Annotated in this window: 116 protein-coding genes and 4 pseudogenes (2 of these 120 only partly in view); 82 read left to right on the forward strand and 38 right to left on the reverse strand. The window is 67.2% G+C overall.

All coding sequences use genetic code 11. From position 1 onward, the window contains the following. On the reverse strand, positions 1-381 hold the 5' portion of the coding sequence (locus AU193_RS17970; RefSeq protein WP_064423857.1) for an SDR family NAD(P)-dependent oxidoreductase. Its footprint begins 531 nt before the window's first position; only the first 381 of its 912 coding nucleotides appear in the window; it begins with the start codon at positions 379-381; its stop codon lies off the left edge, out of view. 56 nt (positions 382-437) lie between these two features. Here AU193_RS17970 and AU193_RS17975 point away from each other — a divergent pair, with 56 nt between their 5' ends. The 6 genes from AU193_RS17975 to AU193_RS18000 all read left to right on the forward strand — a co-directional run bounded on the left by AU193_RS17975 (position 438) and on the right by AU193_RS18000 (position 5326). Then, a complete protein-coding gene (locus AU193_RS17975) occupies positions 438-923 on the forward strand; it encodes a PH domain-containing protein (RefSeq protein ID WP_064423725.1) in 486 nt (161 codons plus the stop codon). A gap of 56 nt (positions 924-979) precedes the next feature. Then, positions 980-2395 (forward strand): PH domain-containing protein, encoded by a 1416-nt coding sequence (locus AU193_RS17980; RefSeq protein WP_064423726.1) that lies wholly within the window; start codon positions 980-982, stop codon positions 2393-2395. A gap of 25 nt (positions 2396-2420) precedes the next feature. Continuing rightward, positions 2421-3236, forward strand: coding sequence for an HAD-IIA family hydrolase (locus tag AU193_RS17985; protein WP_064423727.1), 816 nt, complete (start codon positions 2421-2423; stop codon positions 3234-3236). 9 nt (positions 3237-3245) lie between these two features. Next, entirely contained in the window at positions 3246-3512 is a 267-nt protein-coding gene (locus AU193_RS17990) for a hypothetical protein (protein ID WP_064423728.1), read from the forward strand. A 36-nt stretch (positions 3513-3548) separates the two neighbouring features. Beyond that, positions 3549-4046, forward strand: coding sequence for a hypothetical protein (locus AU193_RS17995; protein ID WP_064423729.1), 498 nt, complete (start codon positions 3549-3551; stop codon positions 4044-4046). Positions 4047-4219: 173 nt separating this feature from the next. Further along, on the forward strand, positions 4220-5326 hold the full coding sequence (locus AU193_RS18000) for a BTAD domain-containing putative transcriptional regulator (protein WP_064423730.1): 1107 nt from the start codon (positions 4220-4222) through the stop codon (positions 5324-5326). Between the two features lie 1040 nt (positions 5327-6366). Here AU193_RS18000 and AU193_RS23250 read toward each other — a convergent pair. Continuing rightward, positions 6367-6495: pseudogene (locus AU193_RS23250) on the reverse strand (IS110 family transposase); the annotation flags it as partial. A gap of 700 nt (positions 6496-7195) precedes the next feature. On the opposite strand from AU193_RS23250, the gene AU193_RS18005 reads away from it, so the two are divergent. After that, positions 7196-8344, forward strand: coding sequence for a hypothetical protein (locus AU193_RS18005; RefSeq protein WP_064423731.1), 1149 nt, complete (start codon positions 7196-7198; stop codon positions 8342-8344). A 64-nt stretch (positions 8345-8408) separates the two neighbouring features. On the opposite strand, the gene AU193_RS18010 is transcribed toward AU193_RS18005, so the two are convergent. Then, entirely contained in the window at positions 8409-10100 is a 1692-nt protein-coding gene (locus tag AU193_RS18010; RefSeq protein WP_064423732.1) for a DEAD/DEAH box helicase, read from the reverse strand. Between the two features lie 522 nt (positions 10101-10622). Between AU193_RS18010 and AU193_RS23255 the strand changes: the two genes are divergently transcribed. Continuing rightward, the gene (locus AU193_RS23255; protein WP_156425277.1) at positions 10623-10772 is read left to right on the forward strand and encodes a hypothetical protein; all 150 of its coding nucleotides are present in this window, start codon (positions 10623-10625) and stop codon (positions 10770-10772) included. A gap of 140 nt (positions 10773-10912) precedes the next feature. On the opposite strand, the gene AU193_RS18015 is transcribed toward AU193_RS23255, so the two are convergent. From AU193_RS18015 to AU193_RS18030, 4 genes and pseudogenes are all read right to left on the reverse strand, one after another. Beyond that, the gene (locus AU193_RS18015; protein ID WP_064423858.1) at positions 10913-12385 is read right to left on the reverse strand and encodes a M28 family peptidase; all 1473 of its coding nucleotides are present in this window, start codon (positions 12383-12385) and stop codon (positions 10913-10915) included. Between the two features lie 1345 nt (positions 12386-13730). Beyond that, positions 13731-14588, reverse strand: a complete 858-nt coding sequence (istB, locus tag AU193_RS18020; protein WP_064423733.1) for an IS21-like element helper ATPase IstB — start codon at positions 14586-14588, stop codon at positions 13731-13733. Then, positions 14585-15945 (reverse strand): annotated as a pseudogene (locus tag AU193_RS18025) (transposase). The gene istB and the pseudogene AU193_RS18025 overlap by 4 nt, the downstream one beginning before the upstream one ends. Positions 15946-16610: 665 nt before the next feature. After that, a complete protein-coding gene (locus AU193_RS18030; protein WP_082683040.1) occupies positions 16611-20789 on the reverse strand; it encodes a serine/threonine-protein kinase in 4179 nt (1392 codons plus the stop codon). 111 nt (positions 20790-20900) lie between these two features. On the opposite strand from AU193_RS18030, the gene AU193_RS18040 reads away from it, so the two are divergent. Together AU193_RS18040 and groL are read left to right on the forward strand one after the other, a co-directional pair. Further along, positions 20901-21083: a hypothetical protein gene (locus AU193_RS18040; protein WP_064423735.1), complete on the forward strand. Its 183-nt coding sequence runs from the start codon at positions 20901-20903 to the stop codon at positions 21081-21083. 224 nt (positions 21084-21307) lie between these two features. Beyond that, on the forward strand, positions 21308-22933 hold the full coding sequence (gene groL / locus AU193_RS18045; RefSeq protein WP_064423860.1) for a chaperonin GroEL: 1626 nt from the start codon (positions 21308-21310) through the stop codon (positions 22931-22933). A gap of 127 nt (positions 22934-23060) precedes the next feature. Here the strand turns inward: groL and AU193_RS18050 are convergent, their stop codons facing one another. Both AU193_RS18050 and AU193_RS18055 read right to left on the reverse strand, forming a co-directional pair. Further along, positions 23061-23435, reverse strand: coding sequence for a hypothetical protein (locus AU193_RS18050; protein WP_064423736.1), 375 nt, complete (start codon positions 23433-23435; stop codon positions 23061-23063). Positions 23436-23486: 51 nt separating this feature from the next. Continuing rightward, positions 23487-25211 carry an amidohydrolase family protein gene (locus tag AU193_RS18055; protein ID WP_064423737.1) on the reverse strand — a complete coding sequence of 575 codons (1725 nt, stop codon included), beginning with the start codon at positions 25209-25211 and terminating at the stop codon, positions 23487-23489. A gap of 22 nt (positions 25212-25233) precedes the next feature. Here AU193_RS18055 and AU193_RS18060 point away from each other — a divergent pair, with 22 nt between their 5' ends. The 5 genes from AU193_RS18060 (at position 25234) to AU193_RS18080 (ending at position 29742) form a co-directional block, all read left to right on the forward strand. Then, positions 25234-25623 carry a VOC family protein gene (locus tag AU193_RS18060; RefSeq protein WP_064423738.1) on the forward strand — a complete coding sequence of 130 codons (390 nt, stop codon included), beginning with the start codon at positions 25234-25236 and terminating at the stop codon, positions 25621-25623. A 17-nt stretch (positions 25624-25640) separates the two neighbouring features. After that, positions 25641-26156 (forward strand): mycothiol transferase, encoded by a 516-nt coding sequence (locus tag AU193_RS18065; protein ID WP_064423739.1) that lies wholly within the window; start codon positions 25641-25643, stop codon positions 26154-26156. 106 nt (positions 26157-26262) lie between these two features. After that, positions 26263-27780, forward strand: a complete 1518-nt coding sequence (locus AU193_RS18070) for an aldehyde dehydrogenase family protein (RefSeq protein ID WP_064423740.1) — start codon at positions 26263-26265, stop codon at positions 27778-27780. A 95-nt stretch (positions 27781-27875) separates the two neighbouring features. Continuing rightward, positions 27876-28721, forward strand: a complete 846-nt coding sequence (locus AU193_RS18075; RefSeq protein WP_064423741.1) for a hypothetical protein — start codon at positions 27876-27878, stop codon at positions 28719-28721. 28 nt (positions 28722-28749) lie between these two features. Next, positions 28750-29742 carry a DUF2889 domain-containing protein gene (locus tag AU193_RS18080; protein WP_064423742.1) on the forward strand — a complete coding sequence of 331 codons (993 nt, stop codon included), beginning with the start codon at positions 28750-28752 and terminating at the stop codon, positions 29740-29742. Here AU193_RS18080 and AU193_RS18085 read toward each other — a convergent pair. Further along, positions 29722-30627, reverse strand: coding sequence for a crotonase/enoyl-CoA hydratase family protein (locus AU193_RS18085; protein ID WP_064423743.1), 906 nt, complete (start codon positions 30625-30627; stop codon positions 29722-29724). The two genes, AU193_RS18080 and AU193_RS18085, sit on opposite strands and share 21 nt — an antisense overlap. Before the next feature lie 127 nt (positions 30628-30754). Between AU193_RS18085 and AU193_RS18090 the strand changes: the two genes are divergently transcribed. Next, positions 30755-31687, forward strand: a complete 933-nt coding sequence (locus tag AU193_RS18090) for an EfeM/EfeO family lipoprotein (protein ID WP_064423744.1) — start codon at positions 30755-30757, stop codon at positions 31685-31687. Next, positions 31684-32931: a Dyp-type peroxidase gene (locus AU193_RS18095; protein ID WP_064423745.1), complete on the forward strand. Its 1248-nt coding sequence runs from the start codon at positions 31684-31686 to the stop codon at positions 32929-32931. The genes AU193_RS18090 and AU193_RS18095 overlap by 4 nt, the downstream gene beginning before the upstream one ends. Here the strand turns inward: AU193_RS18095 and AU193_RS18100 are convergent. Next, positions 32924-34936, reverse strand: a complete 2013-nt coding sequence (locus AU193_RS18100; RefSeq protein WP_064423861.1) for a prolyl oligopeptidase family protein — start codon at positions 34934-34936, stop codon at positions 32924-32926. The genes AU193_RS18095 and AU193_RS18100 overlap by 8 nt on opposite strands. Before the next feature lie 114 nt (positions 34937-35050). On the opposite strand from AU193_RS18100, the gene adh reads away from it, so the two are divergent. From adh to AU193_RS18130, 6 genes are all read left to right on the forward strand, one after another. After that, the gene (gene adh / locus AU193_RS18105) at positions 35051-36574 is read left to right on the forward strand and encodes an aldehyde dehydrogenase (protein WP_064423746.1); all 1524 of its coding nucleotides are present in this window, start codon (positions 35051-35053) and stop codon (positions 36572-36574) included. Positions 36575-36695: 121 nt separating this feature from the next. Continuing rightward, the gene (locus AU193_RS18110; protein ID WP_253867925.1) at positions 36696-37250 is read left to right on the forward strand and encodes a DUF779 domain-containing protein; all 555 of its coding nucleotides are present in this window, start codon (positions 36696-36698) and stop codon (positions 37248-37250) included. 36 nt (positions 37251-37286) lie between these two features. Beyond that, positions 37287-37565, forward strand: a complete 279-nt coding sequence (locus AU193_RS18115; RefSeq protein WP_064423747.1) for a putative holin — start codon at positions 37287-37289, stop codon at positions 37563-37565. Further along, entirely contained in the window at positions 37558-38037 is a 480-nt protein-coding gene (locus AU193_RS18120) for a hypothetical protein (RefSeq protein WP_064423748.1), read from the forward strand. Before AU193_RS18115 ends, AU193_RS18120 begins: the two co-directional genes overlap by 8 nt. A gap of 9 nt (positions 38038-38046) precedes the next feature. Next, a complete protein-coding gene (gene lpdA, locus AU193_RS18125; protein WP_064423749.1) occupies positions 38047-39441 on the forward strand; it encodes a dihydrolipoyl dehydrogenase in 1395 nt (464 codons plus the stop codon). Positions 39442-39461: 20 nt separating this feature from the next. Continuing rightward, on the forward strand, positions 39462-39752 hold the full coding sequence (locus AU193_RS18130; protein WP_064423750.1) for a hypothetical protein: 291 nt from the start codon (positions 39462-39464) through the stop codon (positions 39750-39752). Here AU193_RS18130 and AU193_RS18135 read toward each other — a convergent pair. Both AU193_RS18135 and ramB read right to left on the reverse strand, forming a co-directional pair. Next, positions 39749-40300, reverse strand: a complete 552-nt coding sequence (locus AU193_RS18135) for a carboxymuconolactone decarboxylase family protein (protein ID WP_064423751.1) — start codon at positions 40298-40300, stop codon at positions 39749-39751. The two genes, AU193_RS18130 and AU193_RS18135, sit on opposite strands and share 4 nt — an antisense overlap. An 18-nt stretch (positions 40301-40318) precedes the next feature. Next, the gene (gene ramB / locus AU193_RS18140) at positions 40319-41746 is read right to left on the reverse strand and encodes an acetate metabolism transcriptional regulator RamB (RefSeq protein ID WP_064423752.1); all 1428 of its coding nucleotides are present in this window, start codon (positions 41744-41746) and stop codon (positions 40319-40321) included. 130 nt (positions 41747-41876) lie between these two features. On the opposite strand from ramB, the gene AU193_RS18145 reads away from it, so the two are divergent. The 3 genes from AU193_RS18145 to AU193_RS18155 all read left to right on the forward strand — a co-directional run bounded on the left by AU193_RS18145 (position 41877) and on the right by AU193_RS18155 (position 45178). Beyond that, the gene (locus tag AU193_RS18145) at positions 41877-42668 is read left to right on the forward strand and encodes an acyl-[acyl-carrier-protein] thioesterase (protein ID WP_064423863.1); all 792 of its coding nucleotides are present in this window, start codon (positions 41877-41879) and stop codon (positions 42666-42668) included. Between the two features lie 252 nt (positions 42669-42920). Next, entirely contained in the window at positions 42921-44207 is a 1287-nt protein-coding gene (gene aceA, locus AU193_RS18150; RefSeq protein WP_064423753.1) for an isocitrate lyase, read from the forward strand. A 104-nt stretch (positions 44208-44311) separates the two neighbouring features. Next, positions 44312-45178 carry a 3-hydroxybutyryl-CoA dehydrogenase gene (locus AU193_RS18155; RefSeq protein ID WP_064423754.1) on the forward strand — a complete coding sequence of 289 codons (867 nt, stop codon included), beginning with the start codon at positions 44312-44314 and terminating at the stop codon, positions 45176-45178. 17 nt (positions 45179-45195) lie between these two features. Here AU193_RS18155 and AU193_RS18160 read toward each other — a convergent pair. The 3 genes and pseudogenes from AU193_RS18160 to AU193_RS18170 form a co-directional block, all read right to left on the reverse strand. Beyond that, positions 45196-46034, reverse strand: a pseudogene (locus AU193_RS18160) (endonuclease domain-containing protein). 95 nt (positions 46035-46129) lie between these two features. Then, entirely contained in the window at positions 46130-46984 is an 855-nt protein-coding gene (locus AU193_RS18165; protein ID WP_064423755.1) for a polyphosphate kinase 2 family protein, read from the reverse strand. After that, on the reverse strand, positions 46981-47688 hold the full coding sequence (locus AU193_RS18170) for a TetR/AcrR family transcriptional regulator (protein WP_064423756.1): 708 nt from the start codon (positions 47686-47688) through the stop codon (positions 46981-46983). Before AU193_RS18170 ends, AU193_RS18165 begins: the two co-directional genes overlap by 4 nt. A gap of 104 nt (positions 47689-47792) precedes the next feature. Here AU193_RS18170 and AU193_RS18175 point away from each other — a divergent pair, with 104 nt between their 5' ends. The 8 genes and pseudogenes from AU193_RS18175 to AU193_RS18210 all read left to right on the forward strand — a co-directional run bounded on the left by AU193_RS18175 (position 47793) and on the right by AU193_RS18210 (position 55296). Further along, positions 47793-49133, forward strand: a complete 1341-nt coding sequence (locus AU193_RS18175) for a DUF445 domain-containing protein (RefSeq protein WP_064423757.1) — start codon at positions 47793-47795, stop codon at positions 49131-49133. An 87-nt stretch (positions 49134-49220) separates the two neighbouring features. Continuing rightward, positions 49221-49649, forward strand: a complete 429-nt coding sequence (locus AU193_RS18180; protein ID WP_064423758.1) for a helix-turn-helix domain-containing protein — start codon at positions 49221-49223, stop codon at positions 49647-49649. A gap of 585 nt (positions 49650-50234) precedes the next feature. Continuing rightward, positions 50235-50321 (forward strand): annotated as a pseudogene (locus AU193_RS23670) (heparin-binding hemagglutinin); the annotation flags it as partial. A gap of 84 nt (positions 50322-50405) precedes the next feature. Then, complete coding sequence (locus AU193_RS18190) at positions 50406-50690, forward strand: DUF2516 family protein (RefSeq protein ID WP_064423760.1); 285 nt, start codon at positions 50406-50408, stop codon at positions 50688-50690. Then, on the forward strand, positions 50690-51124 hold the full coding sequence (locus AU193_RS18195) for a DUF2599 domain-containing protein (RefSeq protein ID WP_371259236.1): 435 nt from the start codon (positions 50690-50692) through the stop codon (positions 51122-51124). The genes AU193_RS18190 and AU193_RS18195 overlap by 1 nt, the downstream gene beginning before the upstream one ends. Then, positions 51124-51804, forward strand: coding sequence for a deoxyribose-phosphate aldolase (gene deoC / locus AU193_RS18200; protein WP_064423761.1), 681 nt, complete (start codon positions 51124-51126; stop codon positions 51802-51804). Before AU193_RS18195 ends, deoC begins: the two co-directional genes overlap by 1 nt. A 349-nt stretch (positions 51805-52153) precedes the next feature. Continuing rightward, the gene (locus AU193_RS18205) at positions 52154-53791 is read left to right on the forward strand and encodes a S53 family peptidase (RefSeq protein WP_253867929.1); all 1638 of its coding nucleotides are present in this window, start codon (positions 52154-52156) and stop codon (positions 53789-53791) included. Between the two features lie 41 nt (positions 53792-53832). Next, positions 53833-55296 carry a zinc ribbon domain-containing protein gene (locus AU193_RS18210; protein ID WP_156425278.1) on the forward strand — a complete coding sequence of 488 codons (1464 nt, stop codon included), beginning with the start codon at positions 53833-53835 and terminating at the stop codon, positions 55294-55296. Between the two features lie 3 nt (positions 55297-55299). Here AU193_RS18210 and AU193_RS18215 read toward each other — a convergent pair whose 3' ends face one another. Genes AU193_RS18215 through AU193_RS18230 form a run of 4 tightly spaced genes read right to left on the reverse strand, consistent with a single transcriptional unit; the run spans position 55300 to position 58433 of the window. Next, entirely contained in the window at positions 55300-56229 is a 930-nt protein-coding gene (locus tag AU193_RS18215; RefSeq protein ID WP_064423763.1) for a DUF2993 domain-containing protein, read from the reverse strand. Next, entirely contained in the window at positions 56226-57053 is an 828-nt protein-coding gene (locus tag AU193_RS18220) for a carbon-nitrogen hydrolase family protein (protein WP_064423764.1), read from the reverse strand. Before AU193_RS18220 ends, AU193_RS18215 begins: the two co-directional genes overlap by 4 nt. A 39-nt stretch (positions 57054-57092) precedes the next feature. After that, entirely contained in the window at positions 57093-57875 is a 783-nt protein-coding gene (locus AU193_RS18225) for a hypothetical protein (protein ID WP_064423765.1), read from the reverse strand. 51 nt (positions 57876-57926) lie between these two features. Next, a complete protein-coding gene (locus tag AU193_RS18230) occupies positions 57927-58433 on the reverse strand; it encodes a DUF2505 domain-containing protein (protein ID WP_064423766.1) in 507 nt (168 codons plus the stop codon). Positions 58434-58459: 26 nt separating this feature from the next. Between AU193_RS18230 and AU193_RS18235 the strand changes: the two genes are divergently transcribed. Together AU193_RS18235 and AU193_RS18240 are read left to right on the forward strand one after the other, a co-directional pair. Next, positions 58460-59527, forward strand: a complete 1068-nt coding sequence (locus AU193_RS18235; protein ID WP_064423767.1) for a UDP-N-acetylmuramate dehydrogenase — start codon at positions 58460-58462, stop codon at positions 59525-59527. A gap of 15 nt (positions 59528-59542) precedes the next feature. Beyond that, positions 59543-60832, forward strand: a complete 1290-nt coding sequence (locus AU193_RS18240) for an Ig-like domain-containing protein (protein WP_064423768.1) — start codon at positions 59543-59545, stop codon at positions 60830-60832. A gap of 79 nt (positions 60833-60911) precedes the next feature. Here AU193_RS18240 and AU193_RS18245 read toward each other — a convergent pair whose 3' ends face one another. Then, positions 60912-61667, reverse strand: a complete 756-nt coding sequence (locus AU193_RS18245; protein ID WP_064423769.1) for an SDR family oxidoreductase — start codon at positions 61665-61667, stop codon at positions 60912-60914. 187 nt (positions 61668-61854) lie between these two features. On the opposite strand from AU193_RS18245, the gene AU193_RS18250 reads away from it, so the two are divergent. The 6 genes from AU193_RS18250 (at position 61855) to regX (ending at position 68008) form a co-directional block, all read left to right on the forward strand. Beyond that, entirely contained in the window at positions 61855-63201 is a 1347-nt protein-coding gene (locus AU193_RS18250; protein ID WP_064423770.1) for an ROK family protein, read from the forward strand. Between the two features lie 36 nt (positions 63202-63237). Continuing rightward, positions 63238-64611, forward strand: coding sequence for a D-inositol-3-phosphate glycosyltransferase (gene mshA / locus AU193_RS18255; protein ID WP_064423771.1), 1374 nt, complete (start codon positions 63238-63240; stop codon positions 64609-64611). Next, positions 64608-65126 carry a YbjN domain-containing protein gene (locus AU193_RS18260; RefSeq protein ID WP_064423772.1) on the forward strand — a complete coding sequence of 173 codons (519 nt, stop codon included), beginning with the start codon at positions 64608-64610 and terminating at the stop codon, positions 65124-65126. The genes mshA and AU193_RS18260 overlap by 4 nt, the downstream gene beginning before the upstream one ends. A gap of 116 nt (positions 65127-65242) precedes the next feature. After that, positions 65243-66004, forward strand: a complete 762-nt coding sequence (locus AU193_RS18265; RefSeq protein ID WP_064423773.1) for a phosphoglyceromutase — start codon at positions 65243-65245, stop codon at positions 66002-66004. A 136-nt stretch (positions 66005-66140) separates the two neighbouring features. Continuing rightward, on the forward strand, positions 66141-67325 hold the full coding sequence (locus tag AU193_RS18270; RefSeq protein ID WP_064423774.1) for a cell wall metabolism sensor histidine kinase WalK: 1185 nt from the start codon (positions 66141-66143) through the stop codon (positions 67323-67325). Further along, the gene (gene regX / locus AU193_RS18275) at positions 67322-68008 is read left to right on the forward strand and encodes a two-component sensory transduction protein RegX (RefSeq protein ID WP_064423775.1); all 687 of its coding nucleotides are present in this window, start codon (positions 67322-67324) and stop codon (positions 68006-68008) included. The genes AU193_RS18270 and regX overlap by 4 nt, the downstream gene beginning before the upstream one ends. A gap of 10 nt (positions 68009-68018) precedes the next feature. Here the strand turns inward: regX and AU193_RS18280 are convergent, their stop codons facing one another. Further along, positions 68019-68312, reverse strand: coding sequence for a YciI family protein (locus AU193_RS18280; RefSeq protein ID WP_064423776.1), 294 nt, complete (start codon positions 68310-68312; stop codon positions 68019-68021). Beyond that, positions 68309-69106 (reverse strand): hypothetical protein, encoded by a 798-nt coding sequence (locus tag AU193_RS18285; protein WP_064423777.1) that lies wholly within the window; start codon positions 69104-69106, stop codon positions 68309-68311. The genes AU193_RS18280 and AU193_RS18285 overlap by 4 nt, the downstream gene beginning before the upstream one ends. 12 nt (positions 69107-69118) lie before the next feature. On the opposite strand from AU193_RS18285, the gene AU193_RS18290 reads away from it, so the two are divergent. From AU193_RS18290 to AU193_RS18325, 9 genes are all read left to right on the forward strand, one after another. Beyond that, positions 69119-70117 carry a Ppx/GppA phosphatase family protein gene (locus AU193_RS18290; protein ID WP_064423778.1) on the forward strand — a complete coding sequence of 333 codons (999 nt, stop codon included), beginning with the start codon at positions 69119-69121 and terminating at the stop codon, positions 70115-70117. Positions 70118-70143: 26 nt separating this feature from the next. After that, complete coding sequence (locus tag AU193_RS18295; RefSeq protein ID WP_064423779.1) at positions 70144-71304, forward strand: hypothetical protein; 1161 nt, start codon at positions 70144-70146, stop codon at positions 71302-71304. 15 nt (positions 71305-71319) lie between these two features. Next, on the forward strand, positions 71320-72165 hold the full coding sequence (locus AU193_RS18300) for a sugar phosphate isomerase/epimerase (protein ID WP_064423780.1): 846 nt from the start codon (positions 71320-71322) through the stop codon (positions 72163-72165). Between the two features lie 47 nt (positions 72166-72212). Further along, positions 72213-73022: a thioesterase family protein gene (locus tag AU193_RS18305; protein ID WP_064423781.1), complete on the forward strand. Its 810-nt coding sequence runs from the start codon at positions 72213-72215 to the stop codon at positions 73020-73022. Positions 73023-73084: 62 nt separating this feature from the next. Further along, complete coding sequence (proC, locus tag AU193_RS18310; protein ID WP_064423782.1) at positions 73085-73966, forward strand: pyrroline-5-carboxylate reductase; 882 nt, start codon at positions 73085-73087, stop codon at positions 73964-73966. A gap of 127 nt (positions 73967-74093) precedes the next feature. Then, on the forward strand, positions 74094-74354 hold the full coding sequence (locus AU193_RS18315) for a helix-turn-helix domain-containing protein (RefSeq protein WP_064423783.1): 261 nt from the start codon (positions 74094-74096) through the stop codon (positions 74352-74354). Positions 74355-74507: 153 nt separating this feature from the next. Further along, a complete protein-coding gene (locus tag AU193_RS22935) occupies positions 74508-74609 on the forward strand; it encodes a 30S ribosomal protein bS22 (RefSeq protein WP_003402602.1) in 102 nt (33 codons plus the stop codon). Between the two features lie 31 nt (positions 74610-74640). After that, the gene (locus AU193_RS18320; RefSeq protein WP_064423784.1) at positions 74641-75741 is read left to right on the forward strand and encodes an SDR family oxidoreductase; all 1101 of its coding nucleotides are present in this window, start codon (positions 74641-74643) and stop codon (positions 75739-75741) included. 37 nt (positions 75742-75778) lie between these two features. After that, entirely contained in the window at positions 75779-76846 is a 1068-nt protein-coding gene (locus AU193_RS18325; protein WP_064423785.1) for a lysophospholipid acyltransferase family protein, read from the forward strand. Positions 76847-76867: 21 nt separating this feature from the next. Here the strand turns inward: AU193_RS18325 and AU193_RS18330 are convergent, their stop codons facing one another. Both AU193_RS18330 and AU193_RS18335 read right to left on the reverse strand, forming a co-directional pair. Next, positions 76868-77407, reverse strand: coding sequence for a MaoC family dehydratase N-terminal domain-containing protein (locus tag AU193_RS18330; RefSeq protein WP_064423786.1), 540 nt, complete (start codon positions 77405-77407; stop codon positions 76868-76870). Positions 77408-77512: 105 nt separating this feature from the next. Then, a complete protein-coding gene (locus AU193_RS18335; RefSeq protein WP_064423787.1) occupies positions 77513-78403 on the reverse strand; it encodes an HAD family phosphatase in 891 nt (296 codons plus the stop codon). Positions 78404-78442: 39 nt separating this feature from the next. Here AU193_RS18335 and AU193_RS18340 point away from each other — a divergent pair, with 39 nt between their 5' ends. The 14 genes from AU193_RS18340 (at position 78443) to AU193_RS18405 (ending at position 89313) form a co-directional block, all read left to right on the forward strand. After that, complete coding sequence (locus AU193_RS18340; RefSeq protein WP_082683042.1) at positions 78443-78733, forward strand: glutaredoxin family protein; 291 nt, start codon at positions 78443-78445, stop codon at positions 78731-78733. Positions 78734-78875: 142 nt separating this feature from the next. Continuing rightward, positions 78876-80219: a glutamyl-tRNA reductase gene (locus AU193_RS18345; RefSeq protein WP_064423789.1), complete on the forward strand. Its 1344-nt coding sequence runs from the start codon at positions 78876-78878 to the stop codon at positions 80217-80219. A 3-nt stretch (positions 80220-80222) separates the two neighbouring features. Beyond that, on the forward strand, positions 80223-81155 hold the full coding sequence (gene hemC, locus AU193_RS18350; RefSeq protein ID WP_064423790.1) for a hydroxymethylbilane synthase: 933 nt from the start codon (positions 80223-80225) through the stop codon (positions 81153-81155). Between the two features lie 54 nt (positions 81156-81209). Next, positions 81210-82889 (forward strand): bifunctional uroporphyrinogen-III C-methyltransferase/uroporphyrinogen-III synthase, encoded by a 1680-nt coding sequence (locus tag AU193_RS18355; protein ID WP_064423791.1) that lies wholly within the window; start codon positions 81210-81212, stop codon positions 82887-82889. 16 nt (positions 82890-82905) lie between these two features. Then, positions 82906-83886, forward strand: coding sequence for a porphobilinogen synthase (hemB, locus tag AU193_RS18360; RefSeq protein ID WP_064423792.1), 981 nt, complete (start codon positions 82906-82908; stop codon positions 83884-83886). Then, the gene (locus tag AU193_RS18365; protein ID WP_064423793.1) at positions 83883-84335 is read left to right on the forward strand and encodes a hypothetical protein; all 453 of its coding nucleotides are present in this window, start codon (positions 83883-83885) and stop codon (positions 84333-84335) included. The genes hemB and AU193_RS18365 overlap by 4 nt, the downstream gene beginning before the upstream one ends. Before the next feature lie 20 nt (positions 84336-84355). Next, positions 84356-84727 (forward strand): hypothetical protein, encoded by a 372-nt coding sequence (locus tag AU193_RS18370; protein ID WP_064423794.1) that lies wholly within the window; start codon positions 84356-84358, stop codon positions 84725-84727. Further along, on the forward strand, positions 84724-85206 hold the full coding sequence (locus AU193_RS18375; protein ID WP_064423795.1) for a DUF3093 family protein: 483 nt from the start codon (positions 84724-84726) through the stop codon (positions 85204-85206). The genes AU193_RS18370 and AU193_RS18375 overlap by 4 nt, the downstream gene beginning before the upstream one ends. Next, a complete protein-coding gene (locus tag AU193_RS18380; RefSeq protein ID WP_064423796.1) occupies positions 85203-85460 on the forward strand; it encodes a hypothetical protein in 258 nt (85 codons plus the stop codon). Before AU193_RS18375 ends, AU193_RS18380 begins: the two co-directional genes overlap by 4 nt. A gap of 116 nt (positions 85461-85576) precedes the next feature. Further along, positions 85577-86434: an oxygenase MpaB family protein gene (locus AU193_RS18385; RefSeq protein ID WP_064423797.1), complete on the forward strand. Its 858-nt coding sequence runs from the start codon at positions 85577-85579 to the stop codon at positions 86432-86434. Continuing rightward, entirely contained in the window at positions 86421-87017 is a 597-nt protein-coding gene (locus AU193_RS18390) for a TetR/AcrR family transcriptional regulator (protein WP_064423798.1), read from the forward strand. The genes AU193_RS18385 and AU193_RS18390 overlap by 14 nt, the downstream gene beginning before the upstream one ends. A 44-nt stretch (positions 87018-87061) precedes the next feature. After that, the gene (locus AU193_RS18395) at positions 87062-87385 is read left to right on the forward strand and encodes a hypothetical protein (RefSeq protein WP_064423799.1); all 324 of its coding nucleotides are present in this window, start codon (positions 87062-87064) and stop codon (positions 87383-87385) included. A gap of 37 nt (positions 87386-87422) precedes the next feature. Then, positions 87423-87905, forward strand: a complete 483-nt coding sequence (locus AU193_RS18400; RefSeq protein ID WP_064423800.1) for a pyridoxamine 5'-phosphate oxidase family protein — start codon at positions 87423-87425, stop codon at positions 87903-87905. A gap of 49 nt (positions 87906-87954) precedes the next feature. After that, positions 87955-89313 (forward strand): cytochrome P450, encoded by a 1359-nt coding sequence (locus tag AU193_RS18405; RefSeq protein WP_064423866.1) that lies wholly within the window; start codon positions 87955-87957, stop codon positions 89311-89313. Here AU193_RS18405 and AU193_RS18410 read toward each other — a convergent pair. Beyond that, a complete protein-coding gene (locus AU193_RS18410) occupies positions 89310-89690 on the reverse strand; it encodes a nitroreductase family deazaflavin-dependent oxidoreductase (RefSeq protein WP_064423801.1) in 381 nt (126 codons plus the stop codon). The two genes, AU193_RS18405 and AU193_RS18410, sit on opposite strands and share 4 nt — an antisense overlap. 95 nt (positions 89691-89785) lie before the next feature. On the opposite strand from AU193_RS18410, the gene hemL reads away from it, so the two are divergent. From hemL to ccsB, 6 genes are all read left to right on the forward strand, one after another. After that, positions 89786-91102: a glutamate-1-semialdehyde 2,1-aminomutase gene (gene hemL, locus AU193_RS18415; protein WP_064423802.1), complete on the forward strand. Its 1317-nt coding sequence runs from the start codon at positions 89786-89788 to the stop codon at positions 91100-91102. Continuing rightward, positions 91099-91734 (forward strand): histidine phosphatase family protein, encoded by a 636-nt coding sequence (locus tag AU193_RS18420; protein WP_064423803.1) that lies wholly within the window; start codon positions 91099-91101, stop codon positions 91732-91734. Before hemL ends, AU193_RS18420 begins: the two co-directional genes overlap by 4 nt. Positions 91735-91811: 77 nt before the next feature. After that, complete coding sequence (locus tag AU193_RS18425; RefSeq protein ID WP_064423867.1) at positions 91812-92429, forward strand: TlpA disulfide reductase family protein; 618 nt, start codon at positions 91812-91814, stop codon at positions 92427-92429. Beyond that, entirely contained in the window at positions 92426-93277 is an 852-nt protein-coding gene (locus AU193_RS18430; RefSeq protein WP_064423804.1) for a cytochrome c biogenesis CcdA family protein, read from the forward strand. Before AU193_RS18425 ends, AU193_RS18430 begins: the two co-directional genes overlap by 4 nt. Beyond that, on the forward strand, positions 93274-94848 hold the full coding sequence (locus AU193_RS18435) for a cytochrome c biogenesis protein ResB (protein ID WP_064423805.1): 1575 nt from the start codon (positions 93274-93276) through the stop codon (positions 94846-94848). Before AU193_RS18430 ends, AU193_RS18435 begins: the two co-directional genes overlap by 4 nt. Then, positions 94845-95828: a c-type cytochrome biogenesis protein CcsB gene (gene ccsB, locus AU193_RS18440; RefSeq protein ID WP_064423806.1), complete on the forward strand. Its 984-nt coding sequence runs from the start codon at positions 94845-94847 to the stop codon at positions 95826-95828. Before AU193_RS18435 ends, ccsB begins: the two co-directional genes overlap by 4 nt. A 46-nt stretch (positions 95829-95874) precedes the next feature. Here ccsB and AU193_RS23395 read toward each other — a convergent pair whose 3' ends face one another. Continuing rightward, positions 95875-96036 carry a hypothetical protein gene (locus AU193_RS23395; RefSeq protein ID WP_172798350.1) on the reverse strand — a complete coding sequence of 54 codons (162 nt, stop codon included), beginning with the start codon at positions 96034-96036 and terminating at the stop codon, positions 95875-95877. Between the two features lie 52 nt (positions 96037-96088). Here AU193_RS23395 and AU193_RS18445 point away from each other — a divergent pair, with 52 nt between their 5' ends. Further along, complete coding sequence (locus tag AU193_RS18445; protein ID WP_064423807.1) at positions 96089-96415, forward strand: DUF4229 domain-containing protein; 327 nt, start codon at positions 96089-96091, stop codon at positions 96413-96415. 85 nt (positions 96416-96500) lie between these two features. Continuing rightward, positions 96501-96845 carry an ester cyclase gene (locus AU193_RS18450; protein ID WP_064423808.1) on the forward strand — a complete coding sequence of 115 codons (345 nt, stop codon included), beginning with the start codon at positions 96501-96503 and terminating at the stop codon, positions 96843-96845. Here the strand turns inward: AU193_RS18450 and AU193_RS18455 are convergent. The 7 genes from AU193_RS18455 to AU193_RS18485 form a co-directional block, all read right to left on the reverse strand. Continuing rightward, a complete protein-coding gene (locus AU193_RS18455) occupies positions 96842-97552 on the reverse strand; it encodes a hypothetical protein (RefSeq protein ID WP_064423809.1) in 711 nt (236 codons plus the stop codon). The two genes, AU193_RS18450 and AU193_RS18455, sit on opposite strands and share 4 nt — an antisense overlap. Further along, positions 97552-98460, reverse strand: coding sequence for a vWA domain-containing protein (locus tag AU193_RS18460; RefSeq protein WP_064423810.1), 909 nt, complete (start codon positions 98458-98460; stop codon positions 97552-97554). Before AU193_RS18460 ends, AU193_RS18455 begins: the two co-directional genes overlap by 1 nt. Beyond that, positions 98457-99461, reverse strand: coding sequence for a hypothetical protein (locus AU193_RS18465; RefSeq protein ID WP_064423811.1), 1005 nt, complete (start codon positions 99459-99461; stop codon positions 98457-98459). Before AU193_RS18465 ends, AU193_RS18460 begins: the two co-directional genes overlap by 4 nt. After that, positions 99452-99925, reverse strand: coding sequence for a hypothetical protein (locus AU193_RS18470; protein ID WP_064423812.1), 474 nt, complete (start codon positions 99923-99925; stop codon positions 99452-99454). The genes AU193_RS18465 and AU193_RS18470 overlap by 10 nt, the downstream gene beginning before the upstream one ends. After that, complete coding sequence (locus tag AU193_RS18475; protein WP_064423813.1) at positions 99915-100787, reverse strand: DUF58 domain-containing protein; 873 nt, start codon at positions 100785-100787, stop codon at positions 99915-99917. Before AU193_RS18475 ends, AU193_RS18470 begins: the two co-directional genes overlap by 11 nt. 7 nt (positions 100788-100794) lie before the next feature. Beyond that, the gene (locus tag AU193_RS18480) at positions 100795-101796 is read right to left on the reverse strand and encodes a MoxR family ATPase (protein ID WP_064423814.1); all 1002 of its coding nucleotides are present in this window, start codon (positions 101794-101796) and stop codon (positions 100795-100797) included. A 96-nt stretch (positions 101797-101892) separates the two neighbouring features. Continuing rightward, complete coding sequence (locus AU193_RS18485) at positions 101893-103056, reverse strand: sulfotransferase (protein WP_082683052.1); 1164 nt, start codon at positions 103054-103056, stop codon at positions 101893-101895. Between the two features lie 115 nt (positions 103057-103171). Here AU193_RS18485 and AU193_RS18490 point away from each other — a divergent pair, with 115 nt between their 5' ends. Both AU193_RS18490 and AU193_RS18495 read left to right on the forward strand, forming a co-directional pair. Then, positions 103172-103747 (forward strand): TetR/AcrR family transcriptional regulator, encoded by a 576-nt coding sequence (locus AU193_RS18490; protein WP_064423816.1) that lies wholly within the window; start codon positions 103172-103174, stop codon positions 103745-103747. Beyond that, on the forward strand, positions 103744-104937 hold the full coding sequence (locus AU193_RS18495; protein ID WP_156425280.1) for a DUF1214 domain-containing protein: 1194 nt from the start codon (positions 103744-103746) through the stop codon (positions 104935-104937). The genes AU193_RS18490 and AU193_RS18495 overlap by 4 nt, the downstream gene beginning before the upstream one ends. Before the next feature lie 40 nt (positions 104938-104977). Here AU193_RS18495 and AU193_RS18500 read toward each other — a convergent pair whose 3' ends face one another. Further along, a complete protein-coding gene (locus AU193_RS18500; RefSeq protein ID WP_064423817.1) occupies positions 104978-105850 on the reverse strand; it encodes a 1,4-dihydroxy-2-naphthoate polyprenyltransferase in 873 nt (290 codons plus the stop codon). A gap of 44 nt (positions 105851-105894) precedes the next feature. On the opposite strand from AU193_RS18500, the gene AU193_RS18505 reads away from it, so the two are divergent. Genes AU193_RS18505 through AU193_RS18525 form a run of 5 tightly spaced genes read left to right on the forward strand, consistent with a single transcriptional unit; the run spans position 105895 to position 109891 of the window. After that, positions 105895-106119, forward strand: coding sequence for a hypothetical protein (locus AU193_RS18505; protein ID WP_064423818.1), 225 nt, complete (start codon positions 105895-105897; stop codon positions 106117-106119). 1 nt (position 106120) lies between these two features. Continuing rightward, positions 106121-106906 (forward strand): S-methyl-5'-thioadenosine phosphorylase, encoded by a 786-nt coding sequence (locus AU193_RS18510; RefSeq protein ID WP_064423819.1) that lies wholly within the window; start codon positions 106121-106123, stop codon positions 106904-106906. Then, on the forward strand, positions 106903-107934 hold the full coding sequence (locus AU193_RS18515; RefSeq protein WP_064423820.1) for an NAD(P)-dependent oxidoreductase: 1032 nt from the start codon (positions 106903-106905) through the stop codon (positions 107932-107934). Before AU193_RS18510 ends, AU193_RS18515 begins: the two co-directional genes overlap by 4 nt. Continuing rightward, complete coding sequence (locus tag AU193_RS18520; protein WP_064423821.1) at positions 107934-108740, forward strand: alpha/beta hydrolase; 807 nt, start codon at positions 107934-107936, stop codon at positions 108738-108740. Before AU193_RS18515 ends, AU193_RS18520 begins: the two co-directional genes overlap by 1 nt. Positions 108741-108763: 23 nt before the next feature. Beyond that, positions 108764-109891 carry a nitronate monooxygenase family protein gene (locus tag AU193_RS18525; RefSeq protein ID WP_064423822.1) on the forward strand — a complete coding sequence of 376 codons (1128 nt, stop codon included), beginning with the start codon at positions 108764-108766 and terminating at the stop codon, positions 109889-109891. A 10-nt stretch (positions 109892-109901) separates the two neighbouring features. Here the strand turns inward: AU193_RS18525 and AU193_RS18530 are convergent, their stop codons facing one another. From AU193_RS18530 to AU193_RS18540, 3 genes are all read right to left on the reverse strand, one after another. After that, positions 109902-110351, reverse strand: a complete 450-nt coding sequence (locus AU193_RS18530; RefSeq protein WP_064423823.1) for a nitroreductase family deazaflavin-dependent oxidoreductase — start codon at positions 110349-110351, stop codon at positions 109902-109904. Positions 110352-110486: 135 nt separating this feature from the next. Beyond that, positions 110487-111509 carry a cell wall metabolism sensor histidine kinase WalK gene (locus AU193_RS18535; RefSeq protein WP_064423824.1) on the reverse strand — a complete coding sequence of 341 codons (1023 nt, stop codon included), beginning with the start codon at positions 111507-111509 and terminating at the stop codon, positions 110487-110489. After that, the gene (locus AU193_RS18540; protein ID WP_064423825.1) at positions 111509-112219 is read right to left on the reverse strand and encodes a response regulator transcription factor; all 711 of its coding nucleotides are present in this window, start codon (positions 112217-112219) and stop codon (positions 111509-111511) included. Before AU193_RS18540 ends, AU193_RS18535 begins: the two co-directional genes overlap by 1 nt. A 104-nt stretch (positions 112220-112323) precedes the next feature. Between AU193_RS18540 and AU193_RS18545 the strand changes: the two genes are divergently transcribed. Further along, entirely contained in the window at positions 112324-112980 is a 657-nt protein-coding gene (locus tag AU193_RS18545) for a glycosyltransferase family 2 protein (RefSeq protein ID WP_064423826.1), read from the forward strand. Next, positions 112977-113401, forward strand: the 5' portion of a protein-coding gene (locus AU193_RS18550) for a DUF2064 domain-containing protein (protein ID WP_064423827.1). It continues 238 nt past the right edge of the window; the window shows 425 of its 663 coding nt (coding positions 1-425); it begins with the start codon at positions 112977-112979; the stop codon falls past the right edge of the window. The genes AU193_RS18545 and AU193_RS18550 overlap by 4 nt, the downstream gene beginning before the upstream one ends.

The following is a 113401-nucleotide window of genomic DNA, read 5'->3' on the forward strand; positions in this document are numbered from 1 at the left end:
GCCGAGATGGTTGGTGCCGAACTGCATCTCGAAACCGTCTTTGGTGGTCTCACGGGTGGGCACGTACATCACGCCGGCGTTGTTGATCAGCAAGTCGATTCGCGGGTGCGCCGCGCGCAACTCGTCGGCGGCCCTGCGAACGCTGTCCAGCGAGGACAGGTCGAGTTCCTGCACGCTGACCACGGCGTCGGGACTTGACTTCTTGATGCGGTCGAGCGCCTCATTGCCCTTGTCGACGTTGCGCACCGCGAGCACCACCGCAGCGCCCCTGCCCGCCAGAGCGGCCGCGGTGTCATAACCGAGCCCGCTGTTCGCGCCTGTCACGATCGCGGTCCGCCCGGTCTGGTCGGGAATGTCGGCCACGGTCCATTTGCTGCCCATGACGATCAACATACTCAGCGGCCGATGAACTCGCGGTTACCTAGGCTGGACGCCTGATGACCGATCTACCCGACCCCGCGAACAAGCCGAGCCGCAAGGCGCCACTGGTATGGGCGATCGGCGCGGCGATCCCGTGGTCGTTTCTGGCGCTCGGGCAGCTGGTGTGGTTCGTCGTGGACCCGCGACCCTGGTGGGTGCATGCGCTCGCGGCACTCGGCACGCTGCTCGGCATCCTCCTGTTCGTCGTTGTCGTCCCGTGGTGGCGGTACCGGGTGCACCGGTGGGACATCGACCCGCAGGCGGTGTACACCCGCACTGGTTGGTTGACCCAGGAGCGCCGCATCGCGCCGATCTCGCGCGTTCAGACCGTCGACACCGAACGCGGCCCGCTGGACCGGCTGTTCGGGCTCGCGAATGTGACGGTGACGACGGCGTCGTCGGCGGGCGCGGTCCGCATCGTCGCACTGGACACCGACGTGGCCGACGCGGTCGTCGCCCGCCTCACCGACATTGCCGCGCTGGGAAGCGAGGACGCGACGTGACAGTCACCGGTTGGGGGCAGCCCCCTGCCGAGGAGTGGCAGCGCCTCAGCCCCCGCATGCTGTTGGTGCATCCTGTGCACGAGGTGATCCGCCAGATCCCGGTGATCGCAGGCACGCTGGTGCTCGGCACGGCGACCGGCAACCCGCTGTTGGCTGTCGTGGTACTGGGCATCACGGTCGCCGTCGGCCTGGCGCGCTGGTTCACCACCACCTACCGCGTCGGCCCGAGCGATGTGCAGCTGCGCACCGGTGTGCTGCAGCGCAAGCTGCTCTCGGTGCCGCGCAACAGGATTCGGTCGGTGTCCACCGACGCGCGCCTGCTGCACCGGTTGCTTGGGCTGACGGTTCTTCGAGTCAGCACCGGTCAGGAGGCCAGGGGCGACGCCGCGTTCGCGCTCGACGCCGTGCCCACCGAGCAGGTCGGCCGGCTGCGCGCGTTGCTGGCCGAATCCCTTGCGGTCGAGGAGGACAAGCCGTCGGCGCCTGGTCGCGTCCTCGCGCGGTGGACACCGTCATGGTTGCGCTACAGCCCGCTGAGCTTCACCGGGCTGGCGATGATCGCCGCCGCGGTCGGCCTGGTGTCTCAGGCGGGGATCGACAGCGGCGTGCGCGAATCGGACCTTGCCCAGTCGTGGCTCGACACGGCCGAGAACTTCGGCACCGCGGCCAGCATCGCGGTCGGCGCGGCAGTGCTGCTGCTGGCCTCCGTCGTGCTCTCGGTGCTGCAGTCGTTGTTGACCTACGGCAACCTCGAACTGAGACGCGACGTCGAGGTGCTGCACCTGAAGTACGGTCTGATCCGAGTCCGCGAGCACACCTTCGACATGCGCCGCCTGCGCGGGGGCACGCTCCGGGAACCGTTGCTGGTCAGGCTGTTCGGCGGTGCCCGCCTCGACGCGGTGATGACCGGTGTCGGGGGAGAGGGTGAGTCGTCGTTGTTGTTGCCGCCCTGCCCGAAGCGCACGGCTGACGAGGTGTTGACCAGTCTGATCGAACGCCCCGACGCGGTGACCGGGCCGCTTCGCGCACACGGCCCCGTCGCCGCGCGCAGGCGCTGGACCCGGGCGATGGTGCTGCCGGCCGCGGCCGGGGTGGCGCTGCTGGTGGCGCCGACGCCGATGTGGGTCTGGGCGCCCTGGGCCCTGCTCACCGGGTGTTGCGCGCTGCTGGCGTTCGACCGCGCGCGGTCGTTGGGACACCGCGTGGGGGACGGCTGGTTGGTCGCGCGCACGGGCAGCCTGCAGCGCCGCCGCGACTGCATCGACGCGTCGGGCATCATCGGCTGGACCGTGCGGCAGACGTGGATGCAGCGGCGCGCCGGGGTGGCGACACTGGTCGCCGCGACCGCCGCAGGGGTCAAGCACTATCAGGTGATCGACGTGCCCGCGAACCTGGCGTGGTCGATCGCGGCGCAGGCGTCGCCGTGGGTTGCCGACACTGCCTGGGTGCTCACCGGGTCCGAGTTGCGCTGACCGGTGCGCGGTTTACTGTCGGGCCATGGCGATCGGTGGGGTGCTCTTCGACATCGATGGCGTGTTGGTGACCTCGTGGCAGCCGATCGCCGGCGCGGCGCAGACCGTCCGGACGCTGACCGACAACCAGATCGCCTGTGCATACCTGACCAACACGACGACCAGGACCCGTGTGCAGATCGCCGAACTGCTCTCGGAAGCGGGGATGCAGGTCCGGCCCGACGAGGTCATCACTGCCGCGGTGCTGACGGCGCAGTACGTGCGCGACCGCTACCCGGACGCGCGCTGCTTCCTGGTCAACAACGGGCAGATCGCCGAGGACATGCCCGGCATCGACATCGTCTATTCCCAGGAGTTCAGCGGCCCGCACGCACCGGAGGCCCCCGATGTCATCCTGCTTGGCGGCGCGGGTCCGGAATACAGTCACCTGACGTTGTCGTGGGTCTACGACTGGATGGCCCAGGGCGTACCGGTGGTCGCGATGCACCGCAGCACCGCATGGACGACGACCGACGGGCTGCGGGTGGACACCGGCATGTACCTGATCGGCATGGAGGAGACCTCCGGGCGCAGGGCCGCGGCGGTCGGCAAGCCCGCGCCCGAGGGCTTCCTCGCCGCGGCGAGCCGGCTCGGGGTCGAACCCGACGAGATGTACATGGTCGGCGACGATCTCAACAACGACGTGCTGGCGGCGCAGGTGGTCGGTATGACCGGCGTGTTGGTGCGCACGGGAAAGTTCCGCCAGGATACGTTGGATCGTTGGGCCGCAGATGAATTCGCGATGCAGCCGAATCACGTGATCGACTCGGTGGCCGACCTGCCCGAGCTTCTCGGACTGTAGGAGACATCGATGTGGGAGCGGTTGCAGCAGATGCTGCTGCATCGGGGTGTCAACACCTATTTGGAGCTGGCGTTGTGGTTCGCGCTGGTCTACGTCGTGATCGGGGTCGGCTACGCGATGTTTCACATCGAGCTGATCGTGCAGCTCGAGGCGGCGCTGTCCGGTGACTTCACGATCTTCGCCAACCTCGCCGCCCTGGCCGCGGCGGTCTTGCTCTGGCCACTTCTGTTGATCAGCTCCTGGGTGTGCGGGGTGGCCGGGTGCGGCGTGTTCTGACGATGACTTTTCGTGCCCCCCGCGGTCTGTATCGACATGACTGAACAACGCGTGCAAGCGACCACGACCGTCAACGCACCGATCGAGACCGTGTTCGAGGTGCTCGCCGACCCGTCGACGCACCAGGCGATCGACGGCACCGGATGGGTGCGCGAACCGCTCGACGGTGAGGCCCTGACCGAGATCGGCCAGATCTTCCGGATGGGCATGTACCACGACAACCATCCCGAGAAGTACTACGAGATGGCCAACCGGGTCGAGATCCTCGACCGGCCGCACGCCATCGGGTGGCTGCCCGGTCAGGGTCCGGAGCAGCGCGGGTATCTGATGAACGGCACCGAGCTGGAGTGGGGCGGGTGGATCTGGCGATACGACCTTGAAGCGTCGGGGCCGCAGCAGACGGCGGTCACGTTGACCTACGACTGGTCGAACGTGGCGCCGCACATGCGTGACATCGAGTTCCCGCCGTTCGAGCCGCAGCACCTCGACAACTCGCTGAAGAACCTCGCCTCGATCGCCGAGTCGCGCGGATAACTCTGCAGGCCGCGCGCCGAGTCGGCGCCGGCCGAGTTAACACCCGCCGATTGACTTCGCCGAATCCACCGAAGCCACGCCTCCAGGCGGCACAATGAGCGGACACGTCGGCAGGGGGCTTACGACCGGTGGTAGAGAAGAGGGTTGTCTACGGACTGTTGGGGCCGTTGGAGATGTCGGTCGACGGCAGGGCAGTGTCGATCGGCACGCCGAAGCAGCGGGCGGTGCTGGCAGCGCTTCTGCTGAATCGTAATCGGGCGGTGGCCGCTGATTCGTTGATCGACGCCGTCTGGGGCGAGGATCCGCCAGCCGAAGCCCGCGCAAGCCTTCACGCGTATATGTCTAATCTGCGTCGACTTCTCGGCACCGCCGGTGTCGACGGTCGTGCCGTAATTGCGAAGAAGCCACCGGGATACCGACTGAACGTCGACGACACTGATGTGGATCTGGGGCGGTTCGTCCGGGAGAAGGCCGCAGGTGTTGAAGCTGCAGCCGCCGGCAGGTTCGAAGACGCGGTCCGCCATTTCACGGCGGCACTCGACGAGTGGCGGGGCGCCTGCCTAGCAGACCTGCGCGAGTTTGAGTTCGTCGAGCAATTCGCCACCGCATTGACGGAAGACAAGATCACCACCCACACCGCGCTGGCGGAGGCCGAGATGGCGTGCGGACGCGCCGAGGCAGTGATCAAGGAATTGGAAGGACTCGTCGCCGGCCACCCCTACCGCGAACCGCTGTGGGCGCAGTTGATGACGGCGTATTACCTCGCGGACCGCCAGTCAGACGCCCTCGACGCCTATCAACGTTTGAAGGGCATTCTGGGTGAGGAGCTTGGCATCGACCCGAACCCCACTGTGAGTGCTCTGCACGAACGGATCCTTCGGCAGGAGCCGCTCGACATCAAGAAGTCAGCCAGGAGAACAGCCGCCGAAACGTTGGTCAGCACCATCCACCGTCCGGCTGCGGGCGCCAGCCCGTTGGTTGCGAGATTGCGCGCCGCTTCAGGCGAGTGCTTCCCTGTGAAGGGCGCAGTGACCCGAATCGGGCGTCTTGCCGAGAATGACGTGGTTTTGGCCGATGCCAAGGTGAGCCGCTACCACGCGGTGATCATCGACACCGGGACCGGCTACATCATCAACGATGCTGGATCGGCCAACGGAGTTGAGTTGCAGCAGGAGCGGATTCGCGGAAGCGCCGCTCTCGTGGATGGTGATCACATCCGAATTGGCGGCAGCGAGTTCGTGTTCGAACTTCAGCCCGTCGAGGACGAAGAGGCCGGCTAGGCTTAAGTCTGATCCGCTGTGGCCGCTCGATGCGGTCCGGCGTAGTGGCCTTAGTGGTCGAGCCGCGGTTAGGTGGCTTGGGGGTGCGCTGAGCGCCGCGACATCTGCTTCGTAAGAACGTGTCTCGAGCGAGCTGGCATCTCTTTCGCACTTTATGAGTGCCAAAGTCAAAGTTCGCGTCTTCTCGAGTGCTCATCTATTCGGTGAATCGGTCGTGCCCTCACGGCGACGCGGCAGATAAGTGGTCGCTGGCCTCAAGAAAGTTCCAAGACTTGCTCGCAACTATCGGGTTGATCTTCTCAGCAACTCCTCAAGGAGTGAACAGCATGGTTTGTCACATGGAGCGTCGGAATAGCGGGCTATGACCGGCAGATAAGCCTGATGACTGCCTAACCGACTCGGGAAAGGAGGTGAGCAGCATGGTTCGTCGTATGGAGCGCCGGCTGACCCGCTGGCGGAGATTCAAGTAACGCAGCCTTGGATCCGAAGGGAGGTGAGTGGACCTGGTTCGTCGTCTGGAGCGTCGGCTGACGCGCTGGCGCGGCCGCCGAGGCTGAAATGTTTAACGCAGCTCGTGTGTGAAGGGAGGTGAGTGGACATGGTTCGTCGTATGGAGCGTCGGCTGACCCGCTGGCGCAGATTCCGAATGTGAAATGTAACGCAGCCCGTGCGTTGAAGGGAGGTGAGAGGACATGGTTCGTCGTATGGAGCGTCGGCTGACCCGCTGGCGCAGGCGGTGGATGTGATCACCTCTTCCACCAACAAACAAAGAGAAAGTGAACTCAGATGATTCGTCACATGCAGCACCGTCTGATTCGACAGGCGCAGAAGAACCCGGCGCGAAGGAAAATTCGCGGTTGTCATAACCACAAGGGACATGACACGGATTTGGCTCGGCATATATCGCGTCGGCTAACTCGGGGCAGGCGCTGGCCGTGATCACGGAACGAACGGGTGGAGCTAGTCTCCACCCGTTCTCTCGGGGGTCCTTCGCCAGCTCAGATCCAGTGTGCGTCTAGATATCCCAGGTGTGTAGCGGGTCAAGCGGCTGCGGTATTTGTGCGGCAGGGCTTTGTTTTTCGTCGAAGAGGTGTGTGGCGGAGGCAGCCATGGAGGATGCCGACGAGTCGGTCGCCGAGTGCGCGTAGTGCTTGGTGGTCGGTGTCGCCGTTGGTGTGATGAGCGTCGTAGATGGCGCTGGGGGCTTGGCTTCGGTGAGTGTGCAGAACGTCCCTCTCCGCACCCCGGGGCGCCGAGCACAACAATCAAGTCGTGGCAGGGAGCGGTGGATTTAGGCCGCCGGGTGCATCTCAAGATGTGCAGTCAGAACCTGGCGACTTGTCGATCTGAGTGTTCAGCAGGGCAACGACCTGACCTGGACCGCTGCAGTTGTGTGGTGCTTGCGCCGGACTGTAGGGGATCTCGCCCCATGGCGGGCGGCGACATGACCGCCGACTAGATCAGTTCCGTGCAGTGCACGGGAAGAGAAAACGTCGTGACAGATCTTGTCGACTGAACCGCGATCGGGGTTTGAGCCCTCCTCGCGAAGTAGGACCAGCGTGCGCGTTCAGTAGGCGAATGCCTCAAACCGTTCATGAACGGAGTGTCGAATCGCGTTCTAGGAAGTTTCTTGGAGCCCCGTCGTTGGGGCCTCCGACGCCAGCGACCCGAGCATCAAGAAACCTCCAAGAGACGGACTGCACCGTGCCTTCAACCGGCAAATCTGCCCCGCCCGGGGCGGTGCGCACAAACGAACGGAGATCGGTCGCCATGGTTGGAACGCAAGTAGACGTCCGGAGCAGCTGCGTCGACGCGCCACACTCTCAGAGTCCGAACACGGACTTCAGACGAGAGCATGGGCGCGAAGCCGTGCAGTTCTCGAACGGCGTGACGTGGCGGATCAGCAAGCGCGGGTTGGTTGTGTGCGTTCCGGGAGGTTCCTCACTTCTGGTCGAACATGAGCGCGCCGCCGAATTGCCCTTGCTTATCGCCGACGCGTCCGACGCCGATGAACTCATCGAGATGTTGGGAGGCACCGATGCCGACGCACAACTCGTTGACGTCCTTCTCTCCGAAGAAATCCTGTCGGAGGGGTTCAACCCTGTCGTCGTCGCCGAAAGCGGCGCGGCGAAGCGAGTGACCTTCAGTCGTTCTGGGATCGAGTTCACCGGTATCGACGCCGTGGCTCGTGCGGTTCATCGCCTCGTCTGGCCCGTCGTGCGGTCATGGCCGGGGCGAGTAGCCATCGGCGCGATCGTCCTTGCCGGCATCGTCTCGTTCGTTATCGGGCGGCCCGATGGCCCCCAAGTCAGCGACCACCCGTGGGTGGATGCGACAGTCGGTCTCATCTTGGGATTCGCGCTGGTCGGTCTGCATGAGCTAGGACATGCGGTCGTCCTGGTTCACTATGGGCGCTCACCGAGGGTCGCCGGCTGCGGATTCTATTGGGGTGCATTGTGCTTCTACGTCGATTGCTCAGACGGCACAACCCTGCCGCGGCGGGCGCGCATCATTAATGCGTTGGCAGGCCTAGCGGTCGACGTTGTGACGCTGTCGGTCTTGCTGGTTCTCTCGCACGGATTCGCTAGTTCGGTGCTGATCTCCAGTGTCTGCTGGCGAATCGCGATCATGCAGCTGATCGGAATACTCGAGAACGGCCTGCCGATTCTCGAAGTGGACGGCCATGTCGCACTCGCTGACTATCTCGATGAACCAGACCTCTCACCACGCGCCCGGGAAGCTCTGAGCCGAAAACTCCGGCGCATCAAGCACAATGACAATCCCTCGTGGCTGGCCGCATACGGCGCATTCAGCATCCTCGGCGGGATTGTGTTGCTGATTGGGAGCACATGGGTATGGTGGCTGGCCGCAGGAGATCTGACGATGTCGCTCTTCAGCGGCAACCTCGTCGAGATGCTGTTGGGTCTCTACATCGTCATCCCGGTCGCACTGGCTGCAGCGTTCTCAGGTATCGGCCTTCTTCAGGAGCTGATAAGCAAGTCCTCGAGTGGGAAGTAGGACCGCAAACCTCTGCCGAAACTGGCTCTGTCATCGATGAATCCTCGCAGCGCGGTTGTCGAAGCTAGGCGCGCAGTTCTCGCGCCGCCCGGATGCGGGCCTTAAGCTGCTCCGTCGTCGCCGCCGCAATCGGCGGCCCGCCACAAATTCGGCGCAGCTCGCTGTGGATCCAGCCGTGTGGCTTGCCGGTGCGGTGATGTACCACCGACACGAGCGCGTTCAGCTGGCTACGCAACTCACGCAACTCGCCATGCTTCGACGGCCGCGGCACTTCACCTGACGCGGTGCCCTTTTCGATTTGCTCTTCTTGTCGGCGCCGCAACAGGTCCCGCATCGCAGCAGCATCGAGGAGTCCGGGAATGCCAAGGTAGTCGGCCTCCTCGTCGCTGCCCGCCGGAGCGGTCGTGCCGAACGAGGAGCCGTCGAAGATCACCTGGTCCAACTCGGCGTCCGCGCCCAGCGATTCGTACCCGTTGTCGACGTCTGGCTCGGACTTCTTGCGGGCCGCATCTTGGAGCGCCTCGTCGTCGAGACCCTGCGGCTCGCGATGCGGCCTACCCAACACGTGGTCGCGTTGAGCCTCCATCTGACTCGCCAGATTCAAGAGTGTCGGTACCGACGGCAGGAAAATGCTGGCAATCTCACCGGGGCGTCGCGTGCGAACGTAGCGGCCAATCGCCTGAGCGAAGAACAGCGGGGTCGACGCGCTCGTCGCATAGACGCCGACCGCCAGTCGGGGCACGTCGACCCCTTCGGACACCATACGAACCGCGACGAGCCATCGATTCGTACCCGCTGAGAACTCCTCGATGCGGGCGGACGAGCCAGGGTCGTCAGAGAGCACGATGGTCGGCGCCTTTCCGGTAAGGCGGGCAAGCACGGCACCGTACGCTCGGGCGGCCTTCTGATCGGAGGCGATGATCATGGCGCCCGCATCGGGCACGCCGCTGTTGCGTAACTGCGTGAGTCGGGTGTCTGCGGCCTGGAGCACAGCGGGAATCCACTCGCCCTTCGGGTCCAATACCGTGCGCCAAGCCCTCGCTGTCTGTTCGGCGTTGAGCGGCTCGCCGAGCCGGGCCGCGTACTCCTCACCCGCGCTCGTGCGCCAGCGTGCCTCGCCGGAGTACGCGAGGAAGACCACCGGGCGCACGACTCCGTCGGCCAGCGCCTCGGAATAACCATAGGTGTGGTCGGCCCGAGAACGCATCAGCCCGTCGCCATCGGGCGCATAGGCGACAAAGGGAATGGGGGTGTCGTCGCTGCGGAATGGTGTGCCGGTGAGCGCTAAGCGACGGGTGGCGCCGTCGAACGCCTCGCGAATGGCGTCGCCCCAGCTCTTGGCGTCGCCGGCGTGATGGATCTCGTCGAACACCACGAGCGTGCGGTGGTACTCGGTGCGCACCCGGTGCCGGGTCGGATGGCTGGCAACCTGGGCATAGGTGACGACCACGCCGTGGTACTCCGACGATGTGTGGGCTGCAGAGTTGGAAAACTTCGGGTCGAGTGCGATGCCGATACGGGCGGCAGCTTGCGCCCACTGCGTTTTGAGATGTTCAGTCGGGACTACGATGGTGACCTGTCCAACAACCCCCTCGGCCAGCAGCTCGCGGGCAACACGCAGGGCAAACGTCGTCTTACCCGAACCCGGTGTGGCCACTGCGAGGAAATCACGCGGCTTGTCGGCAAGATACCGCACCAATGCCCGACGCTGCCAGCTCCGCAAAGCCTGGGTGTCGGGCGCTGTATTTACCCGCACCCAAGACTCCTCAACTGATCGGACAGCAGCCTAGCGCAAGCGATTACGGGTCTGCATCTCCGGGGGGAGTCGTGTCGTGCCACAACCCACGATGAGCTTGAGTCCTTGGTGGGGTCGCCGATGTTTCACCGTGCCAGCGCGCGGCGCGCGTCAGCAGATTCTCCTGAGATGCGACGGCTTGGAGGCCTTCAGCAAACACCTCTGGCCCAGAGGTTCCGCATCCAACGGCAGAAATTCGATGCGGCTCCGAGTTCACCGCTTACCGGCTGTTTGCTGCGCCCGCCGCAAGCCCGTGGGCCGTCGTAACTGAAGCCTTCGGCCCTGCATGCTCACGAGTCCTCAGGAGACGTGTGCGGCGCGTCGAGATTGCCCTGGATCGAACGTGATCAAACCGATCGCTGCGTTGATGGTGCACACGGCTTGGGCGGTGGAGTATGGGATGAGCATCGCCGAGGCGGCTTCTGGAAAGTGGGGTCGGGCGGACCGAACGGTCCCCAAACTCCCTGAGCTCTATCAAAGTTCGTGGTAGAAACGCAGGGACCCTGCTTCCAGAAGAAGGGCGCGGCCGCAGCGGTGTCGTCGGCGAGTGCCGCTCCCCCGATGGCTGCTCCCGCGGCGATGGCTGCTGCGGCAAGCAACTTCCTGATGCTGATCATGTGGCGGCCTTTCTGATGTGATCTGATGGATCGACGGTCGGCCTTATCTCTTGGAAGTTTCTTGGCACCACGGCGGGTCGGCGTTTGGTACGAGGTGCATTGGCAGAGGAGCCTTCTTCAAACGCCCGGCGGATGCGTGCCTGATCTTGGGCGGTCTCAGTCACCAATCAACTGACGGGTGCGGTCGCCGTAGGCGGGTACGCCGTAGCGACCCCCCAAGTCTTGTGCGTAGAGTCCGACGGCGTAGGCGACCGCCGGCGCTGTCACCTCGAGCGCCGACCGGCTCACGTTGTCCAGAGTGTCGTCGGGCGTGTGGTAGTTCGGGTCGAAGGGCAGCCCGGCGCGGCCGCCCCAGATGCTGGCCTGATGTGCTGACATGGGTAGTTCGGTGCCGGTGCACAGTGCACCGGCCGGTATCCCCGCGCGGACCAGGGAGTTGTAGTCGCCCCGACCGTCGAAGGGAAGGTTTTGAGACGTTTGTCCAACCCCCGCCAGATAGTCGACTAGGGCTCGCTTGATTCCTCCCGAGCCCTCGGGCGGAACTGCGCCAGCTTCAGCTGCGTGAAACGCATCGCCGTCCAGGACCAAGTAGCCGGTGTTCGGTGAAGCGACAGTGTCGAAGTTCAGATACAGGGCAATGTCTTTCAGCGATCTGATGTCGAGCGACTTCGTGTAGCTCGTTGATCCGAGCAGCCACTGCTCCTCGCCGCCCCAGAAAGCGAACCGCACGGCGTTTCGTATAGATGGTGAGCTTCCCATCTGCAGAGCGGTTTCCAGCACGGCCGCAACGCCCGAGCCGTTGTCATTGATACCCGGGCCGAGTCGGACGCTGTCGAGGTGCGCGCCCACCAGGACGATGTCGTGCGCCGAACCTGTCTTCGTCTGAGCGACGACGCTGCGTGACCGGACACGCTCGACCCGCGACTCGACCACGGCCCGGGTAACACCCGTTCGGCCTCGAAGCCAACTCCCGACAGTCCTGGTGACATGGAGAACGGGAAGTCGTACCCGGTCGGCTTCGACAAGAGCGCCGCTGAACGCCTTCTCATCGACGTTGTTGGCAATAACGATAGCCGCCGCGCCGCGGGCGGAAGCCACGGTGACTTTGGCCGAGAGGTCGCAGCCGCCACGGTCGACCATCACTACTGCGCCGGTGGTGGACAACCCGTCAAGATCGGCCGGCTCGCAACCCTGCGATCTACCCGACGGAACTACCACCAGCGGACCGGTTACGCCGGCAGGAGAGGTGGCGCCGCTATATTCGACGGCTTGCGCCGGCACGCCCACCCCGTCGACGCTTAGAGATTCTTTGATGACACGGAAGACTCCTAGGTCAAACTCCGCGAACTCGACGTCGAATCCGCTGTCCTGCAGGGCTTCCGCAACATAAACGACGCTGGCGTCATAACCGGGCGTCCCCGTTTGCCGGGTGCCGCCGTGTTCGTCGGCGATGTTCTGAAACTGTTCCAAGTGCGCAACGATCGCATCAGTGGATACCTTGCCTCGTAGCCCATCGGCGTAGTCGGCTGCGAAAGAGGCCGGATCGAATCCGCATGCCGCGGAATCGGCAGCCAATGCCACAAGGAGAGCTCCGCTCGCTATCACCCTGGGCGTCCAGCACCTCGCCATGGCCACACGGTAGCTCCGGGTCGCTTCGTGCACGGTGATTCGAGGGGTGTCGCACGCGGCGCCGGTCGGAAGAGCGTCTTCCGCCGAAGTGGAACGCACCGGACGATTCAGGTCTCCTAGAAAGTTCCAAGGCCGTGACCGGACAGTCGAATCCTCCGAAGGCATCGGAAAAACACCAGACAGTCCTGAGGGAAGGGAGGTGAACGATGATCCGTCATATGACACGCCGGCTGACCCGTATGCCGTTCAAGCGTAATTGAGCGAACTTGTGCGTGCCCGGACCGAGTTAACTCGGCCCGGGCACGCTTCATGGGCGAAAAATACTGTTGGTGTTGGTGATCTTGGTGGAAGCGTCGTCCGGACCCCGGTCTCGCGACGCCTCCGCGCATAGGCGACGAGCTCGAGGGGGATAGGCGGCCACTACACCTATCTCTCATGTCTCTCATGTGATTCTTGCGCGAAGGGGTCTAAACCCGCCGCCGAGCGCTCGTAAGGCCTGGTAATCACCAGTCGCTGAACGCAGGCCGACGACCGGACACATTGTCGAAGCATCACCGCAGTCGGTCGGCCCACTCGTTGCCAGGGTATTTAGGAAGTTCCAAGCTCTGCGACCGAAGGTCGACTCGTTCTCTAAGGCACCGAATGAAAGGAGGTGAGCAGCATGGTTCGTCGCTTGGATCGTCGGCTGACCCGCGCTGCGCGGTGCAGGTTCTGAACGCTGCGCGGAGGAGTTCCGCCTAGCTCACAAACTACTTCTCGCGGAAAGGGGGTGAGACGGATGGTTCGTCGCATGGAGCGCCGGATTACTCGGGCCGCCCGGTGCAGATTTTGATTCCCGCCCTGACACCGACATCTCGATAACTCGCCAACCACTCATTTACGGAAAGGAGTGCAAGACATGGTTCGTCGCTTGGATCGTCGGCTGACCCGCGCTATGCGGGGCCGATGATTAGGTGCAAAGCGTCGCATTCCTCACGCACATGTGATTGCACCATCTACATCCTCGGAAGGCGGTAAGTGCGGCGGATCGACGCATCGACCGCCGATCGACTCGGCTGGCAGATAAAGCCGACTGACGGGCGGTGGCCGACGAATGGACATGCCAGATTTTGGCGCGGCGCGTCCATCGTCGGCTAATCGTGCCGGTGACGGGGTAGGTAACCTCACCCTCGGCTCGGGAGTCGCGGCCGTACAGAGTGAATCGCAGACCAGTGTGCGCCAGGCCACTGGGTCAGTGCAGTTGTCGTAGCACCTAGTGCTGTATAGCAAGCTTTGGCTGACAATGATCGCGCTCATCGAAATTCCCCAGCTGTGCTCTGCGAAATTCCTCACCTGTGAGCAGCGGTCAGTGTAGTTGTTGACGGTTGCCTGTGGTGGTTCGGCGCAGGCTTTCGGCGGCGGCTTGGTGGTCGCGTAGCCGGTAGGATTCGCCGTCGAGGTTGATGACCACCGAGCGGTGCAGCAGGCGGTCGAGCATTGCGGCGGCGACGGTGGTGTCACCGAGAATGTCGCCCCAGGCGCCCACGCCGCGGTTGGTGGTTATCACGATGCTGGTCTTCAGATAGCGTTGGGAGACAACCTGAAACAGCGCCGATGCAGCCTCGGCCGGTAGCGGCAGGTATCCAAGTTCGTCGATTACCAGCAGAGTGGGTCCGGCGTAGAACCGCATAGTGGTGGCCCAGCGTCCCTCGATGGCCGCGCGGTGGCAGCGGGCGGCCAGATCAGCGGCGGTGGTGAAGTAGGTGCGGTAGCCGGCATGGGCGGCGGCTCGTGCCAGCCCGACGCTGAGGTGAGTCTTGCCAGTGCCCGGTGGGCCGATGAGCAGAATATTGGTGGCTGATTCGAGGTAGCGGCAGGTGCCCAACTCGTCGATGAGCTTGCGGTCGATTCCTGCGGCGGCATCGACGTCGAAGTCGGCCAGGGTGGCCGGGGTGGGCAGGCAGGCGAAGCGCAACCGTCCGGCCAACCGGCGGGCGGTGCTGGCTTGGACTTCCACGGCCAGCAGCCGCTCCAGGGCCACGGTCAGCGAGAGACCCTCGGAGTTGGCCTGGTCTAGAACCGCCGGTAGGGCTTCAGCGGCGGCGGCCAGTTTGAGTTCGGCCAGATGTGCACGCAGCTGCTGATACCGGGAGGCGGCCGCCGACGGAGACTCCTCAGCAGTGGTCGTGGTGGTGGTCTTCGGGGTGCGTGGGGTCGGGGTCATTGGATGGTCCTGTTCTGGGCGGCCCGCTCGTAGGCGGATAGGTCGATGACGGTGGAATCAACTGACGGAGTGCAGGATTGCTGTTCGCAACTGTCGGCTTGTTTGAGTCGGAGTAGTTGTGCAGCGGCGGCTTTGGCTGCCGGTCCGGGTGGGATGCGTTCCTTGCGGCGATGCGGTCGCCCGGTCGTGGCGGTGGCCATCGCGGCGGTGTCTAGGGCGATGACGTGACCGCTGTCGCGGACCATCACCCCGAGCCCGTCGGCGGCCAGGCGGTGCCGCGCGATCACGATCCCGCTCGAGGTGGCGATATCAACGAACTGGCCACCGACGGGATGTGACACCACCACTTGGGCAGCTGCGAGTTCTGGGGGTACCGAGTAGCGGTTGCCGCGGTAGGCCACTAACGCCTGCCGAGACGCCGTCCGGGTCTCGGCCACGATGACCGGATAGGGCAGCGCGGGCACCGGGCGCAATGGTTCGGCCTGGGCGACAACGGCGACCGAGGATCGGCCGTCGGCAGTGGCGCGGATGCGGGTATCGCCGCGCACGCGAGCGAAGCGGTCCAGGCTGGCCTGGGCCGCCTCGACGGTCATGTCGTCAGCCAAGGTGCGCCACCAGCGTTGGGCGGCGGTGTGGTTGACCTTTTCCACCACACCCTTGCGGTTGCCGCGCCGCGGCGGGCAGATCGCCACCGCCACCCGTAGTGCTTGGCCACCCCGGCGAACGAGGCGGTTACCCGCCCGCTGCCGGGATCACAGACCGTGGCCATCCGGTCGAACCGCCACACCCGCGTGCACCCGCCCAGCCCGCGGGTCACCCGGTCGATGCCGGCGACCAGATGCGGTTGATCCTCCGAGGCCGACAACGCTGCTCGCCACTTAGCTGAATGGGCCAGCGAGCCGACCAACAGATGCGCGGTCTTGCCCCAACCCCAGAGTTTGGGCGGATCGGGCAATTCCAGCCAATCCCATTGGGTTTCATCACCCGGGGCGTGCGGGATCACGGCGTTGGGCCGCTCGGTGGCTGTGCGACACGTCTCGCACACCGGGCGCAGATTCCGAGTGCGGATGTTGCGGGTCAGGCTCTGATACGACAGTCCGAATCCCAGCTCCTCGATTTCGTCGAACAGGGTGCGGGCCCACAGGTGCGGGTCTTCGGTCAGCCGGGCGCTGACATAGTCGATGAAGGGTTCAAACGGGTCCGGGCCAGGGCGGGCCCGGACCCCGGGCTCACCCTCGCCGTTGAGGTATTTGCGGACCGTTTTGCGGTCGAAGCCGGTGTGGCGGGCGATCGCCGCAATCGTCCAACCACGCTTGCGCAGCGCATGTACTTCCAAATCGTCCTCCCATGTGAGCATGAGAAAGCGGGCCTCCTTCGAGTGGAGCTGTTGGCGTCAGACACCAGCAGCATCGAGGGAGGCCCGCCCTTCTCGGCGGAGCCACACGGGTGGGGAATTTCGATGAGCGTCAGTGGGGAATTTCAGTGAGCGCGGTCAGCTCGGTGATGTCGCCACTTCCTAGGCCGGTGAGTTGTTGCTTGATTCAGGTGTGCACGGAGCCGCTCGCTTCCGCATTTTAGAAACTTCCAAGCCCTCGGTCGGATTGTCGAACCAGGACATCACCAGGAAGGAAGTTCATCAATGACAAACAACATGTGGAGGTCTTTCCCTAAGCGGACCTGGCGGCGCATTCACCGGTCCTCGTCTGGGGACGTCAACGGGCTCGCACTCTTCGGAAGTGCCACTCGCATCGAATCCCACATCGAAACAACGCGAATCGCCACAAGATTCGACACACTACGACCGAGCCCGGACGCTTTGTGGCTCGCTCGTCCGCTGCTGGGTTAGCAGCGTGCATTCAGGTTCAACTTCGAAGGGGAGGTGATCGACGTGGTGCGACACATGCAGCGACGTCTTACACGCCGGCCAAGCCGTCGTATCTGAAGGGGAACAGCAAGACTGCGGTTGAGTTAGGTCGGCGGGTACGAGCTGCAGATTGCCCTTCCCTGAGGTCGTGAGACAAACTATCCCAGCAGGTTTCGGGCGTATACGGCTTCCGTCAGTGTACATTCGGCGGGCATCGAGTCGAGGGCTTCAGTGAGCGCTGTGCGGGCCTCCTCGCCGCGCAACTCGAATAGATCCAAGGCGGCCCTCAGTTCGAAGAGTGGAGCGTCTTGATGGCGCGCGAGCTCGATCGCCACGCCCAAATCAGCCGCTCTGGTGTCGGAGTCGGTGTAGGTACATGCTCGCGCTCGGAGCAGTTCAGCGTCATAGAAATGCATGTCCGTTTCGTCGGCGATCTCCAGCGCGGCGTTGATCCGCTCTTGTGCCTCCTCGTAACGGCCGGCTTTGTTCAACAGCCTGCCAATGATCGAGTCGTAGTGTGTCTGGTATGCGAAAAGCCCCAACGAGCGCCAAAGATCAGTGAACTGAGCCATCGACTCGACTTGACGGGTCAGAGCGTCTGCGTCGGCACTGGCGGAGTGCAATAAGATCTCGGCGTCAACCATCGTCTGTTCGGTGAATCCGAACATCTGCCAGAAGTCGAACCCGTACCTCTCCGCCTTCTCGATCATGTCCGCAACTAGCGCGCCCGCACGGTCGAACTGGCCGGCTTCTATGCGCATCCATATTTCCATGTCCACCGCGTACACATGGTTATACGGGCCACCCGGGAAGCTCAACTCGTCGGCACGCTCTATCGCGCTTCGGATGCTGGATTCCGCAGCAGCTACCCTGCCCTGCAAAACGTGTTGAATCGCAAGGTGTTCATGGGCCATGGCAACGGCATCATGCGGAACGAACCACATGTCCTGCATCTTGTGGTCCTCATCCTCCACGAAGCCTACCGTTGCGTCTTTGAAATGCTCGCTGGCCTCTGCATGCTGACCTCGCAGAAAAGCGATCATTCCAGCGGCCAAATTGATACCCGAGCTCCACCAGTTGCGCTCGCCATGCGCCCTATTCTTGAGCGCCTCAACGATTTGATCTGCGCGCCGCAAATCAGCCTTGTTGATGTAATAGGTCGTAGCGGCGAAGAGAGTGCCGAATAGATCGAACTCGTGTAGATCTGGTCCTATCAGTTCTAGGCAACGCTCCACATCCTCGACAACTGGAGGGCTCTGGTATCCCTCGGCAGTTGAGGCAAGAAAGTAACGCTCCAGTCTAGGCCGCAACTCGAGAAGATCCCGCTCACGGCTGGGCGCACAATTCCCTAGTTGCGTCAGCGCATGAGTTAAATACATGCGAGCCTCTTCAAGCGCGCCCCGGCGTCGCGCGTCGGCGGAGGCTTGCTGGTACGCGGTGGCGGCGTCTGTGTAGCGCTCGGCCTGCTCGTAATGGGCCGCCACGAGGTGCCAGTCGGGCTCGCCGGCCGCACCCTCGATCAGAGCGTCAGCGACTTTGGCGTGAAGGGTACGCCGTACGCTCGGCGGTGCCAGTTCTGCGGCCACTTCACGCAACAACTCGTGGCGGAACCTCCAGGCGTCATGTCCTTCCGGCTCCAGCACTTTGGCATCCTCGAGTTCGTCGATGACGTCATCGACCTCGTCCTCGGTCAACGATGACACGGCCACCAAAAGCCCACGTTCGACATGACGTCCGATGATGGCGGCCGCTTCAACAACCGGTACCGCGTTGGCCGTGGCGAGGAGCCGCGCGAACAACGGCTCATACAGCTGGTCGGGTACTGAAGACTTGTCACCGTCGCTCGATTCGTCCTCCAGACCGCTGACGATCTGCTCGATGTAGTACGGAACACCATCGCAACGAGCGCGCACAGCGGCGCAATCTGCCGGAGCAACGGCCGGGTTCAGTGCACGCACGAGTTCATCTGTTTGCTCATCGGTGAGTGGATGCAGATCGAACACCTTGGCCGGCCACCGGCTGGACAGCCAATTACCATCCCGGCCGGTGATCACCGCTAGCAGTCGTCCAGCCGTGTCGTTCAGTATCGCATCGAGAAGATCGAGCGTGGACGGGTCGAACCAATGGACGTCTTCGACGAGAAGTAGACCTGGTGAACCTGCGAAACACGCGAGCAGATAACGCTTGAGTTCTTCTGCAATGAGCTCCTGAAGCTTGCGGCCTTCGACGTGTACCGGCTCGTAGCCTTGTGTTGCGTCGAGACCAATCACGGGTGCTAACAGAGGAAGTGCTTCACTGGCGTTCAGGTTCTGGGCATCGAGTTCGGACTCGAGCAAGGCCAACCGCCGTTCCGGTTCCGTCTGCCTAGTGATCCCACAACGGCGTTCCAAGAGGGTCCGCACGGGGTACAGGCCCGCGTCGGTATGTACAGGCGATCCCGCCAATTCGATGACGGTTCCGCCGTCGTGCCGCACCATCTCGGTGGCTGCTGCGGCAAGCCTGCTCTTACCGATTCCCGGGTCGCCGCGAAATACCACCGCAGGTACCGTCAAAGTGCCAGCACGCGCACGCGCCCAACTCTTTTCGAGCCGCGCGAGCTCGCGGTCCCGACCGACAAGAGGACCAAGCGGAGCTGCTGGCTTCGCAGCCCGTTCACCGAGCACCTTGAACGGGTTGAGAATTTCGTTGGTGCCTGCCACCGGAACCGCCGGTAGCCCCTCCATGTCAAATGCGCTTCTGATCAACTGCTCGACCGAGTGGGAAACGGCCACGGCGTTCACTGGTGCCAGAGCCGAGACCTGCGTGGCCAACGTTGCCGCTAGCCCGTAGAAGTCGTCCTGAGTGCCGTCGAGATACACCAGTCCACGATGCACACCGACTCGGACATCGATGCGAGCACCGAACCGGCGGTCGGCTTGATCACTCAGTCGAGCCACCTCGCGCGTGATCTCAAGACCCGCGTGCACAGCCCGGTATACATCGTCCTCATGCGCGCTGGGATAACCGAACACCACGAGTAAGCCGTCACCGCGGGTGGGGTAAGCGTGTCCCTCGAAGCGATCCGCGATATGGCGGACCTGTTCTCGGAAGCGTCCGACCAAGAGGCGGTACGTTTCCGGCTCCACTTGAAGAGCCAGGCTCGTCGGGTCATAAAGATCCGCCGACAAGATTGTGAGTCGCCGTACTTCGCCGCTATCCGTTGGCGCAACCAAGAGGTCATCCGCGTCGCCGCTGCGATTGTCGGCAGCTATTACTCTGTCGGCCAATGCAGCTGCGGTTGCGTGATCGCCCCGGTTGATCGCCGAGACCGCCCGGTCTAGCAGCGCGTCTATCGAGGCACCCGTACGAGGAGTGATGGCCTCGGGCCCCGCAGCCTCGCCAACGACTTCCGTGTGGACGGACTGCTTCAGCGACTCGTTGATTGACGGGACTGGTGCCAGCATTGTCGAAACCAATTCTGCGGGATCCTGCAACGGGGATGGCTCTGTCCCAATGTTGGCGTGCTCCTGACGGGCTATGGAAGCGGCGCCAAGCGCTTCGCGGGCAGCGTCGGCCAACTCCAGCACTGTCTGGTAGCGCGCGTCGGGATCCTTCGCCATACCCTTCGCGATAACGGGATCGAACTCGACTGGGACAGAACCGTTCATCAGCGAAGGCTGTGGAGGTTTCGCCGTCAGATGCGCCATCATCTGGCTCTCGACGTGTTGGCCGGAGAACGGCGGCGTAGCCGTCAGACACTGCTGTAGCACGCAGGCCAGCGAATAAACATCGGCCCGCACGTCTGGATCATCGCCGCGGAACCGTTCTGGTGCCATGTAATTGAGTGTTCCGACGATATGGCCGGCACTGGTCAACCCGGTTTCCGTTGCTGCCCGGGCGATCCCGAAGTCGATCAAGTACGCGAAGTCGTACCGAGCGATCAAGATGTTGGAGGGCTTGACATCGCGGTGTATCAACCCGATCTGGTGTGCCGCGTCCAGCGCCATGGCCACCTGTTCGATAATCGCGACCGCTCGAGCCGGGATGAGGGGACCGTTGATTTTGAGCAGGGATTCGAGATCTTCACCTTCGATAAGCCGCATCTCGACGTAAAGTCGGCCGTCGATCTCCCCGTAACTGTGAATTGGCACGACGTGTGGTTCGTTGAGGCGCGCCGCCGCATGTGCTTCGCGGCGGAACCGTTGCTGGAAGACTTCATCTTCAGCCCACTGCGCCGGCAACAGCTTGAGTGCAACGACACGGTCGGCCTCGTCGTCATGGGCGCGCCAGACCTCGCCCATCCCTCCCCGGCCTAGCAATTCCAGCAATTGATAGCGCCCGAACGGAGTCCTGTCCACGCGGCCTCCCCCAGCATTCAGTCAGCAACCTCACAATAAGACGGAAGCGCCTCTAACCGCAGGGATTGCAACTTTCAGAGACTTCCTACCGGGCCACTCGACTGTTCCAAGATGTGGTTGTCGTTCTTGATGAACCACTCGGGGGCGCCCCTCGTCGGTGAGGTCGCCCAATGGCCTGAAATTCATGAAGGTGGCGGTGGGCTCGCTGGCGAAGGCATCGACGTCAGGGCCGCCGCCATCCCCGACACCGAGGCGGCGTTCCTGCAGCTGCTCGACGACCTGCGAGTGGCCTGAACTGGTTCCATCCGATCTTGCACTCGCCATGCCCGAGTGCTAGAAATGCAGTTGGCACTCGCGACCGGCGAGTGCTAGGTCGGGCCGGTGAGGCAGGGGCCGCACCTGCGGGAGCACACCCAGCCGTCCGTCGCGGGCACTGCACCCGACCGCAGCTTTGATGGAGCGACCCGCAGGCGGTCGCTCCTGATGTGCACTACCCACTTTCGGAGGAACACTTCGCAATGGCCAAGACAATTGCGTACGACGAAGAGGCCCGCCGCGGCCTCGAGCGGGGACTCAACAGCCTCGCCGACGCGGTAAAGGTGACGTTGGGCCCCAAGGGTCGCAACGTCGTCCTGGAGAAGAAGTGGGGCGCCCCCACGATCACCAACGATGGTGTGTCCATCGCCAAGGAGATCGAGCTGGAGGACCCGTACGAGAAGATCGGCGCTGAGCTGGTCAAGGAAGTCGCCAAGAAGACCGACGACGTCGCCGGTGACGGAACGACGACGGCAACGGTGCTGGCCCAGGCGCTCGTGCGCGAGGGTCTGCGCAACGTTGCGGCCGGTGCCAACCCGCTCGGCCTCAAGCGCGGCATCGAGAAGGCCGTCGAGAAGATCACCGAGACGCTGCTGAAGTCGGCCAAGGAGGTCGAGACCAAGGACCAGATCGCCGCCACCGCCGCGATCTCGGCCGGCGACACCCAGATCGGTGAACTGATCGCCGAGGCCATGGACAAGGTCGGTAACGAGGGTGTCATCACCGTCGAGGAGAGCAACACCTTCGGCCTGCAGCTCGAGCTCACCGAGGGTATGCGCTTCGACAAGGGTTACATCTCGGGTTACTTCGTCACCGACGCCGAGCGTCAGGAAGCGGTCCTCGAGGACCCGTACATCCTGCTCGTGTCGTCCAAGGTGTCGACGGTCAAGGATCTGCTGCCGCTGCTGGAGAAGGTCATCCAGTCCGGCAAGCCGCTGCTGATCATCGCCGAGGACGTCGAGGGCGAGGCGCTGTCCACCCTGGTCGTCAACAAGATCCGCGGCACCTTCAAGTCCGTCGCCGTCAAGGCCCCGGGCTTCGGTGACCGCCGCAAGGCGATGCTGCAGGACATGGCCATCCTCACCGGTGGTCAGGTCATCAGCGAAGAGGTCGGCCTGTCGCTCGAGACCGCCGACGTCTCGCTGCTGGGCAAGGCCCGCAAGGTCGTCGTCACCAAGGACGAGACCACCATCGTCGAGGGCGCCGGTGACTCCGACGCCATCGCCGGTCGCGTGGCCCAGATCCGCGCCGAGATCGAGAACAGCGACAGCGACTACGACCGCGAGAAGCTGCAGGAGCGCCTGGCCAAGCTGGCCGGCGGCGTTGCGGTGATCAAGGCCGGCGCTGCCACCGAGGTCGAGCTCAAGGAGCGCAAGCACCGCATCGAGGACGCCGTCCGCAACGCCAAGGCGGCCGTCGAGGAGGGCATCGTCGCCGGTGGCGGCGTGGCCCTGCTGCAGGCCTCCCCAGCGCTGGACGATCTGAAGCTGGAGGGTGACGAGGCCACCGGTGCCAACATCGTCCGCGTGGCGCTGGAGGCTCCGCTGAAGCAGATCGCCTTCAACTCCGGCCTCGAGCCCGGTGTCGTTGCCGAGAAGGTCCGCAACGAGAAGGCCGGCACCGGGCTGAACGCCGCCACCGGTGAGTACGAGGACCTGCTCAAGGCAGGCGTCGCCGACCCGGTCAAGGTGACGCGTTCGGCGCTGCAGAACGCGGCGTCCATCGCGGCGCTGTTCCTGACCACCGAGGCTGTCGTCGCCGACAAGCCGGAGAAGGCGGCCGCCGGCCCGGCCGACCCGACCGGCGGCATGGGCGGCATGGACTTCTAGTCCCGGTCATCACGGAAGAGCCCGGCTCCTCGCAAGGGGGCCGGGCTTTTTCGTGTCCACCCGTCGTGATTGTGCAACCAGCGACGCGTTCAGCGGGTCCGGCGTCGCCGGATTCACATTCGGTGGGCTACTTCTCGAGCGGCTCGCAGTCGTGCAGGCAGTCCGGGCTGGTCGACGGCGACTCCGGCGTCGCCTTGCGATGCAGCACCGCGCGTGACGGTTCGATGGACAACGACTCTGAAGCCTGGTGCGCTCGCCCGTCGACGATCAACGAGTATCCACCGGGCTCACTCGGCGGCCAGACGATCGTGACGTCGCCGTGGAGCGCCGTGTTCTCGCGCGTGTGCCGACCGACGGTGCCGACGTCGAGCCTGCCGTCGCGCAACACCGGGTCGACGGCGACGGTGTGCGCGCGATAGTCGTCGCCGACGGAGATCAGATAGGCGAAGCCGAAGTCGGCCAGCACGTCGGTCAACCGGTCGAGGTCCACCTTCACGCTCATACGGCGAGGATACGTCCGCGGCGGCCCCGAATCAGCCCGCCACCGCCGCCGTCACGCCGTGGGCGCGGGTCGACGGCCGCGGATCAACTTGCCCGGGCGCGCGGCGGTGGGAGTGCCGTTCTCGGCGATGATCTCGCCGGACACCACGGTCGCGACGTATCCCTCGGCGCCCTGGTCCAGGCGCCGGCCCCCGGCGGGAAGGTCATAGGCGATCACCGGCCTGTGCAGGCGCACCGCGTCGTGGTCGATGACGTTGAGGTCGGCCTTGTACCCGACGGCGATCCGGCCGCGGTCGGCCAGGCCGGCAACCCGGGCGGGCACCGAAGTCAGTTCGCGCACCGCCTCGGCCACCGACAGCCGGCCGGCCGCGCGGTCCCGTGACCAGTGCGCCAGCATGTACGTGGGAAAGCTTGCGTCGCAGATCATGCCGTAGTGCGCGCCACCGTCGCCGAGTCCGAGCACCACATCGTCGCGACGGATCAATTCCGCGACCGTGTCGAGGCTGCCGTCGCGGAAGTTGGCCAGGGTCACCAGAAGGATGGCGTGACCGTCGTCGTCGAGCAGCCGGTCGTAGGCTTCCTCCAGCGGGCTGACACCGCGATCCCGGGCGCGGCTGGCGATGCTCTCGGACCGGGGCGGTTCGTAGTTCGGCGGATCGCCGAGCGGGAACATCCACTCGAACGCCTGCGCCGCGAACATCAGCGGATGGCCCCCGCCCGCCGGCTGGTCCGACAGAATCCGTTGCCGCACTTCGGGTTTGCGCATCTCGGCGACGCGCTCGGCCAACGGCAGCCGGGCCAGCTCCTGATAGCTGGGATACATCACGAACGGGTTGCCCGACAGTTCGAGTCCCAGCACCAACCCGATCGGCCGGGGGAAGATCTGCGCGGTGATCTCGCCGCCGTCGATGTTGGCCTTCTCGACCATTGTCAGCGCGTCGAGGAAGAACGGGTCACCGGCGTTGCCGATCGCCAACGTGAACGTCACGGGCAAACCGACGTCGGCGGCGACCTCGAAAACGGTTCGCAGCACGGGCTCGTAGTCGCCGGCCACCAGGTCGGGTACGAACTGGATCAGCCCGCCGCCGGCGTCGTCGATTCCGCGCGCGATCGCCTCGATCTCGGCGCGGTCGGCATCGTAACTGGGAATCGGCCGCCCGCTCTCGGTCTTGTGCAGCGTGAACCGCGACGACGCGAAGCCCAGCGCACCGGCCTGAACGGCTTCGGCGGCGAGTTTGCGCATCATCGCCAGGTCCTCGGCGGTCGCGGGCTCGCGGTCGACGCCGCGCTGCCCCATCACGTACACCCGCAGCGGCGAGTGTGGCAGCAGCGCCGCCACGTCGATGTCCCGGCGTCGCTCCTCGAGCGCGTCGAGAAACTCCGGGAACGTCTCCCAGTGCCACGGCAGACCGTCGACCATCACCACACCGGGGATGTCCTCGACCCCGGCCATCACGTCGACCAGCACGTCGTGATCCTCCGGCCGGCACGGCGCGAAGCCCACCCCGCAGTTGCCCATCACCACGGTGGTCACGCCGTGCGCCGACGACGGGGTCAGGCGGTCCGACCAGATCGCCTGACCGTCGTAGTGCGTGTGCAGGTCGACGAACCCGGGGGTGACCAGGAGGCCCGTCGCATCGATTTCCCGCGTCCCCGGCTCGTCGACTTTCCCGACCGCGGTGATGACGCCGCCCGAAACCGCGACGTCACCGACGTAGGGTTCACCGCCGAGGCCGTCGACAATGGTGCCGCCCCTGATGACGAGTTCATATGTCATACGTCGAATCTACGATGATCGCGTGATCGACCACTTCGGAATCAACTGCGCGGACTTCCAGAGATCCAAGGCATTCTACGACACGGTCCTGGGCGTGCTCGGCTACACCCGCCAACTCGACTACCACGTCGCCATCGGCTACGGCAGGGACGGCAAGCCCGCCTTCTGGATCGCGGACATGAACGCCGGCGACGCGGCGGGCCCCAACCGCGAAGTGCACTTCGCGTTTCAGGCTGACGACACCGATGCCGTACGCGCGTTCTACGACGCCGCGATCGAGGCCGGCGCAGAGTCGCTGCACGCCCCGCGGCTGTGGCCGGAGTACCACGCCGGTTACTACGGCGCCTTCGTGCGCGATCCGGACGGCAACAACATCGAGGCCGTCTTTCACGGGGCGCGACCACAGGGCTGACGTATACCGTCGTGGCCATGGCTGATTCAGACGTGGCAGTGGCCCGGGAGATTCTGCGCGACGCGTTCACACGGCTCAGCGAGCACGTGGAGAACCTCACCGACGGGCTGACCGACGAGACCGCGTTCTTCCGTCCCACCCCGACGGCCAACAGCATCGCGTGGCTGGTGTGGCACAGCGCCCGTCAGCAAGACGTACAACTCGCCGACATCGCGGGCACCGAACAGGTCTGGTTGCGTGACGGCTGGGTCGACCGGTTCGGGCTCGACCTGCCTCGCGAGGACATGGGTTACGGGCACAACCCCGATGAGGTGGGCCGCGTCCGTGCCCCCGCGGACCTGCTCGCCGGCTATGCCCACGCCGTGCACAAGGCGACGCTGGAGTACATCGCGTCGGTCACCGCCGACGAACTGAGCCGCGTCGTCGACGAGAACTGGGATCCACCGGTGACGGCAAGTGTGCGGCTGGTGAGCATCATCGACGACGGCGCCCAGCACCTCGGCCAGGCGGCCTACATCCGCGGGATCACGTGACCGGCGCCTCGGCCGGCTAACTCGACGCGCAACATGGGCCCAGGGCGACTTGACACGTGTCAACCCCCATGCGATCCAGATCACACCCGACGGTTAGCATGGGGTCATGACTGCGACGTCCGACGTTGAACTTCCCGACACCGGCACCATCCGCAATCCCGCGACCGGAGCCGTCGCGGGCACCGTGCGCTGGACCGATCCCGCCGACGTGCCGCGCATCGCGGCCGGCCTGCGCGAGGCGCAGCGCCAGTGGGAGGCCCGTGGCGCCAAGGGCCGGGCCAAAGTGCTGGCCCGCTACGCCGTCTGGCTCGGCGAGCACCGCGAGGAGATCGAGTCGCTGCTGATCAAGGAGACCGGCAAATCGGCCGTCGACGCGGCGCAGGAAGTGCCGCTGCTGATCATGATCGCGTCGTACTACATCAAGACGATGGAGAAGGCGCTCGCACCGGAGAAGCGGCCCGCGCCGCTGCCGTTCCTGTCGATCAAGAAGATCGAGGTGCACTACCGGCCCCGCCCAGTCGTGGGGATCATCGCGCCGTGGAACTATCCGGTGGCCAACGCGCTGATGGACGCCATCGGCGCGCTGGCGGCGGGCTGCGCGGTGTTGCTCAAACCGTCGGAGCGCACGCCGCTGACCGCCGAACTGCTGCTGCGCGGCTGGCTGGATTCGGGTGCGCCGGAGGTGCTGGCGCTGGCTCAAGGCGCCCGCGAGGTGTCCGAGGCCGTGATCGACAACGCGGACTTCATCCAGTTCACCGGATCCAGCGCGACGGGCGCGAAGGTGATGGAGCGGGCCGCTCGGCGGCTCACCCCGGTCAGCCTCGAACTCGGCGGCAAGGACCCGATGATCGTGCTGGAGGACGCCGACATCGACCTGGCCGCGCACGCCGCGGTGTGGGGTGCGTTCTTCAACGCCGGGCAGACGTGCGTGTCGGTGGAGCGGGTCTACGTGCTCGAACCCGTCTACGACGCGTTCGTCGCCGCGGTGGTGCGCGACGTCGAGAACCTGAAGATGGGCGCGGGCGACGGCTTCGACTTCGGCTCGCTGATCGACGAGACGCAGGTCGCCGTGACCGCCCGGCACGTCGATGACGCGCTCGCCAAGGGCGCGCGGGCGTTGACCGGCGGTAAGCGCCCCGAAGGTGGGGGCAGCTTCTACCCGCCCACGGTCCTCGTCGACGTCGACCATTCGATGCTGTGCATGACGGAGGAGACGTTCGGCCCGACGTTGCCGATCATGAAGGTCGCCAGCGTGGACGAGGCGATCCGGCTGGCCAACGACAGCCCGTACGGTTTGAGTGCCGCGGTGTTCTCCAAGGACACCGATCGGGCCAATGACGTTGCGGTCGAACTGGATTGCGGTGCGGTCAACATCAACGACGTGATCTCGAACCTGATGTGCACGACGGCGCCGATGGGCGGATGGAAGACGTCGGGACTGGGCGCACGGTTCGGCGGGGCGGACGGTCTGCGCAAGTACTGCCGCCAGGAGGTCGTGGTCGCGCCGCGCACCAACGTCGGCGCGGGCGGCAACTACTACAACAACTCGCCCAAGGCGCTCAAGCGGATGAACACGTTGATGACGAAGCTGGCGCTGATCACCCCGAAGCGGGCTGCCAAGTAGCGGCGACCTCTTCGCCACCGCGCCGAGACTACGGTTTCTGAGGCGGTTACTCGCGTTTCGTGTCAGAAACAGCAGTTTCGGGTAGGAGGATCGGCGTGCGCGCGGTGGTGACGGTGTTCTTGTGGCTCGTCACGACGGCGTTGCTGGCCATCGCCGTCGCGACCATGTGGGCGCAGCGCAACGTGGTCGACGAAGGCGGATACGCGGCGCTGGCGGAGTCGGCCGCCAAGGACCCGCAACTGCAGAAGGCGATGGCGGGGGTGCTGGCCGCCGAAGTCTCGTCGTACTTGCGCGACAACGGCTACGACGTCGACAACACCGTGATCACCGGGGTGGCCTCGGCCTACACCGCGAACCCGACGTTTCCCGAGCAGTTCGCCTTGGCCAACACCGTCGGACACCGCTGGATGTTCACCGACGAGGCTCAACAGGTCGAGGGCACCGACGAGTGGCTCCTCGACCTCGGCCCGATGCTCGCCGACGAGTCGTTTCGCCGGACGCTGGGCAACGTGGGTGTCGCGCCCCCGGAGTCGCTGCCGATCGCCGTGTCGATCTCGGACACCTGGCGGCCCGGTCAGCTCGAGCGGGTGGCGACATGGGGGCCGTGGATCAGTATCGGCACGACCATCTTCACCGGGGTGTTCGCACTGTTGACGCTCGCGGCGGCCCGCAGCCGCGGCAAAGCGCTTGCCGCGCTTGGTGTTTCCGCGCTCCTGGTGGGTGCGGCCGGTTGGGCCGGCGTGGAGGTGGCGCGCCGCTCCGTCAACGACGCGTTGAACCGACTGTCGGGGGACATCCGAGTCGTCGCCGACGTGATGGTGGCCCACGCCGAGGACAGCCTGCACCACTGGCTGAACCTCACGTTGGCCGCCGGCGGAGTGCTCGTGGTGTTCGGCGTGCTCGTGGCGATGCTCGGCGGGTTACGGCGACGCGACGTTTAGCCCACCTCGACATTGCTACCGTCGAGCCATGCCGTTCGTCACCGACATCGCGGGCCCGCAGCGGCCCGTCGAGACGTGGCCGCCGTTGGTGGTCGGCGCACTGCGGCGGACCAGCACCATCGACACCCATCCCGATGGCGCTACTGGTTCCGATGCCGACCTGAGGGCGCGTGACGTCGCTGTTCGGCGCGGTGGGGTGGATGTGCTCGGCGAGATCGCCGTGCGCGCCCACCTGGTCGACCGCGCCATCGAGGAAATCGCGGCCGTTCCGGGTGACGGCCGGCTGCCTCGCCTCATCGGTAAGCGGGTAGGCCCAGGTTTCCGGTCCACGGTCGGTGAACTGCTGCCCGAGGAGGTCCGGCGATCCAGCTTGCTGCACCTGCTGCTCGACGACTGGGTGGGCGCGGCGCTGGTCTCCGGCTACGCGCTGCAGCACGCGAGCATCGTCGCGGGCATCGAGGAGAAGATGCCGCCCGGCACCGCCGATCGCATGGCCGGTATCTGCGCCGGTTTCGCACCGGACGCTTCGCTCGTGGGATACGCCCGACGCCTCGGGACCATTCCGTCGGTGCACGGACCGTCGGCCCCGCCGATCGACATCGACGGTATGCATGCCGTCGAACCGCTTCGCGCACACGGTATGCGGCGGCTGCGGCGGCTCGACCTGCTGGCGGTCGATCAGGGCGTGTCGCGCTTTGACGCGCACTTCCGCGACTCCCACGTCGACGGCGAGGGGGTCGAGACGGTCGTGCACGAATACACGCTCGCCGGAGCCCTCGACGTGGCGACGCGGACGATCACGTCCATCGGAGCCGACGTGCGCGTCCTGCCGTGGCAGGAGTGCCCCGGCGCCATCGGCAGCGCGCAACGGGTGCGTGGTATGCGACTGGCCGAGGTCCGCGACCGGGTCCGCGGCGAGTTCGTCGGCACCAGCACCTGCACCCACCTCAACGACACGCTGCGTGCGATCGGTGACCTCGACGCGCTGTTGGACCTGCGTTCAGGGCTCGATGACGTGTGACGGGTCGGGCCGCTTCTCCGGCGGCGCCTGGCTGTAGTCACCCCACGGGCCGTCGCGCTGCTCGACAGCGGTCCGCACACCCTGTGCCGCAGCGGTTTCGATGAAGGACAGCGCATCGGGGGTATTACGCATCAGCCCGTCGAGGATGCCGCCGAGTGTCTGGGTGGAGGCCAACCCCATGTTCTCGTAGGCCTGGTTGACGATCAGCTTCTGCGCCTGAAGTTGCGACAGTGGAATCGTGGCGAGCTTCGATGCGACCTCCCTGACGCGGGCCTCGAGGTTCTCGAACGGTACCGACTCGTTGATGAGTTCGACTGCGGCGGCCTGCTTTCCGGTCAGCGGCTCACCGGTCAACGAGTGCCACTTGACCTTCGCCAGGCTCAGCCGGTACAGCCACATGCCGGTCAGGTAGGCGCCCCACATGCGGGCGTACGGAGTGCCGATGACCGCGTCGTCGCTGGCGATCACGATGTCGGCGCACAGCGCGTAGTCGCTCGCGCCGCCCACACACCAGCCGTGCACCTGGGCGATCACCGGTTTGGACGCCCGCCAGATCGCCATGAACTTCTGCGTGGGGCCCGTTTGGCGGGCGCTGACCATGGCGAAGTCCTTGCCCGGATCCCAGCGGCCGTCGGTGTTCATCGCCTCGCCCCAGTGTGTGAAGCCGCCGCCGAAGTCGTAGCCGGCGGAGAACGCGCGACCGGCGCCGCGCAGCACGATCACCTTGATGGCGGGGTCGCGCTCGGCCAGTCCGATCGCCGTCTCGATCTCGTCGGGCATCGGCGGGACGATGGTGTTGAGGTGGTCGGGGCGGTTGAGCGTGATGGTGGCGACGGGTGGCTCGGCCGTGTAGAGCAGGGTCTCGAACTGCGCTGTTGTCGACATGGCTGAAGTTTGGCAGAGGAAGCGCCGGGGGCACGGCGGGTGAGCCAGTCCGCCCCGAACTTAGGCGTGCCTCCCCTCTGATCAGGCCGAGGTGCTATGTTCAGCCTCTCCTAACTTCGAGGTGCTAATGAACCGGTATCTTGCCTGGGCAACCCCGATCGCCGTGGTCGGCCTGATCTTGTCCGGATGCTCGAACGACAGCTCGTCCTCCGGCAATGACACGACGTCTGCCACCGAAACTGCGGCCGAAACGACGAACGCCGCTCCCGCAGTCGATCCCGCGGTCCTCGACAAAGTGGCCGCGGACTACAAGGCCTACGCGCAGAGCAACATCGACGAACTCCAGCGCGTGGTCAAGGTCTTCACCGATGCCGTGCGTGCCGGAGACCTGACGGCCGCGCAGGACGCCTATGCGCCGTCCCGTCAGCCGTGGGAACGCATCGAGCCGATCGCCGGCCTCGTCTCGGAGATCGACGGCAAGATCGACGCCCGCGTCGACGACTTCGCCGGCGCCGACGACCCGAAGTTCACCGGTTGGCACCGCCTCGAGTACCTGCTGTTCGAGAAGAACACCACCGAGGGCGGGGCGCCGTTCGCCGACCAACTCGACAAGGACGTCGCCGACCTGAAGGCTCGATTCCCGGCGGTCGAGGTGAAGCCGATCGACGTGTCCAACGGCGCGGCAGAGCTCGTCGAAGAAGTGTCCGAAGGAAAGATCACCGGCGAGGAGGACCGCTACTCCAAGACCGATCTCTGGGACTTCGACGCCAACCTCCAGGGCTCACGCGACGCTGTTAACACGCTGAGTCCCGCTCTGGTACAAGCCGATCCGGCCTTGCTGGGCAAGATCGAAGCAGGAGTCAACTCTGTGTTCGACACGATGCGGCCGTTGCGCCGCGGCGACGGCTGGGTGTTGTTCTGCACCGAGAACGACCCCTACCCGTCGCCGCGCTGCCCCGAGGTCACCGTGACACCGGACGTCATCGACAAGCTCAAGGCCGAACTCGCCGGGCTGTCGGAGAACCTGTCGCAGGTGTCGGGTGTGCTGAAACTCAAGTGAGACAAGGCCGCTCGGGTCTGTCGCGTCGGGGCTTCCTCACCGGCGCGCTGGGCACGGGTGCCGCGGTAGGTGCCGGTGCGGCCCTCGCCGGGTGCTCGAAGGATGCGCCGGAACCGTCGGCCGGGACGTTCGTTCCGTTCGAGGGTCCGCATCAGAGCGGAATCACCGCACTGCCCATTCCCGAACAGGGCCTGATCGCTTCGTTCAACGTGCTGTCGAAGGATCGCGACGGTCTCGAGCGCACCCTCCGGGAGCTCACCGATGAGATCCGCGGGCTGATGGCGGGCAGGCCGCCGGAAGTGCGCGACCCGGAGTACCCGCCCGTCGACTCCGGCATCCTCGGTGAACAGCCCCCCGCGGACAATCTGTCGGTCGTGGTGGGTGTCGGTGCGTCGCTGTTCGACGACCGGTTCGGGCTGGCCGAGCGCAGGCCCAGAGAACTGGTCACGATGCCGTTTCTGGCCAATGACCGGTTGGATCCCAAGCTGTCGCACGGTGATCTGTCGATCGTCATCGAAGCCGGACACAACGACACGGTCGTCTTCGCGCTGCGCCAGCTGATGCGCCGCACACGCCGCGATCTGGTGTTGCGGTGGATGGTCGACGGCTACGCCAGGGGCATCGGCGCCGGTCGGGCGTCGGAGGCGGCGACGCCGCGAAACCTGTTGGGCTTCAAGGACGGGACGGCCAACCTCGACGTCGACGACGGCGCTGTGATGGATCGTCACGTCTGGGTCGGCCCGCAGGACGGTGAGCCGGAGTGGGCGGTCGGCGGCTCGTACCAGGCGATCCGCATCATCCGGATGTTCGTCGAGTTCTGGGACCGCACCCAACTCGTCGAGCAGGAGGCGCTGATCGGGCGCAGCAAGGTCAGCGGCGCACCCCTCGGCTTGACCGGTGAGTTCACCGATCCCGACTATCCGAAAGATCCGGACGGCAAGCGAATTCCGCTGACGGCCCACATCCGGCTGGCGAACCCCCGAACGCCGGAGACGGAAGAGAACCTGATCCTGCGGCGGGGCTTCAACTACTCGCGCGGCTTCGACGGCGCGGGCCGACTCGATCAGGGTCTGGCCTTCATCGCCTACCAGCGCAGCCTGGAGAAGGGCTTCCTGACCGTGCAGCGTCGTCTCAAAGGGGAACCGCTCGAGGAGTACATCCTTCCGGTCGGCGGCGGCTTCTTCTTCATCCTGCCGGGGGTCGCCGGACCCGACCGGTTCCTCGGCGATCAGTTGTTCAGCTGAGCACCGACCACAGGAACTCGTAGATCAACGCCGAGCGGAAAGCGGTCTGCGCGTTGTCGGCCGCACCGGCGTGGCCGCCCTCGATGTTCTCGTAGTAGTGCACCGGATGGCCGGCACTCTCCAGTGCCGCCGTCATCTTGCGGGCGTGGCCCGGATGCACGCGGTCATCGCGAGTCGACGTGGTGATCAGCACCGGCGGATACCGCAGATTGGTCGAAATATTCTGATAAGGGGAATATTTGGAGATGAACGCCCAGTCGCCGGGATCATCGGGATCTCCGTACTCGGCCATCCACGAGGCACCGGCCAGCAGCAGATGGTACCGACGCATGTCGAGCAGCGGCACGCTGCACACCAGCGCGCCGAACAGCTCGGGGTATCGCGTCAGCATCACACCCATCAACAGGCCGCCGTTGCTGCCGCCCTGCGCTCCGAGCTGCTCGACGGTGGTGACGCCCCGTGCGACGAGATCACGTGCGACAGAGGCGAAGTCCTCGTAGACGAGATGACGGTTCTCCCGCATCGCCTGGGTGTGCCACGTGGGTCCGTACTCGCCGCCGCCGCGAATGTTCGCCAGTACATAGGTGCCACCGCGGCTCAGCCACAGCCGGCCCAGGACTCCGCTGTAGCTCGGTGTGTTGGCCACTTCGAAGCCGCCGTATCCGCTCAGGAGGGTGGGGCCGGGCGCCTGGTTGTGACGATGCGCGACAACGAAGTACGGGATCATGGTGCCGTCATCGGAGGCGACGAAGAACTGCTCGACCTCCAGATCGGCAGCGTCGAAAAACGAGGGCGCGCGTTTGACCTCGGTGACGGCGTCGCCGGCCACGCCCCACAGCAGCCGGGACGGGGTGTCGAAACCGCTGGAGTCGAGGAATATCTGGTCTCCGTATTCGTCGGCGTCGACCAGCACGGTGTTGGCGTTCGGCGGGATTCCGGGGATCTCCGCTCGCTCCCAGGTGCCCGGTGTCACGATCTCGACGTGGCTGACCACGTCGACGAGGGTGACCAGGATCAGGCGGTCGCGCGTCCACGCGTAGTCATCGAGGCTCGAGCGCTCGTCGGGCTCGAACACGATGGATAAATCCGTTGTGCCATCGAGAAAGTCGGCGTAATCGGCAGCCAGCAGAGAGCCGGCACGATACGTCGTCGACCCCACCGTCCAGACGGTGCGCGGCCGGATCAACAGCCACTCTCGGTGCACCGAGATCCCGGCGTCGGTGGGCACGTCGATGCGAACCAAGGAGTCGCCGCGCAACTCGTAGCGCTCGCGGTTGAAGAAGTCGAACGACCGCGTGATCAGCAACCGCTCGAAACCAGGTGTCGGGTCATAGCCGCAGCCCACGCTGACGTCACCGGCCTCTCCTTCGAACAGGGTCAGCGCATCGGCGAGCGGCTCCCCGCGCCGCCAGCGCTTCACGATGCGGGGGTAACCACTGTCGGTCAACGAGCCGGGTCCGAAGTCCGTGCCGACCAGCACGGTATCGCGGTCCTGCCAGGTGACGCTCGACTTGGCTTCCGGCAGAGCATACCCGTCAGCGACGAACTGCCTTGTAGTCAAGTCGAATTCGCGCACCACGGTGGCGTCCGCGCCGCCGCGGGACAGTTCGACGAGAGCCAGGGAGTAGTCGGGCTCGAGCACCTCGGCGCCGGCCCACACCCAGTTCTCGTCGTCTTCGTCGGCGATAGCGTCGACGTCGATCAGGACGTCCCAGTCCGGCAGTTCGGTGCGGTAGCTGTCCAGCGTCGTGCGCCGCCACAGACCGCGCGGGTGTTCCGCGTCGCGCCAGAAGTTGTACAGGTGATCACCTCGGCGACGCACGTAGGGGATGCGGGCGTCGGTGTCGAGCACCTCCAGCGCCTCGCGTCGCATCTGCTCGAACCGTTCCCCGCAGAAGCGCGCGATCGTCGGCTCGTTGTGCTTGCGCACCCAATTGAGCGCGTCGTCGCCGCTGACGTCCTCGAGCCACAGGAAGGGGTCTGCTCCGGTCTTCTCTTCGCGCAAGCGCTCATCGGTGCTGGTCTTCTCTTCGCGCAAGCGCTCATCGGAACTCACGGGAACCATTGTGGCGGCCGGGCGTAGTGTGAGCTCGGTTACACCGTTCGAGGGAGGTCAACGATGACTGTCTATGCCCGCCCGGGCGCTGCCGACGCGCTGATGTCGTTCGAGTCGCGCTACGGCAATTTCATCGGCGGAGACTGGAAGCCGCCTGCCTCCGGGGAGTACTTCGAGAACCCGACGCCGGTGACGGGCCAGGCGTTCTGCGAAGTGCCGCGATCCAACGAGGCCGATATCGAAACGGCCCTCGACGCCGCGCACGGGGCCGCTCCCGCGTGGGGCAAGACCCCGCCGGCGGAGCGCGCCGCCATCCTCAACAAGATCGCCGACCGCATCGAGGCCAACCTCGAGTCCCTGGCGCTCGCGGAGTCGTGGGACAACGGCAAGCCGATCCGCGAGACCCTCAACGCCGACCTGCCCCTGGCCGTCGACCACTTCCGCTATTTCGCCGGAGCGATCCGGGCGCAGGAGGGTTCGCTGTCCCAGATCGACGACGACACCGTGGCCTACCACTTCCACGAGCCGCTCGGCGTCGTCGGGCAGATCATCCCGTGGAACTTCCCGATCCTGATGGCGACGTGGAAGCTCGCCCCCGCATTGGCCGCCGGCAACGCCGTGGTACTCAAACCGGCCGAGCAGACGCCGGCCTCGATCCTGTATCTGATGAGCCTGATCGGCGATCTGCTGCCCGCCGGTGTGGTCAACGTGGTCAACGGATTCGGCTTCGAGGCGGGTAAGCCGCTGGCGTCGTCGAACCGCATCGCCAAGATCGCGTTCACCGGTGAAACCACCACCGGTCGGCTGATCATGCAGTACGCGTCGCAGAACCTGATCCCCGTCACGCTCGAACTCGGCGGCAAGAGCCCGAACATCTTCTTCTCCGACGTGATGGCACAGGCCGACGACTATCAGGACAAGGCGCTCGAAGGCTTCACGATGTTCGCCCTCAACCAGGGTGAGGTGTGCACATGCCCGTCGCGCAGCCTGATCCAGGCCGACATCTACGACGAGTTCCTGGAGTTGGCTGCGATCCGCACCAAGGCCGTGCGGCAGGGCGATCCGCTGGACACCGAGACGATGATCGGATCCCAAGCCTCGAACGATCAGCTCGAAAAGGTGTTGTCCTACATCGCGATCGGTAAGGACGAAGGCGCCCGCGTCGTCACCGGCGGTGAGCGCGCCGAACTGGGCGGCGACCTGTCCGGCGGGTACTACGTCCAGCCGACGATCTTCGAGGGCAACAACAAGATGCGGATCTTCCAGGAGGAGATCTTCGGGCCGGTCGTCGCGGTCGCCTCGTTCACCGATTACGACGACGCGATCGCCATCGCCAACGACACGCTCTACGGGTTGGGTGCCGGCGTGTGGAGTCGCGACGGCAACACCGCCTACCGCGCCGGTCGCGACATCAAGGCGGGCCGGGTGTGGACGAACTGCTACCACGCCTATCCGGCGCACGCGGCGTTCGGCGGCTACAAGCAGTCCGGCATCGGCCGCGAGAACCACAAGATGATGCTCGACCACTACCAGCAGACCAAGAATCTGCTGGTGTCCTACAGCAACAAGGCCCAGGGGTTCTTCTGACGAGCGCTTGCGCGAGGAAGCGACGATGATGACGAGCGCTCGCGCGAGGAAGCGACGATGATGACGAGCGCTTGCGCGAGGAAGCGACGATGATGACGAGCGCTCGCGCGAGGAAGCGACGATGATGACTGATCCCGCCGAGACTGAACTTGTGCACGAAGGTTCGCCGGAAAGTCGTGCAGAAGCTCAGAATCGGCCGCCGAAGCGGGCGGTGATCACCGCGGCCGCCGCCGACCTGCTGAGTCGCCTTCAGGACAAGCACGGCGCGCTGATGTTCCACCAGTCCGGCGGCTGCTGCGACGGGTCGTCGCCGATGTGCTACCCCGACGGGGAATTCCTCGTCGGCGACCGCGACGTGCTGCTCGCGGTCCTCGACGTCGGTGGCGGGGTGCCGGTGTGGATCTCCGGTCCGCAGTTCGACGCGTGGAAGCACACCCAACTCGTGATCGACGTCGTCCCGGGCCGCGGCGGGGGCTTCAGCGTCGAAGCCCCCGAAGGGGTGCGGTTCCTCAGCCGCGGGCGGGCATTCACCGACGCAGAGAACCGCTCGCTGGCCACGCAACCGCCGGTGACCGGCGCCGACTACGCCAGCGGCGCACGGCCCCCGGCGACGGGTTCGCATATCGTCGGTAACCCAATCGATGCGTGTCCGATACCTGACGCGCCGGGCGGGTGAGCGGGCCGAAGGTGCTGTCCGCGTAGCCTTTCAGGCGTGATACCCCTTCCGCGTGCATGGGTGCTGACCAGCGCGTTGCTGGTCGGGACTGCCGTGGGGCTGATCCTGGGCATCGCTGCGACCCTGGTGATCGACGCCCCCATCCGGCCCGACGTCGTCGTCGCGCTCGTCGTCGGCGTCCCCGGAGCGCTCGGCCTGCTGACGATCCTGGTCTCCGCCCGGCGCTGGGTGACGACGGTCGGAGCCTTCCTGCTCGCGATCGCGCCCGGGTGGTTCGGTGTGCTGGTGGCGATCCAGGCGGTGCACGGTGCCTGAGACAACCGACACGCTGCCCGGTGATCCGACGCAGCCCTACACGCCGACATTCCTCACGGGCGAGATCCAAGCGCTGGACGCGTCCGTCACAGAGCCGCCGTCGCAGCCGGTGCCCGTCCCGGCGCAACCGGTGGTGGTGCCCGGCAGCTACCAGTTCCTCAAGCGCTGGCTGTTCGCACTCGTCGTCGCCGGCGTCTGGCTGGTCTCGGCCGTGGCCGGCTGGGGTCTGTACCACTGGTGGTACCACTCGATCGACAAGACGGGGCCCCTCTTTGTGGTGCTGCTGTTCGTCGTGATCACGACGCTTGCGGGGCTGCTGCTCGCCATGGTGCCGGATCGGCCGGTGGTGTCGGCGCTTGCGGTCGCGCTGGTCTCGGCGCCGTTGGCGGCGGTGGCCGGCGCGGCGGTCCTGCACGGCCTCTACTACTGCGAATGGGTAAGTCGGTGTTTCGCGGGGGTGCTTCCTTACTAGGGTGGGGGCGTGACCCACTATGACGTCGTCGTTCTCGGAGCAGGCCCCGGCGGATATGTCGCGGCCATCCGTGCCGCGCAGCTCGGACTGAACACCGCCATCGTCGAACCCAAGTACTGGGGCGGCGTCTGCCTCAACGTCGGGTGCATCCCGTCCAAGGCGTTGCTGCGTAACGCGGAACTCGCACACATCTTCACCAAGGAGGCCAAGCAGTTCGGCATCAGCGGAGAGGCGACGTTCGACTACGGCGCCGCCTTCGACCGCAGCCGCAAGGTCGCCGACGGTCGCGTCGCCGGCGTGCATTATCTGATGAAGAAGAACAAGATCACCGAGATCCACGGCTACGGCAAATTCAAGGACGATCACACGCTCGAGGTCGACCTCAACGAGGGCGACACCGAGACCGTCGAGTTCGACAACATCATCATCGCCACCGGCAGTAGCACCCGCCTGGTACCGGACACGTCGCTGTCGGAGAACGTGGTCACCTACGAAGAACTCATCATGACGCGCGAACTGCCGTCGTCGATCGTCATCGCCGGCGCCGGTGCCATCGGCATGGAGTTCGGCTACGTGATGAAGAACTACGGCGTCGACGTCACAATCGTGGAGTTCCTGCCCCGCGCGCTGCCCAACGAGGACGCCGACGTCTCCAAGGAGATCGAGAAGCAGTTCAAGAAGCTGGGCGTCAAGGTGCTGACCGGAACCAAGGTCGAGTCGATCAAAGACAGCGGCGACGACGTGACCGTGTCCGTCAGCAAGGACGGCAAATCCGAGGACATCAAAGCCGAAAAGGTGCTGCAGGCAATTGGTTTCGCGCCTAACATCGAGGGCTACGGGCTGGACAACACCGGCGTCGGGATCACCGATCGCAAGGCGATCGGCATCGACGACTACATGCGCACCAGCGTGCCGCACATCTACGCGATCGGCGACGTCACGGGCAAGTTGCAGCTGGCGCACGTGGCCGAGGCGCAGGGCGTCATCGCCGCCGAAACCATCGCCGGCGCAGAGACTCTGCCGCTCGGGGACTACCGGATGCTGCCGCGCGCGACGTTCTGTCAGCCGCAGGTCGCCAGCTTCGGGCTCACCGAGGAGCAGGCCCGCGAAGAGGGTTACGACGTCAAGGTCGCCAAGTTCCCGTTCACGGCCAACGCCAAGGCCCACGGTGCCGGCGACCCCAGCGGTTTCGTCAAGCTCATCGCCGACGGCAAGTACGGAGAGTTGATCGGCGGCCACCTGATCGGCCACGACGTCTCCGAACTGCTTCCCGAACTGACGCTGGCCCAGAAGTGGGACCTCACCGCCACCGAACTGGCCCGCAACGTGCACACGCACCCGACCATGTCCGAAGCCCTGCAGGAGTGCTTCCACGGACTGCTCGGCCACATGATCAACTTCTGAGCCGGGGCCAACACAGCAACGTGGCTCAGACTTCCAGCACGGCGAGGGCGCTCTGGGTCGCCGGCATCGGCGGCTTGGTGATCGGCCATATTCTCTGGCTCGCCGGTATCTCGTTCGCCACCTCGACGTCCGACGTCAGCACCTGGGTGCTCGTGGTGGCCGCGGTGTCGTTTGTCGTGGGCGGCGCGGCTGGCTGGCTGGGTTGGCGCGCGTATCAACGCGGGAGCGAAGTGTGGGCGGCGTTCCTGTGCGCGCTGCCGGTCTCCCCGGTGCTGCTGTCGCTGATCGTGCTGGGGATCACGTACCTCTAGTCCGGAAAGTCCAGCGGCACTTTCAAAGTCGTGATCGTCGCGGCGAGCCCGTCGTATTGCGCTGCCAGCATGCAGAACTCGATCAGCTGCGGTTTGGTCAGATGCCGTGCCAGCACGGCCCACGTCTCGGGTGAGACGCCCCGGGTCACGACGAACTCGTCGGTGGCGGTGATCAACGCGCGCTGGCGGTCGGTCAGCCCTTCGGCGTCGGGACCCTCGAAGATCTTCTTCTGGACCTCTGGGCCGAGCCCCCGGGTACGGGCCAGGCGGCGGTGCTGCTGCAGTTCGTATTCGCAGTCCCGGAGATGCCCGACGCGCAGGATGACGGTCTCGGCGTCCTGCACCGACAGCTTGCTCAGCATGCCGAGCAGCACACCGCTGTAGGGCAGCCACGCCAAAAACAGAAGCCGGTGTTGGCCAAGCACATTGAAGAGGCTGAACCGGGGCGCCCGGATGGCACGGGCGCCGAGCTTGGCGATGGCCCAGTTCAGGGGGCCGAGTTCTTTGAATCCACCGGGTGCGATACGTGCCGACTCGGGTGCGCTCATCACAGCGAGTCTACGTGTCTAGGCCTGACGCACCAGGTAGGGCGAGACGGTGCTGCGGTGCTCGTCGATGTCGAGCGGACGGCCGAGGGCGGGGAAAGCGCGCTGTGGGCAGTTGTCGCGCTCGCAGACCCGGCAACCGGCGCCGATCGGCGTCGCCACCTCCCCGGACAGGTCGAGCCCCTCCGAGTACACCAGCCGGTGCCCATGCCGTAGCTCGCAGCCCAGGCCGATTGCGAACGTCTTACCCGGCTGGCCGTAGCGCTGCGCGCGCCGCTCGACGGTGCGGGCCACCCACAGATAATTGCGCCCGTCAGGCATCTGCGCGACCTGCACCAGGATCTTGCCGGGGTTGGCGAACGTCTCGTAGACGTTCCACAGCGGGCAGGTGCCGCCGCTGGAGGAGAAGTGAAAACCCGTGGCGGACTGGCGCTTTGACATGTTGCCCGCCCGGTCGACACGGACGAAGGACAGCGGCACACCGCGCATCGACGGCCGCTGCAGGGTCGAAAGCCGGTGGGCGACCGTCTCGTAGCTGACGGAGTAGAACGCCGAAAGCCGCTCGACGTCGTAGCGGAAATTCTCCGCGACATCGTGAAACTGGTTGTACGGCAACACCATTGCGGCGGCGAAGTAGTTGGCCAAGCCCATCCGCGCCAAGCGCGTCGACTCCTCGCTGGTAAACTTGCCTTCGTCGACGAGCTTGTCGATGAGAGCGCCGAACTCGAGATACGCCAGTTCGGCGGCCATCTTGAAAACGGTCTGGCCCGACGAGAGATGGTTGTTGAGCACCAGCGTTTTGGTCTCGGGGTCGTAGCGGTGCAGTACCGACTCGCCGAGGTCCATGCGCTCGGTGATGCGCACGCCGTGCACCATCGTCAACCGGTCCGACAGCTGACGCACCAACTCCGAGCGGTGCATCCGCATGCGGATGGTGAGGTCTTCGGCAGCGGTGTCGAGTTCGTGCAGGTAGTTCTGCCGTTGGTAAAAGTAGTCGCGCACCTCCTCGTGAGGCATGGTGATCGCCCCGGACCCCGAACTGAAGCCGCCGCCGGCGGCGAACCTGTCCTCCGTGGCCGCCGCCAGCCGGGTGGTGGTCAGCTGGTAACGGCGGTGCAGGTTGACCATCGCGCGCGCGAGATTGGGGTGCGCGGCCACCATGTCCGCGATCTCGGCCAGGTCGACGTCGATGTCGAGATCACGGTCGAGGGTGACCTCGCGGAGCTCCGCGACCAGACGAGTGTCGTCCTCCGAGGCGAAGAACGTCGCGTCGACCCCGAACACCTCGGTGATACGCAGCAGGACGGCCACGGTCAGCGGCCGCACATCGTGCTCGATCTGGTTGAGATAGCTCGGTGAGATGTCGAGCATCTGCGCGAGCCCCGCCTGGCTGAACCCGCGTTCGCTGCGAAGCTGCCGCACCCGCGAGCCGACAAACGTTTTCGCCACGTCAATCAGCGTAGCAACGCTGCGAATATGGCTTCGCATTGTTGGCAGATCTAGCGCTGTGGCAGGATCAGCGGTCGTGAGCACCAAGCAGGGATCGGGGGCCGGCCCGGCGCAGGGCCTGGCCAAAGCCATGATGCCGGTCCCTGATCCACACCCCGACGTCTTCGACATCGAGTGGCCGCTCCGGGTGGCCGACGTGGACCGCGAGGGCCGGCTCAAGTTCGACGCCGCGACCCGGCACATCCAGGACATCGGCTCAGACCAGCTGCGCCAGATGGGCTTCCAGGAGACCCACCCGCTGTGGATTGTGCGGCGCACGATGATCGACATGGTCCGCCCGATCGAGTTCCAAGACATCCTGCGGCTTCGCCGTTGGTGTTCGGGCACGTCGAACCGATGGTGCGAGATGCGGGTGCGCATCGACGGCCGCAAAGGCGGCCTGGTCGAGTCGGAGGCGTTCTGGATCAACATCAACCGAGAGACCCAGGGGCCGGCGCGCATCTCCGACGACTTTCTCGAGGGGCTGCGGCGCACGACCGACGTCGACCGGTTGCGGTGGAAGGCCTACCTGTCGGCAGGCAGCCGCGAGGACGCCGACGAGATCCGCGACTTTCCGGTCCGGGTCAGCGACATCGACATCTTCGATCACATGAACAACGCGGTCTACTGGTCGGTGATCGAGGACTATCTGCACCACCATCCGGAGCTGGCGCGGTATCCGGTGCGCGCGACGATCGAACACGACGCCGCGATCGCCTTGGGCGACAAGATGGAGATCCTCAGCCACACCTATCCGCCGGGTTCGACGGACCAATTCGGGCCGGAACTGACGGACCGCACTGTTACAACGCTCACATTTGCGGTCGGCGACGAGGCCAAGGCCGTCGCAGTCATCTTCAATCTCTCATCACCGCCGGGTTAACAGTACGGGCGTACTGACCTGCGGATATCTGCTACCAGCCGGTAACTTCTGAACCGGTACAGCTATGGCTTACCTTCGCAAAATTGGCAAATTCCCGGAGGGGGTTGGCGAAACTTGGCAATCGAAACGGCTGGACCTGCGCTAATGGCGTAAGGCATCCTCGTTGTAGCGGAACGGCGAAAACGTCGAGGCGTTAACAAGCCGGGTATCTCGGCACCGCCGTAGCTAAGCGAACAGATCCGGAGGAACACCATGTCAACCGTTGGCAAGCCGAAAAGCGCCGAGGAGATCCAGCGCGACTGGGACACCAACCCGCGGTGGAAGAACGTCACTCGTGAGTACACCGCCGAGGACGTCGTCGCGCTGCAGGGCACCATCGTCGAGGAGTCCACGCTCGCGAAGCGCGGCGCGGAGATTCTGTGGAGCCAGTTGCACGACATGGAGTTCGTCAACGCACTCGGCGCGCTGACCGGCAACATGGCGGTCCAGCAGGTCCGAGCCGGGCTGAAGGCGATCTACCTGTCCGGTTGGCAGGTCGCCGGTGACGCGAACCTGTCCGGCCACACCTACCCCGACCAGAGCCTGTACCCGGCCAACTCGGTTCCGCAGGTGGTCCGCCGCATCAACAACGCGCTCCTGCGCGCCGACGAGATCGCCAAGGTCGAGGGCGACACCTCGGTGCCGAACTGGCTGGTACCGATCGTCGCCGACGGTGAAGCCGGCTTCGGTGGCGCGCTGAACGTCTACGAACTGCAGAAGGCGATGATCGCCGCGGGTGTCGCCGGCTCGCATTGGGAAGATCAGCTGGCTTCGGAGAAGAAGTGTGGTCACCTCGGTGGCAAGGTGCTGATCCCGACCCAGCAGCACATCCGCACCCTGACCTCGGCTCGCCTTGCCGCCGACGTCGCCGACGTCCCGACCGTGGTAATCGCCCGCACCGACGCCGAGGCCGCCACCTTGATCACCTCCGACGTCGACGAACGCGATCAGCCGTTCATCACCGGCGAGCGGACCAAGGAGGGCTTCTACCGCGTGAAGAACGGCATCGAGCCGTGCATCGCGCGCGCGAAGGCCTACGCGCCGTACGCCGACCTGATCTGGATGGAGACCGGCACGCCGGACCTCGAACTGGCCAAGAAGTTCGCCGAGGGTGTGCAGGCCGAGTTCCCCGACCAGATGCTGGCCTACAACTGCTCGCCGTCGTTCAACTGGAAGAAGCACCTCGACGACGCGACGATCGCGAAGTTCCAGAAGGAGCTCGGCGCGATGGGCTTCAAGTTCCAGTTCATCACGCTGGCCGGTTTCCACGCCCTGAACTACTCGATGTTCGATCTGGCTTACGGCTACGCCCGCAACCAGATGAGCGCGTACGTCGAGCTGCAGGAGCGCGAGTTCGCCGCCGAGGAGCGTGGTTACACCGCGACCAAGCACCAGCGCGAGGTCGGTGCCGGTTACTTCGACCGAATTGCCACCACCGTCGACCCGAACAGCTCGACCACCGCGCTGAAGGGTTCGACCGAAGAGGGTCAGTTCCACTGATCTCGTAGCCACTAGACCAGGCCCAGTAGGCTCACGAGGCCCAACGGCTTGTCATCAGGCCCCGTCCTTATATTGGGCGGGCCTGATGTTGTGGAGAGGACGCAATGAGCGACGCAAAGAGCATTGAACGAGTCGGCGTCGTCGGCGCCGGGCAGATGGGCTCGGGCATCGCGGAGGTCGCCGCCAAGGCCGGCGCGAACGTCGTCGTCTACGAGCCGTCCGAGGAACTCGTCGAGGCCGGGCGCAAGCGGATCACCGGATCGTTGGAGCGGGCGGCAAGCAAAGGCAAGCTCTCCGAAAGCGACCGCGACGCCACTCTGGCGCGGCTGTCGTACACCACCGACCTGGCCAACCTCGCGGACCGTCAGCTCGTGATCGAGGCCGTCGTCGAGGACGAGTCCGTCAAGGGCACGATCTTCGCACAGCTCGACGAGATCATCGGCGACCCCGATGCGGTGCTCGCCTCGAACACGTCGAGCATCCCGATCATGAAAATCGCTGCGGCGACGAAGAATCCGAGCCGGGTGCTGGGGTTGCACTTCTTCAACCCGGTGCCCGTGCTCCCGCTGGTGGAACTCGTCAACACGCTGGTGACGTCGGAGGGCGCGCTCGCGCGGACCGAGAAGTTCGCCAGTGAGGTGCTCGGCAAGCAGGTCGTGCGTTGTTCTGACCGTTCGGGTTTCGTGGTCAACGCGCTTCTGGTGCCGTACCTGTTGTCGGCAATCCGGATGGTGGAGTCGGGTGTCGCCACGGTCGAGGACGTCGACAAGGCGATCGTGGCCGGGCTCTCGCATCCGATGGGACCGCTGCGGCTTTCGGACCTGATCGGGCTGGACACCATGAAACTGATCGCGGACTCGATGTTCGACGAGCTCAAGGATCCGCACTACGCGCCGCCGCCGCTGCTGCTGCGGATGGTCGAGGCGGGCCAGCTCGGCAAGAAGTCAGGTCGGGGCTTCTACAGCTATTAGCGCCGAGCGCACGCCCGTCAAACGGGGCAGCCGCGGCTCCTGAGCGCCTCGCATACCCGGCGCACTATCTCTGTTCGTCGATACCGTAGGTGACGCGCGCTGACCCGCACGATCAGCCAGCCTTGCGCGGCCAAGAACTCCAGCCGTTCGATGTCTCCGGCGTGAATGTCGGGACTCGTCCAATGCTGCACTCCGTCGTACTCGACGCCCACTTTCCACTGGCGCCAGCCCATGTCGATTCGGCGATTGCCGACGCGAATCTGCGTGGCCGGGCGAGGCAACCCGTCGCGGACGAGCAGCAGGCGAAGCTCGGTTTCTTTCGGCGATTCCGCGCCGCCATCGACGAGATCCAACGTCGCGCGCAGTTCACGGATGCCCCGTGCGCCGGGATAGCGGTTCGCGATGCCCTGCACTTCGGCGATGGTGCACCCGGTCGCGTTGAGCAGGGCGTCGATTCGCATGATCCCCAGATCCCCCGGCACGCGCCGGCCTAGGTCATAAGCCGTGCGAGCGGGTGTCGTACAGTCGAAACTACCTCGCAGGCAGACCTCGTCATCGGCGAGCGTCCCACTGTAGATGACGATTCCGCGCGGAGATCGATGCCGTATACGTGCCAGTTCCGCCGGTGTGTCGGGCGTAGCCAGCGAGTTCCGAACATCGCCGCGGCCGAATGGCCGAATAGTGTCGCTTGTCCGCGGGACCAAAGCCAAGCGGCATGTGCTCGAACACGCGCGTCGAGTTCCATTTCTGTCGGCGCGTATACGTTGTGGTGCACCTTGAAGTAGTTGGTGCGCAGGTCGTGACGTGTCACGATGCCGGCTGCGAGTGCGTCGCTGCCCACGATGAGACGGTCCATATCCAGTTAGATGCGAGAAGTGCTAAACCGGTTCCACGAGACTGCGGTTTATGAGAGGAATCGGCCGAGATTCGTCAGAAAGCGCAGTCTCGGCGCTAAGACGAGAGCAGCCGCTTGCGCTCGGCTTTGACGTCGAAAATCGCAGGCGGGTAGGACAAGTCGAGGCTCTCGAGCGCCTGAATCAGCAGCTCGGTGACCGCCAGGCGGCTGAACCATCGGCGATCGCAGGGCACGACATGCCACGGCGCGTAGTCCGTCGAGGTGCGGTCCAGGACCGCCTGGTAGGCCTCCTGATACCGAGGCCACTCGAGGCGTTCGTCGATGTCACCCGGGTTGTACTTCCAGTATTTCGTCGGGTCGTCGAGCCGTTCGAGTAGCTGCTTCTTCTGCTCATTCAGCGAGATGAACATCGCCACCTTCACCAGAGTCGTTCCGCCGTCGACGAGTTCGCGCTCGAACGCGTTGATCTCGTCGTAGCGCGCACCCCACACCTCCGGCGGCACCAGGTTGTGCACCCGGACGATGAGCACATCCTCGTAATGCGACCGGTCAAAGACGCCGATGTGTCCCGGCGGAGGCAACGCGCGCCGGATGCGCCACAGGAAATCGTGCGCCAACTCCTCCGGTGTGGGCTTGCCGAATGCGGTGTAGCGTACGCCCATCGGATTGACCGCTCCGACAACGTGTTTGACGATGCCGCCCTTACCCGCGGCGTCCATGCCTTGGAGCACCAGCAGAACCGAGCGGGCGTCGTCGCGGCCCTTGGAACTGGCGTACAGCATCTCCTGTAGCTGGGCGAGGCGGTCGCTGCGGGCCGCTTGCACCGGTGCCGCACCGGCTTTCGAGCCGTCGAAACCCGGTGTCGCCGAGGTGTCCAGATCGGCCACCTTGTCGCCGGGCCGAAACCGGACCGCGTCGGCGATCGCCGAGGTGGCCGACGAGTGGCTCACCGGTTGTCTCCCGTCGGCGGCAGCACCGGCGACGGGTGTGGTCGGCTACGGAACGCCTCCAGCGATCCGCCCACTTCGACGATGCCGCACAACGCATTCCACGACAGCATCGTCAAGTAGTCGATCAGCTCGTCGGAGGTCATGCGTCGATTCGACATCCACGAGTGCGTGGCCAGCTGAACACCACCGACGGTGTGGTAAGCCCACGGCTCGACTCCGCCGGTGTCCATACCGGCCTCCTGCATCCGGCGTCGCAGCATCACCGCGAGCATGCGGGCGATGATCTGCTCGGACGTCGCGATCGCGCGGCTCTTGCTCGCCGAGTTGTTCGCCATCACGAACTGATAGGGCTCGGGTTCGGCGGCCACCGTCTCGACGTAGACCCGGATGACTTCGCGAGTCAGCGCGTAACCGTCGAGGTTCGACGACAGCGCCGCGGCCATGTTCGGGATCAGCGTGGTCTGTGCGAACCGCATCATCACCGCGGTGGTGAGGTCGTTCTTGTCGACGAAATAGCGGTACAGCACCGTCTTCGAGACACCGATCTCGGCCGCGATCTCGTCCATGCTGACGCCGCTACCGCGGCGTCGGATCGCCTCCAGGGTGCCGTCCACCAGCTCGTTGCGGCGCTCCACCTTGTGTTTGTGCCAACGCCGCTTGCGGCCGTCTGTCTTGACCGCGATCGCTTCGGACTGCTGTGCCACTATCCCCGTGATCCGTTCCGTAGTTCCCCTTGATAGTACGGCCGATCTCGACACCTCGGGTTGTCGGACCCGGGCCGTCACCCGTCGTAGCGGATGATGGGGGAGTGGCACACAGACCGAGCGCCGGGCGACGCGTCCCGGCGGCTCCGCCCGCTCCGCGGACGAGCTTCGCCGAGTCCCTGGCCGGGGCCGACTCCGTCGGCGATGCGGAGCGCCGCCGCTCGCTGCGACGCATGAAGGTCGTCGCGCTGAGCTTCCTGATTGGTGCTTCGGTCGTCTTCCTGGTTTGCACCTGGGCCCAGTCCACCGGTGGTGCGCCGGAGTGGGTCGGCTATGTGCGCGCCGCCGCCGAGGCCGGCATGGTCGGCGCGCTCGCGGACTGGTTCGCGGTCACCGCGTTGTTCAAACACCCGCTCGGCATCCCGATCCCGCACACCGCGATCATCAAGCGCAAGAAAGACCAGCTCGGCGAGGGTCTTGGCACCTTCGTTCGCGAGAACTTCCTGTCTGCCGAAGTCGTCTCGACGAAGCTGCGCAACGCCGAGGTGGCCGGTCGCCTGGGCAAGTGGCTCTCCGAACGCTCGCACGCCGAACGCGTTGCCGCCGAGACCGCCACAGTGCTGCGGGTTCTCGTGGAGATGTTGCGCGACGAGGATGTGCAGCAGGTGCTCGACCGGATGATCGTCAAGCGCATCGCCGAACCGCAGTGGGGTCCGCCCATCGGTCGCGTGCTGGCCACGCTGCTGGCCGAACACCGCCAGGAGGCCCTGCTGCAACTGCTGGCCGACCGCGCCTTCCAGTGGTCTCTGAACGCCGGGCCCGTCATCGACAGGGTGATCGAACGCGATTCGCCCTCCTGGTCTCCACGCTGGGTGGACCATCTCGTCGGCGACCGTATCCACCGCGAGTTGATGGACTTCACCGACAAGGTGCGACGCAATCCGGACCACGAACTGCGGCGGTCGGCAACCCGGTTCCTGTTCGAGTTCGCCGACGACCTCCAGCACGACCAGGCCACCATCGAGCGCGCCGAGAACGTCAAGGAACAGGTCATGGCCCGCGAAGAAATCACCCGTGCGGCAGAGACCGCGTGGACGGCGGCCAAGCGCATCCTGTTCGAGTCGGTCGACGACCCCTCATCGACCCTGCGCACGCGGATCGCGGATTCGGTGATGCTCATCGGGGAGTCGCTGCGCGACGACGCGGACCTGCGCGACAAGGTGGACAACTGGATCATCCGGGCGGCCCAGCACCTGGTCGCCCAGTACGGCGTCGAGATCACCGCGATCATCACCGAAACCATCGAGCGGTGGGACGCCGACGAGGCCAGCCGCCGTATCGAACTCCACGTCGGACGCGACCTGCAGTTCATTCGGATCAACGGCACGGTGGTCGGCGCGCTGGCGGGCCTCGTCATCTATTCCGTAGCCCAACTTATCTTCTGACCTGCGCTAACGAGTGCTTGCAAAAGTTAGCACTCCGTCGTACGGTAGTGGCGTCGCTTAGTGGATACCGGTGCACGGAGGCTTCGAATGTCGCAGGATGAGAATCTTGCCGTCGTCGTGTCCAACGCTGCGCAGACCGCTGCCCAGGACATCGGCACGTTCATCAGAACGCAACGCGAGGCCGCACAGGTATCCGTACGACAGCTGGCCGAGAAGGCCGGCGTCAGCAACCCCTACCTCAGCCAGATCGAGCGGGGATTGCGCAAACCCTCTGCCGATGTGCTGAACCAGATCGCCAAGGCGTTGCGGGTGTCGGCGGAGGTGCTCTACGTACGGGCCGGGATTCTCGAGCCCAGCGAGACGAGCGAGGTGCGCGACGCCATCGTCAACGATCCGGCGATCACCGAGCGACAGAAGCAGGTCTTGCTCGACATCTACACGTCGTTCTGTCAGCAGAACGAGGCCGACGTTGACGAGACAGGTAACGACACAGAACAGGAGTCGTCGACTGAGTAGAGACTCCAACTTCTGAACACGAACGCAACCCAACGACATCTTCTGGAAAGGAACACCATGGCCAAGAACACCCCCGCCAAGAACCAGCCCACCGCCGACGACCTCAAGGCGCCGTTGCTCGCCGCCGTCGGTGCCGCCGACCTCGCCCTCGAGCGGGTCAACGAGATCGTCGCGGCCCTTCGTGAGCGCGCCGACGACGCCCGCAGCGACTCCCGGAGCCGCGTCGAGGAGACTCGTGCGCGGATCGACCGGCTGCAGGAGGATCTGCCGTCGCAGTTCGGTGAGCTGCGCGATCGTCTGAGCTCCGAGGAGCTGCGCAAGTACGCCGAGACCTACGCCGAGGCGGCGCAGACCACCTACAACAGGCTCGTCGAGCGCGGTGAGGCCGCACTCGAGCGCCTGCGCAGCCAGCCCGGCTTCAGCGAGGCCGCCGGCCGCGTCGAGGGGTACACCGACCAGGCCGTCGAGCTGACCCAGGAGGCACTGGGCAACGTGGCCGCGCAGACCCGCGCCGTGGGTGAGCGCGCCGCCAAGCTGGTCGGCGTCGAGCTGCCGAAGAAGGCAGAAAAGGGTGCCGCGCCGGTGAAGAACACTGCGAAGAAGGCTCCGGCCAAGGCCCCGGCCAAGAAGACCCCGGCCAAGAAGGCCCCCGCCAAGAAGGCCCCGGCCAAGAAGGTCACCCAGAAGTAAGGACTCGGCCGCGGGTCTGATGACCCAAAGTCGACCGAGGGGACGTAACCCGCTTAGTCTTGAAGCGTGCAGCTCCAAGGCTTGGTGGGTTACATCCTCTTCTTCTTGCAGATCGCCGTGCTCGCGACGACGGTGTACGCGTTCGTCCACGCGGCGATGCAACGGCCGGACGCCTATCCGGCTGCCGACAAACTGACCAAGCCGGTCTGGTTGGTCATCCTCGGAGTCGCCGGTCTGCTCGCACTGGTTCTGGGTTCCGTCCTCGGTCCTGCCATCGCGGCCGTTGCGGCCGGTGTGTACCTGGTCGACGTCCGTCCCAAGCTGCTCGAGGTACAGGGGAAGTCCCGCTAGTGCGTCGAGCCATCGCGGTCGTCGTCATGGCGGCCGGCCTCATCGTTCCTGCGCTGACGGCTCCGGTGGCATCGGCGAATCCGGCGCCGCCAGTGGGGCCGACGGTGCCTTCCCCACCGTTCGTCGATCACGTCGAATGGGCCAAGTGGGGCGACCTGTCCAGTCTGCGGGTGTATCCGACACCGGCCGGGCGCCAGGCGTCCGGGCTGGCCACGCCGGCTCAGAGCGAGATGGCCTGGGCCGAGGTGCTGGCGCTTTCGCCCGATGCGGACATCCCCGGGATGAAGCCGCAATTCGTCTGCCACTGGGAATTCGCCGAGTACTACCAGCCCGGCAAGACCAGTTGGAATCTCGAGCCGTGGCGCCCAGAGGTCTCCTACGAGCAGATGGTCGAAACCGGCTGCAACCCCGGCGGTACCGAAGAACCGTTCTGATGGTCGGCATCTATCGACGCGACCAGGTCGCAAAACTGGTCGATCACACACTGCTCAAACCCGAAGCGACCCCGTCCGACGTCGCCGCGATCGCCGAGGAGGCTGCGACGCTCGGCGTTCACGCCGTCTGCGTGTCGCCGTCGATGGTTTCGGTCGCCAGACGGTCCGGGTCGGCGGCGCAGTTGGTGTGTGCGGTGGTCGGGTTTCCCTCGGGCAAGCATCTTTCGGCGATCAAAGCGCGCGAGGCCCGGCTTGCGGTCGACGACGGTGCCGGTGAGATCGACATGGTGATCGACGTCGGGGCGGCGTTGGACGGTGACTTCGCGGCGGTGCGCGCCGACGTCGATGCGGTGCGTACGGAGATCGGCGCCCGCGCGGTCTTGAAAGTGATCGTCGAGTCCGCCGCGCTACTGCAACTCGCGGACGAGCAGACGTTGCTGGCGGCCTGCCGAGCCGCGGCGGATGCGGGCGCCGATTTCGTCAAGACCTCCACGGGATTTCATCCCGCAGGCGGGGCGTCGGTGCGGGCCGTGGAACTGATGGCGACGGTGGGTCCACAGGTCAAGGCAAGTGGCGGCATCCGGACCGCCGGTGACGCGATCGCGATGCTGAACGCCGGCGCCGCCCGATTGGGGCTGTCGGGAACCAGGGTGGTACTCGAGGGCATCGCTGAAAATTGACCGCCGACAGTAATTTACGCTGTTTGCCGAAATTTGCCGTATAGTGACGTGCGCCCCCGACGACTGGAACCATAGCCATCTGCGCACGGGAAACCGTGGATAGGACTGATGATGATGACCCACACTGGTTTACTTCGTCGAACTCTGGCCGGGGCAGGACTCATTGCGGTGTTCGCTACGGGCGTCTTCACCGCCGGCTGCGCCCAGGAAGAAGAGAAGGCACCGGAGACGTCGACCACGACGACGACCACCACCACAACTACGACAACGCCGGCCCCTCCCGCCACTCCGACGGAGAAGGCGCCGCGCATCAATCCCGATGAGCCGAACCCGTTCTCGCCCACGGTCCATGCTCCGCCGGCTCCGGGGCCGACGCCCGGTCGGCATCGCGGTCCGCACGGCCAGTAGGCCCCGGGCCCACTGGTCCTGGGCCCTCCTCACCGCCGCGCTGCTCATCGCAGCGTCCGGGGGGTGTGCATCACGCACTCCGGCGGTCATCACCGGTCCGTATGCGGCATTGCTGGCGAGTTCGACCGACTTGGGGCCGTCACGGTCGGCGGACGCGCAAGTCACCGTCACGCTCCGCGAACCGCGACGTCCGTCCGCCTTGATGGGCTGGGCGGAGACCCGCGACCTCTGGGTGCGCTGGCGGCCCGGTGACGGATGGGCGATCGTCGAGGGCGCTGCCGCGGATCTCGCACGGGCATTCGGAATTCCGGTGCGCGACTACCGGTCTCCGAAAGGCGAGGAGTTCTACGCCTCGCCCGAACAACCGTTGATACCGTCGGGCCTGCACGAGGATGTCACGGCGGTCGGGCGGATCATGAGCTACACCCCGTACCGCATGAAGCGGCCCGACTTCGTTCCCCTCGACGTGCCCAAGGGCGGTCTGACGCCCGGCGGACTGTTGTCGGCGTACAACGCGACACCGTTGGCGGACGCCGGGTTCACCGGTGAGGGGGCGACGATCGTCGTCTTCGCGTTCGACAGCGTCGAGCAGGAGGACCTCGACCTGTTCGCCGACACGTCCGGACTACCGCGGTTCATGCCCGAAATCGTCGGCGGCAAGCCGTCCGAGGTGCACGGTGAGGCGGCGATGGATCTGCAAGTGGCGCATGCGATTGCGCCCGATGCGCGGCTCGTCGTGGTCAACACCAGGCCGACCGTGGAAGGCGACGGCACGTACGAGAAGCTCGGGAAACTGTTCGAACAGGTCGACAGGGACTACCCCGGGGCGGTGTGGAGCCTGTCGATCGGGTGGGGATGCGACGCATTTGTCACCGCAGCCGACCTCGCGCCTGTCGAGGCGGCGCTGACGGCTGCGCAGCGACGCGGCACGACGGCGTTCGACGCCAGCGGGGATATGGGCGGGCTGGAATGCAAAGGGGGCGAACACTGGTCGGCTCCACCGGGACCGGACGACATCGGCGTCGACGCGGTCGCGTCACTTCCCGCGATGACATCGGTCGGGGGCACGACGCTGTCGACGGGCACCCATGGGCAGTGGCTGGCCGAGCACGCATGGGTGGATTCCCCGCTGTCGCAAGGCAGTAGCGGTGGGGTGTCGAAGCTGTTCGCCCGACCGGTGTGGCAGGACCGGTTGAACGTCGAGCGTGACACCGACCGCCGCCGCCTTCTTCCCGACGTCGCCGCGGTCGCCGATCCTTCTACCGGTGTACGGCTCATCTTCGGCCAACGCGAGGTGGTCGGCGGCGGCACATCGCAATCGGCTCCGATCTGGGCGGGCCTCACTGTGCTGATGAACCAGTATCTGCTGGCCAACGGGGGACGACCGGTGGGGAACCTCAACCCGCTGCTATACCAGGTGGCTGCCGGCTCGCGACTGCCCGGCTTCCGTGACGTGGGCAAGGGTGGCAACGCCGTCGACCTGGCGATGCCGGGTTACGACCTGGTGACGGGCCTCGGCGCCCCGAACGTCGACAATCTCGCCCGCAACCTTCTCGACCTGCAGAAGACGTCGCGTTGACAGGAGCGTTATCGCGTCGCCGGCTCCGGTGGCGAGATCCGTTGACGGGCATACTATTTCCGCATCTGTCGGCTGCCTCGCGGACGACCTTCGGGCTCGCGCTGACGACGCTGGCGGCGTTGCTGGTCGGCTTCGCGGCATTACGGTGGCAGGCGCCGCTGATCGGTGTCGCCCCGGTCGGCGTGACGCTGGTGTTCGCGGTCTATCTCCGTCAGGCGCGCATCCAGCCGGTACGGCAGCTGGTGTCGATCGCCGCACTGGCCGCGGTGCTCGGCATCGGATGGGCGTTCGCGACCGGTGAGGTCGTCGCCCAATCGCACGACGTCGCGCTGAGCGGTGGCGAGTTCGACCATCAGAAGTTCTTGTTGGGCACCGCGATACCGGTTGGCGGCGCGCTGCTCATGCTGGTCCCGCCGGCGCTCCTGCGGTTACGGCGTCCGATCCGTGCTCCGCTCGACGGCTACGCGGTCGGCGCGTTGAGCGCCGTCGTCTTCACGACTGCGGCGACCCTGGTGAGGCTGGCCCCGCAGTTCGCGACCGGCGTCAGGGCCGAAGACCTGTGGGCAGGGGCGCTTTTGACCCAGGCCGGCATCCAAGGGTTGGCCCTGCCGTTGACCGCGCTGGCGCTCGGCGGGCTGTTCGGCATCACGCTGTGGGTGGGTCGACGTGGGATGATCCTGGCGAGTGTGCTTGTGACGCTGGTGCTTTACGCGATCATCGGTGTCACCGACTACGCCCCGGTGCCGCACCTGCTGCACCTCGCCATGCACGCCGGCGTCGCGATCGTCGCCCTGGCTGCTCTGCGCGCCGGGCAGCGCGCCGCGGACCAAGCGTCAGAAGAGCGAGACGGGCGCGACGGGCGCGCACGGGCGCTGGCCCACATCGGTTTCGGCGCCGTCGTCGCGATGGCCGCAGGAGTGTTGGCGGCGGTACTCACCACGCCCGACGTGCCGAAGGTCGTCTGCCCGCCCGATTGTGGACGGCCACCGATCGGCGAACCCATCGAATCGAACCCGCGCTTTTACGCCGCCGACGGGTCGTTCTCCGTTCAATACCCGGGACCGGGCAGCGCCTACCAGGCCACGCTCAATCCAGACGGTGTCGAGCTGGAGTTCACCGGCGGGGACACCGGCACGCTCGAATTCTTCGGGCTGCCCGCCGAGGGCCGCACGCCCGAGCAGATCACCGAAGACCTGATCGACGAGTACTATCCCGACGCCACAACGGAATACGAGATCCCCAACGCGATGGTCGGCTACGAGCCGGGCTACGGAGTCGTCGCCGACGACTATCCGCAGGACGCCAGCGGCAGCTTCACCCGGCTCCGGCTGATCGTGATGGTCGCGGTCAGAAACGATGTCGCCCTGGTGGCCTCGGCGATCGGCCCGTACCGCGAATTCACCCCTGACTTCGGCACGGGCCACCCATCGGGTGCAAACCTGCAACTGGCGATGGATATGGGCAAGTATGTCAACAGTTTCCGCTGGGGCGGCGTCACCGACTGACGGTCACAGCTCGGCGAAACAGGGATCTTCCTCATCCTTCGGTATATCGGCGTTGCGCGTCGAGAACCGGCTCACCACACCGTCGTCGGTGACATCCACCGAATCGGCTTTGATGTTCATCGGGTAGTTCTTCGTCAGCTCGTTGGTGAACGCGTCCAACGCCGGTTGCACGGCTTCGCGCGGCAACGTGAAGCCGAGCCCCGTCAGCTGGATCACCTGCAGCGAGATCCCGCCGTCGGCGACGGTAGGCCGGGCCCTGATCGAGCCGAGCGCACCTTCCAACTCGATCGTGTCGTCGGACGGGTTGGTCGTGACGCCGGTGACGAACGCACCGATGAGCGGAACGGAGTCGGATATGGTCTGCCGGATGCCCTCCGACGACCAATTGATGTCCGCGACCAGTGAGCCGACCTTGCCGCCCGAGGTGGCTGTGTCCTCTAGGCGGACGTCTTGAATCGTCAACTTGACCTTCATGCCCTTGGCGTCGCGGATCTGGTTGCCGGCGGTCTCGATGTGGATGTTCGTGTAGTGGCCGGACATGTGCTGGATCAGGAAGGGCGGCATGACGCCGAACGATGCGCTTGCCTCGTCCTCGACGACGCATGAGGTGACATTCGCGACGACGGTGTCCGCGCGGTGACGTGCGTAGAGTTCAGCCGCCAGCACGCCGGCCAGCACCAGCGCCACCACGATGACGACCACCAGCACGATCGACAGCGGGTCGCGCAGGAGGCTCCTGAGTTTCGACTCCGAGGGCGGCTCGCCCGGGCCGGGGTCATTCGCCCCCTGGGGTCCAGGCGGCCCAGGTGGCGGCCCCTGCGGGGGCGGGGGAGCCTGGTCCTGCTGAGGTGGGGGGACCTGGCCCTGCTGAGGCGAGGGGACCTGGCCCTGCGGCTGCGACGGCTGATTCGGGCGGGCCCACGGGTCAGTCACGAGCGCGATTCTGCCTTACCGCGACGAGCGAAGCCCGCGCGGTTGCGCAACACCGCGACCGTCTCGCGCACCTTGCGCCCGTCCTCCAGGTCGATGTCGGTCACCAGCAACTGCGGATCGTCGCCCGCACTGGCCAGCACGTCCCCGGTCGGGGACGCGACCAGGCTGCCTCCCACACCGGTCGGACCGAGTGCTGCGACCTCGGGGTCGGGGTAGCCCTGGTCGACCGCGGCGACGAAGCCGGTCGTGTCGATCGCGCGAGCGCGCGCCAGCAACGTCCACTGCTCGAGCTTGCCCGGCCCGCTGCCCCACGACGCGTGGACCGTGATCAGCTGCGCACCCCGATCGGCCAGCTCGACGTAGAGCTCGGGGAAACGCACGTCGTAACACAGCGTCAGGCCGACGCGCACGCCGTCCACCTCGATGACCACGGGTTCGTGTCCGGGGGCCACGGTTTTGGACTCCTCGAACCCGAATGCGTCGTAGAGGTGGATCTTCTCGTAGTGCGCGTCGACGTAGCCGGTCGAGCTGGGGCCGGTCGCGATCAGCGTGTTGTGGACGCGTCCGTCACCGGAAGGTACGAACATGCCGGCGACGACGACGATGCCCGCACGCTCGGCGATCGCCCGCACACCCGAGGCCCACGGCCCGTCGAGCGGTTCGGCCACCGGGGCGAGCGGCACCCCGAAGCGGCACATCGTCGCCTCCGGGAACAGCACCATCCGGGCACCGGCGTCCGCGGCGCGGCGGGTGTAGTCCTCCACCACCGCGAGATTCGCCGACGGGTCGGTGCCGCTGAGGATCTGCGCCAGGGCAATCCGCATACGGCCCAGCCTACGGCGGCCGTGTACCGGGCGACTCGCTCAGGCCGGCGCGACGGTCGACCAGGGCACGGTCAGCACCCCGTCGCGCATCCGCCGCCGCGCGGGCACGACGGGAAACCCGTTGTCGCGCAACAGCTCCAGCATCGCGCGCCACCGTACCCGCGGGCCGAACACCCCGTGACCCGCGACGCTGGCCCACGCGCGATCGGCAGCCGTCAGCAGCGCATGCACGGGCTGACCGTCGACGTTGTGGTGGATCAGTGCTTTCGGCAACCGCTCGGCCAGGTCGGACGGCCGTTCGATCGCGAACGGGTCGCACGCCAGCGTCAGGCTCACCGGACCGTCGGCGTCCAGCAGGATCCAGCAGGCCCGACGGCCGACCTCGTCACAGGTGCCGTCGACGATGAGACCACCGGGCGCGAGCTGTCGTTGCATCGTCGACCACGCCTCGTGGACCGCGTCGACCGGGTACTGCCGCAACACGTTGAATGCCCGCACCAGGACGGGCCGCATCCCGGCCAGTTCGAAACCGCCGAGACCGAACCGCACCGCGCCGGACTCCGCCGACTGCGCCGACTGCACACGGGCGGGATCGATCTCCAACCCCACGACGCGAATATCGTTGCGTACCAATCGCAGTCGAGCCGCGAGCTCCAGCGTCGTCACCGGCAAGGCACCGTATCCGAGATCGATCACCAGCGGATCCTCGGCAGCGGCCAGCGCGGCACGGACCCGTGGCGCATGCACGAGCCAGCGGTCACTGCGGCGCAACCGGTTGTGGCCGGTGGTGCCCCGCGTCAGCTGACCGATGGGCCCGCTCATGGCCCGAGTGTATGGCTCGCCTGCGTGTCCGCCTCGATCCGCGCCGTGCCGTCAAGCGTTTTCGGTGATCCACAGCGTCGTGAAGCGTTGCTCGGCGATCAGCAGATCGACCAGCTGTCCGCCGATGAAGTTCTCGATCTTGCCGCCCACCAACGGAACTCGCACCTCCACCTCGACCGTGAACTGCAGCCGCGAACCGCTGTCGGCCGGGGCCAGCACCGCTGTGCCCGTCAGCGTCGCCGGCGCACCGGGGATCGACCCCTTGACCGTCGCGGTGGCCTTCCCGGCGAGCACCGGGCTCCACGTCTCCTCGCGCACAAAGCTCAGGTCACCGCGGTGGAACTGGGTCACCACACTCGGCAGCCGGTCGGCGCGCAACGTCTGCGTCGTGACGATGTCGATACCGCCTCGGTCGTCGACGACCATCGAGTCCAGCGAATACATGTCGGCGCCCGAGTCGGTGAGCCGCGCGAGCCAGTAACGCTCGTCGCCGAACGCCCGGTGTACCTGCTCGACGGTGCCCCCGTACTCGGCGGCCATGTCGAATGAGCGCGGCATAGCTGGTCAGGCTACCGTTACCGCCCGTGGTCGGTTCGCAGCTAGGGGGTGCCTCGGTCGAGGAGCGGGTGCCGCTCGCGCCCCTGACCACGCTGCGGATCGGACCCGTCGCACGGCGGCTGATCACCTGCGACACCACGCAGAAGATCATCGACGTGGTCCGCGCGCTCGGCCCTGGCGACGACTCGTTGGTCCTGGCGGGTGGCTCCAACGTCGTGTTGTCCGACGAGCTGACCGACCTCTCGGTGATCCACCTGGCCAACACCGAGATCGCCGTCGACGGCGATGTGGTGCGCGCGGAGGCGGGTGCGGTCTGGGACGACGTCGTGGTCACCTCGCTGGCGCACGGACTCGGCGGCCTGGAGTGCCTGTCGGGGATCCCCGGATCAGCCGGCGCCACACCGGTGCAGAACGTCGGTGCGTACGGCGCCGAAGTGGCCGACACCATTCGGCGGGTGCGGCTGCTGGACCGTCGCACCGGCGCGGATCGCTGGGTCGAGCCCGAGGCGCTGCGGTTCGGCTACCGCACCAGCGTCCTCAAACACGCGCACGACGCGATCGTGCTCGAGGTGGAGTTCGCGTTGGACCCCGGCGGACGCAGTGCGCCGCTGCGCTACCGCGAACTGGCCACCGCGCTGGGCGCCGAACAGGGGACGCGCGCCGATCCGCTCGAGGTTCGCGAGGCGGTGCTCGCGCTGCGGTCGAGCAAGGGCATGGTGCTCGACGCCAACCCCGACAACCCGGATCACGACACCTGGAGCGTCGGCTCGTTCTTCACCAACCCGGTCGTCGCGGTCGCGGAGTTCGATCGGGTGCGGGCCTCGGTCGACGTACCGGTGCCCAACTATCCGGCACCCGACGGGGTCAAACTGGCGGCGGGGTGGCTGGTCGAGCAGGCCGGCTTCGGCAAGGGCCATCCGGGAGAAGGGGCCGCCGCCCGGCTGTCGACCAAGCATGCGCTGGCGTTGACCAACCGCGGCGGGGCCACCACCGCCGATGTGATCGCGCTGGCCAGGACGGTACGCGACGGTGTCCGAACGAAATTCGGGATCGAACTCACAGCCGAGCCTGTCCTGGTCGGGTGCTCGCTGTAGGTACGCTCAGTTCACGTGAGTACTGCAGAACCCCTACCGCCGGGGTTCAACCGGCGGCGCGCCCTGGCCGCATTGGCGGTCGGCGTCGTCGCGCCGGGCGTGCTGGCCGCGTGCGGCACCAGAAACGACGGGTCGCCGCAGCAGGGCGGTGAGGCGCCCGACGCCCCCTCGCTGAACTTCAAGCCGGCAAACGGTGCGACCGACGTCTTGCCGACCGCCCCTGTCGGCCTCGAGGTCGCCGACGGCTGGTTCCAGCGGGTCTCGCTGACCAACCGCGAGGGCAAGGCCATCGCCGGCGTGCTCAACCGCGACCGCACCGCGTTCACGATCACCGAACCGCTCGGCTACGGCGCCGAGTACACGTGGAAGGGCTCGGCCGTCGGCCGCGACGGCAAGGCGGTGCCGGTCGAGGGTTCGTTCTCCACGATCAACCCCAGTACCCAGGTCAGCGGCAGCTTCCAGCTCGCCGACGGCCAGGTCGTCGGCGTGGCGGCCCCGATCATCATCCAGTTCGACGCGCCGATCAGCGACAAGGCCGCGGTCGAAAAGGCACTCAAGGTCACCACCGATCCCCAGGTGGAAGGCAGCTGGGCATGGCTGCCGGACGAGGTCGGCGGGTCGCGTGTGCACTACCGCACCCGCGAGTACTACCCGTCGGGCACGAAGGTGAACGTCGACGCGAAGCTCTACGGCGTGCCGTTCGGCGATGGCGCCTATGGCGCGCAGGACATTTCGCTGCACTTCGAGATCGGCCGCCGTCAGGTGGTCAAGGCCGAGGCGTCGTCGCACCGCATCCAGGTGCTCGACGAAGCGGGCGCGGTGATCATGGACTTTCCATGTAGCTACGGCGAAGGTGATCTGGACCGCAACGTCACCCGCAGCGGCATTCACGTCGTAACCGAGAAGTACGAGGACTTCTACATGACCAACCCTGCGGCCGGGTACGCCAACGTCCGCGAGCGGTTCGCCGTGCGGATCTCCAACAACGGCGAGTTCATCCACGCCAACCCGGCCAGCCTGGGTTCGCAGGGCAACTCCAACGTCACCAACGGGTGCATCAACCTCTCGGAGTCCGACGCTCAGCAGTACTTCAACAGCGCGATCTACGGCGATCCCGTCGAGGTCACCGGCACGCGTATCCAGCTGTCCTACGCCGACGGCGACATCTGGGACTGGGCCGTGCCGTGGGAGGAGTGGAAGGCGATGTCAGCGCTCTCGGATGGGAACGCGCCGGATATGCCGAGCACCGCGCCGGCGACGCCGTCGGGCGCACCGGAGGCGGTGAACGGCCGCCCCGGCCGCTGACATCACATTCGGCCGAACGTGGGTTACCCGCACGCTTCGCCGCGGTTCGGCGTGACACGAGCCCACACTGGGTGACGACCTACTTGCGGTTGAACCGCGATCCGCTGGCCCCGCTGACCTGATCGCGCGGCCGAACCACGATCAGGTCGAGGTCGACGTGCGACGGCCGGCTCGCGACGAACCCGATGATCTCGGCGACGTCGTCGGCCAGCAGCGGAGTGACTCCCTCGTAGACCTTGGCCGCGCGTTCCTCGTCGCCCTCGAACCGGTTCAGCGAGAAGTCCGTCTTCACCATGCCGGGCGCAACTTCGGTCAGTCGCACCGGTTTTCCGAGCAGCTCGCTGCGCAACGTGCGGTGCAGCACCCCCTGCGCGTGCTTGGCGGAGGTGTACCCGCCGCCGTTGTCGTAGATCTCCACGGCCGCGATCGAGGTGACGGTCACGATCAGTCCGTCGCCTGACGCGATCAGCTTCGGCAGCAGCGCCCGCGTCACCAGCAGCGTGCCGAGCACGTTGGCCTCCCACATCCAGCGCCAGTGTTCGACGTCAGCCTCGGCCACCGGATCGAGCCCGCGCGCCCCACCGGCGTTGTTGACCAGCACATCCACTCGGTTCACCGCCGCCGCCAACGCCGCCACCGCCTCCTGAGATGTGACGTCCGCCACAATCGCCGTGCCGCCGATCTCCTCCGCGAGGACCCTGAGGGGCTCCTCGCGCCGGGCGACGCAGACGACGTGAAAACCTTGCGCGGCAAGGGTTCTCGCGGTCGCCGCCCCGATGCCCGCGCTGGCGCCGGTGACCACCGCGACACGACCGTCGGCTTGGGAAGTCGTCATCTGCCCAACCCTAGTTGGCGTGCTAAATTCGCCGGGTGTTGTCCAGTCAGGCCTGTACGCGATGTGCGTGTTGTTGTCGCACGCCTCGCCGCGCCTGATTGTTTCGTAGACGACTTTGCTGTCCTGCTGAATCCCCGGGTGCGGCCCGAACACCTCCCGCCGGCCGAATTCCCCGAAGGACAAGCAGATGCGCACCTCCCTCACCACCACCCTTTCCGCAAAAAATCCCCACAGCGCGCAGCACGCCAAGCTCACGCTGACACCCGCGGGCGGCCGGCACCCCCAGGCCCGCACGCGGATCGTCGTGCCGTCGCTGAAGGTCCCCGACGCGGCGGCCGGCTCGGTGTTCAGTGCCGCCCGTCTGCGCGGACCCATCGCCCGTGACGTGATCGCTCGGGTCACCGGCCTGAGCATCGCGACCGTCAACCGCCAGGTCACCGCGCTGCTCGACGCCGGCGTGCTGCGGGAACGCGCCGACCTCGCGGTTTCCGGCGCGATCGGCAGGCCCCGGGTGCCCGTCGAGGTGAACCACGAGCCGTTCCTCACGCTCGGCATCCACATCGGCGCGAGGACCACCAGCGTCGTCGCCACCGACCTGTTCGGCCGCACCCTCGACGTGGTGGAGACGCCGACCCCGCGGGGTCCGCAGGCCGCGGCGCTCAAGTCGCTGGCCGGCAGCGCCCGCCGGTACCTGAGCCGCTGGCATCGCCGACGCCCGCTGTGGGTCGGTGTGGCGGCCGGCGGCGTCGTCGACAGCTCGACCGGTCATCTGGACCATCCGCGGCTCGGGTGGTCGGACGCACCGGTCGGGCCCGTGCTCACCGACGCGCTCGGCCTGCCGGTGTCGGTCGCCTCCCACGTCGACGCGATGGCGGGCGCCGAACTGCTGCTGGGCGTGCGCAGGCAGCCGTCGCCCGCATGGTCGGAAACGCTCCTCGCCCGCGCGGGGACGAGCCTGTACGTCTACGCCCGCGAGACCGTCGGCTACGCGCTGTCCATCGACGGGCGCGTGCACTCCCCGGCCACCGGTCCGGGGACCATCGCCGCGCTGCCCGCCCACTCCGAATTGCTCGGCGGCACCGGCCAATTGGAGTCCACCGTCAGCGACGAGGCGGTGCTGATCGCCGCGCGCAGGGCGCGCATCGTTCCTCTCGAAGGGCCGGGCTCGACGATGCAGGCGCTGCTCAAGACCGCGCGGCAGGGCAGCCGGCCGGCGCAGGACCTGCTCGCCGAGCGTTCGCGGGTCTTGGGAGAGGCCGTCGCCCTGCTGCGCGACATGCTCAACCCCGACGACCTGGTTGTGGGCGGTCAGGCGTTCACCGAGTATCCCGAGGGCATGGCCACCGTGGAGGCCGCGTTCGCGCAGCGTTCGGTGATGCCCGCCCGCGGGATCCGGCTCACCGTTTTCGGCAATCGCGTGCAGGAGGCCGGTGCGGGCGTGGTGTCGCTGGGCGGGTTGTACGCCGACCCGATCGGCGCCATGCGGCGCGCACTCCCGCGTAGGCCCGAAGCCAGGCCCGAGGTCCCTGCCTGACGGGGCGCCGGGGACCGACGGTGTAGACATGTCTGTGTGCGCCTAGCAACGGAGCCGTCCCGTTCTGATGCCGCCGGACTTCCGGTCCCCAGGCGCGTCGCCGTGTTGTCGGTGCACACGTCACCGCTGGCCCAGCCAGGTACCGGCGACGCCGGCGGGATGAACGTCTACGTGCTCCAGAGCGCCCTGCAGATGGCTCGCCGCGGGGTCGAAGTGGAGATCTTCACGCGCGCGACCTCGTCGGCCGACCAGCCGACCGTTCGGGTCGCTCCTGGTGTGCTGGTGCGCAACGTGGTCGCCGGCCCGTTCGAGGGACTCGACAAGTACGACCTGCCCACCCAGCTGTGCGCGTTCACCGCGGGGGTGTTGCGCGCGGAGGCGACGCACGAACCGGGCTACTACGACATCGTCCATTCGCACTACTGGTTGTCCGGCCAGGTCGGCTGGCTGGCCCGCGACCGCTGGGCGGTGCCGCTCGTGCACACCGCGCACACACTGGCCGCGGTCAAGAACGGCGCGCTGGCCGAGGGCGACTCTCCGGAACCGCCGCTGCGCGTGGTGGGGGAGCAGCAGGTGGTCGACGAGGCCGACCGATTGATCGTCAACACCGAACACGAAGCGCAGCAACTGATTTCGCTACACCACGCCGATCCGAGAAGGATCGACGTGGTGCATCCCGGCGTGGACCTCGAGATGTTCACACCCGGCGACCGAAACGCCGCGCGTGCCGCGCTGGGACTCGGCACCGAGGAGCAGGTGGTCGCGTTCGTCGGGCGCATCCAGCCGCTGAAGGCGCCCGACGTCGTGCTGCGTGCCGCGGCCAAGCTGCCGGGCGTTCGGGTGCTGGTGGCCGGCGGTCCGTCCGGCGCCGGGCTGTATCCGCGCGCGGGGCTGTATCCGCGCCCCGGCGCGAGTGGCCCGCCGACCCCGGACGGGCTGGTTCGACTGGCCGCCGATCTGGGTATCTCGGACCGGGTGACGTTCCTGCCGCCCCAGTCGCGCGAACAACTGGTCAATGTGTACCGGGCCGCCGACCTGGTGGCGGTGCCCAGTTATTCGGAGTCCTTCGGCCTAGTCGCGGTCGAAGCCCAGGCGTGCGGAACGCCGGTGGTGGCCGCCGCGGTCGGCGGGTTGCCCGTCGCGGTGCGCGACGGTGTCACCGGGACGCTGGTCCACGGGCACGACGACGGCGACTGGGCGCAGGCCATCGGGGATGTGCTGCTGCGCGCCGAAACCCTCAGACCCGCCGCCGCGGCCCATGCCGCGACGTTCTCGTGGTCCCGCACGGTCGACGCGCTGTTGGCCGGTTACGGGCGGGCGATCGCCGACTACCGGGCGCGCCATCAGATGCGCGACGGCACGCGCCGTACCGGCCGCCGATTCTCGCGGCGGCGGGGGGTCCGGGCATGAGCGACCCCGCGAAGGTCATCGGGGAGGCGTGCCGGGAGAACGACCTGGTGTGCACGTATCACGAAGGCGCGCACGGCGGGTTGCCGGGCATCATCGTCGAACTGCCCGGTGAGCGACGACTCAAGACCAACACCATCCTGTCGATCGGTGAACACTCGGTGCGCATCGAGGCTTTCGTCTGCCGCAAACCCGACGAGAACCACGAGGGCGTGTACCGGTTCCTGCTCAAGCGCAACCGCCGGCTCTATGGCGTTGCGTACACGCTCGACAACGTCGGCGACATCTACCTCGTAGGGCGGATGTCGCTGGAATCAGTCACCTCCGAGGAGGTCGACCGGATCCTCGGCCAGGTGCTCGAAGCCGTCGACAACGACTTCAACACGTTGTTGGAGTTGGGTTTTCGCTCGTCCATCCAGAAAGAGTGGGAGTGGCGGATCTCGCGCGGCGAGTCGCTGAAGAACCTGCAGGCGTTCGCCCACGTGATCGACGGGTGGGGGAGCACCGACGAGGACTGACCGCCTCTCCTGAAGCCCGCACTTACGTTTTGGCGGGTTTTGTCGACCGGATACCGCCATTTCGTCGATCTCGGGACGGGCCGTGGGCGATCGGTCTGCCGTGAGAGGATTTCGCCATGTCTGATTCCCGGGGTGACTGCACGCTGATCCTGCTCCGCCACGGCGAGAGCGAGTGGAACGAGAAGAACCTGTTCACCGGCTGGGTCGACGTCGACCTCACCGAGAAGGGACGTGCCGAGGCGGTGCGCGCCGGCGAATTGATCAAAGAGCTCGACCGCCAACCCGACGTGGTCTACACCTCGCTGCTGCGCCGAGCGATCTCGACCGCCAACCTGGCGCTGGACAAGGCCGACCGGCACTGGATCCCCGTGCACCGCGACTGGCGGCTCAACGAGCGGCACTACGGCGCACTGCAGGGCCTGAACAAGGCCGAGACCAAGGAGAAGTACGGCGACGAGCAGTTCATGGCGTGGCGGCGCAGCTACGACACCCCGCCGCCGCCGATCGAACCGGGCAGCCCCTACAGCCAGGACGGCGACCCGCGCTACGCCGACGTGCCCGGTGGCCCGCCGCGCACCGAATGCCTCAAGGACGTCGTCGAGCGGTTCGTGCCGTACTACACCTCGACGATCGAACCGGACCTGCGCGCGGGTAAGACCGTGCTGCTCGCCGCGCACGGCAACTCGCTTCGCGCGCTGGTCAAGCACCTCGACGGCATGTCCGACGAGGACGTCGTCGGCCTCAACATCCCGACCGGCATTCCGCTGCGCTACGACCTGGACTCCGAGCTCAAACCCACGATCATCGGCGGCACGTATCTGGATCCCGAGGCCGCGGCCGCGGGCGCCGCAGCGGTCGCCTCGCAGGGTGCCAAGTAGTCCGACAGCCGTTCAGGCGAACGGGCGGTGAACAACGGGGGTCCAGAGCCCGAATTTCGGTGTTTCCGTATGTGACGTGTCCCGATTCGGCCGCACGCTGCTGGGATGACGTTCACCGGATGCGTACGATTTCGGCGTGAGTGTCGTTTCGGCACTGCTGCTGGCAGCGGTGGTCGCACTGCTCGCTCTGGGGGCCGGTATCGCGCTCGGAGCGCGCTTGAGCGCCCGCGGCCCCGATCGCAGACAACGTCGAGCCACCGCCCAGCCCGGAATCACCGTCTCACAGATGCTCGATCACATCGCATCGCGGGCGCCCACGGGAATCGTGGTGGTCGACCACTTCCGTGACGTGGTGTACGCCAACGACCGGGCCCGTGAGCTGGGACTGGTCCGCGACCGGCTGCTCGACGAGCGGGCCTGGCGGGCCGCCGAACGCACACTGACCACCGGCTTGCCCGGCGACGTCGACCTCACGGCACACAAGCGGGCCAACCCCGGCCGGTCCGGCCTGTCGGTACGCGGACACGTTCAGTTGCTGACCGACCAGGACCGCCGGTTCGCCGTCGTCTACGTCGACGACCACTCCGAATACGCCCGGATGGAGGCCACCCGCAGGGACTTCGTCGCCAACGTCAGCCACGAGCTCAAGACGCCGGTCGGCGCGATGGGCGTGCTGGCCGAGGCGCTGCTCGCATCGGCCGACGACCCCGACACCGTGCGCCGATTCGCCGAGAAGATGGTCGCCGAGTCCAACCGGCTGGCCAACATGATCGGCGAGCTGATCGAGCTGTCCCGGTTGCAGGGCGCCGAGCGCCTGCCCGACCTCACCGCCGTCGACGTCGACACCGTGGTGTCCGAGGCGCTGTCGCGGCACAAGGTGCCCGCCGACAACGCGGACATCAAGATCACCACCGACGCGCCGACCGGTTTCCAAGCCCTCGGTGACCAGGCACTGCTGGTCACCGCCATAGCGAACCTCGTCTCCAACGCGATCGCCTACTCACCGCACGGGTCGTCGGTGTCGATCAGCCGCAGGCGGCGCGGGGACAACATCGAGATCGCGGTCACCGACCGTGGTATCGGCATCGCGCGCGAGGACCAGGAGCGGGTGTTCGAGCGATTCTTTCGCGTCGACAAGGCGCGGTCCCGGGCCACCGGCGGCACCGGGCTCGGGTTGGCCATCGTCAAGCACGTGGCGGCCAACCACAACGGAAGCATCCGGCTGTGGAGTCAGCCGGGAACCGGATCGACGTTCACCCTGTCGATCCCGGCCTATCCCGATCACGAATCGGACGAACGAGAGGACCAGCGAAACCAATGACCAGTGTGCTGATCGTGGAGGACGAGGAGTCCTTGGCCGATCCCCTGGCCTTTCTTCTTCGCAAAGAGGGCTTCGAGGCCACCGTCGTGACCGACGGGCCCTCGGCCCTGGCCGAATTCGAGCGGTCCGGTGCCGACATCGTACTGCTCGACCTGATGCTGCCCGGTATGAGCGGGACGGACGTGTGTAGGCAATTGCGTTCGCGCTCAAGTGTTCCGGTGATCATGGTGACCGCTCGTGACAGTGAGATCGACAAGGTCGTCGGGCTCGAGCTCGGCGCCGACGACTACGTCACCAAGCCGTACTCGGCCCGCGAGCTGATCGCTCGTATTCGTGCGGTGTTGCGACGCGGCGCCGAGAACGACGACACCGCGATCGGCGACGGCGTGCTGGAGGCTGGGCCCGTCCGAATGGACGTCGAGCGCCACGTCGTTTCGGTGAACGGACAGCCGGTCACCATGCCGCTCAAGGAGTTCGACCTGCTCGAGTACCTGATGCGCAACAGCGGCCGGGTGCTGACCCGCGGTCAGCTCATCGATCGCGTGTGGGGTGCTGATTACGTCGGCGACACCAAAACCCTTGACGTCCATGTGAAGCGGTTGCGGTCCAAGATCGAGGCCGATCCCGCCAACCCCGTGCATCTCGTCACCGTCCGAGGGCTGGGCTACAAGCTCGAGGGCTGACGGCGCCACGTCAACCCGTGGTGCCGCCCATGATCTCGAGGACGTCGAAGGTGTTGACACCGGCGGTGATCGACGGGTCACCCTCGGCGATCGCGAGCACCTCGGCGCGGTCATCTGCGCGCAGCACCCCCATTCCCCAAACGCCTTCCGGATCGGCGACCGGTCCGTAGACGACGACCCGACCTTCGGCCAGCAGTCGTCCCCAGTACTCCTGATGCGCCGCCATCGCCTGCTGCTCGGCCGGTGTCATGGTCTGAGCGAAATCCGCTCGTGGCGGAATGAGCCGGAACAGGAAAAGCTTCATCCGGCCAGGCGGGTCGCGGGGTGGACGGCAATGAGCCCTAACCCGTTGCGCCGCTTGCACATCGCCGCGAGCTCCGCGTATGCCTTCTCGCCGAGCAGTTCGGTCAGCTCGGGGCCGTAGGACTCCCACACCTGCCTGCTGCCGACGTGCGCGTTCGGATCGCCGGTGCAGTACCAGTGCAGGTCGGCGCCGCCCTCACCCCAGCCGCGACGGTCGTACTCGGTGATCCACGTCTTGAGGATCTCGGAGCCGTCGGGTCGCTCCACCCATTCCTGCGTGCGGCGGATCGGCAGCTGCCAGCACACGTCGGGTTTCATGGTCAGCGGTTCGACGCCGAGCTTGAGCGCCTTGCTGTGCAGTGCGCACCCGATACCGCCGGGGAAACCGGGCCGGTTGAGGAAGATGCAGGCGCCCTTGTACTTCCGGGTGCGCAGGTTGGGCTTGTCCTCGTAGGAGTCCATCTCGAGGTAGCCCTTCTTGCCCAGCCCCTTCTCGCGGAACTGCCAGTCCTCGTCGGTCAGCGTTTTCACCGCGTCGTCGAGGCGGGCGATGTCGTCGTCGTCGGACATGAACGCTCCATGCGAACAGCACCCGTCGTCGGGGCGTCCCTCCACCGTGCCCTTGCAGGCCGGGGTGCCGAACACGCACGTCCACCGGGAGAGCAGCCACGTCAGATCGGCGGCGATCAAGTGCTCGGGATTGTCGGGGTCATAGAACTCGACCCACTCCCGGGCGAAATCGAGTTCGACCTCTCCACGGTGCGGTGCAGTCACATTTCCCAACGGTAGACCCATTAGGTTGGGTGAGTGCGATTAGGCGTGCTCGACGTGGGCAGCAATACCGTGCACCTCCTGGTGGTGGACGCCCGACGTGGTGGCCACCCGACGCCGATGAGTTCGACCAAGGCCTCGCTGCGCCTCGCTGAGGCCATCGACAGCGACGGCAAGATCACCCGCAGGGGCGCCGACAAACTGATCGGCACCATCGACGAATTCGCCAAGATCGCCACGAGTTCCGGCTGTGCGGAGTTGATGGCGTTCGCCACCTCCGCGGTGCGCGACGCGAAGAACTCCGATGAAGTGCTGGCCCGGGTGCTCGCCGAGACGGGGGTGGCGCTGCGCGTGCTCGCCGGCGTCGACGAGTCGCGGCTGACGTTTCTGGCGGTGCGGCGGTGGTACGGCTGGAGCGCCGGCCGCATCATCAACATCGACATCGGCGGCGGCTCGCTCGAACTGTCCAACGGCGTCGACGAGGAGCCGGAGGTCGCGCTGTCGCTTCCGCTCGGCGCGGGCCGGCTCACCCGCGAGTGGCTGCCCGACGATCCGCCCGGCAGGCGGCGGGTGGCGATGCTGCGCGACTGGCTGACCACCGAACTGGCCGACCCCGCCGCGGAGCTGCTCAAGGCCGGCGCCCCCGACCTTGCGGTGGCCTCGTCGAAGACGTTCCGTTCGCTGGCCCGGCTGACCGGCGCGGCGCCCTCCGGGGCCGGTCCGCGGGTCAAACGGACGCTGACGGCCACCGGGTTAAGGCAGCTCATAGGTTTCATCTCTAGGATGACCGCGGCCGACAGAGCGGAATTGGAAGGAGTGAGTGCCGAACGGGCGCCACAGATCGTGGCGGGAGCCTTGGTGGCTGAGGCGAGCATGAAAGCCCTCGGCGTCGAGAGCGTGGACATCTGCCCCTGGGCGTTGCGGGAGGGGCTGATTCTGCGGAGACTCGACAGCGAAGCCGATGGCAACGGTTTCGTCGGCGGTGCCGACAATCCGGCCTCAGTACAGACGTTTGTGCGCAATGCTGGACGATAGGTGACGAGGCCCGAAGGCAACACACGATGACAGGACCAGAAGACGACGACCACAGCAACACGCGACCCATCTCGGTCGCGGAGTTGCTGGCGCGCAACGGCACGATCGGTGCCCCGCCGGTCGGCGGGCGGCGCCGTCGTCGCCGCGGCGCCGACTCGGTCACGGTCGCCGAACTGACCGGTGAGATCCCGATCGTCCGTGACCACGACGACGCACCCGCCACGGGGAGTTCCGCCGCCGCGGTGGTCGAGGCCCCCGCCGACACCGAACCCGCCCCCGCCGAGGGCGCATCCACCAACGGCGCCGTCGACCACGTCGAGGAGACGGCCGAGGTGGCCGAGGTGGCCGAGCCCGCCCACGACGAGACCCCCGGCGAGACGGCCGACGTCGAGGCCGAGACCGCCGACGCCGAGGCCGAGACCGCCGACGCTGAGGCCGCCGGGGCCGAGCCAGGGGTGGACAAGGACGACGACTACGCCGATGCGGTCGCCGACTATCAGACCCACATAGAGCAGCGCCAGGCCGACGAGGACCTCGACTTCTTCGCCCCGCCGCGGCGCTCGACGTTCGCGCGCCGACGCTTCGGCATGCTCGGTCGCGGCGCGTCGGCAGAGCGCACCGATGCCAAGGTCGGCGCCGAGGAGATGAGCCCGGATCCACTCGACTGGGCCGATCCGCACGCCGACGAGGACCACGCCGACGGGGACCACGCCGACGAGGACAAGGCCGCCGACGCCGCGGTCGCCGTGGCCGAGCCGAAGCAGGATGACGAGCGCGAGGATCGGCCCTCGTACCTGCGTTCACCCGACGATGCCTTGTTCGGCGGTCCCGACGTCGCCGACGACGTCGCTCGGCCCGGCAACGGCCCGAGCCCGGTCGACATCGACCTCGACGAGGACGAGGACGTCGCACCGTCGGGTGCGATGTCGTCGTTACTTCGCGGGGCCATGGTCGTCGGCCAGTGCGTGGTCGCGGTCGCATTCGGCGCCGGGCTGTTCATCGCCTTCGATCAGCTGTGGAAGTGGAACAGCATCATCGCGCTGGTACTCGGCGTGCTGGTGATTCTCGGCCTGGTGGTCGGCGTGCGCGTCGTCCGCAAAACCGAGGACATCGGCAGCACACTGATCGCCGTCGCGGTCGGCGCGATGGTGACATTCGGGCCGCTGGCGCTGATGCAGGCGGCTTGAGGCGCCCAATCACCCGTGCGTCCAGCCATCAAGGTCGGTCTGTCGACGGCCTCGGTCTACCCGCTGAGAACCGAGGCGGCCTTCGAATACGCGGCCAAGCTCGGCTACGACGGGGTCGAGCTGATGGTGTGGGCCGAAACGGTCAGCCAAGACATCGGGGCCATCGAGGAGCTGTCGAACCGTTACGAAATGCCGGTGCTCTCGGTGCACGCGCCGTGCCTGTTGATCTCCCAGCGGGTGTGGGGCGCGAACCCGATACCGAAACTCGAACGCAGCGTGCAGGCGGCCGAGCAGCTGGGCGCCCAGACCGTCGTCGTGCATCCACCGTTCCGGTGGCAGCGCCGCTACGCCGAAGGCTTCTCCGAGCAGGTCGCCGAGCTCGAAGCGTCCAGCGAGGTGATGGTCGCCGTCGAGAACATGTTCCCGTTCCGTGCCGACCGCTTCTTCGGCGCGGGTCAGACCTCGATCGAGCGCATGCGTAAACGCGGCGGCAGACCCGGACCGGGCATCTCGGCATTCGCGCCGTCCTACGATCCGCTCGACGGCGACCACGCCCACTACACGCTCGACCTGTCGCACACCGCGACCGCCGGCTCCGACGCACTCGAGATGGCGCAGCGCATGGGCGAGGGGTTGGTGCACCTGCATCTGTGCGACGGCAGCGGCGCCCCGACCGACGAGCACCTGGTGCCCGGACGCGGCACTCAGCCGACGGTGGAGGTGTGCGAGATGCTGGCCGCAAGCGACTTCAACGGCCATGTGATCCTCGAGGTGACCACCTCGGGTGCGCGCACCGCCGCCGAACGCGAAGCGCTGCTGGTCGAGTCGTTGCAGTTCGCCCGCAGACACCTGCTGCGCTGACCCGACCCCCGATCTCGTTCCGAACTCACTGCAGAAGGATTCACCAGATGGCCGGCTCCACCCTGTTCACCGACGCCATGGCGCTCACCGATGCCGGTGACGGCGTGTATCACGGTGAGCTGAACGAACATTGGACGATCGGGCCGAAGGTGCACGGTGGTGCGATGCTCGCGCTGTGCGCCAACGCCGCGCGGATGGAGCACGCAGGAGATGTGCAACCGATCGCGGTGTCGGGAAACTTCCTCTGGGCGCCCGACCCCGGCCCGATGCAGGTGGTCACCACCGTGCGCAAACGCGGGCGTCGCGTCAGCCTCATCGATGTCGAACTCAACCAGGGTGACCGTACCGCTGTGCAGGCCGCGGTCACCCTCGGCGAGCCGGAACATCATGTGGCGCCGCTGCTCTCGGTCAATCCCGTGATCCCGCTGATGCAACCGGAGCCGCCGCCCGGTCTCGAGCCAATCGGGGAGGGGCATCCGATGGCCGACATCGTCCACCTCGCGCACGGCTGCGACATCCGGCCGTCGCTGACCACGATGGCGCCGCGGTCCGACGGTGGTCCGCCGGTGATCGAATACTGGGTGCGGCCCAAAGGGGTTGCCCCGGATGTGCTTTTCGCGCTCCTGTGCGGAGATGTGTCGGCTCCGGTGACGTTCGGCGTCAACCGGTTCGGCTGGGCGCCCACCGTCCAGCTGACGGCGTATCTGCGCACCCTGCCCGCCGACGGGTGGCTGCGCGTGCTGTGCACGACGGTGCAGATCGGCCAGGACTGGTTCGACGAGGACCACATCGTCGTCGACTGCGAGGGCCACATCGTCGTGCAGTCCCGCCAGCTCGCGCTGGTGCCGCAGGCATAGTCGGCGAGCCCGGGGCGGGTGGCCGCACGCACGCTGCCCCGCCCGTCTGCAATGCTTCCGGCATGGCCAGAATCGCGATAGTGGGCGGTGGAAGTATCGGTGAGGCGCTGCTGTCCGGGCTGCTGCGGGCCGGGCGGCAGGTCAAGGACCTGGTGGTGGCGGAGAAGGATTCGGACCGGGCGCAGTACCTGGCCGACACCTACTCGGTGCTGGTGACGACGGTGGCCAACGCGGTGGACCATGCGACCTACGTGATCGTGGCCGTCAAGCCCGCCGACGTCGCGGGACTCGTCGACGAGATCGTCGATGCGGCAACCAATGCCGAAAGTGACACGGCCGAACAGGTTTTCGTGACCGTCGCGGCCGGCGTCACCACCGCCTACTACGAGAACAAGCTGCCCGCCGGCGCGCCGGTGATCCGGGTCATGCCCAACGCACCGATGGTCGTCGGCGGGGGAGTCAGCGCGCTGTCACCCGGACGCTTCGCCACCCCCGAACAGATGAAGGAGGTCTCGGCGATCTTCGACGCGGTGGGCGGCGTGTTGACGGTGCCCGAGTCGCAACTCGACGCGGTCACCGCGATCTCCGGGTCGGGGCCGGCCTATTTCTTCCTCATGGTCGAGGCGCTCGTCGACGCGGGCGTCGACGCCGGGTTGACGCGATCCGCGGCCACCGATCTGGTCGCCCAGACCATGGCGGGATCGGCCGCGATGTTGCTGGACCGCCTCGACCGGGCCGCGGACGCCGCGGGCGCCGCCGGCGGGCCGTCGGGCGCCGGAATGGACACCACGCCCGCTCAGCTGCGCGCTATGGTCACCTCGCCGGGGGGCACTACCGCGGCCGGTCTGCGGGAACTCGAGAGCGGTGGCCTGCGGGCGGCGGTAGCCAGGGCGGTCGAGGCCGCGAAAAAGCGCTCTGAGCAGCTCGGAATTACATCTGAGTAATTCATTGAATTACCCACACCCGTCGCAGTAACACCATCTGCCACGCTATTCTCCTCGTGTAAGCACGGGTCGGTGCCAGCGGTGGGGAAGCCGCTGGAACTGCCCGTGCCTGAATGATTGGGTTGCGATGACGTCTATGAACGGGCCATCCTCGCGGGATTCGGCCAGTGGGAAGTCGGCTCGGGACTCCGGATTTGACGGTCAACAGCCACGGGCGCAATTCCTCACCGTCGCCGAGGTGGCGAGCCTGATGCGGGTCAGCAAGATGACGGTGTACCGGCTGGTGCACAACGGCGAGCTGCCTGCCGTCCGGGTCGGCCGCTCGTTCCGCGTGCACGCGAAGGCCGTTCACGACATGTTGGAGAGCTCGTACTTCGACGCGGGCTGAGTCACGCCGCGTTCGCAAGCGTCCCCCCGCAAGCGGGCGGTGCCGCAACATCACCGGTCGGGCGCCGTTTCGCGGTAACCTGCGCAGCCCGGTAAAGTGGCCGGGTCAGTCCACGATGCTCATCGGGCAGGTAAGGCGTAGGTAGCGGAGTTCATGGGTTCAGTCATCAAGAAGCGGCGCAAGCGCATGTCGAAGAAGAAGCACCGCAAGCTGCTTCGTCGCACCCGGGTCCAGCGCAGAAAACTCGGCAAGTAATCGCCGCCCGCGGTCGCTAGGCTGACCGGACATGGATTCCGAGGGTCGTGGCAATGGAGACGTCAACGGAACTGACCCGCGCGACGCCGTGCAGTATCCGAAGGTCGTGCTGGTCACCGGCGCGTGCCGATTCCTCGGTGGCTACCTGACCGCCAGGCTGGCGCAGAACCCGTTGATCAACCATGTGATCGCCGTCGACGCGATCACCCCGAGCAAGGACCTTCTGCGACGGATGGGGCGCGCGGAATTTGTCCGCGCCGACATCCGCAACCCCTTCATCGCCAAGGTCATCCGCAACGGCGACGTCGACACCGTGGTGCACGCCGCGGCGGCGTCCTACGCACCCCGGTCCGGGGGCCGCGCGACGCTCAAGGAACTCAACGTGATGGGCGCGATCCAGCTGTTCGCGGCCTGCCAGAAGGCGCCGTCGGTGAAACGCGTCGTGCTCAAGTCCACGTCGGAGGTGTACGGGTCGACCTCGCGCGACCCCGTGATGTTCACCGAGGACACCAGCGCGCGGCGGCCGCCGGGGGAGGGCTTCGCCCGCGACAGCATCGACATCGAGGGCTATGCGCGTGGACTGGGGCGTCGTCGGCCGGATATCGCGGTCACCATCCTGCGGCTGGCCAACATGATCGGGCCGGGCATGGACACGGCGCTGTCGCGCTACCTCGCCGCCCCCGTGGTGCCGACGGTGATCGGGCACGACGCCCGGCTTCAGCTGCTGCACGAGCAGGATGCGCTCGGGGCGCTCGAGCGCGCGACGATGGCGGGCAAGGCGGGCACCTACAACGTGGGCGCGTCCGGGATCGTGATGATGAGCCAGGCGATCCGGCGGGCCGGCCGGATCCCGTTGCCCGTGCCGCGGTCGGCGCTGGCCGCAGTGGATTCGCTGCGGCGCGCGACTCGCTACACTGAACTCGACCGCGAGCAGCTGAACTACCTCAGTTATGGCAGAGTGATGGATACATCGCGGATGCGCAACGATCTCGGCTATAACCCGAAGTGGACGACCATCGAGGCTTTCGACGATTACGTCCGAGGCCGCGGATTGACTCCGATCGTCGATCCGCGGTGGGTACGCTCAGTGGAGAGTCGCGCCGTTGCCGCGGCGCAAAGGTGGGGGCGCTAGGCGCATCAACTCAACGGGTGGGGAGAAGGAAACGACCGTGGCGGGCGAGTCCAAGGCGAAAGTTATTCCGCTGCATGGCAATTCGGGTCGTGCAGCGGCCCAGCGGCGAATTGCCGCACGGGCGCAGGGCTCGCGCCGACATCCCTCGCAACTCTCGGATTCGGTAGGCGGCGCCTCCCCCGAGGAGATCGCCGCCGTCGTCCGCGAAATCGACGAGCACCGCGGCGGCGCCGCGGGCGCACCGTCGGTCGACGAGACGCCCACCGAACTGGCCAAGCAGATCGCGTCGGTCGCCGAGTTCGTGCGCAAGCGAATGACCGGCGAGTACACCGTCGACGAATTCGGGTTCGATGCTCACCTCAACAACGCAATCTTTTTGCCTTTGCTGAGAGGTCTGTTCAAGTCGTGGTTCCGGGTCGAGGTCAGCGGGACCGAGCATCTGCCCCAGACAGGCGCCGCGCTTGTGGTCGCCAATCACGCCGGGGTGCTGCCATTCGACGGCTTGATGACCTCGGTGGCGGTGCACGACCATCACCCGGCGCACCGGGACCTGCGTCTGCTGGCTGCCGACTTGGTGTTCGACCTGCCGGTGCTCGGCCAGGCCGCCCGCAAGGCCGGCCACACGATGGCCTGCACCGCCGACGCGCACCGGCTGCTGGCCGCCGGGGAGCTGACCGCGGTGTTCCCGGAGGGCTACAAGGGCCTGGGCAAGCACTTCAAGGACCGCTACAAGCTGCAGCGATTCGGCCGCGGCGGCTTCGTCTCGGCGGCGCTGCGCACCAAGGCGCCCATCGTGCCGTGCTCGATCGTCGGATCCGAGGAGATCTATCCGATGATCGCCGACGTCAAGCTGCTGGCCCGGTTGTTCGGGCTGCCGTATTTCCCGATCACACCGTTCTTTCCGCTGGCGGGTCCGGTGGGCATGGTGCCGCTGCCGTCCAAGTGGTACATCCAGTTCGGGGAACCGATCGAAACCGCCGATTACGACGACTCGGCCGCCGACGATCCGATGGTCACCTTCGAACTCACCGACCACGTGCGCGAGACCATCCAGCAGACGCTGTACCAACTGCTCACCCAGCGCCGGAACACGTTCTTCGGCTGAGCAGCGACTCGGAAAAAGCGGCTAGCTCCCCGAACTACTTTGCTTGGCAATCATTTTCGCGATTGCCTCGTCGCGTGCGGCGGCGATTCGCTGACTCACCTCGTCGGCTTCGGTGTCCGACTGCGCCTCGCCCATGACCGTGACGACGCTCGTCAAGATGGGGTTGCCGTCGGCGTCGGTCACCTCACCGCGAACTTCGGTGACGATGGCGCCGTGCGATTCGGTGACCGAATCGAGGTAGGAATCGAAGAACAGCTTGTCGCCGGCCAGGATCGGGCGGTGGAAGGTGATCTTCTGGTCGCGGTGCAGGACCCGCTCCATGTTGATCGGCACGTCGAACTGGTTGAAGATCTCCAACTGAACTCGGCGACCGGCGACGGCCAGGAAGGTCAGCGGGGCGATCAGCGTGTCGTAGCCGTACTCGGCGGCCGCCTCCTCGGTGAAATGCGCGGGGTGATCGTCCTTGACCGCCCGGGCGAACTCACGGATCTTCTCCCGGTCGACCTCGAAGTAATCGGGGTACCGGTAATGCGTTCCAATGATGTTCTCTGCGATTGCCATCCGTGAACTGCTCCTCGCGTGCGCGGGTTGCCGTCTCGTCGTGTCGGAGTCAGCGGCGCGAGCCTATCAGCGGTTCTGGACCGCCGACTCGGCCGGCGCGGCCCGTCAGCGACCCTCCTGGCGGCGGGAGACCACCGCCGCCAGCGCCCCTCCGGCTGCACCGAGCGCCAGCGCCGAGGGAACACCGATGCGCGCGGCCTTGCGGGCGGTGCGGAAGTCGCGGATCTCCCACCCCCGCTCACGGGCGAGGTCGCGCAGATCGGCGTCGGGGTTGATCGCCACCGCCGTACCCACCAGCGAGAGCATCGGGACGTCGTTGAAGCTGTCCGAGTAGGCCGTGCAGCGGCGCAGGTTGAGTCCCTCGCGGATGGCCAGCGAGCGCACCGCGTGCGCCTTGCCGGTGCCGTGCAGAATGTCACCGACCAGGCGGCCGGTGAACACGCCGTCGACGGACTCCGCGACGGTGCCCAGCGCTCCGGTCAGGCCCAGCCGCTTGGCGATGGTCGCGGCCAGTTCGTACGGGGTCGCGGTGACGAGCCACACCTGCTGTCCGGCGTCGAGGTGCATCTGCGCGAGCGCACGCGTGCCCGGCCAGATCTTGTCGGCGATGATCTCGTCGTAGATCTCCTCGCCGACCGCCATGAGCTCGGCCGTCGAGCGGCCCTCGATGAAGGCCAGCGCCTTGCGCCGACCGGCGGCCACGTCGTCGCTGTTCTCGCGGCCCGTCAGCTGGAACTTCGCCTGCGCGTAGACGAACCGCGCGATGTCGCCGTAGGTGAAGTACTTGCGGGCGGCCAGGCCGCGGGCGAAGTGCAGCAGCGAGGAGCCGTGCACGAGGGTGTTGTCGACGTCGAAGAACGCGGCCGCGGTCAGGTCCGGTGGCGGTGCGGGCGGCGCCGCGGCGGCTTCGGCCGCGAGATCGGTGAAGGCCGCCTCCGCGCTCGCTTCACCGGCAAGTTGCTGTTCAGCAGCTTCGCGGTCGCCGATTCGAGACACGAAACAACCCTAAGTCACCGGGGCGGTGATACTGGCCAGGTGGAGCACCGGCGGGCAGGAGCGAAGCGACCGGGGGATCGGCACCGGGTGGAGTTGCTGACGCGCGACGGCTGCACGATCTGCAGCGCGGCCGCGGAGCGGCTGGCCGAACTGGCCGGCGAATTGGGCTTCGCGCTCGCGGTCACCGACGTCGACGCCGCCGCGGCAGCGGGGAACGCCGCGCTGCGTGCGGAGTTCGGCGACCGCCTTCCGGTCGTTCTGCTCGACGGCAGCGAGCACAGCTACTGGGAGATCGACGAGTCACGCCTGCGGGCCGACCTGGCGAAGTGACCTTCCGTTTCTGCGTGAAATTGCATTCCAGCAGGCCTCCACTCGTGATTCGGCTGCCGGAACGCAGTTTCGGCGCAAATCCCGGTGGAATTTGGTGAGCTAACTGTTCAACGACTACCTTGGATGACGTGGTGATGAAGCCGTGAGCGTGCTGCTTTTCGGGGTTTCGCACCGCAGTGCGCCGGTGTCGGTGCTCGAGCAGCTCAGCACCGACGAGTCCGATCAGGCCAAGATCGTCGATCAGGTGCTGCAATCCTCGCTCGTCACCGAGGCAATGGTGCTGTCCACGTGCAATCGGGTCGAGATCTACGCTGTCGTCGACGCGTTCCACGGCGGGCTCTCGGTGATCGGCCAGGTGCTGTCCGAGCACTCCGGGATGAGCCTGAACGAGCTCACCAAATACGCGTATGTGCGGTACGCCGAAGCGGCCGTCGAGCACCTGTTCGCGGTGGCCTCCGGCCTGGACTCCGCGGTCGTCGGCGAACAACAGGTGCTGGGCCAGGTCCGCCGCGCCTACGCCGCCGCAGAGGCCAACCACACCGTCGGGCGCACCCTGCACGAGCTGTCGCAGCGCGCGCTGGCCGTCGGCAAGCGGGTGCACGCCGAAACCGGCATCGACGCCGCCGGCGCGTCGGTCGTGTCCGTCGCGCTGTGCAGCGCCGAAGGCAAGCTCGGTTCCCTGGCCGGCCGCACCGCGGTGGTCATCGGGGCGGGTTCGATGGGCTCCCTGGCCGCCAAGCACCTGACCCGCGCGGGCGTCGACCGGATCCACGTCGTGAACCGCAGCCAGCCCAGGGCCAAACGGCTCGCGGCGAACATCCGGGAACTGGGCGTCGACGCGCACGCCTTCCCGTTCGACCACCTGCCGCCACTGCTCACCGACGCCGACGTGGTCGTTTCCTGCACGGGAGCCGTTCGCCCGGTGGTCTCGCTGGCCGACGTGCACCGCGGCCTCGCGCACGGTCAAGAGCCCAAACAGCTGGTCATCTGCGACCTCGGCATGCCCCGTGACGTCGACCCCGCCGTGGCGGGCCTGCCCGGCGTCCACATCGTCGACATGGAACGCATCCTGCGCGAACCGGCCGCCCGCGCCGCGGCCTCCGACGCCGAAGCCGCCCGCGCGATCGTCGCCGCGGAGGTCGCCAACTACCTGGCCGGCCAACGCATGGCCGAGGTCACCCCGACCGTCACCGCGCTGCGTCAGCGTGCCGCCGACGTGGTCGAGGCCGAGTTGCTGAGGCTCGACAACCGCCTGCCGGGCCTTGACGCCGCCCACCGCGACGAGGTCGCCAAGACGGTGCGGCGAGTGGTCGACAAACTCCTGCACGCGCCGACCGTGCGCGTCAAGCAGTTGGCCAGCGCGCCCGGCGGCGACAGCTACGCCGAAGCGCTGCGCGAGCTGTTCGAACTCGACCAGCAGGCCGTCGACGCCGTCGCGGGGCCCGAATTACCCTTGATCACACCGGATCTCGACAAGGCCGAGTAACGCTTGACTGTAATTCGGATAGGCACTCGCGCCAGTCTGTTGGCGACCACTCAGGCCGGCACGGTGCGAGACGCGCTCATCGCGAACGGCCACCACGCCGAGCTCGTCCCCATCTCCACCGAGGGCGACCGCAACCAGGGTCCGATCGCCGAGATCGGCGTCGGCGTGTTCACCGCCGCTTTGCGGGAGGCCATCGACGACGGCCGGGTGGACGCCGCCGTGCACTCCTTCAAGGACTTGCCGACCGCGGTCGATCCGCGCTTCGTCGTCGCCGCGAGCCCCCCACGCGAAGACCCCCGGGACGCCCTGGTGGCGCGTGACGGACTGGTTCTCGGGGAGTTGCCGCCCGGTTCCCTCATCGGCACATCGAGCCCGCGGAGGGCCGCGCAGCTTAGAGCACTGGGTCTCGGTTTGGAAATCCGCCCCCTAAGAGGCAACCTGGATACCAGGTTGAACAGGGTTAGCAATGGTGATCTCGACGGCATCGTGGTCGCACGGGCGGGACTGGCCCGCATCGGGCGACTGGCCGATGTCACCGAGACTCTCGAGCCGGTGCAGATGTTGCCAGCGCCGGCTCAGGGTGCGCTCGCGGTCGAGTGCCGCGCGGACGACACCGGGCTTGCCGCGCTGCTGGCGGAGTTGGACGAGGCCGACACACGCGCCGCAGTCACCGCAGAGCGGGCCCTGCTCGCCCGACTGGAGGCGGGTTGTTCCGCACCGGTGGGCGCGATCGCCGAGGTGGTCGAGTCCATCGATGAGGACGGCAACGTCTTCGAAGAGGTGTCGCTGCGTGGCTGCGTGGCGGCACTGGACGGATCCGACGTGATCCGCGCGTCCGGCGTCGGCACTCCCGACCGGGCCCGGGAGCTGGGACTCTCGGTGGCCGAGGAGCTGTTCGACCTGGGGGCGCGCGAACTCATGGCGGACGCCCACTGAAGCAGTAGAGCTGCGATGAGCGTCGAGCGAAGAGCAGAGAGATGAGTGACTGAGATGACAGGCCAGACCAGCGGGCGGGGGCGCAAGCCGAAGCCGGGCCGCATCACGTTCGTCGGTTCGGGTCCGGGTGACCCGGGACTGCTGACGACGCGGGCCCACACCGTGCTCGCCAACGCTGCCTTGGTGTTCACCGATCCCGACGTGCCCGAAGCGGTGCTGGCCCTGGTGGGTTGCGAGCTGCCGCCGCCGTCGGGGCCCGAACCCGCCGAAGCCGCCGACAACGATCAGGCCCCGGGAACGGAAGCTCAGGCCATCCCAGGTGGGCCCGATATCCGGTCGGCCGTCGGCGATCCGACCGAGGTGGCCAAGACGCTGATCACCGAGGCCCGCACCGGTGTCGACGTGGTCCGGCTGGTGGCGGGCGATCCGCTGTCGGTGGACGCGGTGATCACCGAGGTGTCCGCGGTGGCGAAGTCGCACCTGGTCTTCGAGATCGTGCCGGGTCTGCCGGATACCACCGCGGTGCCCACCTACGCGGGCCTGCCGCTGGGGTCGGCGCACACCGTGGCCGACGTCCGCGACCCCGACGTCGACTGGGCCGCGTTGGCCGCCGCCCCCGGTCCGCTGATCCTGCACGCGACGGCGTCTCATCTGCCCGATGCGGCGCGCACGCTGATCGAGTACGGGCTGACCGACACCACACCGTTGGTGGTCACCGCGAACGGCACGACGTGCCAGCAGCGTTCGGTCGAGACCACGTTGGCCGGGCTGCTCGACAAGGCCACCCTGGCGGGCACCGAGCCGGCCGGCCCATCCGCTACTGGCGTGTGGGGGCAGGCCGGACCGCTGGTGGTGACCATCGGCAAGACCGTGGCCAACCGCACCAAGCTGAACTGGTGGGAGAGCCGCGCCCTGTACGGCTGGACCGTGCTGGTGCCCCGCACCAAGGACCAGGCCGGCGAGATGAGCGAGAAGCTCGTGGGCCACGGTGCGCTGCCGATCGAGGTCCCCACCATCGCCGTCGAGCCGCCGCGCAGCCCCGCTCAGATGGAGCGCGCGGTCAAGGGACTGGTCGACGGCCGGTTCCAGTGGGTCGTGTTCACCTCCACCAACGCGGTGCGCGCGGTGTGGGAGAAGTTCAACGAGTTCGGTCTCGACGCCCGGGCGTTCTCGGGTGTCAGGATCGCCTGCGTCGGCGAGGCGACCGCCGACCGGGTGCGGGCATTCGGCATCAATGCCGAACTGGTGCCCAGCGGTGAGCAGTCGTCGCTCGGCCTGCTCGACGAATTCCCGCCGTACGACGACGTTTTCGACCCGGTGAACCGCGTGCTGCTGCCGCGCGCCGACATCGCCACCGAGACGCTGGCCGAGGGTCTGCGTGAGCGCGGCTGGGAGATCGAGGACGTCACGGCGTACCGCACGGTGCGGGCCGCACCGCCGCCTGCGCACACCCGCGAGATGATCAAGACCGGTGGCTTCGACGCGGTCTGCTTCACCTCGAGTTCCACGGTGCGCAACCTGGTCGGTATCGCGGGCAAGCCGCACGCGCGCACCATCGTCGCGTGTATCGGGCCCAAAACCGCCGAGACCGCAGCCGAATTCGGTCTGCGCGTCGATGTGCAGCCCGAGGTCGCCGCTGTCGGGCCGCTGGTGGAGGCGCTCGCCGAGCACGCCGCCCGGCTGCGCGCCGAGGGCGCACTGCCCCCGCCGCGTAAGAAGAGCCGTCGCCGCTGACCGCCAGGAGCCGCTAATGGCCTTTCCTAGGCATCGCCCCCGCAGGCTGCGCACGACTCCGGCGCTTCGGCGACTCGTTGCCGAAACAGCCTTGCAGCCAGGGCAACTCGTGTTGCCGATGTTCGTTGCCGACGGCATCGACGAGCCACGCGAGATCGCCTCGATGCCCGGCGTCGCCCAACACACCCGCGCCTCGCTGCGTCGCGCCGCCGCCGACGCGGTGTCCGCCGGTGTCGGTGGCCTGATGTTGTTCGGCGTGCCGCGCGACGAGGACAAGGATCCCACCGGCAGCGTCGGTGTCGCCGAGGACGGCATCCTCAACGTCGCCCTGCGCGACCTGGCGAGTGACCTCGGCGACGACACCGTGTTGATGGCCGACACCTGCCTCGACGAGTTCACCGACCACGGTCACTGCGGCGTGCTGGACTCCGCGGGTCGCGTCGACAACGATCTGACCAACAAGCGCTACGTGGAACTCGCTGTGGCGCAGGCGGATTCGGGGGCACATGTCGTCGGGCCGAGTGGAATGATGGACGGGCAGGTCGCCGCGATCCGCGACGGCCTGGACGCCGCGGGGCACACCGATACGGTGATCCTGGCGTACGCCGCGAAGTTCGCCTCGGGCTTCTACGGCCCGTTCCGGGAAGCGGTCGGATCGAGCCTGCGCGGCGATCGTCGCACATACCAACAGAATCCGGGCAACGCCCGGGAGGCGTTGCACGAGGTGGAACTCGACATCGACGAAGGCGCCGACATCGTGATGGTCAAGCCCGCGATGGGATATCTCGACGTGGTGCGCGCGGCCGCCGACCTGTCGCCCGTTCCGGTGGCCGCCTACCAGGTCTCCGGTGAGTACTCGATGATCTGTGCGGCGGCCGCCAACGGTTGGATCGACTTGCAAACGGTGGCGCTCGAGACGCTGACAAGCATCCGGCGGGCCGGAGCGGACATCGTCTTGACGTACTGGGCGGCCGACGTCGCCAGTTGGCTGGCGTGAATCCGGAGTCGCAGGGCCGGCCCGAGGCCGGCGGGCAGCAGCCCGAATCCGGTGCCCGTCCCGTCGACGTCGACACCGGCTTCTGGTTATGGGTGGTCGCGCTCGTCCTGATGGTCGTCGGCCAGGTCGTCGACCTGCTGGTCGGCCAACGCGCCGACGGCCTGCCCGCACCCGTGTTGGCCCTTTCGGTGGTGTTCATCGTGATCCTCGGCGCCGTGGCGCTGACCTTCCAGGTCTTGATGCGCCAGGGCTACCGGTGGGCCCGCACCGTGCTGACTGGCGCAGGCGTCGCCGCGGTGGTGTACGCGGCGAGCAGCCTGTTCGGCGAGGATCGGCCGCCCGCCGCCGCGCTCGCCTACGCCGTCACCGCGATCCTCGGCTCGGTGCTGATCGTCGGCGGTGTGTACCTGCTGCACCGTAAAGACGCCAACGAGTACTTCACGCGGTGACCCGATAGGCTGACCCGACCATGACCGCTCCCGCGCCACGAACCCGCGTCGTCACCGCCGCCTTCTGGTGCTGGGTCGGCGCCGCGGTGATGTTGATGCTGGGCGGGCTGATCGCCGCCTCGGTGAACCTGCCGGCGCTGTTCCGCGGCGCGGGGATCCTCACCGTCGTCGCGGGCGCCGCAATGGCGTTCCTCGCGGGCCGCAGCCGCACGGGTGACGTCCGGTTCCGCCGGGCCGGTGTGGCGTTGGCGCTGACCATCGTCGTTTTCGTCGCGCTGCTTGCGATGGGTGGCGTCGTTCACCTCGTGACCCTGTTCGCGGTCCTGCCGCTGATCGCGGGCGCCGTCCTGATCACGCGGTCGAGCGGGGACGCTCAAGAGGAAGCGACGTGACCGAGAAGGAGACCGCGCCGCAGGTGCTGTTCTACGAGCAGGGGGCCAGTTGGTGGTGGTTGGCCGCCGGGCCCGCTTCGGCGGTCGCGATGGCGTTGATCCAGGCGTCGGCAGGCTATGGGTTTCAGTGGTTGGTTCCCGGCATGTTCCTGGTCCTCGTCACCGGCTTCCTCGCGATCCAGGTCAAGGCCGCCCGCATCCACACCTCGGTCGAGTTGACGCCCGAGACGCTCCGGCAGGGCACCGAGCGCATCCGTACCGACGAGATCGTCCGCATCTACCCCGAGGCGACCGGTGCCGAGCCGCCGAAATGGCAGTCGGCTCGGGCGCTGGGCGAACTCACCGGTGTCCCGCGCGGCCGCACCGGGGTCGGGCTGAAGATGACCGAGGACCGCACCGCGCAGGCCTGGGCCCGCAAGCATCAGAAGCTCCGGGAGACGCTGACCCAGCTGATCGAAGAGCGCATTCCGCCGGCATGACCGTCCGGGCAGCGCTCGAGCTGGTGCTCGCCGTCGCCGCGGCGGTGGGCAGCGTCCTGAGCTGGTCGGCCGCGAAGACGGCGGTCGTGGTCGCGCCGGTGCTCGACGGTGAGCCGCCGACGACCTCGATCGAGTACACCGCGCCGATGGTCGGGCTGGCGCTGGTGTTGGCCGCCGTTGCCGGTGCGCTTCTCGTGCTGGCCATCGCGCATTGGCGCCGGGCCGCCGCGCGGCACCCCACTTCCCGCGAGTGACCGCGTCTGCCCGCCGACACGCCGTCAATTCAAGTGCAAAGCGGGTCGCTCACGAGAAATGAGAGTCCGCTCACAGCCGCTTGGTACAAAGTGCAGATTTTGTAACACTGTGTCATATGACCGAGTTGGTGGAGACGGACAGGCCCGTCGACGACGCGCTGCCGCTGGGCCCACAGTCGCTGGTGTGGCGCTATTTCGGGGACAACCGCATGTACCTGATCGGGCCGCGGCCTGCGGTGCTGCAGAACATGCTCGCCGAACTGGGCCAGGGGGTGCTCGACCACTCGGTGTTCTTCGACGACACCGCCGCGCGGGTGAAGCGCTCGCTGCCGCCGATCTTCAACACCGTCTACGGCTCTGACGACGACAATCCCGGGACACAGGTCCGCGATTTCCACACCGAGATCAAGGGCGAGATGCCTGACGGGAAGCGTTACCACGCGCTGGATCCGGAGACCTACTTCTGGGCGCACGCGACGTTCGTCGAACAGGTGCTGTACTTCGCCGACACCTTCGTCAAACGGCTGAGCCGCGAGGAGAAGGAGCAGATCTATCTCGAGTCGAAGACGTGGTACCGCCGCTACGGCGTGAGCGAGCGCCCGATGCCCGCCACCTATGACGAGTTCGAGCGGTACTGGGACCGCATGCTCGACGAGATCGTCGTCGCACACAAAACCGCGGTGTACGGCGTCGGCTACGTCACGAAGGGGTTCCCGTGCCCCAAGGGCGTTCCCGCGTGGGCCTGGCGGCTGACCGCGCCGCTGTTCAATCCGCTGGCGGCGTTCCTGACCACCGGCGGGTTGCCGCCCCGTGCCCGCGAGCTGCTGCAACTGCCGTGGAGTGAGCGCCAGGAGCGTCGCTACCAACGATTCGCGGCGTTCTGGCGGTCGCGTCCGGTCAACTGGGTGTGGGATCGTCTGCCGATGCGGTGGCGCTACAACGGCTATGCCCAAAAGGGCTATGCCCGGTCCTGACCCGACGATGGAAGCCATCCTCGACGCCGCCGTGATCGAATTCGAACGGCACGGCTTCCGGCGGGTCGCGCTCGACGACGTCGCCCGCCGCGCCGGCGTCAGCCGCACCACGATCTACCGGCGGTTCGCCAACCGCGACGAGCTGGTTGCCGCAGTGATCGAGCGCGAGAACATCGCGCTGTTCGCCGACATCGCCGAAGAGGTCAAACGGGTCGGGCCGCAGTCGAACTACTACGTCGAGGCATTCACGCTGTCGATCCTGAAGTTCCGTCGCCATCGCGTGCTGTACCGGATATTGACCGACGAACCTGCGCTGCTGCTCGAACTCGCCCGTACGCACTACGACGCCGCCATCGCCCGGATGGCCGCCGCGTTGCGGATCATCTTCCCCGCCGGGTTCGCCGAGCGGATCGGCGAGGAGACCGTCGAGGAGTTGGCCGACACGATCCTGCGGTATGCGGCGATGGTGTTGCTGCTGCCGAGCTCCCAGGCTCTGGAGTCCGCGGACGACATCCGTGCTTTCGCTGGCAAACACTTCCTTCCCAGCCTTCCCACTGCGTTGCGAACCGTGCCCACCGGTTAGCCGAACTGCGTTTCGTATTTCGGCTCTCCGGGCAGTCGTAATCCATGACGAGCGAACAAGGCGAGGACGACAAAGGCTTCATCGAGGAGCAGCGGAAAGCCGAACCGGAGACCGACGAACATCACCAGGTCACCAGCGAGCAGGAAACGCCGCCGCCCACCGAGAAACCCGAAGTGACCGACGAGCACCGGGAAAAGGCCAAAGAGATGCACAAGGCCTACGAGGAGGAAAGGCCGACCACCAAGATGCCGGGCACCGGCGGCGCGGTCGCGGGTACCGCGGTGAACGACTGGCTCGACGAGGACGGAAACCCGAAGTTCAGCAAGGAATCTGCGGGCAGCGAAAGCTCGGAGGGCAGCGGCAGCTGAACCGTCCGGAGCCGGCACGTGCCTACGCTAGGCAACCGTGACCCCTCTGGAACAGATCGCGCCGGCGTTCGTCGAGATGGCGCACTCGATCGTGTGGGCCTCGGTGGCCACCGTCGACGCCAACGGCCGGCCGCGCACCCGCATCCTGCATCCGATATGGGAGTGGGACGGCACCGACCTCCTCGGCTGGATCGCGACGGTGCCGTCGCCGGTGAAGAAGAATCATCTCGCGGTGCACCCCGAGGTCTCGGTGAGCTACTGGACCACCAGCCACGACACCTGCAGCGCGGAGTGTCTGGTCGAGTGGTACGTCGACGACGAAACCCGGGCGGCGGTCTGGGACAAGTTCGCCACGGCCCCCGCACCGGTGGGCTACGACCCGCGGATCATCCCGATGTGGCAGGACGGTCCGACCTCCGACCAGTTCGCCGCGCTGCGGCTGACGCCCTACCGCATCCGGGTCATGCCCGGCACCGTGATGACGAAAGCTGAAGGCGCGCCGCTCACCTGGTCGGCGTGAATATCGCGTACGGGTGTTGAGCCGACGCGACCTGGGCGATGATCTGCACATGACCGCCGCGCTCGACGTCTCGGCGTTGCCGCTGGTGCCGAAGAACCCGCTGCCGATCTGGCGGTTGGCCAAACTCATCCGCAGGCTCGACACCGGGCAGGACGTCATCCGCGACGCCGGCGGTCCCATCACCCGCATACAGATCGCGCCGAAGTGGCTGTATCAACCGATCGTCGCCGTCATGTCGCCCGCCGGCATGCGCGACGTGCTCGGCCGCTCCGACGGCTCCTCGGAGCGATGCATCTACCACGACGAAGTTCGCGATATCGCGGGCGACAGCCTGTTCGTACTGCCCAACGAGCTGTGGCGGCCGCGCAAACGGGCATTGCAGCCGGTGTTCACCAAGCAGAACGTCCGCAATTTCGGCGGCTACATGTCCGCGGCCGCCCAGGCGTTCCTCGACCGTTGGCCCGAGGGCGGCGAGATCGACCTCGACGGCGAGTGCCGTCGCGTCGCAATGCAGTCGCTGGGGCATTCGGTTCTTGGTGTCGATCTCGACGAGCGCGCCGACACGATCGCCCGCTGCATGCACGTCGCGTCCTCGTACGCCGCCGACCGTGCGCTGCGGCCGGTGCGGGCCCCGCGCTGGCTGCCGACACCCGCCCGCCGCCGAGCGCGTCACGCGGTCGCCGAGATGAAACGGATCACCGACGAGATGGTGCGCGCATGCCGCACCGACCCGGCACGCGACGCACCCCTGGTTCGGGCGCTGATGGCGGCCAGAGATCCGGAGACCGGTGTGCCGCTTTCGGACGACGACATCTCCAACGACTTGCTCATTTTCATGCTCGCCGGGCATGACACCACCTCGACCGCGCTGACCTTCTCGCTGTGGGCGCTGGGGCGTCATCCCGAGGTCCAGGACCGCGTCGCCGGGGAAGCCGCCGCCATCGGTGACCGAGAGTTGACCCCCGACGACGTGCCCCGGCTGCAATACACCGTGCAGGTATTGCACGAGGCGATCCGGTTGTGCCCACCCGCGGCCGGCGTGGCCCGGCTGGCCACCCGTGACATCGCAGTCGACGGCTATCGCGTCGAGGCGGGCACCTTGGTCGCGCTCGGGCTCTACGGGCTGCATCACGATCCGGCGCTCTGGCCGAACCCGATGGTATTCGACCCTGAGCGGTTCAGCCCCGAGAACACCGCCAACCGCGACCGTTGGCAGTTTCTGCCGTTCCTGGCCGGCGGCCGACCCTGCATCGGCGAGCACTTCGCACGACTGGAGACGACGCTGGCGTTGGCCACGATCGTGCGGGCCGCCCGGATCGAATCGTTGGACAGCGCGTTCGAGTGCGACGTGCCGTTCACCACCGTCGCCAAGGGCCCCATCCGGGCCCGAATGCAGCCGCGGATTTAGCCCCGCGTCAGCAGCACGGCCTGCTCGAACGGCAGCAGCCCGAACAGGGGCCGCATCCACCCGGTGACCGACGGCGCCGCCTCGCCTTTCGTCACGACCCGGGGGTCACGGACGCCGAACGTCCGGCCATACCTGGTCATCTTTCCGCCGCCGGCCGCGGTGACGTTCTTCAGCCAGTCCCGGTCCGGGCCGTACGTCAGCAGAATGGCCACCCCGTCGTGCGTCGGGAACACCGTCAGCGGAGTCCGGTACGACTTCCCCGACTTGCGTCCGGTGTGCTCGAGGATGCCCATCGACGGAGCCCACCCCGCCCACAGCCGCTGAATCGGATTGGTGACGCGGCGGTTGAACCGCGCGAGCCATTGCGGCAGCTGCATGGCCTCATCCAACTCCGATGCCCAACGCGGCTCAAGCGTGTTACCCACTACACCCTGTAGTTGACGGTTCGGACCGGGCTGGGACACTGGTGGCCATGCGTGCTGACCAGATCACCACCGAGGCGTCGGCGCGGTTGTTCGCCGAGGCGTCGGCCGTGATCCCGGGCGGGGTGAACTCGCCCGTGCGGGCGTTCACCTCGGTGGGCGGCACCCCTCGGTTCATCACCTCGGCCAACGGCTACTGGCTGACCGACGCCGACGGCAACCGCTACGTCGACCTGGTCTGCTCGTGGGGGCCGATGATCCTCGGCCACGCGCATCCGGACGTGGTCGCCGCCGTGCAACGGGTGGTGACCGACGGTCTGTCGTTCGGTGCGCCCACCCCGTCGGAGTCGGAGCTGGCCGCCGAGATCATCGGTCGGGTCGCGCCGGTCGAGCGGCTGCGCCTGGTGAACTCCGGCACCGAGGCCACGATGAGCGCGATCCGGCTGGCGCGCGGCTACACCGGCCGGGCCAAGATCGTGAAGTTCTCCGGGTGCTACCACGGCCACAGCGACGCCCTGCTGGCCGACGCCGGTTCCGGCGTCGCCACGCTCGGGCTGCCGTCGTCGCCGGGTGTGACCGGCGCCGCGGCCGCCGACACGATCGTGCTGCCCTACAACAACGTCGCCGCGGTCGAGGAGGTCTTCGCCCGGTTCGGCGACGAAATCGCCTGCGTGATCACCGAAGCCAGCCCCGGCAACATGGGCACAGTACCGCCTCTGGACGGTTTCAACGCCGCGCTGCGCCGTGTCACGGCCGACCAGGGTGCCCTGCTGATCGTTGACGAGGTGATGACGGGCTTCCGGGTCAGCCGATCGGGTTGGTACGGCATCGATCCCGTCGACGCCGACCTGTTCACCTTCGGCAAGGTGATGAGCGGCGGGTTACCCGCGGCGGCGTTCGGCGGCCGCGCCGAGGTGATGGAGCGGCTGGCCCCGCTGGGACCGGTGTATCAGGCCGGCACGTTGTCGGGGAACCCCGTCGCGATGGCGGCCGGGCTGGCGACACTGCGCGCGGCCGACGACGCGGCGTACGCCGAACTCGACGCCAACGCCGACCGCCTCACCGCGCTGCTCGAGCAGGCTTTGACCGAAGCAGGTGTGGCGCACACCGTTTCGCGGGCCGGCAACATGTTCAGCGTGTTCTTCACCGACCAGCCGGTCAGAGACTTCGCCTCGGCGCGGGCGTCGGAGACGTGGCGATTCCCGGCCTTCTTTCACGCGCTGCTGGATGCCGGTGTCTACCCCCCGCCGAGCGCCTTCGAAACCTGGTTCGTGTCAACGGCTTTGGATGACGAGGCGTTCGACCGCATCGCCGCCGCGCTGCCCGGCGCGGCCCGTGCCGCGGCCGAGGCGGTCAAACCGGCATGACCGAGAAACCGCTCGAGGCCGACGACGCCGTGAAGACGGTGGTGCACGTCATGCGCCACGGCGAAGTGCACAACCCCGACAAGATCCTCTACGGCCGCCTGCCCGACTACCACCTGTCGGAGCGAGGTCGAGCGCAGGCCCAGGCCGTGGCGGACTGGCTCGCAAAGCGCGACATCGTCTACGTGGTCTCCTCGCCGCTGGAGCGGGCGCAGGAGACCGCGGCCCCGATCGCGGCGGGTCTGGGGCTGTCCGTCGACACCGACGACGAGCTCATCGAATCGCTGAACATCTTTCAGGGGCAACGGGTTTCGCCGGGGGACGGCGCGCTGCGACACCCCCGTAACTGGTGGCACCTGCGCAACCCGCGCACACCGTCGTGGGGGGAGCCGTACCGCGAGATCGCCCAACGGATGACCGCCGCGGTGCATCGGGCCAGGGCCAAGGCGGCCGGCCACGAGGCGGTGTGCGTCAGCCATCAACTGCCCGTCGAGACACTGCGCCGGTCGATGACCGGTCAACCACTGCACCACTTCCCGACCCGGCGGCTGTGCAACCTGGCGTCGGTGACGTCGTTCTACTTCCACGGGGACACCTACGTCGGCTGGGGTTACGCGGAGTTGGCCGGGCAGTGAGTCGCTGGGTGGTGCGCGGTCGTCGGCTCTTCGCGCGAGCGCTCATCGCAAGCTGTCGGCTCTTCGCGCGAGCGCTCATCGCAAGCCGTCGGCTCTTCGCGGCCTGCGCGGTGATTGTCGCGCTTGCCGGCTGCTCCACCGGCGACGACGCGGTCGCACAGGGCGGCACCTTCGAATTCGTCGCCCCCGGCGGCCAGACCGACATCTTCTACGACCCGCCGCAAGATCGCGGTCGCCCCGGCCCCCTCCGCGGCCCCGATCTGATGGACCCGGACAAAACCATCTCTCTCGAGGACTTCGCGGGCAAGGTGGTGGTGCTCAACGTATGGGGCCAGTGGTGTGGTCCGTGCCGGACCGAAATCACCGAACTGCAACAGGTCTACGACGCGACCAAAGACCTCGGTGTGCAATTCCTCGGCATCGACGTCCGGGACAACAACCGAGATGCGGCGCGGGACTTCATCATCGACCGCGGCATCACCTTCCCCTCGATCTACGACCCGCCGATGCGGACCATGATCGCGTTCGGGGGCCGCTATCCGACGACGGTGATCCCCTCGACGGTGGTCCTGGATCGCGAGCACCGCGTCGCGGCGGTGTTCTTGCGGGAGCTGCTGGCCGAAGACCTCCAGCCGGTGGTGGAACGCGTTGCGCGCGAGCAGGATCAGGCGGAGCCTGAGAAGGCCGGCACATGAGCCTCGACCAGGTGGACCAGTTGATCGCCGGCGGTCCGGTCGTGCTGGCTCTCCTCGTCAGCGCGCTCGCCGGGCTGGTGTCCTTCGCCTCGCCGTGCGTCGTGCCGCTGGTGCCCGGATACCTGTCGTATCTGGCCGCGGTCGTCGGCGTGGAGGACGCAGCTGCCCCGGCGGGCACCCCCGACCAGGTTCAGCGAGACCGACGTTCTGGCGGAAAATCACGCGAAGAATCCGCCATAACGTCGGTCTCGGCGAAAGCTACCCGCCTGCGAGTCGCCGGCGCGGCCGCATTGTTCGTCGCCGGGTTCACGGTGGTGTTCGTGCTCGGCACCGTCGCCGTCCTCGGTATGACGACGTCGTTGATCACCAATCAGGTTCTGCTGCAGCGCATCGGCGGCGTGGTCACGATCGTGATGGGGCTGGCGTTCGTCGGATTCATCCCCGCCCTGCAGCGGGAGGCCCGCTTCACTCCGCGGCAGATCTCGACGCTGGGTGGCGCCCCGTTGCTCGGCGCGGTCTTCGCCCTGGGTTGGACACCGTGCCTCGGTCCCACCCTGACCGGCGTGATCGCGGTCGCCTCGGCCACCGACGGCGCCAACGTGGCCCGGGGTGTCGCGCTCGTCATCGCCTACTGCCTCGGCCTGGGAATTCCGTTCGTACTGTTGGCGTTCGGATCGGCACGGGCGGTGCAGGGTCTGGCATGGTTGCGCAGGCACACCCGCGCGATCCAGATCTTCGGCGGTGTGCTGCTCATTCTGGTCGGCGTCGCGCTGGTGACGGGGCTCTGGGGAGACTTCGTGTCCTGGGTGCGCGACGCGTTCGTCAGCGACGTGACGTTACCGATATGACGAAAGCGTTTGCGCTGGTTCGGAACACCTGGCGAACCCTGACGTCGATGGGCACCGCGCTGGTCCTGCTGTTCCTGCTGGCGCTCGCGGCGATCCCCGGCGCCTTGCTGCCGCAGCGCAGCCTCAACGAATCCAAGGTCGACCAGTACATCGCCGAGCACCCGACCATCGGACCCTGGCTCGACCGGCTTCAGGCCTTCGATGTGTTCTCCAGCTTCTGGTTCGCCGCGATCTATGTGCTGCTGTTCATCTCGCTGGTGGGCTGTCTCACCCCGCGCCTGATCGAACACTTCCGCAGCATGCGGGCCGACCCCGTACCCGCCCCGCGCAACCTCGGCCGGCTGCCCAAACACCACACCGCCGAGGTGTCCGCCGAGGCGGATGATCTGGCGGCGACGGTGAACGAGCGGTTACCCGGCTGGCGCAAAGTCACCCGCGACGACAGCGGAACCGTCGAGATCTCCGCGGAGAAGGGCTATCTGCGCGAGTTCGGCAACATCGTCTTCCACTTCTCGCTGCTCGGCCTGCTCGTGGCGGTGGCGGCGGGCAAGCTGTTCGGCTACGAGGGCAACGTCATCGTCATCGCCGACGGCGGCCCGGGTTTCTGTTCGGCCTCGCCTGCGGCGTTCGACTCGTTCCGCGCCGGAAACACCGTCGACGGCACTTCGCTGTATCCGATCTGCCTGCGGGTCAATGATTTCCAAGCCGACTATCTGGACACGGGGCAGGCGACGTCGTTCGCCGCCGACATCGAATACCAGGCGGGCGCCGATCTGGAGTCGGGCACCTGGCGGCCCTACCACCTGAAGGTCAACCATCCGCTGCGGGTCGGCGGTGACCGGGTGTACCTGCAGGGCCACGGTTACGCCCCCACCTTCACCGTGATCTTTCCCGACGGGCAGACGCGCACGCAGACATTACAGTGGCGGCCCGAAGACCAGATCACGTTCCTGTCGTCGGGCGTCATGCGGTTCGACCCGCCCGCGGGCACGTATCCGGACCCCGATGACCGTCGCAAGAACCAGCTCGCGATCCAAGGCCTGTTCGCCCCGACCGAACAGCTGCACGGCACCCTGCTGTCCTCGAGCTTCCCGGCGCTCAACGACCCCGCCGTCGCCATCGACATCTACCGTGGCGACACCGGCCTGGACACCGGACGACCGCAGTCGCTGTTCACCCTCGACCCGCGCTTGATCGAGCAGGACCGGCTCACCAAGAAGGCGCGGGTCAACCTCGGGGCGGGCGAGTCGACGCGGCTCGACGACGGAACCGTGGTGAGGTTCGACGGCGCAGTGCCGTTCATCAACGTCCAGGTCTCCCACGACCCCGCGCAGGTGTGGGTGCTGGTGTTCGCGATGACCATGATGGCCGGCTTGTTGGTGTCGCTGGTGGTGCGTCGACGCAGGATCTGGATTCGGATCAGCCCCGCGGGTCCGGGTACCGTAACCGTCGAGCTGGGCGGGCTGGCGCGCACCGACAACTCCGGGTGGGGCGACGAGTTCGAGCGGTTGGCGCAGCGCCTCCTTCCCGACGCCAGGACGGCGCACGCCGCAGGAGAGAAGGTCAGATGAACCCCGATCACATCGACGTCGGCTTGGCCCGGTACTCGGACTGGGCGTTCACCTCATCGGTGCTGGTTCTGGTGGGCGCGCTGCTGTTGCTCGCGATCGAGTTGGCCTACAGCCGCGGCCGCAAGGCCGACGCCCGGGAGCTCGTCGTGATGGGAGCGAGCGGTGTACGCGCGGACAGCGCGGCACCGGGGGTCGTCACCGAATCCCGCCGCCGTCCGATCGACGAGCGGATCGGTGGCGCCGGTCTCGCGCTGACCTACCTCGGCATCGGCCTGTTGCTGGCCTGCATCGTGCTGCGCGGGCTGGCGACGTCGCGGGTGCCGTGGGGCAACATGTACGAATTCATTAACCTGACCTGCTTCTGCGGGCTCCTCGCGGCGGCGGTGGTGCTGCGCCGCCGCGAGTACCGCACGTTGTGGGTGTTCGTGCTCGTCCCGGTGCTGATCCTGCTGACGGTCTCGGGCCGCTGGCTGTACACCAACGCGGCGCCGGTGATGCCCGCCCTGCAGTCCTATTGGCTGCCGATCCACGTGTCGGTGGTCAGCCTCGGGTCGGGGGTGTTCCTGGTCGCCGGTGTGGCCAGCATCTTGTTCCTGCTGAAGATGTCGCGGTTCGGCGCATCAGATTCGAACGGCATGCTCAGCCGCGCCCTGGACAAGCTCCCCGATCCGCAGACCTTGGACCGAATCGCCTACCGCACCACGATCTTCGCCTTCCCAGTGTTCGGGTTCGGCGTCATCTTCGGCGCGATCTGGGCCGAAGAGGCATGGGGCCGCTACTGGGGCTGGGACCCCAAAGAGACCGTGTCGTTCATCGCGTGGGTCGTCTACGCCGCATATCTGCACGCTCGCTCCACCGCAGGGTGGCGCGACAAGAAAGCCGCGTGGATCAACGTCGTCGGCTTCGTCGCGATGGTGTTCAACCTCTTCTTCATCAACCTCGTCACCGTGGGCCTGCACTCCTACGCCGGAGTCGGCTGAGTCGCTCGCGGCCGGATTCGCCGGGCGCGCAACGCGAGAACCGCGGTCACGGTCTCGGATTGTCCTCCTGGCCCAGTCGACGCAGGAACTCTGGATCGTCGTCCGGCCCGATCACCCGGGTGCGCGGACGGCTCGGCGAGACGCGCGTCAGCCGCCAGCCGACATATGCCAGCGTGCACAACACGAGAACCAGGAGCAGATACGCCACGAGAACAAAACCTCCTTGCTTCGAATATACGCGTCATCGGTAGGCTCGTTCCGTGTCTGACGGTCGCGGGGGAACTCGGCTCGTGGTCGACGTGCTGGCCTATGTGCTGGCCCGGCTTCTACTCGTTGCGGCGGTGACGGCGGCGATTCTGGGCGCCGGACATCTGCTCGGGCTGCGCGAGTTCCCGCTCGTCGTCGCGTTGCTCTTCGCGATGGTGATCGCACTGCCGCTGGGCATCTGGATTTTCGCCCCGCTCCGTCGCCGCGCCACCGAAAGCATCGCGGTCTTCGACGAGCGCAGGCGCCGCGACCGGGAGCAGCTGCAGGCCAGGCTGCAGGGCGACGACCCACCGTCCTGTGGTGACGGCCGCGGTGCGTGAGGCGTCGGTAAATAGCCGCGTTCCCTCGCTGTCATGTTCGTCAGTCGAATTGCGTAGCCGGCCTCGAGCCGGGTAAGACACGAACATGGTTTCGCCTGAAGAGCTATACGCACGGTGGATAGACGAATTGTGGGCGGGAGACCCCGTTGCGGCCGAGCTGGTCACCGAGGACTTCGTGGGACATTGGCCGGGGCGGCAGGTTCGAGGGCCCGCCGAGCTACAGGCGGTCGTCGGGGAGACCCATCAGATGCTCAGCGACCTGAAGTTCGTGATCGAGGTCGAGCCATTCGTCGGCGGCGACATGCTGGCGGCCAGGTGGATCGGGACAGGCGCGGCCCAGGACGGACCGAAGCGGTTCACCGGCAACGACATCCTGCGCATCGAGAACGGTCGCTTCGCGGAGTACTGGACCGGAACCAGCACGGGTTAGCCTGCCGCGTCCTGCAGCACCTGCTGAAGCTTGTCGAGCGGGTCGCCGGCAGCCGGATCGAGCCGCAATGCATCCCGGAGTGATTCGGGGTCGGGCATCACAGGCGCGGGCGCGGGTGCCTCGGGCGCTGGGGGCGGTGCCAACGGCGGCGCCGGCGGCGGCGGAGGCGGAGCGGTCAAACCGGCCAGCTTGGCCTGCAACCGCGGTGCCGCGTCGTCACGTACGGCGCGCCGCTCGGGATCGGGATCGGCGTTGCCCTCAAAGCAGCCGACGGGCGCGTTCTCGACGAGGTCGAGCGCGCTGAGATACCGGTCGCGTGCGGTATCGGGCCGGTTCTCCCACGCGTCCACGTCGCCCTGCCGCTCCCGCACGAGTTCCAGGTTGATCAACACGGGACACGATCGATCACGCGCGGTGCGGTTCAGCGCTTCGGAAAAGTGCGCGTCGGCGTCGGCGAGGCGGTCGTCGAGCACCGCGAGAGTCCCCGCCGCAAACGACGCCTTCGCGGGTTCGACGATATTGAACGAGCTCATCACCGCGACGTCGCCGCGCAGCCCCTCGGCGTCGCGGTCCGCGAAGTCCGACACCGCCGAGTCACCGGCCACCACAGCGGAGACGAGCTTCAGCGCGATCGCCAGCGCCACGACCACGACGGGCGCCGACACCAGCAGCAACCGGCGGCGCAGCCGCAATCTGCCGGGGCGCATCAGACCACCTCATCCCGCCGGGCCGCGCGGCTGGTGCGGAACTCGCGCAGTGTCAGGTAGATCTCGAACAGCAACAGCACCGCCGCCACCATGGTGAAGACCCAGTACAGGTCGGTGCGATCGGGTGCGGCGGCGTCGGACTGCGCCGACGAGACACCGCTCACGTCGGGCGCCTCATCGGTGACCGATCGCGTGGTGTTCCGCGCGACGAACGGCACGCCGAGTTGATCGGCGATGGCTTCCAGACGCGGTTGGTCGCGGGTCGCGCCGTAACCGAACACCGCGCCGCCGTCCACCGAGCCCGGCACCGGATCGAACTCGCCCTGCGGGGCCCGCGACCCCGGCGCACCGGACCCGAAGTAGAACACCAGGTTCTGTGCGCCCGGGCTGCGTTGGCCCGCCGCGATCAACTGGTAACGCAGGACGTTCGCGGCGGCCGCCGCATTCACCTCCCCCGCGGCGGTGTCGCGGGTGGCGGCCAGGGCCGCAACCACCGGTTTGAGGCTCCAATTGTCTTCGGACAGCGGCCATTCCACGGACGAGCGGGCCGCGAACGTGATGAGTGCGAACCGAGCCCGGGGGTAGCGCTCGATGAGCGCGACGACGTCGTCGCGGATATCGGCGACCGCGGGGCCGGTGGAGCGGTCGACGATCAGGAACACGTTGGCTGTCGCGTCGCCGCTCGGGCTCGTCACGGCCGCTTCCTCGGTGTCACCGCCGATGGCGGGTCTGGCTGCAGCGATCAGCATCAGCACCACCGCCAGCGTCAGCGCCGACCACCGCCACACGGTGCTCCATCGCTGGCCGGTGTGCCGGGCCAGCTGGCGCATGGTGATGAGCCGGAGCACGACCGCCGCGACAGCGACGGCGATCAGGAGTACCGGCGGTACGACGGGGGAGAAGGTCATCGTCGAAGCACCGCCAGCGACAGGCACAGCAGCGCCGACACCGCGACCGCGATCGCCAGGGGGACGGTGGGAGTGTCGCCGCGGAAACCTGCGACGGTGGCCGCCCGGTCGGCGTCCGGCGGATGCGCGCGGATTCCCTCCAGTTGGGTTTCCAGGTCGGGACCGACGGGCGCGTATCGCCCGCTCGTGGCCGATACGACGGACCGCACGGACCCCGGTGACGACACCAGCGCATTGACCTGGATTCCGCGCTCCCGCGCCAACTCGGCGACTTGCTGGTCGGTGTAGAGCGAGGGGCGGGTCTCGCCTGGGGCGCGTAGTTCGCCGGGCCCCAGGTAGACGATCGAACGGCGACGCTCACCGGGTGGGTCGTCGGGCGGGAAGCCCGCGGCGCACAGCGCGAGGACGTCGGCGACGCTGGTCGCGTAGTCCACATACCTCACGGGCGCGGCGAACGAGGCGACGCGGTTCTGTTTGGCCGACAGCTCGGCGGCCGACAGCTCGGCATCGTCGGGCAGACCAGCGAGACCGGCTGCCTCCCCGAGCTTTTCGACCGCGAACTGATAATCCCGGGTCAGCGGGATGACGCGGCGGTTGGCTGAGGTCAACCCGATCCGCTGTGTGCCGAACGTCCCGGTGTGCTGCGCGAAATAGGTCAGGAATGCACCGGTGCTGGAGTCGTCGACCGGTTGGGCGACGCACAACATCACGTCCTCGGGCACCTCGGAAGTCTGCAGCGACCACCACAACCCGCTGGGGCGGGCGCTGGCCAGTACGGCCGTACCGAACAACAGCACGAGCAGGACGATCGTCGCGAGCATCGACACCGTTCGCGCCCGCGCCACCCGCGCGTACTCCGGCAGACCGGTCAGGCGGGAGGTGTTCGCCAAGGGCCGCAACTGTCGCTGCAGCTGCTTCGTCGGGACGAACACCGCGAGCGCCACAGCGCCTGCCAGGCAGGCGAATCCGACCACTGCCATCGGCCACCATGTCAGGGCCACGATCGGATCAGCTCCTCGGCCCTCGCGCCCACCTCACCGACCCGCACCGCCGAGGTCGCGTTGAACTGCGCGTCGTCGAGCGCGGCGAGCGTCGGCGCGGCAGGCGCCAGCTCCCCGGATGCAATGTCGTCGAGCTGCATGTACTGCGCCCGTGTGCCCGTCGCCTGGTGCAGGAAACTTCGCAGGGTGCGGCTCATCGCGGCACCCGCCTCCGCGTCGGTGAGCTCACCGTCGCGGTGCCGGGCGGCGACGCGTTGCACGCTGCGCGCGAACCGTCGGCGCAGCAGCCGGGCATGCAGGGAACGCGCCACGGGAAGGCGGCGAAGCCGCTGCGATGGCAGCGTCCACACGAAAACACCGACATACCAACCGATTACCACGATCACGAGCAGCAACCCGAGCCACAACCACCCGGACCAGTACGGCATCGGACCGCCGACAAACCGCAGCAGGTCATCCGGCACGGGCGAACACCTCGGTCAACGCGACCAGCCGGGCGCGAATCTCACTGCTGGCACCGATCCGCGTGTGGGGGACCGCGTGCGCGGTCATGAACTCGTCGAGTCGGCGGGCCCGCGCCTGCTCGGCCTTGCGGTACGCGGTGACGACCCGCGGGCCCAGCGTGGCGGTGTCGAGGACGTACCGGCCGGTCGCGACGTCGAATCCGGCGCGGGAGTCACCCTGGGCGCCGACCGCGGGCATGTCGGAGACCGTCGCCCACAACACCTCGTGCCGAGCGGTCAACCGGGAGACGGCATCGGTCAGCCTTCCGTCGACCTCCGGCTCGTCGGACACCACGACGATCAGCATCGGGTGGCGGTAATGCGCTGCGACGTAGTCGAGTTGGCAGACGACGTCGCTGCGGCCGGACGCACGGGAGGCGTGACCGTAGAACCTGTGCAGCAGGCTTTCGATGTGGGTCTCGCCGCGGCGCTGCCGGATGTTGACGCAGCCGCGGGAGTCGCCGAACACCATTCCGATCTGGTCGGACCGGCCGAGCGTAATGAGCCCGAACGCGCCCAGGATGTTCACGGCGACATCGCGTTTCACCTCACCACTCGGCGCCAGGGCCGCCATGTTGCGGCCTGCGTCGGCGACGAGCAGCAGCTTGTGGTGCTTCTCGGAGACGAACCGCTTGATCAGCACATGGCCCGACCGCGCCGAGGCCTTCCAGTCGATGTCGCGGACGTCGTCGCCCGGGACGTAAGGCCGCAGATCGTCGAATTCCAAGCTGCGGGTGTGCAACAGCGCGTAGCGGCCACCTTCGAGCATGCCGCGGGTGTCGGTGCCGAAGTGCGCCCTCGCCGAGGTGAGGTGTCTACCCATACCGGCCCTACGGCACTCGAACCGCTTGCAGGACAGCGTCGATGATCAACTCAGGGGTGACGTTCGCGCTGGCGGCCTCGAAACCGAGGATGAGTCGGTGCCGCAGTACCCGGTGCGCGAGCTTGGCGATATCACCGGGGATGACATGTCCGCGGCCCGACAACAGGGCCAGCGCCCGTGCGGCATTGCAGAAGGCGATGGTGGCGCGGGGGCTGGCGCCGTACTCGATCAACCGGGCCAGCTGACGCGGCAGATACTGGTCGGGCTCACGCGTGACGCCGACCAGTTCGCTGGCGTAGTGCATCAGCGCGCGGTCCATGTGGACGTGACGCACGACGGCGCGCAGCCGGCGGATGTCGTCGAGGCCCGCGACCGGCCTGCTGCGATGGTCCTTGTCGTAGAGCCCGGCGTCCATCCGGAACATCACCTCCACCTCCTGTTCGGGGGTGGGGTAGTGCACGACGTCCTTGAGCATGAACCGGTCGGTCTGCGCTTCCGACAGCGGATAGGTGCCCTCCTGGTCGACCGGGTTCTGCGTCGCGATCACCAGGAACGGCTCGGGAATCGGATACTCGGTGCCCGCGATCGTGGTCTGACGCTCCTCCATCGCCTCGAGCATCGCGCTCTGCGTCTTGGCGCTGGACCGGTTGATCTCGTCGAGCAACACGATGTTGGTGTGCACCGGCCCGAGCTGGGTGACGAACGAGTTGGTCGCCGACTCGTAGATCTGGGTGCCGATGATGTCGCTGGGCAGCAGGTCCGGCGTGCACTGGATGCGCCGAAAGCCGCCGTCGATGGCCTCGGCGATCACGCGCGCGGCGGTCGTCTTGGCCAGCCCCGGCACGCTCTCGATGAGGATGTGACCGCCCGCGAGCAGGCCGATCAGCAACGACTCGCGCAGGTTCTCCTGACCGACGACCTTGGCCGAGAACGCGTCGGAGACCGCGTCGACGATGCGCCGCGCCTCCGCGAGGTCGCGCTGGTCTAGTCCTGTTCGTGCTGCGGTCATGAATGCCTTTCGTCTCCGGCTGCCGGATGCGGATACCCGAGCCAGGGTATTCACACACCGCCGATCCGGCGAACGACCGCAGAGACCGCTGCAGGCCTAGGTCAAGAAGCGTTCGCTGTACGGTGCGAAGCGGGCCTGCAACTCGTGCGGGTCGAGACCGAACATCTCCGGTGACGTCGCCACCCGCCCGAGCCGGCCCCGCTGATGCCCCGCGAGATACTCGGCCATGGCCGCGCGGGCGTCCTCGGTCAGCGCCTCGTCCGCGAGCGCGTAAATCGCCGCGGCAGTGCCCATCTCGTCGGCCATGAAGTCGTCGAACCTGACGTCGATCGAGCGCTCGGGCCCGATGACGTCGCGATCGCGGACCAACGCCGCCAGCATGAGTTCCAGTCGGTCGATCCAGCACGCGGCGATGTCCTCGACCGGTACCGGCGAGCAGTGCATGCGCGCGGAGTAGGTGAGCATCGCGAGCATCGACAACACCACGGGGACGGGATCGCGGTGGGTCATGATCACCACCACGCCGGGAAACACCCGGTCGAGCACCGGTAGCTGCTCGAGGTGTTGCGGGGATTTGAGCAGCCACCGCCTGCCACCACGGAGGAACTGCAGCGCCTTCAACTGAAGCGCCAGGTGCTCGTAGTGGGGCGTCTGGTCGTGGGACAGGTAGTAGTCGCGCCACCGCGGCACATGCGCCAACGTCTCGAACAGCATCGACGAGAAGTCGTTGGCCAGCAGCTGGATCTCCTCGTGCACGTGGTCGGTCGTCATCTCGTGCATGAGCGCGAAATGCGGCATGACCGCGTTCATGAACTCCACCGCGGCATCCATCCGGGCGCGTCGGGGGTCTGGTTCGACACCGGCTTCCGAGGGCAGCGGGAACGGTTCGTTGCTCTCCCAGTAGGGAAGGGTGCGGAAGGTCGGTCCGGCGGCCAGCAGGTTGTGCAGATGGGTGGTGCCGGTGCGCGGCAGGCCGGCGATGACAACCGGTGGCGCCAGCTCGATGTCGTGGATCTCGGGATGCCGGGTCAGCAGGTCGGTGAGCAGCAGACGGTTCTTCAGAAACTGCACCAACTGGGCGTGGAAGTTCACCACCCCCGCGTCGCTCAGTCCCGGAATCCCCTGCAGTGCAGCAAGATACACGTCGAGGCGTTCGCGGTAGTCGTCGGCGCCGAAGTCGTCGAGGCCGGTCTCCGCACTGGCCTTGGCGTGCAGCGCCTCGGCGTCGAGCGGGCACTCGGGCGCCATCGCCGCCATCATGTCTCGTATCGGCTGGATCGCGGCCGGGAAGCTTGGCTCGGCGAGGTCGTCGAGAACGACCGGCGGTGCGGGTGAGAGGTCGGTCACAGCTAGTTATGTTACTCTCAGTTTCGTAATGACGACGGAAATCGGCCGACCTCGTGACAAGCGCATCGACGACGCAGTGCTTCGTGCGACGGTCGACCTGCTCGGGGCGACCGGTTATGCAGAGCTCACCGTCGACGCGATCGCCCGGCGTGCGGGCACCAGCAAGCCCGCCATCTACCGCCGTTGGCCGGGCAAGGCGCACCTGGTGCACGAGGCGGTGTTTCCGCTCGGCACGGCCACCGAGCTCCCCGACACCGGATCGCTGACCGGCGACATCCGTGAGATGGTCAGCCGCACGGTCGGGGTGCTGACCACCCCTGCCGCGCGCGCCGCCCTGCCCGGCTTGGTCGCGGAGATGGCCGCCGATCCGGCGCTGCACGCCGCGCTGCTGGAGCGGTTCTCGCATGTGCTCTCGCGGGGGTTAACCGAACGGCTCGAGGCGGCGGCGGCCCGCGGCGAGGTGCGCCCGGAGGTGTCGGCCGCCGACGTCGTCGAAGCGATGGCCGGCATGACGTTTCTGTGTCTGATCACCCGCGGAGATCGTCTCGACGACGCATGGGTGGACCGAACCGCGATTTTCATCACGAGAGGAATCAGCGCATGACGCACGAATCAACGACCGCGGGAAGCCGCGAATCAACGACCGCGGCGAGCCGCGAATCAACGACCGCGGCGAGCCGCGAATCAACGACCGCGGCGAGCCGCGAATCAACGAAAGCGTGGGGTGAACTGCTCGACACCCTGGGCGGGCTGGACCGCGCGTTCCTCGAAGGAGACCGCGCGGTCAGCGACGACCGTCACATCGCCGACGGCTACCGCATGCTGGCCACCACGCTCGGCGTCGCGTTCGACACGTATCTGTTCGCCGAGCCGAGCCGACCCGTGTGGGTCGAGCTGAACACACCGTTTCGCCGCGACCGGCGCTGGGGCGGCGACAACACCGACGCCTACTACTTCATGTGCCCGGTCGACCCGAAGCGTCGGTATCGCATCAGCGGCAACAAGGGCGACAGCGTGTACTTCTCGGTGACCGCGTACAACGAGCCGTCCCCGGGTGCGTGGTCCGATCGGATCGTGGCGCTGGTGCGCGACGACGACCTCGACATAGACGCCGACGGCAACTTCACCTTCGATTACGGCCCGACCGACGGCGGCGTGGTGCTGGTGACGCGCGACTATCAGGCCGACCCGCTGACGGGGCGCCCGGTGTCTTGGCGGATCGAGGCGCTCGACGAGCCCGAGCCGATCCGGCACGGTGACGCCGAGACCGCCGCTGCGTTGCGGGCCAGCGCGGCGTGGCTGCGCACGATGTTTGCGATCGTACCGTTGGCGGTCGGTGCGCGGGTCGACGACGCCCATACGCTCGGTCACGAAATCTCGCGGGTGGCAAACCAATTCGCCGATCCGTACCAGGTTCCCGACGCGAACTTCGGCTGGTCGGCGCGCGACGCGTGTTACGCCTACGGCAGCTTCGTGCTCTCCGAGGACGAGGCGCTGGTGGTCACGCACCGGCCGCCCGCGTGCCGGTTCTGGAACCTCGTGGTGTGGAATCAGTTCATGGCCGGCGTCACCGATGAGAAGACGTCGATCAACGGCTACAGCGCGGTGCCCAACTCCGACGGTTCGGTCACCGCCGTCATCTCCCGCGGTATGACCGCGCACCCGAATTCCATTACCACCGTGGACTATCCGCGGGGCAACCTCGCGTTCCGGTGGTTTCTCGCCGATGCCGTGCCGGCCAAGCCGGAGGTGACGTTGGTCAAGGTCGCCGACGCCCCGACCGCCGTCACCTAGCGGCGTTTGGTGCGTGAATTCGTTCGCTCAGCAATCGTTTTCACGCACAAATCGCAAGCGCCAGCGCGACCGCCACGGACCACACCAGCATCGTCAACCCCGTGTCGCGCAACACGGGAATCAGGTCCTTGCCGCCGAGGCCTTTACGTACCGGCGCGGCAGCGCGAACCGCGAGCGGTAGCGCCACCAGACCGACCGCGGCCCACGGCGTTGCGAGCATCAGCGCCAACGTCAGCGCGAACGCCACCACGAGTAACGCCTGGTACAGCAGCCGGGTGCGGGTATCGCCCAGCCGCACGGCCAGCGTGATCTTGCCCGACTCCCTGTCGGTCGGGATGTCGCGCAGGTTGTTGGCCACCAGCACCGCCGACGACATGCAGCCCATCGCGACCGCGACCGCAACCCCCACCCAGTCGATCCGCAGCGCCTGGGTGTACTGCGTGCCCAGCACCGCGACCAACCCGAAGAACACGAACACCGCCACCTCGCCCAACCCGAGGTACCCGTACGGCTTGCGGCCGCCGGTGTAGAGCCACGCCCCGGCGATGCACACCGCGCCGACCGCGATCAGCCACGGTGCGCTCAGCACCGCCAGCAGCAGGCCGGCGATGGCCGCCACCACAAGGCTCAACACCGCGGCGGTCAGTACCGCACGAGGGGAGGCGACCTTGGAGCCGACCAGCCGCAGCGGGCCCGCCCGCACGTCGTCCGTGCCACGGATCCCGTCGGAGTAGTCGTTGGCGTAGTTGACCCCGACGATCATGGCGACGGCGACAATCAGCGCCAGCAGCGCCTTCCACCAGCACGCCGACTGCAACCATGCCGCCGCACCGGTGCCCGCGATCACCGGTGCGATCGCGTTGGGCAGCGTGCGCGGGCGAGCGCCTTCGACCCACTGCGCGAATGTCGCCACGAGCGCCAGTCTCGCACGGCTGCAGACCGTGGCAGACTGAGCGCATGGAGGACCGGCTCAGCAAGGCGGAGATTCGCAAGGACGCCGTGCAGGAGATCTTCGACTCCGGCGTATCGACCGTCGGCGAGGTGGTGTCGATCGTCACCACCGCGGTCAAGGACGTCGCCAATGCGATCGGCGGCTTCGCGACCGACGCGTTCGAGATCCGCGACACGGTGCGGCGCGCGTCGCGACGGCTGGACGAGACCGACGACCAATCGCCCACTTAGCGTGCTCGGAGTCATCGGCGGGAGCGGCTTCTACAGCTTCTTCGGGTCCGACGCCCGCAGCGTCGCCGTCGACACGCCGTACGGCGCGCCGAGCGCCCCGATCACCGTCGGCGCCGTCGGCGACCACGAGGTGGCGTTTCTGCCGCGCCACGGGGTCGACCACGAGTTCTCCCCACACACCGTGCCGTACCGGGCCAACATGTGGGCGCTGCGTGCGTTCGGGGTGCGACGCATCTTCGCGCCGTGCGCGGTCGGCAGCCTGACTCCCGACCTCGGACCCGGGGCCATGGTGGTGCCCGACCAACTCGTCGATCGCACCCGCGGACGCGCCGACACCTACTTCGACTCCGGCGGCATCCACGTCGCGTTCGCCGACCCGTACTGTCCGAGCCTGCGCGCGGCGGCCACCGGCCTGCCCGGCGTCGTCGACGGCGGCACCATGGTGGTGGTTCAGGGGCCGCGGTTTTCCACCCGCGCCGAGAGTCGCTGGTTCGCGAGCCAGGGCTTCACCCTGGTCAACATGACCGGCTACCCCGAGGCGGTGTTGGCCCGCGAACTCGAGATGTGTTATGCCGCAATCGCTTTGGTGACCGACCTGGACGCCGGTATCGACAGCGGAACGGCCGTGCGCGCCGTCGACGTGTTCGCCGAGTTCGAACGCAACCTCGTGCCGTTCAAGAAGCTCGTGCACGAGGCCCTGAAGAACACAGACCAGGTGGCGGTCGAGCGGCCCTGTACGCACTGCCTGGCGCACAACGGTGTCCGACTGCCGTTCGAACTCCCATGAGAGTCCTGCTGACCGGCGCGGCCGGTTTCATCGGAGCCCGGATTCACGAGGTGCTACGCGATGCTGGCCACGACGTGATCCCCGTCGACGCGATGCTGCCCACGGCCCACGGGCCGGGTGCCGAACCGCCTTCCGACTGCGAGGTGGTCGACGTCCGCGACTCGTCCGCACTGGCGCCGCTGATGAAGGACGTGGACGTGGTGTGCCATCAGGCGGCGGTCGTCGGTGCGGGTGTCAACGCCGCTGACGCTCCCTCGTACGGCTCGCACAACGATTACGGGACGGCGGTGGTGCTGGCCGAGATGTTCGCGGCGGGCTGCCAGCGGCTGGTCCTGGCGTCGTCGATGGTCGTCTACGGTCAGGGCCGTTACGACTGCGCCGAGCACGGACCGGTCGACCCCCACCCCCGCACACGCGCCGACCTCGACGCCGGCGTGTTCGAGCACCGGTGCCCCCTGTGCGGCGAGATCGTGGAGTGGCGACTTGTCGCCGAGGACGCACCCCTGCGGCCCCGCAGCCTGTATGCCGCCAGCAAGGCTGCGCAGGAGCATTACGCGCTCGCCTGGGCGGAGGCCGTCGGGGGCGTGGTCACCGCGCTGCGCTACCACAACGTCTACGGCCCCTATATGCCTCGCGACACCCCGTACTCGGGGGTGGCCGCGGTCTTCCGATCCGAGCTTGAATCCGGCGACGTGCCACGGGTTTTCGAGGACGGCGCGCAGATGCGCGACTTCGTGCACGTCGACGACGTGGCCGCGGCCAACCTGGCAGCCGTCGAATCTCAGCGTGGCGGATTCGACGCGTTCAACGTGTGCTCAGGACGGCCGGTCTCGATCCTCGAGGTGGCCACCGCGCTGTGCGAGACGCGCGGCGACGCCCCGCCCGTGGTCACCGGCCAGTACCGCAGCGGAGACGTCCGCCATATCGTCGCCGACCCCGCGCGCGCCGCCGAAGTGCTCGGGTTCACCGCAGCGGTGGACCCGCTCGACGGGTTGCGCGAGTTCGCGTTCGCGCCGCTGCGGGCCTGATGCGCCGGACCGTCTGCGTTCTCGTTATCGTCACGCTCGTGGCGTCCGGTCTGATGGGTCTGCTGTGGTCTCAGCAGCGGCGGCTGGTCTACTTCCCGTCGCCGGGTCCCGTGCCGCCCGCCGCCACGGTCGCGGGCAACGGACAAGACGTGGTGATCGAAACCGACGACGGAATCCGTTTGAGCGCATGGTATTTCCCGGTCAACGGTGACGGGCCTGCCGTGCTGGTGCTGCCGGGCAACGGGGAAGACCGGTCGATGCGCGCGCCGCTCGCCCTGGCGCTCAACCGGATGGGCTCCTCGGCACTGCTGGTGGACTACCGCGGTTTCGGGGGCAATCCGGGCCGCCCGTCGGAGGACGGTCTGGCCGCCGACGCGCGGGCCGCGCTGGCGTGGCTGGCCGCGCAACCCGACGTCGCGGACATCGTCTATTTCGGCGAATCCCTCGGCGCCGCAGTCGCTGTCGGGCTGGCCGTCGAACGCCCACCCCATGCGCTGGTGCTGCGCTCACCGTTCACCTCGCTGCCCGACGTCGGGGCGGTGCACTACCCGTGGCTGCCGGTGCGGCGGCTGCTGCTGGACCGTTACCCGTCGCTCGAGCGCATCGGCTCGGTGCGGGTGCCGCTGCTGGTGGTCGCGGGAGACCGCGACGAGGTCGTCCCCGAGCCGATGAGCCGACGGCTGTTCGACGCGGCCAACGAGCCGAAGCGCTACGAGCTGGTGTCCGGCGCCGGGCACAACGACCCCGAGTTGCAAGTTGGCAAGCAGATGCTCGACGCGATCCGGCGGCTCCTGTCCCAGGCGTGAACCGTCCTCGCCATACTGGCCGGGTGAAACCAGCGATTTGTGAGCAGTTCGGCATCGACTTTCCGTTGTTCGCGTTCAGCCACTGCCGCGACGTGGTGGCGGCGGTGTCCAGTGCGGGGGGCTTCGGCGTGCTGGGCGCGACGGCGTACACGCCCGAGCAGCTAGACCAGGAGTTGTCGTGGATCGACGACCACGTCGGCGGCAAACCGTACGGCGTCGACCTCATCGTCCCCGCCCGCTATGAGGGCAAGGGCGAGGACTTGACGATGGGCGATCTCGCGGGCCGGATCCCCGACGAATACCGCGGCTTCGTCGCCGAGCTACTGGCCGCCCACGACATCGAGGCAGAGGACGCGCCGCGCTTCGGCAACGCCGCCCTCTCGGGTAATACCGGCAAAGACTTGCTGGATATGGCGATGAACCATCCGATCCGGTTGATCGCCAACGCGCTGGGTGTCCCGCCGGATTACATGATCAAGGCGGGCAAGGAGAACGGTGTGCCGGTGGCCGCGCTGGTCGGCGCCAAGGAGCACGCGGTCAAGCAGGCGCAAGCGGGGGTCGACCTGATCGTCGCGCAGGGCACCGAGGCCGGCGGGCACTGCGGTGAGGTGACGACGCTGGTGCTGGTGCCCGAGGTGTTGGAGGCGCTGGCGCAAATCGGCAGCGACATCCCGGTGCTCGCCGCCGGCGGAATCGTCACGGGCAGGCAGATGGCGGCGACGGTGGCGATGGGCGCGGCGGGCGCCTGGACGGGCTCGGTCTGGCTGACCACCGAAGAGGCGGAGACGGCGCCTTATACCAAGCAGAAGTTCCTGGCCGCCTCCTCGCGCGACACCGTCCGTTCGGCGGGTAGGACCGGAAAGCCTGCGCGCCAACTGGTTTCGGACTGGACGCAGGCGTGGTTACCCAGCGAGGGCGGGCAAAAGCCGCTGCCACTTCCGCTGCAGTCGATGCTCGCCGAGCCCGTCGTACGCCGGATCGACGTGCTGGCCGCCCAGGGACATCCCGGCGCCCAGGCGCTGGCGACGTATTTCGTCGGACAGGGCGTCGGGTTGATGAACAAGGTCAGACCGGCGCGCGAGGTGGTGCGCGAGTTCATCGAGGACTACGTCGCCGCGACCGAAAAGCTGGGCAACTCGCTTCCCGACTAGCACCCAATCGTTAGGTGTCGAACGTGATTCGCACCGAGATCGGGTCGCTTTCCATCGCGCGCATGGTCAACGCGGTCGCCGACTGGCCGAGCTTGCCCGCGCCGCCGAAACTGCGGGCGCGTGCGCGCACGTCGTCGTCGGGTTCGAATGTCGCGGTGCCCGTTCGCCATTCGCCATTGACGCGGACGCGCACCCTGGGATTCGCCGCGATGTTGTGGGCCCACCCCGCACGGCGGCCGTGTTGCGAGATCACCCATACACCGGCGTCATCGGCGCGCCCCGCCAGTGGCACGCGCCGCGGTTCCCCGCTCTTGCGGCCGATCGTCTCGAGATCGACCACCAGCGACGACCGGATACCGACGCGGTCGAGCGCGGCGACCACCGGGTTCATCAGCATGCGGCCCAACTGCCGCTCCACCTTGAATTTGCGCACCGCCCTGTGGGCGCTTCGCATTGCCATCGCAAACCTCCTCGTCGGGTAACAGCACGATAATTGAGCGATCACTCAAAAACAAGACCATGTGCCCGGACGAGAAGCCACGGTCGTAAGAGGCGCTGGTCGACGGGCAGAAATGTTGTTCGGCGAGTACGAGCGTCAGTCCGCCGCCAGCGGCAGCCGCACCTCGAAGCGTGCGCCGGTGTCGAGATTGTGCGCGGACAGCGTCCCGCGATGGGCCTGCACCAGGCCGGCCGCGATCGCGAGCCCCAGCCCCGACCCGCTGGGCAGCGACGAATCGGCGCGCGGCACGCGATCGTTCGACCCGCGGTAGGCAACGTCGAACACCCGCGGCAGGTCGGCCTCGTCGATGCCGACGCCGGTGTCGTCGACGCGCGCCCACGCGCCGTGCTCGTCCGATCCCAGCGACAGCGTCACCCGCCCGCCCGCCGGCGTGTGCGCGATCGCGTTGGCCACCAGATTGGACAGCACCCGAACCAATGCGCGGTCGCTGCCCAGCACCCGAACGGGCGCCTCCGGTAGTTCGGCCGTCAACGCCACTCCGGCGCGTTCGGCGGCGATCCGGTGCGCGGTCAGCACGTCGTCGACGACCTCGTCGAGGGCCACCGTGTCGAACACCGGTTGAACAGCGCCCGCGTTGATCTTCGACATCTCGAAGAGGTCGTCGACCATCTCGGAGAGCCGAACCGACTCCTGCTCAATGGTTTTCGCGTGGACGCGGACCTCGGCATCGGGCACCACGCCGTCGGCGATCGCCTCGGACACCGCCCGTATCCCGGCCAGCGGCGTGCGCAGATCGTGGCTGACGAACGCGACCAGCCTGCGGCGCGACTGCTCGGCGGCCCGCTCCGACTCGCGGATCTCCTGCTCCCACACCGTGCGACGGGCCTGGTAGCGCGCCAGCATCACCGCGGCGGGAATCGTCACCACCGAGACGATCACCAGGACGATCGCGGTCTTCTCGAAGGTCTCGGTGATCATGAAGCGGCTGGCGCCGAGCACGCCGGTGAACGTCGCCAACACCGGAATGAGCACCAGCGCCACCATGCTCACCGCCAGCGACCACGACCGGGCGAGGCGGACGACGAGCGCGCCCGCGAGCACCACCGGGACCGAACACGCCAGCGCCAACCCGATGATCTCCCACAGCTCGGTCGGCACTAGGCGCTCTGCCCCTGCGGTGAGCCCGGTGAGCGCGCCTGGCTGCTCCACAGATAACCGCGACCCCACACCGTCTGCACCCGGTGGTGCTCACCGAGCTTCGAGCGTAACCGCTTGACGTGCACGGTCACCGTCGACAGGTCGCCGAAATCCCAGTGCCACACCCGTTTCAACAGTTCATCGCGGCTGAACACGACGTCGGTGTGGGTGAGGAAGAACAGCAGCAGGTCGAACTCGCGGTTGGTCAGCGACACCGGTGACCCGTCGACGGTCACGGTGCGCGCGGCCGTCGACACGGTCAGGCCGCCGACGGTGATGTCCACCGCCAGCCGACCCGCCGGCGCGGGGGCGCGACGCAGCACCGAGCGCACCCGCAGCGCCAGTTCTCGTGGGCTGAACGGTTTGGTCAGGTAGTCGTCGGCGCCCGCCTCCAGGCCGGCGATCCGGTCGTCCTCCTCGCCGAGTGCGGTCAACAGGATCACCGGCATCGCGTACCCGCCGCGCTGGCGCAGATTGCGGCACAGGGTCAGGCCGTCCGGGCCGGGCATCATCACGTCGAGCACCGCGACGTCGATGTGCTGGGAGCCGAGCAACCGCAGCGCCTCGGCCCCGTCGTGCGCGATCGCCACGTCGAGCCCGTCGCGTTCGAGATAGCGACGCACGACATCACGCACGACACTGTCGTCGTCGGCGATCAATACGCGCGTCACAGTTTCCGAGGGTAGCCCCGGGGCGGCGACTACCTGCGCCGATGTCAGGGATTCGTCATGGATCCTCTGGAGGGCGCGGCCGGGGGCTGGTTAGCCTCGAAACCATGCCCGCCTGTCCGGTGACCGTGGTGCTGCCGTGTCTCAACGAGGCGCAATCACTGCCCGGTGTGCTCGCGGCCATTCCCGACGGGTATCGGCCGCTGGTGGTCGACAACAACAGCACGGATGCGACCGCGGAGGTCGCCCGGGAGCACGGAGCGCAGGTGGTTCTCGAGAAGCGCCCCGGTTACGGCGCTGCGGTGCACGCCGGGGTGGTGGCGGCGACGACGCCCGTCGTGGCGGTCCTGGACGCCGACGGCTCGTTGGATCCGAGTGACCTACCGGCCCTGGTCGACGAACTTCATCGGGGCGCCGACATGGCGGTCGGGCGGCGCCGACCGGTGCCGGGGCTGAAGTGGCCGTGGCACGCCCGGCTCGGCACCGCGGCGGTGTGCTGGCGGCTGCGGCGCCGCCACGGCCTGGCGGTGCACGACATCGCTCCGATGCGGGTGACCCGCCGCGACGCTCTCCTCGAGCTCGGCGTCCGCGATCGCCGCTCAGGGTATCCGCTGGAGCTGCTGGTCCGGGCGGCGGCCGCCGGTTGGCGCGTCGTCGAACGCGATGTCGACTACCGTGCGCGGACCGGAGGCAAGTCCAAGGTCAGCGGGTCGGTGCGTGGTAGCGCGGTGGCCGCCTTCGACTTCTGGCGGGTGATCTCGTGACGGTGCTCGCGGTGACGGTCCTGGTGGTGGCCAAGGCGCCGGTGCCGGGTCTGGCGAAGACTCGGCTCGCCGCGGCGATCGGCGACGCCGCCGCGGCCGACCTCGCCGCCGCCGCGCTGCTCGACACGCTCGACGCGGTCGCCGCCGCGCCCGTCGGGCGCAGGGTCGTCGCGATGACCGGCGACGCGGCAAAGGGCTGCCGTGGTGACGAAATCGTCTGCCGCCTAGACGGATTCACGGTGATACATCAACGCGGAGCCGACTTCGCCGAGCGTTTGGCCAACGCGCACGCCGACGCTTTCGCCGGTGATTCCGTCCTGCAGATCGGCATGGACACCCCGCAGGTCACCGCCGGCCTGCTCGCCGAGTGCGGCCGAGCGCTGACGGTAGCCGATGCGGTCCTCGGACCCGCCGCCGACGG

The organism is Mycobacterium sp. GA-1285 (assembly GCF_001499905.1).
Lineage (GTDB): Bacteria > Actinomycetota > Actinomycetes > Mycobacteriales > Mycobacteriaceae > Mycobacterium.

What these genes read in the sequence shown, in the direction of transcription:
- AU193_RS17975 (WP_064423725.1), top strand. Translation starts at nt 438, where the DNA reads ATGACCGATCTACCCGACCCCGCGAACAAGCCGAGCCGCAAGGCGCCA.
- AU193_RS17980 (WP_064423726.1), top strand. Translation starts at nt 980, where the DNA reads ATGCTGTTGGTGCATCCTGTGCACGAGGTGATCCGCCAGATCCCGGTG.
- AU193_RS17985 (WP_064423727.1), top strand. Translation starts at nt 2,421, where the DNA reads ATGGCGATCGGTGGGGTGCTCTTCGACATCGATGGCGTGTTGGTGACC.
- AU193_RS17990 (WP_064423728.1), top strand. Translation starts at nt 3,246, where the DNA reads ATGTGGGAGCGGTTGCAGCAGATGCTGCTGCATCGGGGTGTCAACACC.
- AU193_RS17995 (WP_064423729.1), top strand. Translation starts at nt 3,549, where the DNA reads ATGACTGAACAACGCGTGCAAGCGACCACGACCGTCAACGCACCGATC.
- AU193_RS18000 (WP_064423730.1), top strand. Translation starts at nt 4,220, where the DNA reads ATGTCGGTCGACGGCAGGGCAGTGTCGATCGGCACGCCGAAGCAGCGG.
- AU193_RS18015 (WP_064423858.1), bottom strand. Translation starts at nt 12,385, where the DNA reads ATGGCGAGGTGCTGGACGCCCAGGGTGATAGCGAGCGGAGCTCTCCTT.
- istB (WP_064423733.1), bottom strand. Translation starts at nt 14,588, where the DNA reads ATGACCCCGACCCCACGCACCCCGAAGACCACCACCACGACCACTGCT.
- AU193_RS18040 (WP_064423735.1), top strand. Translation starts at nt 20,901, where the DNA reads ATGTGGTTGTCGTTCTTGATGAACCACTCGGGGGCGCCCCTCGTCGGT.
- groL (WP_064423860.1), top strand. Translation starts at nt 21,308, where the DNA reads ATGGCCAAGACAATTGCGTACGACGAAGAGGCCCGCCGCGGCCTCGAG.
- AU193_RS18050 (WP_064423736.1), bottom strand. Translation starts at nt 23,435, where the DNA reads ATGAGCGTGAAGGTGGACCTCGACCGGTTGACCGACGTGCTGGCCGAC.
- AU193_RS18055 (WP_064423737.1), bottom strand. Translation starts at nt 25,211, where the DNA reads ATGACATATGAACTCGTCATCAGGGGCGGCACCATTGTCGACGGCCTC.
- AU193_RS18065 (WP_064423739.1), top strand. Translation starts at nt 25,641, where the DNA reads ATGGCTGATTCAGACGTGGCAGTGGCCCGGGAGATTCTGCGCGACGCG.
- AU193_RS18070 (WP_064423740.1), top strand. Translation starts at nt 26,263, where the DNA reads ATGACTGCGACGTCCGACGTTGAACTTCCCGACACCGGCACCATCCGC.
- AU193_RS18080 (WP_064423742.1), top strand. Translation starts at nt 28,750, where the DNA reads ATGCCGTTCGTCACCGACATCGCGGGCCCGCAGCGGCCCGTCGAGACG.
- AU193_RS18085 (WP_064423743.1), bottom strand. Translation starts at nt 30,627, where the DNA reads ATGTCGACAACAGCGCAGTTCGAGACCCTGCTCTACACGGCCGAGCCA.
- AU193_RS18090 (WP_064423744.1), top strand. Translation starts at nt 30,755, where the DNA reads ATGAACCGGTATCTTGCCTGGGCAACCCCGATCGCCGTGGTCGGCCTG.
- adh (WP_064423746.1), top strand. Translation starts at nt 35,051, where the DNA reads ATGACTGTCTATGCCCGCCCGGGCGCTGCCGACGCGCTGATGTCGTTC.
- AU193_RS18110 (WP_253867925.1), top strand. Translation starts at nt 36,696, where the DNA reads ATGATGACTGATCCCGCCGAGACTGAACTTGTGCACGAAGGTTCGCCG.
- AU193_RS18135 (WP_064423751.1), bottom strand. Translation starts at nt 40,300, where the DNA reads ATGAGCGCACCCGAGTCGGCACGTATCGCACCCGGTGGATTCAAAGAA.
- AU193_RS18145 (WP_064423863.1), top strand. Translation starts at nt 41,877, where the DNA reads ATGATGCCGGTCCCTGATCCACACCCCGACGTCTTCGACATCGAGTGG.
- aceA (WP_064423753.1), top strand. Translation starts at nt 42,921, where the DNA reads ATGTCAACCGTTGGCAAGCCGAAAAGCGCCGAGGAGATCCAGCGCGAC.
- AU193_RS18155 (WP_064423754.1), top strand. Translation starts at nt 44,312, where the DNA reads ATGAGCGACGCAAAGAGCATTGAACGAGTCGGCGTCGTCGGCGCCGGG.
- AU193_RS18180 (WP_064423758.1), top strand. Translation starts at nt 49,221, where the DNA reads ATGTCGCAGGATGAGAATCTTGCCGTCGTCGTGTCCAACGCTGCGCAG.
- deoC (WP_064423761.1), top strand. Translation starts at nt 51,124, where the DNA reads ATGGTCGGCATCTATCGACGCGACCAGGTCGCAAAACTGGTCGATCAC.
- AU193_RS18205 (WP_253867929.1), top strand. Translation starts at nt 52,154, where the DNA reads ATGCTCCGCCGGCTCCGGGGCCGACGCCCGGTCGGCATCGCGGTCCGC.
- AU193_RS18220 (WP_064423764.1), bottom strand. Translation starts at nt 57,053, where the DNA reads ATGCGGATTGCCCTGGCGCAGATCCTCAGCGGCACCGACCCGTCGGCG.
- AU193_RS18225 (WP_064423765.1), bottom strand. Translation starts at nt 57,875, where the DNA reads ATGAGCGGGCCCATCGGTCAGCTGACGCGGGGCACCACCGGCCACAAC.
- AU193_RS18230 (WP_064423766.1), bottom strand. Translation starts at nt 58,433, where the DNA reads ATGCCGCGCTCATTCGACATGGCCGCCGAGTACGGGGGCACCGTCGAG.
- AU193_RS18245 (WP_064423769.1), bottom strand. Translation starts at nt 61,667, where the DNA reads ATGACGACTTCCCAAGCCGACGGTCGTGTCGCGGTGGTCACCGGCGCC.
- AU193_RS18250 (WP_064423770.1), top strand. Translation starts at nt 61,855, where the DNA reads ATGCGCACCTCCCTCACCACCACCCTTTCCGCAAAAAATCCCCACAGC.
- AU193_RS18260 (WP_064423772.1), top strand. Translation starts at nt 64,608, where the DNA reads ATGAGCGACCCCGCGAAGGTCATCGGGGAGGCGTGCCGGGAGAACGAC.
- AU193_RS18265 (WP_064423773.1), top strand. Translation starts at nt 65,243, where the DNA reads ATGTCTGATTCCCGGGGTGACTGCACGCTGATCCTGCTCCGCCACGGC.
- regX (WP_064423775.1), top strand. Translation starts at nt 67,322, where the DNA reads ATGACCAGTGTGCTGATCGTGGAGGACGAGGAGTCCTTGGCCGATCCC.
- AU193_RS18280 (WP_064423776.1), bottom strand. Translation starts at nt 68,312, where the DNA reads ATGAAGCTTTTCCTGTTCCGGCTCATTCCGCCACGAGCGGATTTCGCT.
- AU193_RS18285 (WP_064423777.1), bottom strand. Translation starts at nt 69,106, where the DNA reads ATGGGTCTACCGTTGGGAAATGTGACTGCACCGCACCGTGGAGAGGTC.
- AU193_RS18295 (WP_064423779.1), top strand. Translation starts at nt 70,144, where the DNA reads ATGACAGGACCAGAAGACGACGACCACAGCAACACGCGACCCATCTCG.
- AU193_RS18305 (WP_064423781.1), top strand. Translation starts at nt 72,213, where the DNA reads ATGGCCGGCTCCACCCTGTTCACCGACGCCATGGCGCTCACCGATGCC.
- proC (WP_064423782.1), top strand. Translation starts at nt 73,085, where the DNA reads ATGGCCAGAATCGCGATAGTGGGCGGTGGAAGTATCGGTGAGGCGCTG.
- AU193_RS18315 (WP_064423783.1), top strand. Translation starts at nt 74,094, where the DNA reads ATGACGTCTATGAACGGGCCATCCTCGCGGGATTCGGCCAGTGGGAAG.
- AU193_RS22935 (WP_003402602.1), top strand. Translation starts at nt 74,508, where the DNA reads ATGGGTTCAGTCATCAAGAAGCGGCGCAAGCGCATGTCGAAGAAGAAG.
- AU193_RS18320 (WP_064423784.1), top strand. Translation starts at nt 74,641, where the DNA reads ATGGATTCCGAGGGTCGTGGCAATGGAGACGTCAACGGAACTGACCCG.
- AU193_RS18330 (WP_064423786.1), bottom strand. Translation starts at nt 77,407, where the DNA reads ATGGCAATCGCAGAGAACATCATTGGAACGCATTACCGGTACCCCGAT.
- AU193_RS18355 (WP_064423791.1), top strand. Translation starts at nt 81,210, where the DNA reads ATGACAGGCCAGACCAGCGGGCGGGGGCGCAAGCCGAAGCCGGGCCGC.
- hemB (WP_064423792.1), top strand. Translation starts at nt 82,906, where the DNA reads ATGGCCTTTCCTAGGCATCGCCCCCGCAGGCTGCGCACGACTCCGGCG.
- AU193_RS18370 (WP_064423794.1), top strand. Translation starts at nt 84,356, where the DNA reads ATGACCGCTCCCGCGCCACGAACCCGCGTCGTCACCGCCGCCTTCTGG.
- AU193_RS18380 (WP_064423796.1), top strand. Translation starts at nt 85,203, where the DNA reads ATGACCGTCCGGGCAGCGCTCGAGCTGGTGCTCGCCGTCGCCGCGGCG.
- AU193_RS18385 (WP_064423797.1), top strand. Translation starts at nt 85,577, where the DNA reads ATGACCGAGTTGGTGGAGACGGACAGGCCCGTCGACGACGCGCTGCCG.
- AU193_RS18390 (WP_064423798.1), top strand. Translation starts at nt 86,421, where the DNA reads ATGCCCGGTCCTGACCCGACGATGGAAGCCATCCTCGACGCCGCCGTG.
- AU193_RS18395 (WP_064423799.1), top strand. Translation starts at nt 87,062, where the DNA reads ATGACGAGCGAACAAGGCGAGGACGACAAAGGCTTCATCGAGGAGCAG.
- AU193_RS18405 (WP_064423866.1), top strand. Translation starts at nt 87,955, where the DNA reads ATGACCGCCGCGCTCGACGTCTCGGCGTTGCCGCTGGTGCCGAAGAAC.
- AU193_RS18410 (WP_064423801.1), bottom strand. Translation starts at nt 89,690, where the DNA reads ATGCAGCTGCCGCAATGGCTCGCGCGGTTCAACCGCCGCGTCACCAAT.
- hemL (WP_064423802.1), top strand. Translation starts at nt 89,786, where the DNA reads ATGCGTGCTGACCAGATCACCACCGAGGCGTCGGCGCGGTTGTTCGCC.
- AU193_RS18420 (WP_064423803.1), top strand. Translation starts at nt 91,099, where the DNA reads ATGACCGAGAAACCGCTCGAGGCCGACGACGCCGTGAAGACGGTGGTG.
- AU193_RS18430 (WP_064423804.1), top strand. Translation starts at nt 92,426, where the DNA reads ATGAGCCTCGACCAGGTGGACCAGTTGATCGCCGGCGGTCCGGTCGTG.
- AU193_RS18435 (WP_064423805.1), top strand. Translation starts at nt 93,274, where the DNA reads ATGACGAAAGCGTTTGCGCTGGTTCGGAACACCTGGCGAACCCTGACG.
- ccsB (WP_064423806.1), top strand. Translation starts at nt 94,845, where the DNA reads ATGAACCCCGATCACATCGACGTCGGCTTGGCCCGGTACTCGGACTGG.
- AU193_RS18450 (WP_064423808.1), top strand. Translation starts at nt 96,501, where the DNA reads ATGGTTTCGCCTGAAGAGCTATACGCACGGTGGATAGACGAATTGTGG.
- AU193_RS18455 (WP_064423809.1), bottom strand. Translation starts at nt 97,552, where the DNA reads ATGCGCCCCGGCAGATTGCGGCTGCGCCGCCGGTTGCTGCTGGTGTCG.
- AU193_RS18460 (WP_064423810.1), bottom strand. Translation starts at nt 98,460, where the DNA reads ATGACCTTCTCCCCCGTCGTACCGCCGGTACTCCTGATCGCCGTCGCT.
- AU193_RS18475 (WP_064423813.1), bottom strand. Translation starts at nt 100,787, where the DNA reads ATGGGTAGACACCTCACCTCGGCGAGGGCGCACTTCGGCACCGACACC.
- AU193_RS18480 (WP_064423814.1), bottom strand. Translation starts at nt 101,796, where the DNA reads ATGACCGCAGCACGAACAGGACTAGACCAGCGCGACCTCGCGGAGGCG.
- AU193_RS18485 (WP_082683052.1), bottom strand. Translation starts at nt 103,056, where the DNA reads ATGATGGCGGCGATGGCGCCCGAGTGCCCGCTCGACGCCGAGGCGCTG.
- AU193_RS18490 (WP_064423816.1), top strand. Translation starts at nt 103,172, where the DNA reads ATGACGACGGAAATCGGCCGACCTCGTGACAAGCGCATCGACGACGCA.
- AU193_RS18495 (WP_156425280.1), top strand. Translation starts at nt 103,744, where the DNA reads ATGACGCACGAATCAACGACCGCGGGAAGCCGCGAATCAACGACCGCG.
- AU193_RS18505 (WP_064423818.1), top strand. Translation starts at nt 105,895, where the DNA reads ATGGAGGACCGGCTCAGCAAGGCGGAGATTCGCAAGGACGCCGTGCAG.
- AU193_RS18515 (WP_064423820.1), top strand. Translation starts at nt 106,903, where the DNA reads ATGAGAGTCCTGCTGACCGGCGCGGCCGGTTTCATCGGAGCCCGGATT.
- AU193_RS18520 (WP_064423821.1), top strand. Translation starts at nt 107,934, where the DNA reads ATGCGCCGGACCGTCTGCGTTCTCGTTATCGTCACGCTCGTGGCGTCC.
- AU193_RS18530 (WP_064423823.1), bottom strand. Translation starts at nt 110,351, where the DNA reads ATGGCAATGCGAAGCGCCCACAGGGCGGTGCGCAAATTCAAGGTGGAG.
- AU193_RS18545 (WP_064423826.1), top strand. Translation starts at nt 112,324, where the DNA reads ATGCCCGCCTGTCCGGTGACCGTGGTGCTGCCGTGTCTCAACGAGGCG.